This is a genomic window from Nocardia sputorum, assembly GCF_027924405.1.
Lineage (GTDB): Bacteria > Actinomycetota > Actinomycetes > Mycobacteriales > Mycobacteriaceae > Nocardia > Nocardia sputorum.
Map to the genome: position 1 here is coordinate 508,208 of NZ_AP026978.1, position 115,343 is coordinate 623,550.

Annotated in this window: 76 protein-coding genes (1 of these 76 cut by a window edge); 32 read left to right on the forward strand and 44 right to left on the reverse strand. The window is 69.8% G+C overall.

The annotated features are described in order from the left end of the window. Positions 1–40: 40 nt before the first annotated feature. Positions 41–1,369: a cytochrome P450 gene (locus QMG86_RS02280; protein ID WP_281877378.1), complete on the reverse strand. Its 1,329-nt coding sequence runs from the start codon at positions 1,367–1,369 to the stop codon at positions 41–43. A 583-nt stretch (positions 1,370–1,952) separates the two neighbouring features. On the opposite strand from QMG86_RS02280, the gene QMG86_RS02285 reads away from it, so the two are divergent. Together QMG86_RS02285 and QMG86_RS02290 are read left to right on the forward strand one after the other, a co-directional pair. Then, positions 1,953–2,498: a hypothetical protein gene (locus QMG86_RS02285; RefSeq protein WP_281877379.1), complete on the forward strand. Its 546-nt coding sequence runs from the start codon at positions 1,953–1,955 to the stop codon at positions 2,496–2,498. Positions 2,499–2,534: 36 nt separating this feature from the next. Beyond that, positions 2,535–3,341, forward strand: coding sequence for a hypothetical protein (locus QMG86_RS02290; RefSeq protein WP_281877380.1), 807 nt, complete (start codon positions 2,535–2,537; stop codon positions 3,339–3,341). Between the two features lie 119 nt (positions 3,342–3,460). Here QMG86_RS02290 and QMG86_RS02295 read toward each other — a convergent pair whose 3' ends face one another. The 4 genes from QMG86_RS02295 to QMG86_RS02310 form a co-directional block, all read right to left on the reverse strand. Then, positions 3,461–4,348 (reverse strand): aldo/keto reductase, encoded by an 888-nt coding sequence (locus tag QMG86_RS02295; protein ID WP_281877381.1) that lies wholly within the window; start codon positions 4,346–4,348, stop codon positions 3,461–3,463. A gap of 288 nt (positions 4,349–4,636) precedes the next feature. Further along, a complete protein-coding gene (locus QMG86_RS02300; protein WP_281877383.1) occupies positions 4,637–5,881 on the reverse strand; it encodes a TetR/AcrR family transcriptional regulator in 1,245 nt (414 codons plus the stop codon). Between the two features lie 149 nt (positions 5,882–6,030). Continuing rightward, on the reverse strand, positions 6,031–7,272 hold the full coding sequence (locus QMG86_RS02305) for a TetR/AcrR family transcriptional regulator (RefSeq protein ID WP_281877384.1): 1,242 nt from the start codon (positions 7,270–7,272) through the stop codon (positions 6,031–6,033). A gap of 277 nt (positions 7,273–7,549) precedes the next feature. Next, entirely contained in the window at positions 7,550–7,777 is a 228-nt protein-coding gene (locus QMG86_RS02310) for a cytochrome P450 (protein ID WP_281877385.1), read from the reverse strand. A gap of 337 nt (positions 7,778–8,114) precedes the next feature. Here QMG86_RS02310 and QMG86_RS02315 point away from each other — a divergent pair, with 337 nt between their 5' ends. Next, positions 8,115–8,297 (forward strand): hypothetical protein, encoded by a 183-nt coding sequence (locus QMG86_RS02315; RefSeq protein WP_281877386.1) that lies wholly within the window; start codon positions 8,115–8,117, stop codon positions 8,295–8,297. A 133-nt stretch (positions 8,298–8,430) separates the two neighbouring features. Here the strand turns inward: QMG86_RS02315 and QMG86_RS02320 are convergent, their stop codons facing one another. The 6 genes from QMG86_RS02320 to QMG86_RS02345 form a co-directional block, all read right to left on the reverse strand. Beyond that, positions 8,431–10,380, reverse strand: a complete 1,950-nt coding sequence (locus QMG86_RS02320; RefSeq protein WP_281877388.1) for an acetoacetate--CoA ligase — start codon at positions 10,378–10,380, stop codon at positions 8,431–8,433. 31 nt (positions 10,381–10,411) lie between these two features. Further along, positions 10,412–11,224, reverse strand: a complete 813-nt coding sequence (locus QMG86_RS02325; protein WP_281877389.1) for an HpcH/HpaI aldolase/citrate lyase family protein — start codon at positions 11,222–11,224, stop codon at positions 10,412–10,414. Positions 11,225–11,717: 493 nt separating this feature from the next. Further along, on the reverse strand, positions 11,718–12,203 hold the full coding sequence (locus QMG86_RS02330; RefSeq protein WP_281877390.1) for a MaoC family dehydratase: 486 nt from the start codon (positions 12,201–12,203) through the stop codon (positions 11,718–11,720). Further along, on the reverse strand, positions 12,200–13,360 hold the full coding sequence (locus QMG86_RS02335; protein ID WP_281877391.1) for an acyl-CoA dehydrogenase family protein: 1,161 nt from the start codon (positions 13,358–13,360) through the stop codon (positions 12,200–12,202). The genes QMG86_RS02330 and QMG86_RS02335 overlap by 4 nt, the downstream gene beginning before the upstream one ends. Continuing rightward, positions 13,357–15,402 carry an acetyl/propionyl/methylcrotonyl-CoA carboxylase subunit alpha gene (locus tag QMG86_RS02340; protein WP_281877392.1) on the reverse strand — a complete coding sequence of 682 codons (2,046 nt, stop codon included), beginning with the start codon at positions 15,400–15,402 and terminating at the stop codon, positions 13,357–13,359. Before QMG86_RS02340 ends, QMG86_RS02335 begins: the two co-directional genes overlap by 4 nt. A 5-nt stretch (positions 15,403–15,407) precedes the next feature. Further along, positions 15,408–17,006, reverse strand: coding sequence for a carboxyl transferase domain-containing protein (locus QMG86_RS02345; protein ID WP_281877393.1), 1,599 nt, complete (start codon positions 17,004–17,006; stop codon positions 15,408–15,410). Between the two features lie 93 nt (positions 17,007–17,099). Between QMG86_RS02345 and QMG86_RS02350 the strand changes: the two genes are divergently transcribed. Next, a complete protein-coding gene (locus QMG86_RS02350; RefSeq protein WP_159843465.1) occupies positions 17,100–17,693 on the forward strand; it encodes an SACE_7040 family transcriptional regulator in 594 nt (197 codons plus the stop codon). Between the two features lie 8 nt (positions 17,694–17,701). Here QMG86_RS02350 and QMG86_RS02355 read toward each other — a convergent pair whose 3' ends face one another. Together QMG86_RS02355 and QMG86_RS02360 are read right to left on the reverse strand one after the other, a co-directional pair. Next, complete coding sequence (locus QMG86_RS02355) at positions 17,702–18,448, reverse strand: 3-hydroxybutyrate dehydrogenase (RefSeq protein WP_281877395.1); 747 nt, start codon at positions 18,446–18,448, stop codon at positions 17,702–17,704. Next, positions 18,445–19,830, reverse strand: a complete 1,386-nt coding sequence (locus QMG86_RS02360) for an MFS transporter (RefSeq protein WP_281877397.1) — start codon at positions 19,828–19,830, stop codon at positions 18,445–18,447. The genes QMG86_RS02355 and QMG86_RS02360 overlap by 4 nt, the downstream gene beginning before the upstream one ends. A 101-nt stretch (positions 19,831–19,931) precedes the next feature. On the opposite strand from QMG86_RS02360, the gene QMG86_RS02365 reads away from it, so the two are divergent. The 5 genes from QMG86_RS02365 (at position 19,932) to QMG86_RS02385 (ending at position 23,064) form a co-directional block, all read left to right on the forward strand. Further along, positions 19,932–20,888, forward strand: a complete 957-nt coding sequence (locus QMG86_RS02365) for a LysR family transcriptional regulator (RefSeq protein ID WP_281880732.1) — start codon at positions 19,932–19,934, stop codon at positions 20,886–20,888. A 314-nt stretch (positions 20,889–21,202) separates the two neighbouring features. Then, positions 21,203–21,475 carry a hypothetical protein gene (locus tag QMG86_RS02370; protein WP_281877398.1) on the forward strand — a complete coding sequence of 91 codons (273 nt, stop codon included), beginning with the start codon at positions 21,203–21,205 and terminating at the stop codon, positions 21,473–21,475. 104 nt (positions 21,476–21,579) lie between these two features. Next, positions 21,580–21,870 carry a hypothetical protein gene (locus QMG86_RS02375; protein WP_281877399.1) on the forward strand — a complete coding sequence of 97 codons (291 nt, stop codon included), beginning with the start codon at positions 21,580–21,582 and terminating at the stop codon, positions 21,868–21,870. Between the two features lie 102 nt (positions 21,871–21,972). Continuing rightward, a complete protein-coding gene (locus QMG86_RS02380) occupies positions 21,973–22,119 on the forward strand; it encodes a hypothetical protein (RefSeq protein WP_281877400.1) in 147 nt (48 codons plus the stop codon). Positions 22,120–22,167: 48 nt separating this feature from the next. Then, complete coding sequence (locus tag QMG86_RS02385) at positions 22,168–23,064, forward strand: LysR family transcriptional regulator (RefSeq protein ID WP_281877401.1); 897 nt, start codon at positions 22,168–22,170, stop codon at positions 23,062–23,064. Between the two features lie 12 nt (positions 23,065–23,076). Here the strand turns inward: QMG86_RS02385 and QMG86_RS02390 are convergent, their stop codons facing one another. Continuing rightward, on the reverse strand, positions 23,077–23,601 hold the full coding sequence (locus QMG86_RS02390) for a GNAT family N-acetyltransferase (RefSeq protein ID WP_281877402.1): 525 nt from the start codon (positions 23,599–23,601) through the stop codon (positions 23,077–23,079). Between the two features lie 526 nt (positions 23,602–24,127). Beyond that, on the reverse strand, positions 24,128–25,345 hold the full coding sequence (locus QMG86_RS02395; protein WP_281877403.1) for a helix-turn-helix domain-containing protein: 1,218 nt from the start codon (positions 25,343–25,345) through the stop codon (positions 24,128–24,130). A gap of 227 nt (positions 25,346–25,572) precedes the next feature. Here QMG86_RS02395 and QMG86_RS02400 point away from each other — a divergent pair, with 227 nt between their 5' ends. The 4 genes from QMG86_RS02400 to QMG86_RS02415 all read left to right on the forward strand — a co-directional run bounded on the left by QMG86_RS02400 (position 25,573) and on the right by QMG86_RS02415 (position 28,904). Further along, positions 25,573–26,055, forward strand: coding sequence for a hypothetical protein (locus tag QMG86_RS02400; RefSeq protein ID WP_281877405.1), 483 nt, complete (start codon positions 25,573–25,575; stop codon positions 26,053–26,055). 200 nt (positions 26,056–26,255) lie between these two features. After that, complete coding sequence (locus QMG86_RS02405) at positions 26,256–27,362, forward strand: epoxyqueuosine reductase (protein WP_281877407.1); 1,107 nt, start codon at positions 26,256–26,258, stop codon at positions 27,360–27,362. 262 nt (positions 27,363–27,624) lie between these two features. Beyond that, entirely contained in the window at positions 27,625–27,924 is a 300-nt protein-coding gene (locus tag QMG86_RS02410; RefSeq protein WP_281877409.1) for a hypothetical protein, read from the forward strand. Continuing rightward, positions 27,921–28,904 (forward strand): protein kinase family protein, encoded by a 984-nt coding sequence (locus tag QMG86_RS02415; protein ID WP_281877410.1) that lies wholly within the window; start codon positions 27,921–27,923, stop codon positions 28,902–28,904. Before QMG86_RS02410 ends, QMG86_RS02415 begins: the two co-directional genes overlap by 4 nt. Before the next feature lie 8 nt (positions 28,905–28,912). On the opposite strand, the gene QMG86_RS02420 is transcribed toward QMG86_RS02415, so the two are convergent. Continuing rightward, positions 28,913–29,386: a hypothetical protein gene (locus tag QMG86_RS02420; RefSeq protein WP_281877412.1), complete on the reverse strand. Its 474-nt coding sequence runs from the start codon at positions 29,384–29,386 to the stop codon at positions 28,913–28,915. A 134-nt stretch (positions 29,387–29,520) separates the two neighbouring features. Here QMG86_RS02420 and QMG86_RS02425 point away from each other — a divergent pair, with 134 nt between their 5' ends. The 6 genes from QMG86_RS02425 to QMG86_RS02450 all read left to right on the forward strand — a co-directional run bounded on the left by QMG86_RS02425 (position 29,521) and on the right by QMG86_RS02450 (position 78,291). After that, the gene (locus QMG86_RS02425; RefSeq protein ID WP_281877413.1) at positions 29,521–29,946 is read left to right on the forward strand and encodes a PPOX class F420-dependent oxidoreductase; all 426 of its coding nucleotides are present in this window, start codon (positions 29,521–29,523) and stop codon (positions 29,944–29,946) included. A gap of 211 nt (positions 29,947–30,157) precedes the next feature. Beyond that, the gene (cobM, locus tag QMG86_RS02430; RefSeq protein WP_281877414.1) at positions 30,158–30,907 is read left to right on the forward strand and encodes a precorrin-4 C(11)-methyltransferase; all 750 of its coding nucleotides are present in this window, start codon (positions 30,158–30,160) and stop codon (positions 30,905–30,907) included. A 408-nt stretch (positions 30,908–31,315) separates the two neighbouring features. Beyond that, positions 31,316–74,983 carry a non-ribosomal peptide synthase/polyketide synthase gene (locus tag QMG86_RS02435; RefSeq protein ID WP_281877415.1) on the forward strand — a complete coding sequence of 14,556 codons (43,668 nt, stop codon included), beginning with the start codon at positions 31,316–31,318 and terminating at the stop codon, positions 74,981–74,983. 232 nt (positions 74,984–75,215) lie between these two features. Next, the gene (locus QMG86_RS02440) at positions 75,216–75,791 is read left to right on the forward strand and encodes a Uma2 family endonuclease (protein ID WP_281877416.1); all 576 of its coding nucleotides are present in this window, start codon (positions 75,216–75,218) and stop codon (positions 75,789–75,791) included. Between the two features lie 21 nt (positions 75,792–75,812). After that, positions 75,813–76,412 carry a Uma2 family endonuclease gene (locus QMG86_RS02445; RefSeq protein ID WP_281877418.1) on the forward strand — a complete coding sequence of 200 codons (600 nt, stop codon included), beginning with the start codon at positions 75,813–75,815 and terminating at the stop codon, positions 76,410–76,412. 262 nt (positions 76,413–76,674) lie between these two features. After that, entirely contained in the window at positions 76,675–78,291 is a 1,617-nt protein-coding gene (locus QMG86_RS02450) for an MFS transporter (protein WP_281877419.1), read from the forward strand. A 109-nt stretch (positions 78,292–78,400) separates the two neighbouring features. On the opposite strand, the gene QMG86_RS02455 is transcribed toward QMG86_RS02450, so the two are convergent. Genes QMG86_RS02455 through QMG86_RS02465 form a run of 3 tightly spaced genes read right to left on the reverse strand, consistent with a single transcriptional unit; the run spans position 78,401 to position 80,048 of the window. After that, positions 78,401–79,015 carry an ATPase gene (locus QMG86_RS02455; protein ID WP_281877420.1) on the reverse strand — a complete coding sequence of 205 codons (615 nt, stop codon included), beginning with the start codon at positions 79,013–79,015 and terminating at the stop codon, positions 78,401–78,403. Next, entirely contained in the window at positions 79,012–79,494 is a 483-nt protein-coding gene (locus tag QMG86_RS02460) for an anthrone oxygenase family protein (RefSeq protein WP_281877421.1), read from the reverse strand. The genes QMG86_RS02455 and QMG86_RS02460 overlap by 4 nt, the downstream gene beginning before the upstream one ends. Beyond that, a complete protein-coding gene (locus QMG86_RS02465; RefSeq protein ID WP_281877422.1) occupies positions 79,491–80,048 on the reverse strand; it encodes a peroxiredoxin-like family protein in 558 nt (185 codons plus the stop codon). The genes QMG86_RS02460 and QMG86_RS02465 overlap by 4 nt, the downstream gene beginning before the upstream one ends. A gap of 72 nt (positions 80,049–80,120) precedes the next feature. Between QMG86_RS02465 and QMG86_RS02470 the strand changes: the two genes are divergently transcribed. Beyond that, a complete protein-coding gene (locus QMG86_RS02470; RefSeq protein WP_281877423.1) occupies positions 80,121–80,732 on the forward strand; it encodes a TetR/AcrR family transcriptional regulator in 612 nt (203 codons plus the stop codon). On the opposite strand, the gene QMG86_RS02475 is transcribed toward QMG86_RS02470, so the two are convergent. Further along, positions 80,707–81,879: a GDSL-type esterase/lipase family protein gene (locus tag QMG86_RS02475; protein ID WP_281877424.1), complete on the reverse strand. Its 1,173-nt coding sequence runs from the start codon at positions 81,877–81,879 to the stop codon at positions 80,707–80,709. The genes QMG86_RS02470 and QMG86_RS02475 overlap by 26 nt on opposite strands. A 108-nt stretch (positions 81,880–81,987) precedes the next feature. On the opposite strand from QMG86_RS02475, the gene QMG86_RS02480 reads away from it, so the two are divergent. Continuing rightward, a complete protein-coding gene (locus tag QMG86_RS02480) occupies positions 81,988–82,461 on the forward strand; it encodes a MarR family winged helix-turn-helix transcriptional regulator (protein ID WP_281877425.1) in 474 nt (157 codons plus the stop codon). Positions 82,462–82,535: 74 nt separating this feature from the next. Here QMG86_RS02480 and QMG86_RS02485 read toward each other — a convergent pair whose 3' ends face one another. Both QMG86_RS02485 and QMG86_RS02490 read right to left on the reverse strand, forming a co-directional pair. Further along, complete coding sequence (locus QMG86_RS02485) at positions 82,536–83,279, reverse strand: SDR family oxidoreductase (protein WP_281877426.1); 744 nt, start codon at positions 83,277–83,279, stop codon at positions 82,536–82,538. A 95-nt stretch (positions 83,280–83,374) separates the two neighbouring features. Continuing rightward, positions 83,375–83,938, reverse strand: a complete 564-nt coding sequence (locus QMG86_RS02490) for a CGNR zinc finger domain-containing protein (protein ID WP_281877427.1) — start codon at positions 83,936–83,938, stop codon at positions 83,375–83,377. Between the two features lie 30 nt (positions 83,939–83,968). Here QMG86_RS02490 and QMG86_RS02495 point away from each other — a divergent pair, with 30 nt between their 5' ends. Continuing rightward, positions 83,969–84,367, forward strand: a complete 399-nt coding sequence (locus tag QMG86_RS02495; RefSeq protein ID WP_281877428.1) for a RidA family protein — start codon at positions 83,969–83,971, stop codon at positions 84,365–84,367. Positions 84,368–84,559: 192 nt separating this feature from the next. Here the strand turns inward: QMG86_RS02495 and QMG86_RS02500 are convergent, their stop codons facing one another. The 4 genes from QMG86_RS02500 to QMG86_RS02515 form a co-directional block, all read right to left on the reverse strand. After that, positions 84,560–86,617 (reverse strand): 5-oxoprolinase/urea amidolyase family protein, encoded by a 2,058-nt coding sequence (locus QMG86_RS02500; protein ID WP_434086148.1) that lies wholly within the window; start codon positions 86,615–86,617, stop codon positions 84,560–84,562. Beyond that, a complete protein-coding gene (locus tag QMG86_RS02505; RefSeq protein ID WP_281877429.1) occupies positions 86,614–87,228 on the reverse strand; it encodes an urea amidolyase associated protein UAAP2 in 615 nt (204 codons plus the stop codon). The genes QMG86_RS02500 and QMG86_RS02505 overlap by 4 nt, the downstream gene beginning before the upstream one ends. Next, complete coding sequence (locus QMG86_RS02510) at positions 87,225–87,977, reverse strand: DUF1989 domain-containing protein (protein WP_281877431.1); 753 nt, start codon at positions 87,975–87,977, stop codon at positions 87,225–87,227. The genes QMG86_RS02505 and QMG86_RS02510 overlap by 4 nt, the downstream gene beginning before the upstream one ends. A gap of 62 nt (positions 87,978–88,039) precedes the next feature. Next, the gene (locus QMG86_RS02515; RefSeq protein WP_281877432.1) at positions 88,040–89,575 is read right to left on the reverse strand and encodes an amino acid permease; all 1,536 of its coding nucleotides are present in this window, start codon (positions 89,573–89,575) and stop codon (positions 88,040–88,042) included. Between the two features lie 220 nt (positions 89,576–89,795). Here QMG86_RS02515 and QMG86_RS02520 point away from each other — a divergent pair, with 220 nt between their 5' ends. Next, a complete protein-coding gene (locus tag QMG86_RS02520) occupies positions 89,796–90,470 on the forward strand; it encodes a TetR/AcrR family transcriptional regulator (protein WP_281877433.1) in 675 nt (224 codons plus the stop codon). Positions 90,471–90,486: 16 nt separating this feature from the next. On the opposite strand, the gene QMG86_RS02525 is transcribed toward QMG86_RS02520, so the two are convergent. The 3 genes from QMG86_RS02525 to QMG86_RS02535 all read right to left on the reverse strand — a co-directional run bounded on the left by QMG86_RS02525 (position 90,487) and on the right by QMG86_RS02535 (position 92,430). Then, the gene (locus QMG86_RS02525; RefSeq protein WP_281877434.1) at positions 90,487–91,548 is read right to left on the reverse strand and encodes a hypothetical protein; all 1,062 of its coding nucleotides are present in this window, start codon (positions 91,546–91,548) and stop codon (positions 90,487–90,489) included. Between the two features lie 61 nt (positions 91,549–91,609). Beyond that, a complete protein-coding gene (locus QMG86_RS02530; protein WP_281877435.1) occupies positions 91,610–92,149 on the reverse strand; it encodes a hypothetical protein in 540 nt (179 codons plus the stop codon). A gap of 71 nt (positions 92,150–92,220) precedes the next feature. Further along, positions 92,221–92,430, reverse strand: coding sequence for a hypothetical protein (locus QMG86_RS02535; RefSeq protein ID WP_281877437.1), 210 nt, complete (start codon positions 92,428–92,430; stop codon positions 92,221–92,223). Positions 92,431–93,106: 676 nt separating this feature from the next. Here QMG86_RS02535 and QMG86_RS02540 point away from each other — a divergent pair. Both QMG86_RS02540 and QMG86_RS02545 read left to right on the forward strand, forming a co-directional pair. Next, on the forward strand, positions 93,107–94,462 hold the full coding sequence (locus tag QMG86_RS02540) for a helix-turn-helix domain-containing protein (protein ID WP_281877438.1): 1,356 nt from the start codon (positions 93,107–93,109) through the stop codon (positions 94,460–94,462). Continuing rightward, on the forward strand, positions 94,459–95,031 hold the full coding sequence (locus tag QMG86_RS02545; protein ID WP_281877439.1) for a GNAT family N-acetyltransferase: 573 nt from the start codon (positions 94,459–94,461) through the stop codon (positions 95,029–95,031). Before QMG86_RS02540 ends, QMG86_RS02545 begins: the two co-directional genes overlap by 4 nt. Before the next feature lie 22 nt (positions 95,032–95,053). On the opposite strand, the gene QMG86_RS02550 is transcribed toward QMG86_RS02545, so the two are convergent. From QMG86_RS02550 to QMG86_RS02575, 6 genes are all read right to left on the reverse strand, one after another. Continuing rightward, on the reverse strand, positions 95,054–95,584 hold the full coding sequence (locus QMG86_RS02550; protein WP_281877440.1) for a hypothetical protein: 531 nt from the start codon (positions 95,582–95,584) through the stop codon (positions 95,054–95,056). Between the two features lie 91 nt (positions 95,585–95,675). Next, positions 95,676–96,476, reverse strand: coding sequence for a family 1 encapsulin nanocompartment shell protein (locus tag QMG86_RS02555; RefSeq protein ID WP_281877441.1), 801 nt, complete (start codon positions 96,474–96,476; stop codon positions 95,676–95,678). Further along, on the reverse strand, positions 96,473–97,531 hold the full coding sequence (locus tag QMG86_RS02560) for a Dyp-type peroxidase (RefSeq protein WP_281877442.1): 1,059 nt from the start codon (positions 97,529–97,531) through the stop codon (positions 96,473–96,475). Before QMG86_RS02560 ends, QMG86_RS02555 begins: the two co-directional genes overlap by 4 nt. Positions 97,532–97,588: 57 nt before the next feature. Continuing rightward, entirely contained in the window at positions 97,589–97,915 is a 327-nt protein-coding gene (locus QMG86_RS02565) for a cupin domain-containing protein (RefSeq protein WP_281877443.1), read from the reverse strand. A gap of 186 nt (positions 97,916–98,101) precedes the next feature. Then, positions 98,102–98,608, reverse strand: coding sequence for a dihydrofolate reductase (locus tag QMG86_RS02570; RefSeq protein WP_281877444.1), 507 nt, complete (start codon positions 98,606–98,608; stop codon positions 98,102–98,104). Beyond that, positions 98,605–99,432: a thymidylate synthase gene (locus tag QMG86_RS02575; protein WP_281877445.1), complete on the reverse strand. Its 828-nt coding sequence runs from the start codon at positions 99,430–99,432 to the stop codon at positions 98,605–98,607. Before QMG86_RS02575 ends, QMG86_RS02570 begins: the two co-directional genes overlap by 4 nt. A 108-nt stretch (positions 99,433–99,540) precedes the next feature. Between QMG86_RS02575 and cobF the strand changes: the two genes are divergently transcribed. Beyond that, positions 99,541–100,284 carry a precorrin-6A synthase (deacetylating) gene (gene cobF, locus QMG86_RS02580; RefSeq protein WP_281877446.1) on the forward strand — a complete coding sequence of 248 codons (744 nt, stop codon included), beginning with the start codon at positions 99,541–99,543 and terminating at the stop codon, positions 100,282–100,284. A 57-nt stretch (positions 100,285–100,341) separates the two neighbouring features. Continuing rightward, positions 100,342–101,211: an Fpg/Nei family DNA glycosylase gene (locus QMG86_RS02585; protein ID WP_281877448.1), complete on the forward strand. Its 870-nt coding sequence runs from the start codon at positions 100,342–100,344 to the stop codon at positions 101,209–101,211. Between the two features lie 4 nt (positions 101,212–101,215). Here the strand turns inward: QMG86_RS02585 and QMG86_RS02590 are convergent, their stop codons facing one another. From QMG86_RS02590 to pdxR, 4 genes are all read right to left on the reverse strand, one after another. Next, positions 101,216–102,724: a carboxylesterase/lipase family protein gene (locus QMG86_RS02590; protein ID WP_281877449.1), complete on the reverse strand. Its 1,509-nt coding sequence runs from the start codon at positions 102,722–102,724 to the stop codon at positions 101,216–101,218. A gap of 13 nt (positions 102,725–102,737) precedes the next feature. Next, positions 102,738–104,174, reverse strand: a complete 1,437-nt coding sequence (locus QMG86_RS02595; protein WP_281877450.1) for a dihydrolipoyl dehydrogenase family protein — start codon at positions 104,172–104,174, stop codon at positions 102,738–102,740. 8 nt (positions 104,175–104,182) lie between these two features. Then, positions 104,183–104,428, reverse strand: coding sequence for a DUF2630 family protein (locus QMG86_RS02600; protein WP_281877452.1), 246 nt, complete (start codon positions 104,426–104,428; stop codon positions 104,183–104,185). Positions 104,429–104,511: 83 nt separating this feature from the next. Next, positions 104,512–105,882 (reverse strand): MocR-like pyridoxine biosynthesis transcription factor PdxR, encoded by a 1,371-nt coding sequence (pdxR, locus tag QMG86_RS02605; protein WP_281877453.1) that lies wholly within the window; start codon positions 105,880–105,882, stop codon positions 104,512–104,514. Between the two features lie 80 nt (positions 105,883–105,962). Between pdxR and QMG86_RS02610 the strand changes: the two genes are divergently transcribed. Then, a complete protein-coding gene (locus tag QMG86_RS02610) occupies positions 105,963–106,637 on the forward strand; it encodes a pyridoxamine 5'-phosphate oxidase family protein (RefSeq protein ID WP_281877455.1) in 675 nt (224 codons plus the stop codon). A gap of 231 nt (positions 106,638–106,868) precedes the next feature. Here the strand turns inward: QMG86_RS02610 and QMG86_RS02615 are convergent, their stop codons facing one another. The 3 genes from QMG86_RS02615 to QMG86_RS02625 form a co-directional block, all read right to left on the reverse strand. Next, entirely contained in the window at positions 106,869–107,588 is a 720-nt protein-coding gene (locus QMG86_RS02615) for an MspA family porin (protein ID WP_281877456.1), read from the reverse strand. 439 nt (positions 107,589–108,027) lie between these two features. Further along, positions 108,028–109,269, reverse strand: a complete 1,242-nt coding sequence (locus tag QMG86_RS02620) for a hypothetical protein (RefSeq protein ID WP_281877457.1) — start codon at positions 109,267–109,269, stop codon at positions 108,028–108,030. Positions 109,270–109,275: 6 nt separating this feature from the next. Next, the gene (locus QMG86_RS02625) at positions 109,276–110,049 is read right to left on the reverse strand and encodes a crotonase/enoyl-CoA hydratase family protein (RefSeq protein ID WP_281877458.1); all 774 of its coding nucleotides are present in this window, start codon (positions 110,047–110,049) and stop codon (positions 109,276–109,278) included. Positions 110,050–110,102: 53 nt separating this feature from the next. On the opposite strand from QMG86_RS02625, the gene QMG86_RS02630 reads away from it, so the two are divergent. Further along, the gene (locus QMG86_RS02630; protein ID WP_281877460.1) at positions 110,103–110,753 is read left to right on the forward strand and encodes a TetR/AcrR family transcriptional regulator; all 651 of its coding nucleotides are present in this window, start codon (positions 110,103–110,105) and stop codon (positions 110,751–110,753) included. Beyond that, complete coding sequence (locus QMG86_RS02635) at positions 110,740–112,359, forward strand: acyl-CoA dehydrogenase family protein (RefSeq protein ID WP_281877461.1); 1,620 nt, start codon at positions 110,740–110,742, stop codon at positions 112,357–112,359. Before QMG86_RS02630 ends, QMG86_RS02635 begins: the two co-directional genes overlap by 14 nt. Positions 112,360–112,454: 95 nt before the next feature. Here the strand turns inward: QMG86_RS02635 and QMG86_RS02640 are convergent, their stop codons facing one another. Beyond that, on the reverse strand, positions 112,455–112,856 hold the full coding sequence (locus QMG86_RS02640; RefSeq protein WP_281877463.1) for a nuclear transport factor 2 family protein: 402 nt from the start codon (positions 112,854–112,856) through the stop codon (positions 112,455–112,457). 71 nt (positions 112,857–112,927) lie between these two features. On the opposite strand from QMG86_RS02640, the gene QMG86_RS02645 reads away from it, so the two are divergent. Both QMG86_RS02645 and QMG86_RS02650 read left to right on the forward strand, forming a co-directional pair. After that, positions 112,928–113,854 carry a LysR family transcriptional regulator gene (locus tag QMG86_RS02645; RefSeq protein ID WP_281877465.1) on the forward strand — a complete coding sequence of 309 codons (927 nt, stop codon included), beginning with the start codon at positions 112,928–112,930 and terminating at the stop codon, positions 113,852–113,854. 92 nt (positions 113,855–113,946) lie between these two features. Further along, positions 113,947–114,648: a nucleoside/nucleotide kinase family protein gene (locus tag QMG86_RS02650; protein ID WP_281877466.1), complete on the forward strand. Its 702-nt coding sequence runs from the start codon at positions 113,947–113,949 to the stop codon at positions 114,646–114,648. Here the strand turns inward: QMG86_RS02650 and QMG86_RS02655 are convergent. Continuing rightward, positions 114,635–115,343, reverse strand: the 3' portion of a protein-coding gene (locus QMG86_RS02655; protein WP_281877467.1) for an RNA polymerase sigma-70 factor. It continues 188 nt past the right edge of the window; the window shows 709 of its 897 coding nt (coding positions 189–897); the start codon falls outside the window, past its right edge; it ends in the stop codon at positions 114,635–114,637. The genes QMG86_RS02650 and QMG86_RS02655 overlap by 14 nt on opposite strands.

A 115,343-nucleotide genomic window follows, 5' to 3' on the forward strand; every position in this document is an offset into this window, starting at 1 on the left:
GCGAATCGCGAGTAGACCTTTCGCTGGTGTGCCACTCGCGTCACCGTGGGCGCAGGGTGACCAGCGCGTTGTGGGCGGGGCTGATGCCGGGGTGGTAGCGGCGGGGCGGTTCGACGGGGCCGGGGCTGTGGTCGAAGCGGTAGTGGTGCAGGACTGTGCGGAAGAGGATGCGTGCTTCGAGGAGGGCGAAATGCGCTCCCAGGCAGCGGTGCCTGCCGCCGCCGAAGGTGAGCCAGGTGCGTCCGTCGACGCGTTCGCCGAGGAAGCGTTCGGGGCGGAATCGTTCCGGATCCGGATAGTGCTCGGGGGACTCGTGGATGAGCAGGATCGGGACCATCACCACGGCGCCTTTGGGGATGTGGACGCCGTTGAGCAGGGTGTCGCGCATCGCCCGCCGCCCGGTGAACGGGCTGACGGGCCGCATCCGCATCGTTTCGGCGACCACGGCGTCGAGGTAGGCGTCGAGCCGCGCGTCGTCGCCCGCGTCGACGGCGGCGTCCAGTTCCGCCATCGCCCGAGGATGGGTGGTCAGCATGGCGGCGATCCAGCCGAGGGTGATCGCGGTGGTCTCGTACCCGGCCAGCAGCATGCCGCGCATATTCCGGACGAGCGTGGCGTCGTCGTGCGGGTCCAGTTCGGTGCCGACGTACCGGGACAGGACGTCGCGCCGGTTGCCCGGCTCCGCCCGGCGTTCGGCGATCTCTTCGGCGATGATCGCGTCGACTTCGGCCTGTCCTCGCAGGAGCGGCCGATAGGGCGGCGTGTAGCCGCCCGCGAGCAGGGTGATCGCCGTGACGGCGAGGAATCCGGGACTCTCGATCGCCCCGAACCACCGGCCCAGCGCCTCCTTCAGCCGCGTCATCCGCTCCGGCGGCATGTCACCGAACACGACTCCCAGCAGCACACCCAGAGCGAGCCGGTATCCCACGTCCACGAAGGGAAACGGCTCGCCGACCGGCCAGGTCGGGATCTCCCGCCGGACCACGTCCGCCATGAGATCTTCGTATGTCTGCAAGGCCTTGCTCTGGAAGGGCGGGGCCAGCACCTTGCGTTCCCGGCGATGGTCCTCGCCGTCGAGGAAGATCAGCGTCTGCGTGCCGAACAGCGCGTCGTGCGTGGAGTACCGGCGCAGCAGCTGCCCCAGTGAAAAGTCGTCGTGCGAGAGCAGTTCTCGCACGTCGTCCATGTTGTGCGTGACCAGCATGGTCGGAAATCCGGGCGGCGACATGACGAACCGCTCGCCGAGCGACAGCAACGGCGAACGCTGCGTGCCCGGCCGCAGCAGACCCCCGATCCGCGCGATGTGCCGAGTGCGCAGCCGCGGCAGCTCACGCAGGGAAATCGGGGTGTTCACCGAACTCGACGCCATACTGCCGCTCCTGTGGATCTACCGGACTCGTCTCGGCCGCGCCGCCACGCCCGGCGGTCGAACCCGCCGCGCATGACCAACGAATGCCACTGGCCCTCAACAATCCTCGACAACCGTCATCCGCGCCATTGCCACCTATCACATTCGGCGGGAAGCGTGCTCGGTCCGTCTGCCTACCTCTGCCCCGCGGACACCTCGGCGGAGAAGGTCGAGACCAGTGCCTACGGCGTTCGCGGAGTCGCCCTCGGCCTGATCTTCGAATCAGGTGGAACCGATCTGGGTCGGCCGACGTCTGAATCCATGACGGGACAGAACTAAGCGCGCCGCTCGGCCCTGTCCCGGCAAGGCCATCGCTGGATAGGCACGTTCAGCGGCACGGAGCTGATGATCAGACGATCGGCAGCAAGTCACAACCCATGAGGGGGGAATGACGATGCACTGCATCGGTATGTCACTTACTACAAGAGTGATTCGTCGAGAATCAAAGCCGACCCCACTGCCGGTGCCTCCACAACGGTGGAGTAGTCGGTACGAGCACCTGACCTCGGCGACGCGCAATCTTTTGCGAAGTCTTTTCGTGATCATGGCTCTGACGGTTCCGATCTCGGCGGGTGTCGCCATCGCCGAGGTGCCCGGCATGGGCCTGGTTTTCCTGTCGCGAGCAGAGTATCTAACGAGGTGGGGCACACCTGCAGGGGTCGGCATCGCGCCGCGCTCCGCCGGAACGGTTGAGGTTGCATGGCCGGTGCGAGAGAAGCAGAGCGACTGGTCGGCGATTCTCTGGGATGAGAGTGATCTGCGCGGTGTGAGCACTCCGGTGCGCATCGGCAACGAGGCTGACCTCGGATGGGAGCACTACGCCGGCCGACACAACCTGACGTCTCGTACGCCGATCCATGCTGCATTTCAGACCCACAAGCCCGACAAAGACTTGGGTGCCCGCCAGGAGTACATCTCCTACGCGGTGGATCCGAAAGGGCGGATCCACATCACCATCCGCGTCATCGTGCAGGCCGCGACGCGCACCGACGACCGCCGGTACGCTACCAGCGACGGCAAGAACATCGGCGTCATCACCGCGTACTGCGAGGGTTACGATCGGTGTCCGGACTGGGTTAACAAGGCCTGACCCTGCGTATCGAGCCGAAGACATGGAAAGAAGCCGATGACGACCGGCACCGCCGACGCGACGTTCGATTTCCTGCTGTGCAGCACAGTTCCCTTGGTGCTCGCTCCGCTTGGCCCGTGGCCTCCTACTGGAGCGCGACTGCGTGGTGTCGTGCGCCCCGACAGCCCGCACGCTCGCATAGCGCTGTCGGTCGCCGAGGACATCTCCACCGCGGTCGCGTTGGATTTCGATCTCGTCGCTGAGGGAGGTGGCTTGGATGTCGGCGCAGCCGTGGATCACCTGCGTTTCACCGTCGCTCCGGCTGTTGCCGATCTCAGGCTCGTTCATGAACACTCTCCACGAGACAGCCACGGTAACGTCGTGGTCGCGGCATCCGAGACCGGTTTCGGCAGTTCAGCCGTCCCGATCAGTTCCGACCAGCGGCTGTTCAGTCTGTTCAGCCTGCTCGTCCACGGCGGCGGGATTCCGTGGTTCGAGGACCTGTACACCTTCGCCGGATTCATGTTCACCGACCCCCGGGTGTGCCGAATCTATCTACGGATGACCGCCACGGGCCTCACCTACGGTGTCGATCTGCCGCTAGTCGGCACCGATGGCCGCCCCATGCTGGGATTTTCCAACCTTCCGCAAGAACTCGCGCCGCTGGTGCGCAATGGTGACCTCGCCACACGGCGAGTTCTCGATGACACCGATGACTATTGCACCGCCGTGGTCGACTTGGGCACGTGGCTGGGCCCGGCAGGGACTGTCCCCCGGGACCCCGGAACAGCTGAGGAAGAATCCCCGGAACCATCCACCCCATGGGAATGGATGAGCAACGAAACGTTGCCTCCTCGCGACTAGACACGTGCCGTGAGTGGCGCATGGCTGCGACGAATGGCGAGTCGGCGAATGCCGGTGACTACCGACGTTCGCCATCTTCGCCACTACCCACGCAAATGATGTCCGACAGCCGGACCGGCTCAGTTCCCGGCAGACCCGGTAGCGGCCGACAGTGCCTCGAACTCGTTGTCGCTCAGCTCGATTCGCGCGGCGGCGATGTTCTCCTCGACGTGCGCGACGCTGGAGGTGCCAGGGATCGGCAGCAGCACGGGGGAGCGGCGCAGCAGCCAGGCCAAGGCGAGCTGGGCGGGGGTCGCGCCGTGTTCGGCGGAGATGGCCGCCAGGGGGCCACCGGGGGCGGCGAGTTCGCCCGTGGCGATCGGGAACCACGGGATGAAGCCGATGTTCTCCTGCTCGGCGTAGTTCAGCACGTCCTCGTCGGCACGGTTGGCCAAGTTGTACAGGTTCTGTACCGAGACGATGGTGGCGAGCTCGCGCGCCTCGCGCAGCTGCTCGACGGTCACCTGCGACACGCCGATGTGCCGGATCTTGCCTTCCTGCTGGAGCGCCACGAGTTCGCCGAGCTGGTCGGCCAGCGGCACCTGGGGGTCGATGCGGTGCAGCTGGTACAGGTCGATCCGGTCGACGCCGAGGTGGCGCAAGCTGAGTTCGGCTTGCTGGCGCAGGTATTCGGGCCGGGCGACCGGACGCCACTCGTTGGGGCCCTGCCGGGTCAGCCCGGCCTTCGTGGCGATCACCAAACCTTCGGGGTAGGGATGCAGGGCCTTGCGGATCAGCTGCTCGCTGACGAACGGACCGTAGGAGTCGGCGGTGTCGATGAAGTTCACGCCGAGTTCGACGGCGCGGCGCAGCACCCGCACCGCCTCATCCGGGTCCTTGGGGTCGCCCCACACGCCGGGGCCGGTCAGCTGCATCGCGCCGTACCCGAGCCGATGCACCGGAAGATCGCCGCCGAGGGCGAAGGTTCCGGACGCCGCCGCGGGCTGCGCGTCGAGATCTGTGCTCATGAGGATCGTCCTTCCGAAGCCGGAAACTGCGCGAATACTCCCTGAGGGCCGCACCCGTCCGGGCACGCGCTCTTCTCTGCCGCAACAGCGCTGTCGCGAGGTCGATTCCCGCCGCGGTGTTCGCCGATGGCGTAAACCCGCCCGCGAGATCTGGCGACCGAGCCGAGACCGCGCCTGACCTCCGGCGCATCGGTGCGCCTCGGCAGACGGCACGGACCCCACGGTACCCGGATCCGGACCTGTGCCATCGCGAGCGAACCGGCACTCGAATGCGACGACCTGTCGGCGCTACCCCGCAGGCCGGTCGAACAGGATTGTTTGCATCAGGCGGATCACGCGCCGGGGCGAGCACGCCGGGTCGGTGGAGCCGAAACGCTCGCCCAGGTCGACGACCAGCGCGAACGCGGCGTGCACGAGCAGGCGCGCCTCGGCGGCGGACAGCTCGGGTCGCACGCCGATCAGCAGTTTGGCCCATTCCTCGACGTTGAGGCGCTGGATGTTGCGCAGCACGGTGCGCTCCTCCGGCGGCACGTTGCTGATCTCGGCGTAGTAGACGAAGGTCAGCTCGCGCTCGGCGAACGAACCCGCCACGTACAGCTCGATCAGGGTGTCGAGAGCTTGTTCGGGCGTCTCGGCGGCGGTGACGGCGGGCCCGATGGCGGCCGACACCCGGTCTGCGGCCCGGCGGAACGCGGCCGTCAGGATGTCGCCCTTGCCGCGGTAGAACCGGTACACCGCCGAGGAGGCGGGCAGGCCGGCGGCGGTGGCGATGTCCTCCACGCTGACGTTCGGGTATCCGTGCTGGTGGAACAGCTCGACCGCGCGCATCAGCAGCAATTCGTGCTTGAAGGTCAGCGGGATCTCGGTCGCGGCGAAGCTCTCGGTCTCGGCGCTGCCCGGCGGTGGCAGCTCACACGCGGCGAGCGCGTGGCAGGCCGCGGTCAGCCGCGCGGTGAGCGCCCGCACCGGAATCGACACGTGGTGGTCGCCGATGCTGCTGAGCACGCTCAGCTCCGCCGCGGCGAGCACGGCGCGGTCGGCCTTGGACAGCGCGGGCCGGGTCGCGCCGAGCAGCGAGGTGAGCGTCGCGTTCACGCCCGCGAGCTGGTCGGCCAGGGCGGCCGCGTCCTCGTCCTCCAGGTAGCGCCGCTGCCAGCGCAGCAGCGCCGCGCTGCGCCGGTTGGCGATCGCGGCCTCGATCAGGGCGCCGAGCACGCGCGCGAGTCGTTGCTCGGCGGGCAGGCTGCCGGCATCGGGGAGCCGGGCCGCTTCCTGACTGACCGTGCCCAACCGCAGCACTTCTTCACGGAACAGCGCGTATTTGCTCGGGTAGTGGCGGTACAGCGCCGCGGAGCTGATGTCGAGCCGGGAGGCGATGTCGTCCATGCTGACGCCGTGGTAGCCCAGCGCGCCGAACGCCTCGGCCGACGCGGCGGCGATCTGGGCGCGCCGGTCGCGCGGTCGGCGCCGGATCACCCGTGCCGGTGTCCCGTCGGCCGCCTTCTCCGCAGCGTGGCGATCCTGGGCACCCATGCCGCGATGGTAGCCCAACCTAACGTTTGGTACACCCAGGCGGCCCTGTCTGGGGAATAACTGAATGCTAGATCACAAATAACTCGCGATCATGCTTCGATGTCGCATTATGAATCGGCCGGGTTGAGAATGTTCGATAACATATGCGGCTATCGCGCGGGCCGGTTGAAGAGCACCAGCTGCATCAGCAGGCGCACCCGGTCCTGGGCGGCCAGCGGCTCGTTGCCGAACGCGCGGCCCAGGTCGACGACCACCGCGAAGGCCGCGTGGACGAGCATGCGCGCCTCCGCCGGAGCCAGTTCCGGGCGCACCTCGCGCAGCAGCCGGGCCCACTCCTCGACACTGAGCCGCTGGATGTTGCGCAGCACCGTGCGCTCATCGGCGGGAACGTGCTGGAATTCCGTGTAATACACGAAGGTGAGGGCGCGTTCGGCGAACGATCCCGCCACGTACTGCGTGATCAACGCGGTGAGCGCGTCCTCGGAATCGGTGGCCGCCGCCACGGCCGGGCCGATCGCGCCGGAAACCCGTTCGGCGGCCCGGCGGAACGCGGCGGCCAGGATGTCGCTCTTGCCGCGGTAGAACCGGTACACCGCCGAGGCGGCCGAAAGCCCTGCGGCGGTGGCGATGTCCTCCACGCTGACGTTCGGATAGCCCCGCTCGTGGAACAGTTCGACCGCTTTGCGCAGCAGCAGTTCGTGTTTGAACGAGTCCGGGATCTCCACCACCGCGACCGGCTCGACCGCGCGGGTGGCGGGCAGTTTCGCGTAGGCGATCGCCCAGCAGGCCGAATGCAGCAGGAGGGCAAGGGGTTTGGCAGGCAGTGCGGCGTGATGGTCGGCGATGCTGGTGATCGTGCTGAGCAGGGCGGCGCGCAGGATGCGCACGTCGTCCTCGGCGAGTTCGGGGCGCAGTGCGGTCAGCTGGCCGCCCAGCGCGCCGAGCACTGTGGCCTGCTGCTCGTTGAGCGTGATCTGGTCGTCGGGCTCGAGGTACCTGACCTCCCAGCGCACGAGCGTGACGGTAGGGCGGTTGTCGATGGTGACCGCGATCAGCGCGTCGAGCACGTGCCGGAGTCGCTGCTCGGCGGACCAGTCGGCCGCTTCCTCGGGCAGCTCGACCGATTCGGTCATCGCCTGACCGACGCGCAGCAGTTCCTCCCGGAACAGCGCGTATTTGCTCGGATAGTGGCGGTACAGCGCCGCGGAGCTGATGCCGAGGCCCGAAGCGATGTCGTCCATGCTCACGCCGTGGTAGCCGAGCGCGCCGAACGCGGCCGCCGACGCCGCGGCGATCTGGGCACGGCGGTTCTTCGGCCTGCGCCGGATCTCGCGAGGTGCCGAGTCGCCGCTGCTCGCCTTCCGCGCCGTACGGCGATTGTCGACACTCATGACGAACATCGTAACGACCTGGCCGTATGGCCGGGCTCGCCGCGTCACGGGATACGGCTCCCGGGGATGAGCGGCCCCCGGGAGCTGTACCTGTTCTCCGGTGCGCGCCGGCAGGCCAGAAGGCGGTACGTGCGTGCCGCCGCGTCCGGAAGTCGACAACCGAACTCGGCCGAGCGGGGGGCACCAGGAACGCCAGGCCGAGAATGATTGTCGAACAGAGACAAACTTACACGAATGTATGTCCAGTACAACAGCAGACTGGAGAAAGAATCGTTGTTCACATACAAGCTCTGCCGCGCCGGGCGACCACCACCCGGGCCCGGCCGCGCGGCACCGTGGCGATGTTGCGGATCTTGCCGCGCTCGGGCTTGCCGCCGGCCGGGAGCGAAAGGGTGTGCCGGACGAGGATTCCCCGCAGCACGACGGCGCCCTCCAACAGCGAGAATCCCGCGCCGATGCACCGCCGCACGCCGCCGCCGAACGGCAGCCAGGTGTCCGGGGCCACCTCGCCGTCCAGAAAGCGGCGGGGCGGAACATGGCGACGTCGGGATAGGCATGTCGCCGCAACGCGAGGAGAAACGCTGGCACCGTTCCATGCCCGATGGCCGCAGGCAGGTGCGTGACCCGCAACGGAATCACCGCGCCCGGCATGCATCGGGTAGTGCGGGCGTTGGTGCAGCACTGCGCACTCGCCGCCGAATCCCGGACATGTCCGGGCGTCGATTGCGACTGACCTCGCTGCGCAACCGGCGGTCCGCGCGTTGGCCGGCATCGCCGACCTTCGTGGACCTTTGCGATCGAATCCGCCTGTACCAGTGCGTATTCCTGGTAAGGAGTTCGTCATGGCATTGGCTTTGCGGCCGGTAGACCCCATTCCGGTGCTGGGCGCCGTGATCGCCGCGATACGGCGGATCACGGCGCGCTATCGGCTCACCCCGCAGGAGAAGCGCAACTTGGACGCCGCCCGTGGCGCGCGGGCGGCGGTCTTCACCGCGTCCATCGGCGGACGCGCCTACCGGAGATGACCGACTGCGTGACAGTCGAACTGGTGACGGCCTAGGTCGGCCACGAGATCCCCTCGGCCTCGTGAGCGCGTCGACGCATGGTGGCGCGGGAAGGAGTGCGAACTCCCGCGTCCCGGCGCGCTCGGGAGCGTGCTCAGCCCTGCCCGCCGGGCCGGATCGTGCCGTACCAGTCGAGCAGGTCCGGGTTGTCGACCGCGCTGCGTTCGACGACGCGGCTCGGGTCTGCCCCTTGGAACAGCTTCTTGATCGGGACCTCGAGTTTCTTGCCGGTGCGGGTGTGGGGGATGCCGGGGGCGAGGATGATCTCGTCGGGGACGTGGCGGGGGGAGACCTCGGTGCGGATGGTGCTGTTGATGCGGGTCTTCAGCTCGTCGGTGAGTTCCGCGCCGGGGGCCAGCGTCACGAACAGCGGCATCCAGTAGCCGCCGTCGGGCTGTTCGGCGCCGATCACCAGCGCCTCGGCGATCTCCGGGAGTCGTTCGACGGACTGGTAGATGTCGGCGCTGCCCATCCGGATGCCGTGCCGGTTGAGCGTGGAGTCCGAGCGGCCGTGCACGATCACGCTGTGGTGATCGGTGATGGTGATCCAGTCGCCGTGCCGCCACACGCCGGGGTACACGTCGAAATAGGCGTCGTGATAACGCTTTCCGTCCTCGTCGCGCCAGAAGGCGACCGGCATGGACGGCATCGGCGCGGTGACGACGAGTTCGCCCACCTCACCGCGCACCGGCTGCCCCGCCGGGTCGTAGGCGTCCAGCGCGACCCCGAGGTAGGGCGCCGACAGCTCGCCCGGCCACACCGGCACGGTGCGCACGCCGCCGATGAACGCGGACACCACGTCGGTACCCCCGCTGATCGAGGACACCTGGACGTGCTCGCCGACGTTCTCGCCCAGCCACAGCGCCGAGGAGGTGGGCAGCGAGGAGCCGGTGATGCCGACGGTGCGCAGCGCCGACAGATCGTGATCGGTGCGCGGCACCGCGCCCGCTTTGCTGCACGCCAGCACGTAGCCGGGGCTGGCGCCCAGCACGGTGGCGCCCACGTCGGCGGCGATCCGCCACAGCGCGTCGGGAGCCGGCGCGGTCGGGCTGCCGTCGTAGGTGACGATGGTCGCTCCGGCCAGCAGGCCCGCGACCTGGAAATTCCACATCATCCAGCTCGGGCTGGTGTACCAGAAGAACGTATCCTCGGGACCGATATCAGATTGCAGGGCAACGGCTTTGAGGTGTTCGAGCAGCACGCCGCCGTGGCCGTGCACGATGCCCTTCGGTAGGCCGGTGGTGCCGGAGGAGAACACGATCCACAGCGGGTGGTCGAAACTCACCGATTCGGTGGTGATCACGGGCGGCAGCGACTCGGTGCTGGTCACCGCGTCCTCCCACGAGGTCGCGTCCGGCGTCTCCAGCCCGAGCCGGGAGACCACGACCGTGCCCTTCAGCGTGTCCAGACCAGCGCGCAGGGCGGCGATGTCGTCGCGCTTGTCGTGCGCCTTGCCACCGAAGCGGTAGCCGTCCGCGGTGACCAGCACGGTGGGTTCGAGCTGCCCGAGCCGGTCCAGCGCCGCCTTCGGCGAGTAGTCCTGCCCGCAGGCGCTCCAGACCGCGCCGATGCTCGCGGTGGCCAGGAACGCGACCACCGCCTCCGGGATGTTGGGCAGGTATCCGGCCACCCGGTCACCGGGCCGCACACCCAGCGAACGCAGCGTTTGCGCGAAAGCGGCGGTGTGGTCGATCAATTCGGCCCAGGAGACCTCGCGAACCGGCGCGTCCTCGCTGACCGCCTTGATCGCGGGCCGGTCCGTGCGCAGCTGCCGGATCACCTGGTCCACGTAGTTCAGCCGGGTACCGGGGAACCACTGCGCCCCCGGCATCTCGGCGTTCGCCAGCACCTCGCCCGCGATCTCGCCGAGCTGGAAGTAGTCCCACAGCGCGTGCCAGAACCCGGCGAGATCCCGCACCGACCACTGCCACAGCTCGTGATAGTCGGCCGCGCGCACGCCGGTGCGGTCGGCGACGAAACGTGCGAAGTCGGTGATCCTCGCCTCGGCGACGTCTTGTTCGGTCGGCACCCATTGCGGTTGCATCGCGGTCCTCCTGACTGTGGAAACTCGGTGCTCAGGCGCGGTCGGCGCGCCGCACGATCTGCTCGGCGTGCCGGAACACGGGGCCATCGACCATCCTGCCCTCGAAGGCGAAGACCCCGCGGTGCTTCGGCGCTTCTTCCAGCACCCGCCTGGCCCAGGTGAGCTCTTCCGCGGAGGGCGCGTAGGCGGCTCGCAGCACCGCCACCTGGCTGGGGTGGATCGCGACCTTGGCGTCGAAGCCGATCGCGACCGCGTCCTCGGCCTCCGCGCGCAATCCGTCCAGATCGCGAATGTTCAGATACACCGAATCCAGCGCGAACTTGCCGTATGCCTTGGCGGCGAGCAGCGTGGTGGAGCGCATGTGCCGGGCCACGTCACGGTAGCTGCCGTCGGCGCGCCTGCTCGCGGTGCCGCCGAGCCCGGCGATCAGATCCTCCGCGCCCCACATGACGCCGATCGCGTTATTCGCCGTCATCGCCTCACCGACCCTGAGCGCGCCGAGCGGCGACTCGATCAGCGCGATCACCTCGTACTCGGCCAGCGCCGTCACCTGTTCGGCGGACTCGCATTTCGGCAGCATGAGCCGCCGGTAGGTGGTGTCGGCGAGCGCCGTCAGATCGAGCGCGTGATCCTGCGTGCCCGCCGCGTTGACCCGCACCACCGTGGTCTCGGGGTCCAGCGGGGTAGCGAGCAGCGCCTCGCGCGCCGCCGCCTTGTCGGGCGCGGCGACGCCGTCCTCGAGGTCGAGGATCACCACATCGGCCGCGGCCGCCGCTTTAGCGAAACGTTCCGGGCGATCGGCCGGGCAGAACAACCAGGCCGGGCCCGCCATCTGCCAGCTCACGCGGCAGCACCTCCGGCATGAGCGCGGACCCGCCATCTCCAGACCTGACCGCGCATGTTGTGGACATGTGCGGCGTCCCGCGTGGTGCCGCTGCGCTGCCGACTTCGGGCCGGGCCGCTGGTGGTGTGTCGGTTGCCGGTACGCGCGGGCGTGCGCGTGGTGCCGCTGCGCTGCCGACTTCGGGCCGGGCCGCTGGTGGTGTGTCGGTTGCCGGTACGCGCGGGCGTGCGCGTGGTGCCGCTGCGCTGCCGACTTCGGGCCGGGCCGCTGGTGGTGTGTCGGTTGCCGGTACGCGCGGGCGTGCGCGTGGTGCCGCTGCGCTGCCGACTTCGGGCCGGGCCGATCATGCTGTGTCGGATGCCGGTATTCGCGGGCGTGTGTGTGGTGGTGCTGCGCTGCCGACTCCGCGCGGCGCTGCTCGTGGTGTGTCGGTTGTGGACATCCGCGGCGCTATTCGTGTCGGCGCTGCGCTGTCCGCTCCGGAACGGACGGTTCATGCCGCGTCCTCCGGAGCTTTGCGCACCAGCGTCTTGCGCACAGCGGTCGCGATGACGTCGCCGTGCTGGTTGCGCCCGGTGTGCGCGAAGGTGACGATGCCCTCGCCCGGACGGCTCTTCGACTCCCGCTTGTCGGTGACCACGGTCTCGGCGTACAAGGTGTCGCCGTGGAACACCGGCTTGGGGAACGCGACCTCCGAGAAGCCGAGGTTCGCCACGATGGTGCCCTGGGTCAGCTGCGCCACCGACAGCCCGATCAAGGTGGACAGGGTGAACATCGAGTTCACCAGCCGCTGGTTGAACGGCGGCAGCTGCTCGCTGAACGCCGCGTCCAGGTGCAGCGCCTGCGTGTTCATGGTCAGCGTGGTGAACAGGACGTTGTCCGCCTCGGTGATGGTGCGCCCGGGCCGGTGCTCGTAGACCACCTCGGTGTCGAACTCCTCGAACCACAGGCCGCGCTGCACGACCGTTCGACGGGTCACAGGCCCAGCTCCCGTCCGATCAGCATCAGCTGCACCTCCGTCGTCCCTTCGCCTATCTCCAGGATCTTGCTGTCGCGATAGTGCCGCGCGACGGCGTATTCGTTCATGAACCCGTAGCCGCCGAAGATCTGTGTCGCGTCGCGGGCGTTGTCCATGGCGGCCTCGCTGGCCACCAGCTTCGCGATGGACGCCTGCTTCTTGAACGGCTTGCCCGCCAGCATCAGCGCCGCCGCGTCGTAGTAGGCGGTGCGCGCGGCGTGCGCCCGCGCCTCCATCCGGGCGATCTTGAAGGCGATGGCTTGATTGCGGCCGATGACCTGGCCGAACGCTTCACGCTCCGTCGCGTAGCGCACGCTCTCCTCCACACAGCCCTGCGCGGCCCCGACCGCGAGCGCGGCGATGGCGATGCGCCCCTCGTCGAGGATGCGCAGGAAGTTCGCGTAGCCGCGCCCGCGCTCGCCGAGCAGGTTCTCCTCGGGCACCCGCACGTCGGTGAAGCTGAGCGGATGGGTGTCGGAGGCGTTCCAGCCGACCTTGTTGTACGCGGGCTCGGCGACGAAACCGGGTGTGTCGGTCGGCACCAGGATGGTGGAGATCTCCTTCTTGCCGCCGGTGGTCCCGGTCACCGCGGTCACCGTGACGAGCTTGGTGATGTCGGTGCCGGAGTTGGTGATGAACTGCTTGCTGCCGTTGATGATCCATTCGCCGCCGTCGGCGACCGCGGTGGTCCTGGTGCCGCCCGCGTCGCTGCCCGCGCCCGGCTCGGTGAGCCCGAACGCGGCGAGGTTGCGGCCGCTGGTCAGCTGCGGCAGCCATTCCTGCTTCTGCTTGTCGTTGCCGAAGCGGTAGATCGGCATCGCGCCCAGCGACACCCCGGCCTCCAGCGTGATCGCCACGCTCTGGTCGACCTTGCCCAGTTCCTCGAGCGCCAGGCAGAGCGCGAAATAGTCGCCGCCCATGCCGCCGTACTCCTCGGGGAACGGCAGACCGAACAGGCCCATCTCGGCCATCCCCGCCACCACCTCGTAGGGGAAGGTGTGGTTCGCGTCGTGCTCGGCCGCCACCGGAGCGACCACCGACCGCGCGAAGTCGCGCACGGTCAGCGCGAGGTCGCGGTACTCCTCCGGCAGCGTGCCGGTGGACAGGAAGTCGGTCATGCGGGGATTCCTTCTCGTTCGGCGTGATTCGTTTCGGCGTGCGCGACGACGCGCGCCAGCACCTGGTCCAGGCGCACCTGGGCGCCCGGCTCGACCAGTAGTTCGACGGTTCCGGCGACCGGCGCGGTGAGCGCGTGCTCCATCTTCATCGCCTCCACGACAACCACCGGATCTCCGGCGGCGACGAGGGCGCCGGAAGCGACCGGCGCCGCGATCACCGAACCCGGCATGGGGGAGCGGATCTCGGCGTCGCCCACGTGCTCGTCGCCGCCGCGCACGTTGGCCTCGGCCACTTCGCGCAGCGCCGCGATGCCGGAGGGTCCCGCCACCCACAGCAGGCCGTCCTGTTCGGCGACCCGGTAGGGGCGGCGCAAGCCGTCCAGGGTGAGCGTGAGCACGCCCGCGGATGGCGTGGACGCGGTGAAAGACGCCCTCAGTGAACGGCTTTCGCCCTCGTCGACCCATACGGTCCCGTTGGCGGGCGTGCCGGAGAGATAGACGTGTTCGACGCGCTCGCCGCCCGCGAGCCGGATGGGAGTGGGCGCGTCGGTCCCGATCCGCCAGCCGGACGGCACCTCCCAGGGATCACGCGGCGCGGCGGGCCAGCGGCGCAACCAGTGCCAGGCCGCCGCCGCGACGAACTCGTCGTCGCCGACGGAAGCGGGCCGGAAATCGGCGACTCGCCGGTCCAGCAGGTCCGTGTCCAGCCGCCCTTCGGCCACGTCCGGGTCGTCGAGCAGGAAACGCAGGAATTCGATATTGCTGGTGACGCCGAGCAGGACGGTGTCGGCCAGCGCGCGATCCAGTTTCGCCAGCGCGGCCGTGCGGTCGGCGGCATGGGCGATGACCTTCGACAGCATCGGGTCGTAGTCGCTGCCGACGCGCGTGCCGATCCGCAGGCCCGAATCGACCCGCACGCCGGGACCCTCCGGCTCGTCGAGGTCGAGCACGGTGCCGCCGGTGGGCAGGAACCCGCGCCCGGGATCCTCCGCGTACACCCTGGCCTCGATCGCGTGCCCGACCATGCGGATGTCGTCCTGCGCCACCGCCAGCTTCTGCCCGGCCGCCACCCGGACCTGGCATTCCACCAGGTCGACGCCGGTGACCAGCTCGGTGACCGGATGCTCCACCTGCAGCCGGGTGTTCATCTCCATGAAGAAGAACTCGTCGGGACGGTCGGCGGAGACGATGAACTCCACGGTCCCCGCGCCCACGTAGTCCACGCTGCGCGCGGTGTTGCAGGCGGCGGCGCCGATCCTGGCCCTGGTGGCCGCGTCCAGCAGCGGCGAGGGCGCCTCCTCGATCACCTTCTGATGGCGGCGCTGCAAGCTGCATTCGCGTTCGCCCAGGTGCAGCACGTTGCCGAACTGGTCGGCCAGCACCTGCACCTCGATGTGCCGCGGCCGGGTGACGAAGCGTTCCAGGAACAGCGTGTCGTCACCGAACGCGGCGGCGGCCTCGCGCCGGGCGCTGCGCAGCGCCTCCGGCAGCCGGGCCGGATCGTCCACCCGGCGCATGCCCTTGCCTCCGCCGCCCGCGGACGGCTTGACCAGCACCGGATAGCCGACTTCCGCCGCCGCGGCGATCAGATCGTCATCGGTCAGGCCGGGCGTGGCGATGCCGGGCACCACCGGGACGCCGAACGCGGCCACGGTGTTCTTCGCGGTGATCTTGTCGCCCATCACCTCGATGGCGCGGGCCGGCGGGCCCAGGAAGACGATGCCCGCCTCGGCCAGCGCGGCGGCGAACGCGGCGTTCTCCGAAAGGAACCCGTAGCCGGGGTGCACCGCTTGCGCGCCTGCGCGCACGGCGGCGGCCACCACCCGGTCGATGGCGAGATAGCTCTCCCGGGCCGGAGCCGGGCCGAGGCGCACCGCCGTGTCGGCTTCGTGGACGTGGCGGGCGTCCGCGTCGGCGTCGCTGTAGACGGCCACCGAGCGAATTCCCAAGGCGCGCAGCGTACGGATCACCCGCACCGCGATCTCGCCGCGGTTGGCGACGAGCACGGTGTCGAATCCGACGGGAACGGATCTGTTCAGCATCGTCATCACATCCGGAATACGCCGTAGGAAACGGGTTCGAGCGGGGCTTGCGCGCACACCGAGAGAGCCAGCCCGAGCACGGTTCTGGTGTCGGCGGGATCGATCACGCCGTCGTCCCACAACCTGGCCGTCGAGTAGTAGGGGTTGCCCTGGCTCTCGTACTGTTCCCGGATCGGGGCCTTGAACGCCTCTTCGTCCTCGGCCGACCAGGGCTGCCCGTTGCTGTCGAGCTGGTCGCCGCGCACCGTCGCCAGCACCGACGCCGCCTGCTCGCCGCCCATCACCGAGATGCGTGCGTTCGGCCACATCCACAGGAAACGCGGCGAATACGCGCGCCCGCACATCGAGTAGTTGCCCGCGCCGTAGGAGCCGCCGATGACGACGGTGAGCTTCGGCACGCGCGCGCAGGCCACCGCGGTCACCATCTTCGCGCCGTGCTTGGCGATGCCGCCCGCCTCGTAATCGCGGCCGACCATGAAGCCGGTGATGTTCTGCAGGAACAACAACGGGATGCTGCGCTTGTCGCACAGCTCGATGAAATGCGCGCCTTTCATGGCGGATTCGCTGAACAGCACGCCGTTGTTGGCGACGATGCCCACCGGATGTCCATGGATGTGCGCGAATCCGGTGACCAAGGTCTTGCCGTATTCGGCCTTGAACTCGTGGAAGCCGCTCTCGCCCTCGGGTGTGCCGTCGACCAGCCGGTGAATCACTTCGCGCACGTCGTAGGGGGTGCGCAGATCCACCGGCACCACGTCGTAGAGCTCGGATTCCGGCGCGGCGGGCGCGATGACCGGACGGACGTCCCACGGGACCGGCGTGCGCGGTCCGAGGGTGGCCACGATGCGGCGCACGATGCGCAGCGCGTCCTGGTCGTCCTCGGCCAAGTGGTCGGTGACACCGGAGGTGCGCGAATGCAACTCGCCGCCGCCGAGTTCCTCGGCCGTGACCACCTCACCGGTCGCGGCCTTCACCAGCGGCGGGCCGCCGAGGAAGATGGTGCCCTGGTTGCGCACGATCACTGCCTCGTCGCTCATCGCGGGCACGTAGGCGCCACCGGCGGTGCACGAGCCGAGCACCGCGGCGATCTGCGGGATCCCCTTGGCGCTCATGGTGGCCTGGTTGTAGAAGATGCGCCCGAAGTGCTCCCGGTCGGGGAACACCTCGTCCTGGCGCGGCAGGTACGCGCCGCCCGAGTCGACCAGGTACACGCACGGCAGCTGGTTCTGCAACGCGATCTCCTGCGCGCGCAGATGCTTCTTCACCGTCATGGGGTAGTAGGTGCCGCCCTTGACCGTCGCGTCGTTGGCCACGATCACGCACTCCCGGCCGGACACCCGGCCGATCCCGGTGATGATCCCGGCGCCGGGAGACTCGTCGCCGTACATCCCGGTCGCGGCCAGCGGGGAGAGCTCGAGGAACGGGCTTCCCGGGTCCAGCAGTTGGTCCACGCGCTGCCGGGGGAGCAGCTTGCCGCGCGCGACGTGGCGGTCGCGCGCCTTCGCCGGGCCGCCCAGCGCCGCGGCAGCCAGCCGGGCGCGCAGGTCGTCGACCAGCGCCGCGTGCGCGGCGCGGTTTCCGACGGCCTCTTCGGTAACGGTCATCACGCCATCCTGTCGTCCAGTTAGTCGACGATAACTGGAATTCAGGTTAGTCTTGATTAACCGAACTGTCCAGGTCGGCGGAAAGGAACGCGTGTGACCAGTGCCGAATCCGTCGCGCCCACTCGTCGTGAGCAACTGAAGGCGCAGCGCAGGACACAACTGCTGGAGGCCGGAGCGCGGTTGATCGCCGACCGCGGCTTCCTCGGCATGCGCCTGGACGACCTGGGCGCCGCCGTCGGGATCAGCGGCCCCGCGGTCTACCGGCACTTCCCGAACAAAGAGGCGTTGCTGGTCGAGCTGCTGGTCGGCGTGAGCCAGCGCCTGCTCGACGGCGGCAAGGCGGTGGTCGCGGGCGCGAACTCCGCCGAACAGGCGCTCGCCGGGCTGGTCGATCACCACTTGGACTTCGCGCTGGGCGAACCGGAGCTGATCCGCATCCAGGACCGCGACCTGGACAACGTGCCCGCCGCCGCCCGCCGGGAGATCCGCCGCACCCAGCGCCGGTACGTGGAGATCTGGGTGGGCGTGCTGCGCGAGTTGCATCCGGAGCTACCCGAGGAGACGGCGCGGGTGCAGGCCCACGCCGTCTTCGGGCTGATCAACTCCACCCCGCACAGCGCGAGCGAGGCGACCGCCGCACGGGCCCGGCCGGTGCTGCGCGGGATGGCGCTGACCGCGCTGGGTTGAGCGCCCCCTCATCGAGCGCTCCACCCGCCGTCCATCGTGTAGGCCGCGCCGGTGACCATGCCCGCCTCCGGCGACACGAGCCAGCTCACCAGCGACGCGACCTCCTCCGGCTCCACGAGGCGCTTGATCGCGCTCTCGGTGAGCAGGATCTTCTCCACCACTTCCTGTTCGGGCACGCCGTGCGCCTTGGCCTGGTCGGCGATCTGCTTGTCCACCAGCGCTGTCCGCACATAGCCCGGGTTGACGCAATTGCTCGTCACCCCGTGCGGGCCGCCCTCCAAGGCGGTGACCTTCGACAGCCCTTCCAACCCGTGTTTGGCCGTCACGTAGGCGACCTTGTATTCGGAGGCGCGCAGGCCGTGCACCGACGAGATGTTGACGATCCGTCCCCAGCCCTGCCGGTACATGTGCGGCAGCGCCGCGCGCACCAGCAGGAACGGCGCCTCGACCATCAGCGTGAGCAGGTCGCGGAAGCGCTGCGGCGCGAACTCCTGGATCGGGCTGACGTGTTGCACCCCGGCGTTGTTCACCAGGATGTCGACGTCGAGCGCCAGGTCCTCCAGCGCCGCGACGTCGAGCAGGTCCACCGCCCACGCCTTGCCGCCCAGTTCCCCGGCCACGGTCTTCGCGCCGGCCTCGTCGACGTCCGCGACCGTGACCGTGGCGCCGCGCGCCGCGAGGGCACGGGCGCACGCCGCGCCGATGCCGCTCGCGCCGCCGGTGACCAGGGCGCTGCGCCCCGCCAGAGCACTCATCGCACGGTCACTTCGGCCCGCGCGCCGAGCGTCGCGGCGTCGGCGTGATCGATGCTTTCCAAGGTCAGCCCCTTCGTCTCTCGTGCGACGAGCACGGCGATCGCGCTCACCGCCGCGGCGCCCGCCAGGTACCAGGCGATCGGCACCGCGGAGTGGTAGGTGTTCAGCAGCCGGACGGCGATGATCGGCGCGAGCGAACCGGCCACGATCGAGGTCACCTGATAGCCCAGCGACACACCGGAGTAGCGCATCCGGGTGGGGAACATCTCGGCCATGATCGCGGGCTGTCCGGCGTACATGAAGGCGTGGAAGATCAAGCCGATGACGATGGCGGACATGATGACCACGTTGTGCCCGCTGTCCATCATCGGGAAGGCGAAGAAGCCCCAGGTGCCCGCGGTGAGCGCGCCGACCAGGTAGACCGGCCGCCTGCCGAAGCGGTCGGACAGGCTGCCCACCAGCGGGATGGTCACGAAGTGCACCGCGTGCGCGGCGAGCAGCCACCACAGGATCACCGCGGTGTCGGCGTGCACCTGCGTCTTCAGGTAGGTGATGGTGAACGTGACCACCAGGTAGTACATGACGTTCTCGCCGAAACGCAGCCCCATCGCGGTCAGCACCCCGCGGGGGTAGCGGCGCAGCACCTCGACCACGCTCAGCGAGGTCGCCTTGATCTGCTCGGCTTCCCGCTGCGCCGCGACGAAGATGGGCGCGTCGGTGATCTTGGTGCGGATGTAGTAGCCGATCAGCACCACGACCGCCGACAGCCAGAACGCGACCCGCCAGCCCCAGCCGAGGAACGCCTCGTCCGACAGCGTGGAGGTGAGCACCAGCAGCACTACCGTCGCCAGCAGGTTGCCCGCGGGCACGCCCGCCTGCGGCCAGCTCGCCCAGAAGCCGCGGCTGCGGCTCGGGCTGTGCTCGGCGACCAGCAGCACCGCGCCGCCCCACTCCCCGCCGACCGCGAAACCCTGGATGAAGCGCAGCGCCACCAGCAGTGCGGGCGCCCAGTAGCCGATCTGTCCGAAGGTGGGCAGGCAGCCCATCAGGAAGGTCGCGCTACCCACCAGCACCAGGCTGAACTGCAGCAGTTTCTTGCGGCCGTACTTGTCACCGAAGTGCCCGAAGACCACGCCGCCGAGCGGGCGCGCCGCGAACCCGACCGCGTAGGTGATGAACGCGGCGAGGATGGCGTCCAGGTCACTGGTGCCCTTGGCGAAGAACACCTTGCTGAACACCAGCGTGGCTGCGGTGCCGTAGAGGAAGAACTCGTACCACTCCACGACGGTGCCCGCCATCGACGCGGCCACCACGCGGCGCAGGCCGCTGGTCGTTCCGCCGGAATCCGCCGCCGCTGTCGTCGCGGCGCTGTGCTCCCTCATCGCACTTCTCCTTCGTGCCGGGGGCCACACTTCGATCCCGATGTGACCGCCCCCACATTGCTCGGCTGCACCGAGTATTGGTGCAGACGATTTGCGCCGCAATGACCATTAATGCAGTTCTTCTCTGCAAAGATGCAGATATGCGCCCGGCCTCTGCTGGTCGTCCCAGCGCGGACGACCTTCTCGTCCTCCTGGCCGTCGGGCGCTCCGGCCGATTCGTCACCGCGGCCGAGGAACTCGGCATCAACCACACCACCATCTCCCGGCGTATCGCCGCGCTGGAGCAGACCCTCGGCGGCCGGGTGCTCACCCGGGTGGCCGGTGGGTGGGAACTGACCGATCTCGGCCGGGAGGCGCTGGCCGCCGCGGAGGCGGTGGAGTCGGCGGTGAAATCACTGGCCGCGGACGAAAGCGGGAACCGGGTGCTGGAGGGCGTGGTCCGAATCTCGGCGACCGACGGTTTCAGCGCCTACATCGCCGCGCCCGCCGCCGCCGAGGTGCAGCGGCGGCATCCGAAGATCTCGGTCGAGATCGTGGCGACCACACGCCGCGCTTCGCAACAGCGGTCCGGCCTGGACCTCGAGATAGTCGTGGGGGAGCCGCAGGTGCACCGCGCCACCGCCACGCACCTGGCCGACTACTGCCTCGGCCTCTACGGCTCCCGCGAGTACCTGCGCGAACACGGCGCGCCCGCGACGATCGATGACCTGGCCCGATATCCGCTCGTCTACTTCATCGATTCCATGCTGCAAGTCGATGATCTCGACCTGGCTTCCAGCTTCGTACCCACGATGCGCGAATCTGTCACTTCGACCAATGTTTTCGTGCACGTGGAAGCCACGCGTGCCTCGGCCGGTCTGGGCCTGCTGCCCTGCTTCATGGCCGACCGCCACACAGATCTCGTTCGTATCCTGGCCGATTCGGTGACGGTAACCCTCGGCTACTGGCTCGTCGCCCGCACCGAAACCCTCCGCCGCCCGGAAGTGGCCGCCGTCGTCACCGCGATCCGCGCCATGGTCGCCGATCAGCGTGACACCCTCCTGGGCCGCCGTCGCTGAGACCGCAAGCGCATCGGTCGCCCTCTGCGAATTCGCAATCCGGCCATCCAGGACGCTGTCTCAACCGCGAACATCCTCGGCCGGAAACTGCTCGCGCACAACCCCGCCGCCCCAGACGAGCCCGGGGCGAGATCGACCGCCATAAACGGTGTGTGACCCGTCACCGGCTCCGGGCAGAAATGGGGTTTCCCGCGCTCTCGATCGGTCAACAAACCATGCGGCGGACCGCCGGTCGGGGGCGCGGACGCCGATGACGATCGAATCCATTGCCCGGCACGAGGATCGCGCCCGGCCAGGGCGCAGAAGGAGGACAAGTGCGATCCATCCGAGCCGGTCTCATCGCCGTGACGCTCGTTGCCGCCACCGTGGCGGGGCCGAGTTCGGCGCATGCCGATGAGACCCTGCCCGGCGCGCCGAAGGACGAGATCATCACGGTGGACGTCGATCTGCTGGGCTGCTCCCTCGGCGCCGGACTCGGTCTCGACCTCCTGCTGGCGCTCACCGCGGGCAACGGTTCCAGCACCACCATCGGTTCCGGGCTGGCCACCCGCCTGCGCGCCGCGGGCTGCCTGCCCTGGCAGCGCTGATCCATAGCGGAGTTCGACGGCATGCACCCTGATCCGCACACCAGCGGTGGGGGCATGGCTTTCGTTGTTTCGCCGGTGGGTCGAGAGTGCAGGACTATGGGGACGTGAGTACTCCTGCACCCGGACCTGTCTTCGACGTGATCGCCGTGCTGAACGGCGTGGTGGACCTGCACTCCTATCCGCGCCGGAACCTGGTCCTGAGCTCGCCGCCGCGGATAGAGTTCCGCGCCCTGGGGGACAACAGAACAACGATCTTCGAGCCGGTTGTCCACCTGCTCAATGGCATCGAACTGCTCGAATCCCAGGGTTGGGAGCTGGTCAGCGTGATCGAACGGAGCGTCGACAGCTCGGACCGCAGGGAGTGCTGCGTGATGGCGTTCATGCGCCGCCCCTGATGAATCGGCCGGCCGTCTCCGGGCCGCCGATCGCCCACTTCGACGCCACCGCTCGAGCGGAGGCCCGGGGAGCGGCGTCCGGCGGTCAATACACTCGCGCGCATGACCGTGCACTTCATCGGGGCCGGGCGGGTGGGTCGCGCGCTCACGCCCGCGGTGTCGTGCGCGCAATCCCACCTCTACGACCCGGCGCGGGTCCGCGGGTGCCGAGCGCTGAAGGCGACGGCCCTGCGTTTGGGGCGGACCTGAGCGATCCGAAAGCGGCGAAGGAAACGAATTCGACCAGGAGGGCCCCCGGTGGAGCTCAGGGACATCGAGATCTTCTTGACATTGGCCGAGGAACTGCACTTCGGTCGCACCGCAATGCGGCTGCACTTGTCCCAGGCGCGGATCAGCCAGTCCATCAAGAATCAGGAACGCCGCATCGGCGCCCGTCTCGTCGATCGCTCCAATCCACGCGATATTCAGCTGACTCCGATCGGGAACCGCCTGTTCGCCGAACTGCTGCCGAACTATCGTGGCGTGGTCCGAGCCATCGAACACGCCCGCCAGAGCGCGCGTGGGATCTCCGATGTGTTGCGGGTCGCCATGATCGGCTACAACCCGTACGACTATCAGCCGTTCTGGGATGCGTTTCGTCGTAACCATCCCACGTGGGAACTGCGTATCCGCAGTAGCGAATTCGGCGACCAGTTCGGCCCGCTGCGCCGCGACGAAGCCGACATCGTCATCGCCTGGCTCCCCGTCGAAGAACCGGGCCTGACCGTAGGGCCAACCATCTTCACCGAGCATATGGTGGCGTTGATGCCGGACAATCATGAACTGGCAGGCGAAAAATGGATTTCACTGGAAACATTCGGCGATCGCGGCGTACTCGCGCCGGCCAACCCCATGCCCGAGTACTGGGAGGATGCGGTCAGTCCTTTCCACACTCCTTCCGGACGTCCGATCCACCGCGTCGCGCCCATCTCGACGTTGGAAGACATCCTGGTCAGCGCCAGCACAAGCGAAGTCTTCACCAGCTGCATGAGTCATATCGCTCGGTACTATCCGCGCCCGGGCATCACCTATACGCCGATCAGCGATTCCCGGCTGGTTCGCTGGGCGTTGGTCTGGCGCACGGAGTCGGAGACCCAGCAGATCCGCGCTCTCGCGCGAGTAGTCCGCGACCTGGGTGCACTCGAACGAGGGTGACGAAGCTGCCTGTCACGCTCGATCCCAGCGCTTCAGCAGTTCTGCGCGAGCGCTGCGAGGCAGCACCAGTTGCTGTTGTTCCGCCACGAGTCCAGCCGCTTGCATCGGAGGTGGCGTCGCGGTCGGGGGACCGACGGGCGAGAACCCCAGCTTCAGATGCGCGGCATAGGCTTCGGTGCGGATCGTCGTGTTGCAGTGGACATCGACATCACCGAAGAATTGCAGCGCTTCGCGCATCAAGGCGCGCCCTATGCCCATGGCGTGATACTCCGGCAGAATGTGCCACGCGTAGAGCTGCCCATCGCCGTTCGGGCGCCGTGCGGCCTCGACGAACCCGGTGATCTGCCCGTCGGGGGCGCGATGCACGAAGAAGGTTCGTCCGTACTCGGTAAGCGATGTCGTGAGTTCTCGATGTTTTCGCGATGCCATGTCGGCGATGAGCCGCTGTACTCCGCCGGTTTCGGCGCCGGGCAGATTCTCATAGGCCTTCTCGCATCCGCGCAGTAGTGCCTTGACGAGACCCGGCACATCCGCCACAGTCGCGTGTTGGATGGCCGATCGCGGGATCTCGCGTCGCCTCCCATCTGCATGACTTGATTTGTGCGATGACGACAGGACCTGTCGCGTTGCCGAGGCATCGGTCGCCCCCGGCACTTCACTGTGTTTCCGAAGTCCGTGAGCGATCGTGCGGTATCCGGTCCCCGCTCCGGCACCGGCTGCCTTCGTTGTCTTCGTCAAACGGGCTGCGATCCGGGCCAACAAGGAAGGTAAGTCTTTCAGCGCAACCACCACAGATCGTCCGAAAGTTCTCCCCCCACGACTCGGAAGGGTCGGCGAATCTGCCGCATGGGCCGGATCTCGGACAACAACGCTCCAGGAGACAAGATCGGATGTGTATCCCAAGCGTGCGATGACCACCAGCGCGGAACAACGCCGAATCCGGGCGTAGACGATCACTCATACTTATCGGTCGCGACGCACCCGCCCACAATCACAGGCCGACCGCGCCGTGCAGCACCGGCCCAGCCGCTGCGAAGTCACAGGTCTGGCCGAGACCCTTTTGTCATGCCGTGCGGGCGGTGCGGGTGTCGAAGCGGTGGCGGAAGTGTTCGGCGTCGTCGCCTCGTGTGCGGGTGGCGGCGACGCGGACCGGGCGTAGTTCGGCGAGGAGGCGCGGGGAGTTCACCTGGGTTTCCAGCAGGTTCAGGGTGGCGTGGGCTTCGGTGATGGCCGAGGTGGTATCGCCGAGGCCCGCGAGGGCGGCGGAGTAGTAGGCGCGGTAGGAGGCTTCGTCGCGGGGGAAGAAGTCGGCGTGAGCGATGCTCTCGCGCCACAGATCCACCGCACGGCTGTGGTGGCCGAGCATTCGGAGTCCTCGTGCCTCATGGGCGCGCAACTCGGCCTCGGTGACGTGATCCAACCAGGCCGGATCGTCCGGGCTGTCGAGACCGCGATCGGCTTCGCGCCAGACTCGCGTCATCGCGCGATCGAATTCCCGCTCGTCGCCGACGGCCGCATACGCCGTCGCCTCTTCGGCGGCCTTCAATGCGTTCATGCGGGCCGAAGGAATGCCCCTGACCAGTTCGGTCGACCGCCGAGCCAAGCGCACGGGCTCGGCGAACGAGGCCGGTGACGACGCGGCGAGGTTCGCGAGGTCTCCGAGGGCGGCGGCCAATAAAGTATTGTCGCCGCACTGTTCGGCGAGCAGAACCGATTCCGTCAGTCGGCGTCGAGCCGTGCCAGGGTGATTATTGTCGCGGGCCAGCCACGCGACGGTATTCGACAACCATCCCGTGGCGCTGACCAACTCGTCGCCTATGCGCCGGCCGTACGACCTCGAGTCCAGTAGCCGTCGCACGGAGGCGTATTGCCGTGCCGCGTAGTGGAATACTCCGCCGCCTCCGTGATGGTTGTCGTGCTCCCAAAGCCGTTGTGAGAGCGCACGGATGTACGTGACATGACCGGTGCCGACTCGTATCGGTTCCGCCGCCCTGCTCGGCGGTATGGCGACACCCGCCACTGCCGTCATCGTCGCTGCCAGGCCGAACTGTCTGCGGTCCACGTCATCGACTCCTTCGCCAGCCCCGTTGTCGATGGTCCCCGTCTCAGGTGTCGCGAGCAAGAGAGGGAGCAGCGCGGAGCGGGGGATGCCGAGGGCATCGGCGGCGCGGACCAGTTCCCGCACATCGAATATGGTCCCCACTTCCCCACGTTCGACGCGTCCCGCGTGGGTGCGGTCCCAGTGCAGGAGTGCGCCGAAATCCGCTTGAGAGAGTCCCATTTCTCTACGGACGAGGGCGAGGGCTCGACCGGGCTGTCCCTCGGCGAGCAATGTGCGGAATTGTGGCGACTTCCACGCGCCGTCGATCCCCTGGTCCATGATTCATCGCCCCCTGCCCCGAATTCCACTGTGTCGAGCGAACCTTAAGCAAGGTCGCCCGGGTTGTGGCGCGCAACCGCAGATATCGCACACCTGCTCTCGTGCGCTTGACAGCGTGGAGATACGGCTTGCGTTCCTCGAGGCTCGAAGTGCGCGCCGCCGGGGTGATGCCGTGCCCGCACGGCACTCCGGACGCGGTGAGCCGCGAAAGGTGGCGAAAGCCCCCGGCGGCGGGCGCTCCCATCGAACGAGAGGTGATCATGAAGCCGAAAGTGGTCGGATATCTGCGCCGGGACATCTCCGGACGCCGCGCCCGCAGGCACGAAATGGAAATCCGCGCGCTGGCGAAGGCGTCGGGCTTCGATCTGGCGCGCACTCTGGTCGCCGGGCCGACCGCGCCCGCGTCGCTCACGGCGCTGCTCACCGTGGTGGTTCGCGTCGGCGCGGTCGCGGTGCTGACTCCCACGCTGGAACACGTGGAATTCCGAGCGGACGAGATCATGGCGGTGTGCGCGCTGATCACGCTGGAATCTCGCCACTTCCCGCCGCAGGGGAGGGCATCCACTCCGCCGCGTCATGGCCCCTCGGGCCCCGCATCGGCAATCGGATAAGCCTCGGTCGCCGCATGGTCGCCGAGCTTCTCGGCCGCCCCCACCGACATCGTCACGGCTGTGACTACCGCAGGCCTCCGACAGCGCCCGGAGGACCGGAGCCGACGGAGAATCCTGCGGTGGTCCCGCGATGAGTTTCGGTGTCCCGGCACGTCTAACTCTTTGAGGCCGTGTCGGTCTCGCAGGGATAGGAGGGCTCGATGTCGGAAACGAACCAGGAATCATTCGGGCCGCGACGGCTGGCGCAGCATCCGACCGTCCAGCGGATGGCGCAGCGGCCGCGGACCACGCCTGACCCGGTGCTGTCCACCGCTCAACTGCGCGAGATCTGTCTTGCCGCAGGCGCGGACGACGTGGGCTTCGTTCCGGTCGACGACCCGCGCGTGGCCGAAGAACTCGAGCACGCCCGCGGAATATTGCCCAGCGCACGAACATTCATCGCCTTCTGTGTGCGGATGAATCGCGATAATCTCCGCAGCCCCCAGCGCAGCCTGGCCAACACCGAGTTCAACCACGCCGACGACGAAACGAATGAGGTCTCCCGCCGGATCACGCGGGCGCTCCAGGACGCCGGCTATCGCGCCGTGTATCCGGCGCCGGGATATCCGATGGAGGTCGATCAGTTTCCCGGGCGCGTCTGGGTGATCGCGCACAAGGTGGTGGCGCAGGCGGCGGGCTTGGGCGTGATGGGCATCCACCGCAACGTCATTCATCCGAAGTTCGGCAACTTCATCCTGCTCGGCACCGTGGTGACCGATGCCGTGGTCGACGAGCCGAGTGCCGCGCTGGATTTCAACCCGTGTCTCGAGTGCAAGTTGTGCGTGTCCGCCTGCCCGGTCGGCGCGATCACCGACGACGGCGGGTTCGATTTCCAGGCGTGCTACACGCACAACTACCGGGAGTTCATGGGCGGCTTCACCGATTGGGCCGAAACCATCGCAGACAGCGCCGACCGTGCCGAGTATCGCGAACGGGTGACCACGGGTGAGTCGTTCTCGATGTGGCAGAGCCTGTCGTTCAAGCCGAACTACAAGGCCGGCTACTGCATGGCCGTGTGCCCGGCCGGTGAGGATGTGATCGGAGCTTTCCTCGACGACCGGAAGGGGCACTTGGCGGAGGTGGTGCGGCCGTTGCAGAACAAGCCGGAACCTGTCTACGTGCTGCCGGGCTCCGCCGCGGAGGAGCACGTCACACGCCGTTTTCCAGCCAAGACCCCGAAGCCGGTCACCAACGGCTTCCCGGACGAGGTGAACACGCTGCTCGATCAGATCGGCCCCCGGCCCCGCCCGCGCGGCGCCTCGGACTGATCGGGGAGCGAATTCTCCGCAGCTGAAGGGGCCCGGGCAGGAGCGCGGTGCGGTTGTCCGGAGCCTGCCCTCGTCCAGAGAAACCGACCGATCGGTAGTAAATTCCCTCCATGAGACGTCGACAGTCCATCCGGGACCTCCGCCCCGGCCGGACATCGAACCGCTGCCGGGCGGTTGTCGCAGGTGAAGGTGAGGGATCATGGCCGAGTACGCGCCGACTCTGGTCGCAATCTACGACGTCGGTCACGCGCAACCGCGCCGAGTGGCCGAATTCGGGTCGAATCCGGACGGTGGCGTGACGCTCACGGTGATCGATCCCGACGGATGCCTCGTCGCCGAACGGTTGTACGAGCGCGGTATCAAAGTTTTCGATCCGCCCAGGCGGATATTGCCGGACGAGGGCCCGCCTTTCCTGCGTGCGTTGCTCGATTCGCAAGCGATGAGCTACTACCGCGTTGTCGATGAAAGCCCGGATGAGCGGCAACGGCCGAGCGGTCGCACGCCTTGGTCCGCGAATCCGGCATCGGGTTCGAATGGCGCGTCGACGCCGCCCGCTCGGTGAGGGACGCTGTCACCCCGCTACTTCGCAACATCACCCGGCGCCTGACCAGAACCCTCGATCTGGGGACTCGGACCGCCGCGGGCACTTATCGGCGCACCAGCGGCACGCTGGACCTCGGTGCTCGCACGTTCCGGGACGCGGACGAGCGGTCCTCGCATTTGTTGGAAGAAGCGCGCACCCGAGTGCAGCCGCATCCGGAGCAGGCGGCTCGGCAGCGAGTGTGGGATTACCAGCCCAGTGCGGCCGAATCCGCCATGAGTGCGCGCAGGCTGACCACCGATGTCGAGTTCGAAGGCGACATGCGAATAGCGGTGGCGAAAAGTTCCACCACAGTACGGAAGATGCGTTCCGACGATGGGGAATTGAATATCTATAAACCTATCCACGGTGAGCAATACGACGCGGGGCTGCCATTCGTGCACGCTCCCGGCGCGCTGACGAGCCGGGAGATCGCGGCCTATCGGGTCGATGAACTACTCGGTTTCGGCAGGGTGCCGCCGACGGCCAGGACGGACGGCGTCATCGGGCCGGATGGCAGAGCGTCCGGGCCCGGCATGATCCAGCAGTTCGTCGAGTCCAAGCCGTCGAGGCCGGTGGAGGAGTATCCGAGAATCCAGCAGCAACAAGTCGCGGTACTCGATTACATCATCGGCTCCATGGATCGCCATCCCCGCAACTATCGCACCGTGGAACGGGACGGACAGCTCGAAGTCGTCGCCATCGATCACGGCCGATCATTCCCGCTGTCGACTCGGCCGCTCGAGATCGATATCGATTCCGATTTCGCAATGGCGCAGAAGGGCGAGCGCCTCGAAGCGGAGGTCTTCCGCGCGGTCGAAGGCGTCGACATCGGCCGCTTTCGCGCGGCGCTCGGCGACGCCGGTCTGCACGACAACGCGATCGACGGCGCGGTGGCGCGGCTGGAGAAGATCCGGGAACTCGGCATGATCCCGGCCGACGCCAGGGTTCTGCCACCCTGATCCGCTGGTCACCCGGCCTGGGGATGCGGGCGCCGTTCGATGGTGTTCCGCGCCCGTGTCAACACATCCTGGACTTCGAACCCGGCGGCCTGCCACGAGTCGGTGGCGAGACCGACTCTGCCGCGCCACTTCCGCATGATGTCGGCGTGCACCGGCCAGCGCACGAACCGCCGCATGTCCTGCTCGGTCTCCCACACCGAGATCGAACCGCCGCGCGCCTCCGACGGCCGCGCCCACAACCACAGGCCGACCGCGCCGTGCATCACCGGCCAATTCCGGCCCAGTCGCATTCCCGTCTTGTAGATCGCCTGAACGTCCTCGTCGGAGGCGGCCAGGAAGTCGGTCACGCTGACAAACACCGGCCCGCGGGTGTCGTGTCGCGGTCCGGCTTGCCAGGGCAGGAGCATGGTGCCTTCGGAAAACGGCTGTTCGCCCGCGGTATCGGGCCGGTCGGAACTCTGCTCCGAGGAATTGATAAGCATACGCAGATGATATGCATATGTTTACCGTTTTGCCAAGGTTCGCGGGAGCGCACCGGCGCGCCGCCGTGTGCCGCGGCTTCGCTCCCGGCGATTCGTCGCGCGCTCCGGAGCGGGCCGCGACCTAGGGTGGTCGGATGGCCTCTCTCTCCGATCCAGAAGTGCGCGAGTTCCTCTCCCACGGCACCCGTACCGGCAAGGTGGCGTTCGTGGCCGCCGACGGCAGTCCGATGGTGACGCCGGTTTGGTTCGTCCTCGAGGGGGACGCACTGGTCTTCAACACCGGCAAGTCCAGCGCGAAGGGTAAGGCGTTCGCCAGGGACGGGCGCGTCTCGGTGTGCGTCGACCTGGAGGAGCCGCCTTACGCGTCGGTGCAGTTGCGGGGCACGGTCACGCTCTCGGAAGACCCCGATGAATTGTTGCGCACCGCCACCGAGATCGGCGGCCGTTATATGGGCGCGGACCGCGCCGAAGAGTTCGGCAAGCGCAATGGCGTCCCCGGCGAACTCGTCGTCCGCCTCCGGCCCGACAAGGTGATCGCCCACTTCGACGCCACCGCCTGAGCCGGCGCGCCTCGCGCGTGCCCGGTGGCGTCGCCACCCGGACCGCCGGGCACAACTGCCGGCGGGGCGAGGCCGCGAAAGCCGGTGTTCGGTTGCGAAGCGACCCGATCGGGGAGCGGCGCGAGTTCGACACCAGCGAGCCGAGGAACCGGTCGGCTCCGGCGCTCGGTCGCCGCGAGCGTGGTGACCGGCGGTCAATACACTCGCGCGCATGACCGTGCATTTCATCGGGGCCGGGCCGGGGGCGGCCGATCTGCTGACGGTGCGCGCGGTCGAGCTGCTGCGCGCGTCGCCGGTGTGCCTGTACGCGGGGACCTATCTGGACCCGGGGGTGCTGGCGTACTGCGCACCGGACGCCGAGCTGGTCGATACCCAGCATCTGGACCTCGACCAGATCACCGAGCGTCTGGTGCGCGCGGATCGGGCGGGCCGGGACGTGGCTCGCCTGTGCTCGGGCGACCCGTCGCTGTATTCGGCGTTGACCGAGCAGACCCGCAGGCTCGACGCGCAGGGCGTGGCGTGGGATGTCACGCCGGGCGTGCCCGCCTATGCCGCCGCTGCCGCGGTGCTCGGTGCGGAGCTCACGGTGCCCGAACTGGTGCAATCGGTCGTGCTGACGCGCACGCAGGCCCGCTCCACCGCGATGCCCGAGTCCGAAGCGCTGGCGAACTTCGCCGCCACCGGCGCCACCCTCGCGCTGCACCTGGCCATCACCCGCGTCCGCGCGTTGGCCGCCGAACTGTCCGCCGACTACGGCCCGGACTGCCCGGTCGCCGTCGTCTACCGCGCCAGCCAGCCGGAGCAACTCGTCCTGCGCGGCACGCTGGCCGACATCGCCGACCAAGTGGAGGCCGCCGGACTGCGGCAGGCCGCGGTGATCCTGGTTGGCCGTGCGCTCACGCCTGCGGTGTCGTGCGCGGAATCGCACCTCTACGACCCGGCGCGCGTGCGCGGGTCCTGACGGCGGGTGCCTGAGGCGCCCGCCGGCTCGGCGCGAAAGTGCCCGGATTGGTGCGCCGGTGACTCATGTGAGAACCGCAACATCCGGCTGGCAAACATTTGCAAAGCCGCTGCCAGGGGTGATGTTCTCTCGCTATGACCGATGGTTGGTTGCCCGCCGGGGGCGACGGTAGATTGATCCGGTGATTCGCAAAGAAGGTCCCGGCGGAGCCGGTCGGTGGGTTCTGGGCACGGTCGAGCTCATGTAACAAGCCCGGCACGTTGGACAGATAGTTCAATTGAACATTTTTTGCCTGATTTGATGTGAGAACTCAACCCGGAGACGCAGGCGCCACGCTCGGACAGGTGTGCGCCCCCTCCGGGTGTGGTCGGGGAGCGCTTGCGTGGTGTTCCGGAAGCGAGGTTACGGTTGGACCGGCTGGATTTCGGCGGAAACGGCGAAACTGGTGGCGAACGGGCACACGCTGGTGCTGGGGCAGAACCCGGGCTGTCCGGCGCGTTCCCGCTGTCTCCCGCTCAGCTGGGCATCTGGTACGCGCAGCACGTCGACCCGCAGGTGCCGGTCACCATCGCGCAATACGTCGACCTGCACGGTGAGCTGGATGTCGATGTGCTCGAGCGCGCCAGCATCGACGCCTCGCACGAACTCGGTTCCGGTTTCCTCCGGATCATCGAACGCGACGGCGAGCCGTTGCAGTACGTCGACCACTCCATCGCCGATTACGACAAGGTCGTCTACGTCGATCTGCGCGGCGAGGCCGATCCGGCCGCCGCTGCGATGGCGTGGATGCGCGCCGAGTACAGCCGCCCGTTCGACCTGCTGAACGACCGGTTGATCCTGGTCGCGGCGCTGCAACTGGCCGACGATCACTGGTACTGGTACTCCCGCGCCCACCACATCGCGCTCGACGGCTTCGGCGCGATGACCAACCTCAACCGCATCGCCGAGCTCTACACCGCCTACGTCACCGGCACCGAACCCGCCGCGTCCAAGGCCACCGATCTGCACACGCTGTACGAGCAGGAGATCGCCTATCGGGAGAGCTCCCGCTTCGTCTCCGACAAGGAGTACTGGGCGCAGCGGGTGGACGGGCTGGAAGAGGGCACCAGCCTGACCGGCCGTTCCGCGCCGCCCGCCGCGATCAACGGCATCGTGAGCGCGGCGCTGTCGGACGAGCAGAACAGCCTGCTGGAGGCCGCGGTCGCGCGGCACGATTCCTCGCCCGCCGGGCTGCTGCTGGCCGGTTTCGCCGCGTATCTGGCGCAGTGGAACGGCGTCGAGGACGTCATCCTCAGCCTGCCGGTGACCGCGCGCACCACCGCCGCGATGCGCCGCTCGGGCGGTGTGTCGTCGAACATCGTGCCGCTGCGGCTGCACGTCGGCCACGACACGACGGTGTCGGAGCTGCTCAAGCAGGTGCAGGTCGAGGTCTCCGGCGCGCTGCGTCACCAGCGCTACCGGCACGAGGACATCCGCCGCGACGCGGCCGGTGACGGCGTGGTGACCACGGAGTTCTTCGGGCCGTGGGTCAACATCATGCTGTTCCACGACGAACTGGTGATGGGCCCGATGGTCGGCCAGCTCAGCGTGCTGTCCACCGGCAGCATCGAGGATTTGGGCGTCAACTTCTACCAGTCGGTCGCGGGCACCCGCTCGCACATCGACTTCGAGACCAACCCGAACCTCTACACCGAGGACGAGGCGCGCCGCCACCACGGCCGCTTCCTGGAGTTCTTCGATCGTTTCCTCGCCGCCGAGGTGGACGCCACGGTGTGGGGACTTCCGGTCACCACCGACGACGAGCGCGAGCGGACGCTGCTGGAGTGGAACGACTCCGAGCAGGAGGTTCCCGAGACCACACTCGCCGCGCTGCTGGACGCGCAGATGTCGTCGACCCCGGACAACATCGCGCTCGACTTCGAGGGCGCGACGCTGACCTACGCGGAGTTCGACGCGCGGGTCAACCGGCTGGCCCGTTTCCTGATCGCCGACGGCGTGGGCCCGGAATCGCTGGTCGCGCTGGGCATGCGCCGCTCGCTGGAACTGGTGATCGGCATGCACGCCGTGCTGAAGGCCGGTGGCGCGTACGTGCCGATCGATCCGGATCATCCGGCCGAGCGCACCGCCTACATCCTCGACAGCGCCGCGCCGGTGTGCGTGCTGACGCTGTCGGCCGACGAGCTGGAGCTGCCGGAATCGGTGCGCCGGGTGGAGATCGACACCCTGGACACCTCGGCATACTCGGCCGATCCGGTCACCGACGCCGACCGCCTCGCGCCGCTGCGGCCGGACAACACCGCCTACGTCATCTACACCTCGGGTTCGACCGGCCGCCCCAAGGGCGTGGCGGTCACCCACCACGCGATCGTCAACCAGCAGCTGTGGATGCTCGACGAGTACCGGCTGACCGCGGCGGACGTGTATCTGCAGAAGACCGCGACCACGTTCGACGTGTCGCTGTGGGGTTACTTCCTGCCGCTGCTCGTGGGCGCGAAGTTGGTCATCGCGTCGCCGGACGGGCACCGCGACCCGCTGTACGTGGCGGAGATGATCGAGCGGCACGGCGTCACCGTGACCGACTTCGTCCCGTCCATGCTCACGGTGTTCGTCGCGCACGCCACGCGAGCCCAATGCGCCACGCTGCGCGCGGTTTTCGTGATCGGCGAGGCGTTGCCGCCGGAGACCGCCGCCGGCTTCCGCGCGATCACCGACGCGGGGCTGCACAACCTGTACGGCCCGACCGAGGCCGCGGTGTCGGTGACCTATTGGGAAGCGACCGCCGCCGACACGGTGACCGTGCCGATCGGCATCCCGGAGTGGAACGTCCAGGTCTACGTGCTGGATTCGCGGCTGCGTCCGGCCGCGATCGGCGCGCCGGGCGAGCTGTATCTCGGCGGGCGTCAGCTCGCGCGCGGCTACCGTGGTCGTCCCGACCTCACCTCCGATCGCTTCGTCGCGAACCCGCTGTCGAGCACGGGCGAGCGGATGTACCGCACCGGCGACCTGGTGCGCTGGAACGAAGCGGGCACGCTGGAATACATCGGCCGCACCGACTTCCAGGTGAAGTTCCGCGGTCAGCGCATCGAGCTGGGGGAGATCGAGACCGATCTGCTCGCGCATCCCGCGGTCAGCCAGGCCGTGGTGCTGGTGGTGGACACCGCGACCGGCCAGCAGCTGGTGGCCTACGTCGTCCCGGCTCCCGGTCACACCGTTGAGCCGGTGGAGCTGACCAGGTTCGCCGCCGAGCAGCTGCCCAGCTACATGGTCCCCGCGTCGATCATGGTGCTGGACGCCTTCCCGCTGAACACCAGCGGCAAGCTGGACCGCAAGGCGCTGCCGGAGCCGGTGTTCAGCGCCGACGCCGGTGATTTCCGCGCGCCGCGCACCCAGGCCGAGCAGATCGTGGCGGGCATCTTCGCCGACGTGCTCAGCCAGGAGCGCATCGGCATCGACGACAACTTCTTCGACCTGGGCGGCAATTCGCTGGTCGCCACCCAGGTGGTGGCGCGCATCGGCGCCGCGTTCGGCACCCAGATCGGGGTGCGCGCGCTGTTCGAGACCCCGACCGTCGCCGGTATCGCGGCGCGCGCGGAGAACGCCGCGCCGGTGGGCGAATCGCGTCCGCCGCTGGTGGCCCAGCAGCTGCCGGAGCGGGTGCCGCTGTCGCTGGCGCAGCAGCGCATGTGGTTCATCAACCAGTTCGACCCCACTGTGCCGACCTACAACCTGCCGTTCGTGGTGCGGTTGCGCGGCCAGGTGGACCTGGACGCGTTGCAGTCGGCGCTGCTGGACGTGGTCGAGCGGCAGCAGTCGCTGCGCACGATCTTCCCCGAGTCCGGCGACGGCGGATACCAGCAGGTGCTCCCGGTCGACCAGGTCGAACTCGGCATCGAGGTGCAGCCGATCGACGAGGCCGAATTGCACGGCGCGCTGGCCGAATTCGCCGCGCGCGGCTTCGACGTCTCGCGTGAACTGCCGATCCGGGTGCGGGTCTTCGCGGTCACCGGCGGCCGCGGCAACGGCGTCGCCGACTACGCGGTGGCGTTCGTCGTGCACCACATCGCGGCCGACGGCTTCTCCTTCGGCCCGTTGGCGCGCGACGTGGCCGCCGCCTACCTGTCCCGCACCGCGGGCGAGGCGCCGAGCTGGGCGCCGCTGCCAGTGCAGTACCAGGACTTCAGCGTCTGGCAGCGCGAGCTGCTGGGCGCGGAATCCGATCCCGCCTCGATGGCGGCGCGCGAGATCGCCTACTGGCGTAGGGCGCTGGCGGGCCTGCCCGACCAGCTGGACCTGCCCGCGGACCGTCCGCGTCCGCCGGTGCAGAGCTTCCACGGCAGCCGGGTGAGCTTCGACATCGACGCCGAGCTGCACCGCGGGCTCGTCGCGCTGGCCCGCGCGCAGGGCGTGAGCCTGTTCATGGTCATGCACGCCTCACTGGCCGTGCTGCTGGCCCGGTTGTCCGGCACCAGCGACATCGCGATCGGCACCCCGGTCGCCGGGCGCGGTGAGCAGGCGCTCGACGACCTGATCGGCATGTTCGTCAACACGCTCGTGCTGCGGTCGGAGGTGGACGGCAGCGAGCCGTTCGCCGAATTCCTCGGCCGCACCAGGGAAACCGACCTCGCGGCGTTCGCGTTCGCCGACGTGCCGTTCGAGCGGCTGGTCGAGGTGCTCAACCCGACCCGCTCGCAGGCGCGGCACCCGCTGTTCCAGGTGATGCTGTCGTTCCAGGAGATGTCGCACGCGACCCTGGAACTGCCCGGGCTCTCGGTCACCGCCGACGAGCTCGAGGTCGACATCGCCAAGTTCGACCTGCAGTGGACGGTCACCGAGGAGCGCGGCGCGAACGGCGAGCCCGCGGGCATGGGCGCGGTCGTCTCCTTCGCAACGGACCTGTTCGACGCGCCGACCGTCGCCGAGTTCGGCCGCCGCTACCTGCGCGTGCTGGAAGCCGCCGTCGCCGCGCCGCACGCGGCCGTGCGCGATATCGAGATCCTCGACGAGGCCGAGCGCGACCGGGTGCTCACCGAGTGGAACCACACCGGTCACGACGTGCCCGCCGCCACCGTGCTGGAGCTGTTCGAGGAACAGGTGCGGGGCAGGCCGGACGACCCCGCGGTCGTGTTCGACGGCGGCTCGCGCGGCGCGCAGGAGTTCGGCGCGCCGGTCGAGCTGACCTACGCCGAGTTCGGCGCGCGGGTGAACCGCTTGGCGCGCAAGCTGATCGAGACGGGCGTCGGCCCGGAGACGCTGGTCGCGGTCGGCATCCGCCGGTCGGTGGACATGCTGGTGGCGATCTACGCCACGCTCACCGCGGGCGGCGGCTACGTGCCGATCGACCCCGACCATCCCGCCGAGCGCACCGAGTACGTGCTCGACAGCTCCGCGCCGGTGTGCCTGCTCACCACCACGGCCGACAACGTCGCCGCCGCGGACATCCCGGTGCTGACGCTGGACACCCTCGACCTGAGCGAATTCGGTGACGAGCCGGTCACCGACGCCGAGCGTCGCGCTCCGCTGCGCGCCGCCAACACCGCCTACGTGCTCTACACCTCCGGCTCGACCGGCCGCCCCAAGGGCGTCGCGGTCAGCCACGCGTCGGTGGTCAACCAGATCGCCTGGATCACCGCCGAATACCGGATCGGCCCGGCCGATGTGATCCTGCAGAAGACGCCGGTCACCTTCGACGTGTCGGTGTGGGAGCTGTTCGGCACGCTGGCCGTCGGCGCCCGCATGCTGATCGCCGCGCCCGACGGCCACCGCGATCCGATCTACCTGTCGGAGATCATCGGGCGGCACCGGGTCACCATGACCTCGTTCGTGCCGTCCATGCTGTCGGTGTTCGCCGGGTCCGCGGACACCGCCGAATGCGCCTCGCTGCGTGTGGTTCTCGTCGCCGGTGAGGCGCTGCCGCCCGCGACCGTCACCGCGTTCCGGCAGTTCTCCACGGCCGCGGTGCACAACCTGTACGGCCCGACCGAGTTCACCGTGCACGCCACGGCCTGGCACGTCAACGGGGTCGCCCCCACGTCGGTCCCGATCGGCCGCCCGGTGTGGAACGCGCAGACCTACGTGCTGGACGAGGGCCTCGCGCCCGTTCCGGTCGGCGTCCCCGGCGAGCTGTACCTCGGCGGCGTGCAGACCGCCCGCGGCTACCACGGCCGCCCCGACCTGTCCGCCGAGCGCTTCGTCGCCGACCCGTTCGGCCCGCCCGGCTCCCGCCTGTACCGCACCGGCGACCTGGTGCGCTGGCTACAGCCGCGCGATCCCGAAGTGGGCAGCGCGGGCGTGCTGGAGTACATCGGCCGCACCGACTTCCAGGTGAAGTTCCGCGGTCAGCGCATCGAGCTCGGCGAGATCGAGACCGCCCTGCTCGACCACCCGGCCGTCAGCCAGGCCGTCGTGCTGGTGATGGACACCGTCGCCGGCGATCAGCTGGTCGCCTACGTGGTCAGCACCGGTGGCCCGGTCGACATCGACAACATCAAGAACGCGCTGCACCGCACGCTGCCCGCGTACATGGTGCCCTCGGCGATCGTGGTGCTGGAAGCGTTCCCGCTGAACGCCTCCGGCAAGCTGGACCGCAAGGCGCTGCCCGCGCCGGTGTTCGAGGTGCGCGAATTCCGCGCCCCGACCACACCGATCGAGGAGATCGTCGCGCAGATCTTCGGCGAGGTGCTGGGCATCTCCCGCGTCGGCGTGGACGACGACTTCTTCGAGCTGGGCGGCAACTCGCTGATCGCCACCCAGGTGGCCTCCCGCCTCGGCATCGCGCTGGACACCAGGGTGCCGGTGCGCATGCTGTTCGAGGCGTCCACGGTGGCGGCGCTGGCCGCGCGGGTGGAGTCGCACGCCGGTGACGGCGCGCGCAAGGCGCTGGTCGCCCGCCATCGTCCGGAGCAGGTGCCGCTGTCGCTGGCACAGCAGCGCATGTGGTTCCTCAACCGGTTCGACACCTCCTCGGCGGTGAACAACATCCCGGTCGCGATCCGGCTGTCCGGCGACCTGGACATCGCCGCGTTGCAGGTCGCGGTCATCGACGTGATCGACCGGCACGAGTCGCTGCGCACGGTGTTCCCGGAGACCAAGACCGGACCGGTGCAGGTGGTGCTGGACGCCGCGCAGATCGTGCCGGACCTGACCCCGGTGCCGGTGACCGAGCACAACCTCATCGATCACCTGGTCGAGCTGGCCTCGATGGCGTTCGACGTGACCAGCGAAGTGCCGCTGCACGCGCGGCTGTTCGAGATCAGCGAGACCGAGTACGTGCTGGGCATGGTGGTGCACCACATCTCCGCCGACGGCTGGTCGATGGGACCGCTGGCCCGCGACGTCATGGTGGCCTACGCCGCGCGCACGTCGTGGGAAGCGCCCGCGTGGTCCGCGCTGCCGGTGCAGTACGCCGACTACGCGCTGTGGCAGCGCGAGGTGCTCGGTTCCGAGGACGACCCGAGTTCGCTGATCTCCAACCAGATCCGGTACTGGACGCGCGAACTGGCCGATCTGCCCGACGAATTGACGCTGCCGTCGGATCGGCCGCGCCCCGCCGTGGCGTCCTACCGCGGCGGCACCTATCCGTTCGTGATCTCCGGCGAGACCCAGCGCGCCCTGATCGAGCTGGGCCGCAGGCACAACGCCTCGCTGTTCATGGTGCTGCACAGCGCGCTGGCCGTGCTGCTGGCCCGCGCCAGCGGCACCAGCGACATCGCCATCGGCACCCCGGTCGCAGGCCGCGGTGAGGCCGCGCTGGACGACCTGATCGGCATGTTCGTCAACACCCTGGTGCTGCGCACCGAGGTGGACGGCGCGATGACCTTCGCCGACCTGCTCGCCCGCGCCCGCGAGACCGACCTGCACGCGTTCGCGCACGCCGACGTGCCGTTCGAGCGGCTGGTCGAGGTGCTGAACCCGGCGCGTTCGCAGGCGCGCCATCCGCTGTTCCAGGTGATGCTGACCTTCCAGAACACCCGGCAGGCGAGCCTGGAGCTGCCCGGTCTGTCGGTCAACGGCATCGACTACGACGCGCGGCTGGCCAAGTTCGACCTCCAGCTGACCCTGTCGGAGACCCAGGACGAGCAGGGCGACTCGGCGGGCATGTCGGCCGAGTTCTCCTACGCGCTGGATCTTTTCGACGAGCCGACCGTCGCGGCGTTCGCCCGCCGCCTCGACCGCATCCTCGCGGCCGTGACCGCCGACCCGGACGTCCCGATCGGCGACATCGAGTTGCTCGCGTCCGAGGAACGCGCGCGGGTGCTGATCGACTGGAACGACACCACGCACCCGGTGGACCAGGTCGCGACGCTGGTGTCGCTGTTCGACGCGCAGGCGGCGGCCACGCCCGACGCGATCGCGCTCGACTTCGACGACGAGCGGCTGACCTACCGCCAGTTGCAGGAGCGGGCCAACCGCATCGCCCGCCAGCTCATCGGCGCGGGCGTCGGCCCGGAATCGCTGGTGGCACTGGCGCTGCGGCGTTCCACCGAATTGGTCGTCGCGATGTACGCGGTGGTGCAGACCGGCGCGGCCTACGTGCCGCTGGACCCGGACCAGCCCGCCGAGCGGATCAACTACATCATCGAGACCGCGCGGCCGCGGATGATCCTGTACCGGTCGGCCGACGGCTTCGGCCTCGACCCGCAGCCGGAAGTGACCGCGCTGTCGGTGGAGGGCATCGAGGGCGTGCCCGGTTTCGCCGCGACCAGCGGCGCGCCGATCACCGACGCCGAGCGCACGCGCCCGCTGCGGCCGGAGAACACCGCCTACGTGATCTTCACCTCCGGTTCCACCGGTCGCCCGAAGGGCGTGGCGGTCAGCCATGCCGCGATCGTCAACCGGCTGCTGTGGATGCAGCACGCGTACCCGATCGGCGCGCAGGACGCGGTGCTGCAGAAGACGCCCGCCACGTTCGACGTGTCGGTGTGGGAGTTCTTCTGGCCGTTGCAGACCGGCGCCAGGCTGGTCGTCGCGAAGCCGGACGGGCACCGCGACCCGGTGTATCTGTCACGGATCATCGCCGAGAAGGAAATCACCACGGCGCACTTCGTGCCGTCCATGCTCTCGGTGTTCGTCTCCACGCTGGGCAACGAGAACGGCGACGGCCTGCCCGCGCCGCGGCTGCGGCAGGTCTTCGCCTCCGGTGAGGCGCTGCCCGCGCAGACCGCGCAGCGTTTGCGCGAGCTGACCGGCGCGCGCCTGCACAACCTGTACGGCCCGACGGAGGCCGCCGTCGACGTGACGTATCACGAGGCGACCGACGCCGACACGGTGTCGGTGCCGATCGGACGTCCGGTGTGGAACACCCGCGTCTTCGTGCTCGACAGCCGCCTGCACCCGGTCGCGCCTGGTGTCGCGGGTGAGCTGTATCTCGCGGGCGAGCAGCTGGCGCTCGGTTACCTGGGCCGTTCGGATCTGACCGCCGACCGGTTCGTGGCCAACCCCTACGGCGCGCCGGGTGACCGGATGTACCGCACCGGTGACTTGGTGGCCTGGACCCCCGCTGGCGAACTGGAGTACCTGGGCCGCACCGACTTCCAGGTGAAGTTGCGCGGTCTGCGCATCGAGCTGGGCGAGATCGAGTCGGCGCTGCTGGCGCAGCCCGGGATCGCGCAGGCGGTGGTCGTGCTGCGCGCCGACGCGCACGCCGGCGATCAGCTGGTGGGCTACCTGGTCTGCGAACCGTATGTGGCCGTCGACATCGACGAGGTGAAGACCGCGCTTTCGGCGGCGCTGCCGGGCTACATGGTCCCGGCCGCGCTGGTCGTGCTGGACGCGTTCCCGGTGAACGCCTCCGGCAAGCTGGATCGTAAAGCCCTGCCCGCCCCGGTGTTCGAGGCCAGGGTCTTCCGCGCTCCCTCGACGCCGATCGAGGAAATCGTCGCGGAGATCTTCGCCGACCTGCTCGGCGTGCCGCGCGTCGGCGTGGACGACGACTTCTTCGAGCTCGGCGGCAACTCGCTGGTGGCCACCCAGGTGGTCGCCCGTCTCAGCGCGGCGCTGAACACCGAGGTCGGCGTGCGCGTGCTGTTCGAGGCTCCGACCGTGGCCGCGCTGGCCGCGCGGGTCGAGTCGCACGCGGGCAGCGGTGCGCGCCAGGCGCTCACGGCACAGGTGCGTCCCGAGCATCCGCCCCTGTCGCTGGCACAGCAGCGCATGTGGTTCCTCAACCGTTTCGACGCCGATTCCGCCGCGAACAACATCCCGGCCGCGGTGCGGCTGGAGGGCGCGCTGGATCTGGACGCGCTGCGCGGCGCGATCGCCGACGTGGTCGCGCGGCACGAATCGCTGCGCACCATCTACCCGTCCCGCGACGGGGTCGCCTACCAGCGGGTGCTGAACGCGACCAGGGCTATTCCGGATCTGGACGTGGTCGAGGTGGCCGAGGGGCAACTGCTCGGCGTCCTCTACGAGTTCGTCGAGCGCGGCTTCGACGTGACCACCCGGCCGCCGGTGCGCCTGCGCGCCTACCGGCTCGGCCACGACGACTACGTGCTGGTCGTCGTGGTGCACCACATCGCCGCCGACGGCTTCTCCATGCGGCCGCTGGTGCGCGACCTGATGACCGCCTACGTGGCGCGGACCTCCGCGGCCCAGCCGGGCTGGCCGCCGCTGGCCGTGCAGTACGTGGACTTCGCGCTGTGGCAGCGCGACACGCTCGGCTCCGAGGACGACCCGACCTCGCTGATCTCCGAGCAGCTGGACTACTGGCGCGAGACGCTGGCCGGGCTGCCCGACGAGCTTCGCCTGCCCGGTCGCCCGCGGCCCGCCGTCGCCTCCTACGGCGCGGGCACCTACCGGTTCCGCGTGCCGGGCGAACTGATCGAGGACCTGAACCGGGTCGCGCAGACGCACGGCAGCACGCTGTTCATGGTGGTGCACAGCGCGTTCGCCGCCCTGCTGGCGCGGTTGAGCGGCTCCGACGACATCGCCATCGGCATCCCGGTGGCCGGACGCGGCGAGCAGGCGCTCGACGACCTGGTCGGCATGTTCGTCAACACCCTGGTGCTGCGCGCCGAAGTGGACCCCGGTGACTCGTTCGCCGATCTGCTCGCCCGGGTCCGCGAGCGCGACCTGCAGGCGTTCGCGCACGCCGACGTGCCGTTCGAGCGGCTGGTCGAGGTGCTCAACCCGGCCCGCTCGCAGGCGCGCCACCCGCTGTTCCAGGTGATGCTGTCGTTCCAGAACCTCGGCCGCACCGCGCTGGAGCTGCCCGGCCTCACCGTCTCCGAGCTGGGCATCGACCAGCCGACGGCGAAGTTCGACCTGCAGCTCACGCTCAGCGAGGTCCCCGGCGGCGAGGCGGCGATGGACGCCGAGCTCGTCTACGCCACCGATCTGTTCGACGGCGTGTTCGCCGGGACGTTCGCCGAGCGCTTCGTGCGCGTGCTGCGCGGTGTCGCCGCTGAGCCGTCGGTCACCGTCGGTGACATCGAGCTGCTGGACGACGCCGAGCGGTCCTTGGTGATCGAACGGTGGAACGCCACCGAGTTCGCGGTCGACGCCGCGCTCACCTCGCCGGTCGGCGACGCCGCGGCGACGCTGGTCTCGCTGTTCGAAGCGCAGGTCGCGCGCACCCCGGACAGTCCGGCAGTGACGTTCGAGGGGACAAGTCTGTCCTACGCCGAGTTCGCTCACCGGGTGCACCGGTTGGCGCGCTGGCTGAAGGTCAACGGCGTCGGGCCGGAATCCTATGTGGCCCTCGGCATGCGCCGCTCCATCGACTTGGTGGTCGGCATGTACGCGGTGAACGCCGCGGGCGGTGCGTACGTGCCGCTGGATCCGGACCACCCGGCCGAGCGCATCGACTACATCCTGGAGACCGCGCGCCCGGTGTGCGTGCTGACCTCCGGCTCCGACCTGGAGACCACGGTCTCTCGGCAGGTGCGCATCGATCAGCTCGACCTGTCGGAGTTCTCCGGCGAGCCGCTGACCGACGCCGACCGGCACAAGCCGCTGCGTCCGGCCAACACCGCGTACGTGATCTTCACGTCCGGTTCGACCGGCCGCCCGAAGGGTGTGGCGGTCTCGCACGCCGCGATCGTCAACCGCCTGGTGTGGATGCACGCCGAGTACGGTCTGGCCGCTTACGACGTGGTGCTCCAGAAGACGCCCGCGACGTTCGACGTGTCGGTGTGGGAGTTCTTCTGGCCGTTGCAGGTCGGCGCGCGCCTGGTGGTCGCGAAGCCGGACGGTCATCGCGATCCCGCGTACCTGGCGCGCCTGATCGTCGACGAGCAGGTCACCACGGTGCACTTCGTGCCGTCGATGCTGTCGGTGTTCGTCGCCGAGGAGCGTGCGGCCGAATGCACCAGCCTGCGTAACGTTTTCGCGTCCGGTGAGGCGCTGCCCGCGGTGACCGCGCAGAAGCTGCGCGAGCTGACCGGCGCGCGGTTGCACAACCTGTACGGTCCGACCGAGGCCGCGGTCGACGTCACCTTCCACGAGGTGACCGAGGCCGACGCGGTGTCGGTGCCGATCGGCGCTCCGGTGTTCAACACGCAGGTGTACGTGCTGGACTCGCGGCTGCGTCCGGTTCCGGTCGGCGTGCCGGGCGAGTTGTACCTCGCGGGCGCGCAGCTGGCGCACGGTTACGTGGGCCGCCCTGACCTGACCACCGAGCGCTTCGTGGCCAACCCGTTCGGCGACGCCGAGCGCATGTACCGCACCGGCGACCTGGTGGCCTGGACCGACAAGGGCGAGCTGGAGTACCTGGGCCGCACCGACTTCCAGGTGAAGGTGCGTGGTCTGCGCATCGAGCTGGGCGAGATCGAGTCGGCGCTCACGGCGCTGGACTCGGTGGCGCAGGCGGTGGTCGTGGTGCGCACCGATGAGCGCACCGGTGACCAGCTGGTCGCGTACCTGGTGACGGACCCGGACCGGGTGGTGGACGTCGACTCGGTCAAGGCCGAACTCGGGGCGCGACTGCCGGGGTACATGGTGCCCACGGCCTATGTGGTGCTCGACGAGTTCCCGCTGAACGCTTCCGGCAAGCTGGATCGCAAGGCGTTGCCGGAACCGGTGTTCGAGGCCAAGGTGTTCCGCGCGCCCGCCACGCCGGTGCAGGAGATCGTGGCCGAGACCTTCGCCGAGGTGCTCGGCGTGGATCGGGTCGGTCTGGACGACGACTTCTTCGAGCTGGGCGGCAACTCGCTGGTCGCCACCCAGGTGGCGGCGCGGCTGGGCGAGGCGCTGAACACCCAGGTCCCGGTGCGGGTGCTGTTCGAGGCGTCCACCGTCGTTGCGCTGGCGGCGAAGGTGGAATCGGCCGCCGGGCAAGGCGGCCGGACACCGCTGGTCGCGCAGGAGCGCCCAGAGCTGGTGCCGCTGTCGCTCGCCCAGCAGCGGATGTGGTTCCTCAACCGGTTCGACAACCGCACCGCGGTGAACAACATCCCGGTGGCGCTGCGGCTGACCGGTGCGCTCGACGTCGCCGCGCTGGGTGCGGCCGTCAACGACGTGCTCGCCCGGCACGAGGCGCTGCGCACGGTCTACCCGGAGGTGGAGGGCACCGGCTACCAGCGAGTCCTTCCGGTGGGCGAGGTCGCCTTCGACCTGGTCGCCGAACCCGTGGCGGCGGAGGAGCTGCCCGCGCGGATCGTGGAGCTGGCGAGCGCCGGTTTCGACGTGACCGCCGAGATCGGGTTCCGCGCGAGCCTGCTGGCGCTGTCGGCGACCGACCACGTCGCGGTGCTGGTCATGCACCACATCAGCGCGGACGGTTTCTCGCTGCGGCCGCTGCTGCGCGACGTCGTGCTCGCCTACACCGAGCGCGCCCGCGGCGAGGCGCCGTCCTGGGCCCCGCTCGAGGTGCAGTACGCCGACTACGCGCTGTGGCAGCGCGCGGTGCTCGGCAGTGAAACCGATCCGGACTCCGTGGCGGCCCGGCAGATCGCCTACTGGACCGAGCAACTGCGTGATCTGCCCGATCAGATCGAGCTGCCGGCCGACCGGCCCCGGCCGGAGATCGCCTCCAACGCCGGTGGCACGCACGACTTCTCGGTCGACGCGCAGGTACACGAGGCGCTCGCCGAGCTGGCGCGCGCCCGCGGCGTGACGCTGTTCATGGTCGTGCACGCCGCGCTGGCGGTGTGGGCGGGCCGGTTGTCCGGCAGCACCGACGTCGCGATCGGCACGCCGATCGCGGGCCGCGGTGAACGCGCGCTCGATGACGTCGTCGGCATGTTCGTCAACACGCTGGTGCTGCGCAGCGAGGTCGATCCGGGCGCCGGGTTCGCCGAGCTGCTCGAGCAGGTGCGCCGCACCGATCTGGCCGCGTTCGCCAACGCCGACGTGCCGTTCGAGCGTCTGGTGGACGTGCTCAGCCCGGTGCGCTCGCAGGCGCACCACCCGCTGTTCCAGGTCGCGCTGACCTTCGAGGCCGCCTCGGCGGCCGCGCTCGGCGCCGTCGCGCTGCCCGGCGGCCTCGAGGTCGCCGCCGTCGACTTCGACCCTGGCACCGCGAAATTCGACGTGCAGCTGACCGTGGGCGAGGCCGCCGACGGCGGGCTGACGCTGTCGTGGAACTACGCCACCGAACTGTTCGACCCGGAGACGGTGGCCGCGTTCGCCGATCGGTTCGTGCGCATCCTGCGCGGTGTCGCCGAGGATCCGCGGGTCGCCATCGGCGACATCGATCTGCTCGGCGAGGGCGAGCGCCTGGACGTCTCGCAGCGCTGGGTGTCCTCCGGCGCCGAGAGCGTCGCGGGCCTGTTCGCCGATCCGGACATCACCCTGGTCGGACTGTTCGACGCGGCCGTGGCCGCGCACCCGAACCGCGTCGCGGCCCGCTTCGGCGTGGAGACGCTGACCTACGCCGAACTCGACCGGCGCGCGAACGTGCTGGCGCGCAGGCTGATCAGCGACGGCGCGGGACCGGAGACGCTGGTCGCGGTGATCCTGCCGCGGTCGCTGGACCTCGTGGTCGCGCTGCTGGCCGTGGTGAAGACCGGCGCGGGATACGTGCCGGTCGACCCGACCTACCCGGCCGAGCGCATCGCCTACGTGCTCGCCGACTCTCGCCCGACCAGCGTGGTGCTCGACTCCACGGTGCAGGTCGAGGTGCCCGCCGGGCTGCCGTCGGTCGTGCTCGACGGGTTCGCGGTGGAGACCGGCAACGTGGAGGACGCCGACGACGCGCCGATCACCGACGCCGACCGCAACGCCGCGCTCACCCCGGACAACGTCGCGTACGTGATCTACACCTCCGGCTCGACCGGACGCCCGAAGGGTGTCGCGGTCGCGCACCGGAACGTGGTGCGGCTGTTCGCGAACACCGACCGCGACTTCGGTTTCGGGCCCGAGGACGTGTGGACCTTGTTCCACAGCTACGCCTTCGACTTCTCGGTGTGGGAGCTGTGGGGTCCGCTGCTGTTCGGCGGCACCCTCGTGGTGGTCGACTACTACACCTCGCGCTCGCCCGAGCAGTTCCTGGAACTGCTGCGCGCCGAACGCGTCACGGTGCTCAACCAGACGCCGTCGGCGTTCTACCAGCTGGCCGAGGCCGACCGGAACGCCGCGCCCGACGCCGCGCCGCTGGCGCTGCGCTACGTGGTGTTCGGCGGCGAGGCGCTGGAACTGCGCAGGCTCTCGGAGTGGGTGGCGCGCCACGGCGACGGCACCGGCGCGTCCGCCGGGCCGCTGCTGGTCAACATGTACGGCATCACCGAGACCACGGTGCACGTGTCCTACCGCGCGCTGGACGCCGCGACCATCGCCGCCGCCTCCGGCAGCGTGGTCGGCCGCGCCATCGCCGGGCTGCGGGTGTACGTGCTCGACAGCAGGCTGCGGCCGGTGCCGGTCGGCGTCGCGGGCGAGATGTACGTGGCCGGACCGCAATTGGCGCGCGGCTACCTCGGCCGCCCCGACCTGTCCGCGACCCGCTTCGTCGCCGACCCGCTGGGCGACGCGCCGGGCGGGCGGCTGTACCGCTCCGGCGACCTGGCGCGCTGGAACCGGTTCGGCGAGCTGGAATACCTGGGCCGCGCCGACGATCAGGTGAAGGTGCGCGGCTTCCGCATCGAGCTCGGCGAGATCGAATCCGCGATCCTGGCCCAGCCCGGCATCGCGCAGGCCGCGGTCATCGTGCGCGAGGACCAGCCCGGCGATCAGCGGATCGTCGCGTACGTCGTGTCCGAGCCGGGCGCGGAGCCGGTGCTCGACGCGGTGCGCGACGGCGCGGCCGCGCAGCTGCCCGCCTACATGGTGCCCTCGGCCGTGGTGCGGCTGGAGTGGATCCCGCTGACCGTCAACGGGAAGCTGGACCGCCGCGCGCTGCCCGCGCCGACGGCGACCTCGCGCGCGTTCCGCGCGCCGGTCACCCCGGTGCAGGAGACCGTCGCGGCGGTGTTCGCCGACGTGCTGGGCCTGGAACGGGTCGGCGTGGACGACGACTTCTTCGACCTCGGCGGCAACTCGCTGATCGCGACCAGGGTGGTCGCCCGCATCGGCGCCGCGCTGGGCACGACCGTCGCGGTGCGCACCCTGTTCGAGGCGTCCACGGTGGAAGCGCTCGCCGCGCGCGTGGAATCGCACGCCGACGGCGCGGCCCGCGCCCGGCTGGTCGCGCGCGAGCGCGCGGCAGGCGAACTGGTGCCGCTGTCGTTCGCGCAGCAGCGCATGTGGTTCCTGAACAAGTACGACACCGCCTCGGCGGCCTACAACCTGCCGATCGCCATCAGGCTCACCGGCGCGCTGGACGTCGAGGCGCTCCGCTTGGCGGTGGCCGACGTGGTGCGCAGGCACGAATCGCTGCGCACCCGCTACCCCGAGCACGGCGGCACCCCGGTGCAGGTGATCGTGCCCGCCGAGGACATCGCCCTGGACCTGCACCCCGTTGCGGTCGCCCCGGCGCGGCTGGTCGAGACGGTGACCGAGTTCGTCACCACCGGATTCGATGTGGCCGAACAGGTTCCGCTGCGCACCCGGCTGTACACGGCCGGGCCGGACGAGCACGTGCTCGTCGTGGTGGTGCACCACATCGCGGCCGACGGCTTCTCGATGGGCCCGTTGACCCGCGACGTGATGGCCGCCTACACCGCGCGCAGCACCGGCAGCGCTCCCGGCTGGGCCCCGCTGGCGGTGCAGTACGCCGACTTCGCGGTCTGGCAGCGGGAGATCCTCGGCTCCGAGGACGATCCCGACTCGCTGCTGGCGAAGCAGGTCGCCTACTGGCGGCGCGCGCTCGACGACATCCCCGACGAACTCGCTCTGCCCACCGACCGCCCGCGTCCGGCCGTCGCCTCGCATCGCGGCGCGACGCTGCACCGCGAACTGTCCGGTGACCTGGTCGCCGCGCTGGAGGAAGTCGCGCGGCAGCGCGGCGCGTCGCTGTTCATGGTCATGCACGGCGCGCTGGCGGTGCTGCTGGCGCGGCTGTCCGGTAGCGACGACGTCGCGGTCGGCACCCCGGTCGCGGGCCGCGGCGAGGCCGCGCTCGACGACCTGGTCGGCATGTTCGTCAACACGCTGGTGCTGCGAACCGGAATCGAGCCGGGCGAGTCGTTCGCCGGCCTGCTCGACCGGGTGCGCCGCACCGACCTGGACGCCTACGGCAACGCCGACGTGCCGTTCGAGCGGCTGGTGGAACTGCTCGCGCCGGAGCGCTCGCAGGCTCGCAACCCGCTGTTCCAGGTGATGCTGGCGTTCCAGAACCTGGAGCGCACCACCCTGGAACTGCCGGGCCTTTCGGTGTCCGCGCTGGACCTGGAAGAGAACGTCGCGCGCTTCGACCTGCAGTTCACCCTCGCCGAGCGCGGTGAAACCGGTTCCGGGGCCATGGCTTTGGCGCTGACCTACGCCACCGAGCTGTTCGACGAGGCGACCGCGGCGGCCATCGTGGACCGCTGGGAACGCGTGCTCGCGGCCGTGGCGGCCGACGCGTCGGTCACCGTCGGCGCGATCGACGTGCTCGACCCCGCGGAGCGGGCCGACCTGATCGCGCGCACCGGCGCGCCCGCCACACCCGCGCGGACGCTGCCGGACCTGATCGCCGAGGCCGCCGCCATCGACCCCGAGGCGCCCGCCGTGGTGTTCCAGGGCAGAAGCGTGTCCTACGGCGAGCTGGACTCGCGGTCGAACCGCCTGGCCCGCCTGCTGATCCAGCGCGGCATCGGCGCCGAGGACCTGGTGGCGGTCGCCGTGCCGCGGTCGGACGAGTCGTACTTCGCCGAGTGGGCGGTGTCCAAGTCCGGCGGCGCGTTCGTGCCGATCGACCCGACCTACCCCGCCGACCGCATCGCGCACATGGTCACCGACTCGGGCTCCCCGATCGGTCTGACCGTGGCGTCGGTGCGCGCCGAGCTGCCCGAGTCGGTCGAGTGGCTGGTGCTCGACGAGCTGGATCTCGACGGGTTCGATGACGCCGCGGTCACCGACGCCGACCGGGTGCGCCCGGTGCGGCCGGAGCACCCCGCGTACGTCATCTACACCTCCGGTTCCACCGGTGTGCCCAAGGGCGTCGTGGTCACCCACGCCGGTCTGGCCAACTTCCGGGACGAGCAGAACGCCCGCTACGACGTCGACTCCGACACGCGCGCACTGCATTTCGCGTCGCCCAGCTTCGACGCCTCGATTTTGGAATTCCTGCTGGCGATCGGCCGCGGCGGCGCCCTGGTGGTCTGCCCGCCCGGCGTGTACGGCGGCGAGGAACTGTCCGAGCTGATCCGCGCCGAGCGGGTCACGCACGCGTTCATCACCCCGTCGGTGCTCGCCTCGCTGGATTCGTCCGCGCTGGCGGGCATGCGGGTGATCGTGGCCGGCGGTGAAGCCGTGTCCGCCGATCTGGTCACCAAGTGGGGTGGCGCGCCGGACGGTTCCGGCCGCCGCTTCCACAACGGTTACGGCCCGACCGAGACCACGATCATGACCAACATCAGCGACGCGCTCGCGCCCGGCGACCGGGTCACCATCGGTGGCCCGACCCGCGGCATGCAGTCGCTGATCCTGGATGCCCAGCTCAGGCCCGTTCCGGTGGGTGTCGCAGGTGAGCTGTATCTGTCGGGCGTCCAGCTGGCGCGCGGTTATCACGCGCGCCCGGGGCTGTCGGCGGAGCGTTTCGTCGCCAACCCGTATGTGCCGGGTGCGCGGATGTACCGCACCGGTGACGTGGTCCGCTGGACCCGCACCGGCGAGGTCGAGTATGTCGGCCGCTCCGACTTCCAGGTGAAGGTCCGCGGCTTCCGCATCGAGCTCGGCGAGATCGACGCCGCGCTAGCCTCGCACGAGACCGTCGACTTCGCCGTCACCGTCGGGCACAAGAGCGCCGCCGGCGCGGTGTCGCTGGTGTCGTATGTCGTTGCCGCCCAGGGTCATTCGATCGACGTGGCGACGCTGACCGCGCACGTCGAGGACCGCCTGCCCGCCTACATGGTGCCCTCGTCGATCATGGTGATCGACCACGTGCCGCTCACCCCGGTGGGCAAGCTGGACCGCAAGGCGCTGCCGGAGCCGGTGTTCGCGACCGAGGTCGTGTTCCGCGCGGCGCGCACCCCGGTCGAGCAGACCATCGCCGAGGTGTTCGCCGAGGTGCTGGGCGTGGAGCGGGTCGGCGTGGACGACTCCTTCTTCGCGCTCGGCGGCGACAGCATCGTCTCCATCCAGCTGGTGTCGCGGGCCAAGGCGCGCGGCGTGGTGTTCACCCCGAGGCACGTCTTCGAGCAGCGCACGGTGGCCGGTCTGGCGTCGGTCGCCGAGACCACCGAAGCCGCCGAGGCGTCGGCCACGACGCTGGCCGAGCCGCCGGGCGGCGGCGTCGGCGTGATGCCGCTGACGCCGGTGGTGCGGTTCATGGCCGAGCGGCGCGGTTCGTTCGGCCGGTTCAACCAGACGCTGGCGCTGGAACTGCCGGTCGGCATCGACCGATCAGGAATCGTGGCGACGGTGAGCGCTGTCATCGATCGCCACGACATGCTGCGCGCGAGCCTGCGCCGCGACGGCGACGACTGGGTCGTCGAGACCGCCGCGCCGGGCACGGTCGAGGTGGACGCGCTGATCGACCGCACCGGATTCGACGCGGACGCCACCGACGCGGAGTTGGTCGAGATCGCCTCGGCCGCACTGGACGAGTCGCTGGACCGGCTCGATCCGGCCGCGGGCGTGGTCATCCGGTTCGTCTGGCTCGAGCCCGATTCCGCCGAGCGCGCCGGACGCCTGATCGTCGTCGCCCACCACCTGGTGGTGGACGGCGTCTCGTGGCGCATCCTGGTGCCGGACTTCGTGACGGCGTGGGGGCAGCGCACCGCCGGGCAGACGCCCGAGCTGGTCGCCCCGGCCACGTCCATGCGGGCCTGGGCGCACGCGCTGGAGCGCGAGGCGGCGAGCCCCGAGCGGGTGGCCGAACTGGACTACTGGCGTTCGGTGGTCGGCGCGGCCGATCCGCTGCTGACCGAGCGTCCGATGGATCCCGAGGTCGACACCTCGGGCGTCATCGAGAAGCATCAGGTCGAGGTGTCCGCCGAGGTCACCAAGGCCCTGCTCACCACGGTTCCGGCGCTGTTCCACGGCGGTGTGAACGACGGCCTGCTCACCGCGCTGGCGCTGGCCACCGCGAAGTGGCGGGCGCGGCGGGTGGCCGCCCGCGGCGACGATTCGCTGCTGATCCGCCTGGAGGGTCACGGCCGCGAGGAAGACGTGGTGCCGGGTGCGGATCTGTCGCGCACCGTCGGCTGGTTCACCGCGATCTACCCGGTCCGCTTCGATCTGTCCGGCGTCGACGTCGACGCCGCGTTCACCGGCGGGCCCGCGCTCGGCGCGGCCGTCAAGGCGGTCAAGGAGCAGTTGCTCTCGGTGCCGGACAAGGGCATCGGCTACGGCCTGCTGCGCTACCTGAACACCGAGACCGCCGCCGAGCTGCCGCGCGAACTGCCCGGCCAGGTGAGCTTCAACTACCTCGGGCGCGTCTCCGAGGGCGACGTGCCGGAATCGCTGCGCGGCTTCGGCTGGATCCCCGCGCCGGAACTCGGCGCGCTGGGCGGCGCCTACGACGCGGACATGCCCGCGATGGCCCCGCTGGACGTGAACGCGATCGTGGTCGGCGACAAGCTGACCGCGAACATCGGCTACCCATCGACCCTGCTGTCGGCCGCCGACGTGCGCGAGTTCGGCGAGCTGTGGACCGCCGCGCTGGAAGCGGTGGCGCGCCATGCCAATTCGGCCGGCGCGGGCGGGCACACCCCGTCGGACTTCGCGCTGGTGCGCAGCACGCAACGCGACATCGACGCCTGGGAGCGCCGCTACCCGGCGCTGGCCGACGTCTGGCCGCTGTCGGCGCTGCAGGCCGGTCTGCTGTTCCACGCCCGCCTCGCGGCGACCTCGGTGGACGTGTACACCGCGCAGGCGGTGCTCACGCTCACCGGCCGGGTGGACGCCGCCCGGTTGCGCGCGGCGGCACAGGCTCTGGTGGACCGCTACGAGAACCTGCGCACCGCGTTCGTCAGCGACCACGACGGCAACCCGGTGCAGATCGTGCTGGACAGCGTCCGGGTGGCGTGGGCCGAGCACGACCGGATCGAATCCGGTTCGGCCGAGGACCTGATCGAGGCCGACCGCATGCGCCGGTTCGACCTGGCCGCGCCGCCGCTGATCCGCTTCACGCTGATCCAGGTCGCGCCCGACCGCTGGCAGTTCGTGGTGGCCAACCACCACATCCTGCTCGACGGCTGGTCCATGCCGCTGCTCATGCGGGATCTGCTGGTGCTCTACGCCGCCCACGCGGATGCGTCCGCGCTGCCCGCGGTGCGCTCCTACCGGCACTTCCTGGACTGGACCCGGCAGCAGGACCACGCGGCGTCGCTGGCGGCGTGGGCGCACGCGCTGCGCGGCGTCGGCGAGCCGACCCTGCTGGCGCGACCGGACGCCGGTCGCGAGATCACTTCGCTGTCCGGCGAGTACTTCTTCGATCTGGACGAGGCGACCACCGCGCGGTTGACCGCGCTGGCCGGCTCGCTCGGCGTCACCCCGAACACCGTGTTGCAGACGGCCTGGGGCATCCTCGTCGGGCGGATGACCAGCCGCGACGACGTGCTGTTCGGCACCACCGTCTCCGGGCGTCCCGCGCAGTTGTCCGGCGTGGAGGCGATGGTCGGCCTGTTCATCAACACCGTGCCGGTGCGGGTGCGTTTCGATCCGTCCGAGCCGGTGCGCGATCTGCTGGTCCGCACCCAGGGCGAGCAGGCCGATCTGCTCGACCACCACTACGTGGGCCTGGCCGACATCCAGTCGGTCGCGGGCATCGGCGGTCTGTTCGACACCCTGGTGGTGTTCGAGTCCTACCCGGTCGACGCCGCGGGCTTGCAGGCGCAGGCCGCGGACATCGACGGCATGGCGGTGGTCGGCCTGGACGCGGCCGACGCCACGCACTACCCGCTGACCCTGATCGCGCAGCTGGATTCGCGGCTGCGGGTGCGCGCGGGCTACCTGCGCGACCTGTTCGACGAGCAGACGGTGCGCCGCATCGCCGACCGCTTGGTCCGGGTGCTCACCGCGATCACCGCGGAGCCCGACGCGGTGGTCGGTGACATCGCGCTGCTGGATGCCGCCGAGCGCGAGCTCGTGGTGTCCCGCTGGAACGACACCGCGCATCCGGTGGACACCGGTGCGACTTTGGTGTCGATGTTCTACGACCAGGTCGAACGCACTCCGGACGCGACCGCGATCACGTTCGAGGGGACAAGTCTGTCCTACGCCGAGTTCTCCTGGCGGGTGAACCAGCTGGCGCGCTGGCTGATCGCGCGCGGCGTGGGCGCGGAATCGTATGTGGCGCTGGGCATGCGGCGCTCGATCGATCTGGTGGTCGGCATGTACGCCGTCGCCGTGGCCGGTGGCTCGTACGTGCCGCTGGATCCGGATCACCCGGCCGAGCGCACCGAATACATCCTCGGCACCGCCGATCCGGTGTGCGTGCTGACCTCCGGCAGTGATCTGGACATCGACACCGCGCAGGTGCGCATCGACTTGCTCGACCTGAAGGGCCTGTCGGAGGCGCCGGTTACCGACGCGGATCGTCGTGCGCCGCTGCGTCCGTCGAACACGGCCTATGTGATCTTCACGTCGGGTTCGACGGGTCGTCCGAAGGGTGTTGCGGTCTCGCACGCCGCGATCGTCAACAGGCTCGTCTGGATGCAGACTGCCTACCAGCTGACCGGCGCCGATGTGGTGTTGCAGAAGACCCCGGCCACCTTCGATGTGTCGGTGTGGGAGTTCTTCTGGCCGTTGCAGATCGGCGCGCGCCTCGTGGTCGCCAAGCCGGACGGGCATCGCGACCCCGCCTACCTGGCCGAGATCATCAGCACCGAAAAGGTGACCGTCACCCACTTCGTGCCGTCGATGTTGGCGGTGTTCGTGGCGGATACGGCAGCGGCGCAGTGTGATTCGCTGCGATTGGTGTTCGCCTCGGGTGAGGCGTTGCCGCCCAAGCCCGCGCATCGCCTGCGCGAGCTGACCGGTGCCGCGTTGCACAACCTCTACGGTCCGACCGAAGCCGCGGTCGACGTCACGTTCCACGAGGTCGTCGACGCCGACACCGAGTCGGTGCCGATCGGTGCGCCGGTGTTCAACACGCAGGTGTTCGTGCTGGATGCGCGCCTGCGCCCGGTTCCGGTGGGTGTCGCGGGTGAGCTGTACCTGGCGGGCGTCCAGCTCGCGCGGGGCTACGTCGCGCGCCCGGATCTGACGAGTGACCGTTTCGTCGCCAACCCGTACGGCGAGCCAGGTTCGCGGATGTACCGCACGGGTGACCTGGTGGCGTGGACCGAGCACGGTGAGCTGGAGTACTTGGGCCGCACCGACTTCCAGGTGAAGCTGCGTGGTCTGCGGATCGAACTCGGTGAGATCGAGCAGGCGCTGACCGGGCTGGACGAAGTCGCGCAGGCGGTCGTGGTGGTGCGCTCCGATGCGCACTCCGGCGACCAGCTCGTCGCGTACGTCATCCCCGCGCCGGACGCCGCGCTGGACACCGACCTGGTCCGCGAGGACCTGGGACGGCAGCTGCCCGCGTACATGGTGCCGTCGATCGTGATGGTGCTGACCGAGTTCCCGCTCAACGCCTCCGGCAAGCTGGACCGCAAGGCGCTGCCCGCGCCGGTGTTCGAGGCCGCGGTGTTCCGCGCCCCGACCACGCCGGTCGAGGAGATCGTCGCCGCCACCTTCGCCGACGTGCTCGGCCTCGAGCGGGTGGGCCTGGACGACGACTTCTTCGCTCTCGGCGGCAACTCGCTGTCGGCCACCCAGGTGGCGGCCCGGTTGTCGGCCGCGCTGGACACCGACCTCGGCGTGCGCGAGCTGTTCGAGGCGTCCACCGTGGTCGCGCTGGCCGCGCGCGCGGAGACCAAGGCGGGCGCGGGCGGTCGCGCCCCGCTGGCGCCGCAACAGCGCCCGGAACTGGTGCCGCTCTCGCTGGCTCAGCAGCGCATGTGGTTCCTCAACCGCTTCGACCCCGACTCGGCGGTGGACAACATCCCGGCCGCGGTGCGGCTGTCCGGCCTGCTGGACCGGCAGGCGCTGCAGATCGCCGTCGCCGACGTGCTGGCCCGCCACGAGTCGCTGCGCACCTACTACCCCGAGGTGGACGGCGCCGCGCACCAGCGGATCGTGGCCACGGCCAAGGTCATCCCCGACCTCACGCCGATCGACGTCACCGAAGCCGAACTGCCCGGACAGCTCGCGCGGCTGATCGGCACCGCCTTCGACGTCACCGCCGAGGTGCCCTTCCGCGCCCGGCTGTTCGAGATCAGCCCCACCGAGCACGTGCTCGCGCTGGTGGTGCACCACATCTCGGCCGACGGCTTCTCCATGGGCCCGCTGACCCGCGACGTGATGACCGCCTACGGCGCCCGCGTCGACGGCGGCGAACCCGCCTGGCGTCCGCTGGAGGTGCAGTACGCCGACTTCGCGCTGTGGCAGCGCCAGGTGCTCGGCGCCGAGGACGACCCGGCCTCGGTGATCTCCGAGCAGATCTCGTTCTGGTCGGACACGCTGCGCGGACTGCCCGAGCAGCTGGACCTGCCCTCGGATCGGCCGCGGCCCGCGGTCGCCTCCGGTCGCGGCGCCACGCACGTCTTCGAGATCGACGCGGAGACCCATGCCCAGCTCACCGAACTGGCCCGCACGCGGGGCGCGACGCTGTTCATGGTCGCGCACACCGCGCTGGCCGTGCTGCTGGCGCGGCTGTCCGGCGAGGACGACATCGCGATCGGCACGCCGGTCGCCGGCCGTGGCGAGCGCGCGCTCGACGACCTGATCGGCATGTTCGTCAACACCCTGGTGCTGCGGACCCCGATCGAGAGCGGCGCGACGTTCACCGAGCTGCTGCGCGCGGTGCGCGCCACCGACATCGCCGCGTTCGGGCACGCCGACCTGCCGTTCGAGCGGTTGGTGGAGATCCTGAACCCGGCGCGTTCGCAGGCGCGGCACCCGCTGTTCCAGGTGATGCTGTCGTTCCAGAACACCGGCCAGAACAGCCTGGAGCTGCCCGGCCTGACGGTGAGCGGCGTCGAGCTGCCCATCGACGTCGCCAAGTTCGACCTGCAATTGGTGCTGTCCGAACGCGACGCCGAGACCGGCGCGGGCATCGCCGCCGAGCTGATCTACGCCACCGACCTGTTCGACCCGGCCACCATGGCCGAGTTCGGGCGGCGCTTCGGCCGGTTGCTGCGGGCCGTCGCCGCCGAGCCGGACCGGCCGATCGGCGACCTAGCGCTGCTGGACGAGCAGGAGACCGCGCGGGCGCTGCGTGGCTGGAACGACACCGCCCGCGATCTCGGCCCGGCGACCACGCTGGTCGAGGAGTTCGCCGCGCAGGCCGCGGCCACCCCGGACGCGGTCGCCGTGGTCGACCCGGCCACCGGGACGTCCCTCACCTACGCCGAGTTCGCCGCCCGCGTGCGGCGGCTGGCGCGCCGCCTCGTCGAGGCGGGCGTCGGTCCGGAGACGCTGGTCGCCCTGGGCCTGCGCCGGTCGGTGGACCTGGTCGTGGCCGCCTACGCGGTGCAGGCGGCGGGCGGCGGTTATGTGCCGCTGGATCTGGACCAGCCCGCCGAACGCGTGCACTACGTGCTCGACTCGGCCGATCCGGTCTGCGTGCTGACCACCGCGCGCGACGCGTTCGACGGCGCGGGCCGCGCGACGTTGCGCATCGACGAGCTGGACCTGTCCGGCTACTCGGACGCTCCCGTCACCGACGCCGAACGCATCGCGCCGCTGCGCCCGCAGCACCCGGCGTACGTGATCTTCACCTCGGGTTCGACCGGACGCCCCAAGGGCGTCGCCGTGCCGCACTCGGCGGTGGTGAACCAGATCCGCTGGATCACGGTCGAATACGGCATCGGCGCGGACGACGTGGTGCTGTTCAAGACCCCCGCCACGTTCGACGTGTCGGTGTGGGAGCTGTTCGGCCCGCTGAGCACCGGCGGCCGGATCGTGGTGGCGAGCCCGGACGGGCACCGCGACCCGCAGTACCTGGCCGAGGTGATCGCGGCCGAGCGGGTCACCATGACCTCGTTCGTGCCGTCCATGCTGACCGTCTTCGCCGGCGCCATCGACCCGGCCGGCGCGGACGCGCTCGCCTCGCTGCGCACGCTGTTCGTCGCCGGTGAGGCGTTCACCGCCGACGCGGTCGTGGCCATCCGCCGGGTGAGCGACGCCGCGCTGTACAACCTGTACGGCCCCACCGAGTTCACCGTGCACGCCACGCACGGCCCGGTCGCCGACCAGGTGGACGGGGCGGTGCCGATCGGTCTGCCGGTGTGGAACGCGCAGGCGTACGTCCTGGATTCGCGCCTGCACCCGGTGCCGGCGAACGTCGCGGGTGAGCTGTACCTCGCGGGCGATCAACTGGCGCGCGGCTACTTCGGCCGTGCGGACCTGACCGCCGACCGGTTCGTGGCCAACCCGTACGGGGAGCCCGGCGCGCGGATGTACCGCACCGGTGACTTGGTGCGCCGGGACGCCACCGGCGCGATCGAGTACCTGGGCCGCACCGACTTCCAGGTGAAGCTGCGCGGTCTGCGCATCGAACTCGGCGAGATCGAGACCGCGCTGACCGCGCACGAATCGGTCGCGCAGTCGGTCGCGCTGGTGCGTTCCGACGCGCACACCGGCGACCAGCTGGTGGGTTACGTCGTGCCAGCGGGCGGCGCGACGGTGGACGTCGAGGCGTTGCGCGCGCACCTGGCCGCGCAGCTGCCGTCGTACATGGTGCCCGCCGCGATCGTGATGCTCGACGCTATGCCGCTGAACCCGAACGGCAAGCTGGATCGGCGCGCGCTGCCCGAACCCGTCTTCGAGGCGCGGGAATTCCGCGCGCCCTCGACGCCGGTGGAGGAGATCGTCGCCGACGTCTTCGCCGAGGTGCTCGGCCTGGCGCAGGCCGAACGCGCGGTCGGCCTGGACGACGACTTCTTCGAGCTGGGCGGCAACTCACTGATCGCCACCCAGGTGGTGGCGCGTCTCGGCGCCGCGCTGGACACCCGGATCCCGGTCCGCACGCTGTTCGAGGCGCCGACCGTGGCCGCGCTCGCCGCGCGAGTCGAGTCGCACCAGGGCACCGGACGCCGCCGCGAGCTGGTGGCGGGCCCGCGTCCGCCGAAGATCCCGCTGTCGCTGGCGCAGCAGCGGATGTGGTTCCTGAACCGGTTCGACAACCAGACCGCGGTGAACAACATCCCGCTCGCGGTCCGGCTCACCGGCACCCTCGACACCGAGGCGCTGCGGCAGGCCGTCGCCGACGTGGTCGACCGGCACGAGGTGCTGCGCACCGTCTACCCGGAGACCGCCGACGGCCAGGGCGTGCAGGTCGTGCTGCCCGCCGGGCACAGCGCCGTCGATCTCACCCCGATCGAGGTGTCCGAGGCCGAGATCTCCGAGCGGATCAGCGAACTGGTGCTGACCGGTTTCGACGTCACCGCCGAGGTCCCGGTGCGCGCGCAGCTGTTCCGCATCGCGGGCTCGATGGACGGCTCGCAGCCCGACACCCACGTGCTGGTGTTCGTGGTGCACCACATCTCCGGCGACGGCTGGTCGGTGCGCCCGCTGGCGCGCGACGTGATGGTGGCCTACTCGGCGCGTTCGCGCGGCGAGGCGCCCGCCTGGGCTCCGCTGCCGGTGCAGTACGCCGACTACGCGCTGTGGCAGCGCGAGACGCTGGGCTCCGAGGCCGATCCCGCCTCGCTGATCGCCCAGCAGGTCGCGTTCTGGTCCGACACCTTGGCCGGGCTGCCGGATCAGCTGGATCTGCCCTCGGACCGCTCGCGTCCGGCAGTGGCGTCCAACCGCGGTGGGGTGTACGAGTTCTCGCTCGACGCGCGGTTGCTGCGCGAGCTGAACGCGCTGGCCCGCGCGAACGGCGCCAGCTTGTTCATGGTGGTGCACGCGGCGTTCGCCGCGCTGCTGGCGCGGTTGTCCGGCAGCGACGACATCGCCGTCGGCACCGCGGTCGCGGGCCGCGGCGAGGCGGTGCTCGACGACGCCATCGGCATGTTCGTCAACACGCTGGTGCTGCGCAGCGCGGTCGATCCCGCGATGCCGTTCACCGAACTGCTCGCCCGCACCAAGGACACCGATCTCGCGGCGTTCGCGCACGCGGACCTGCCGTTCGAGCGGTTGGTGGAAATCCTGAACCCGGCGCGTTCGCAGGCGCGGCACCCGCTGTTCCAGGTGATGCTGTCGTTCCAGAACACCGGTGAGGCCACCTTCGAGCTGCCCGGCCTGGAAGTGGCCGGGGTGCCGCTGGACGTGGTGACCGCCAAGTTCGACCTGCATCTCAACCTCGCCGACCGGTTCGACGCCTCGGGCGCGGCCGACGGCATGACCGCCGAATTCGCCTACGCCACCGACATGTTCGACCCCGACACCATCGCGGGCGTCGCGTCGCGGCTGGTGCGGATGCTGAGCGCGATCGCCGCGGACGCGTCCGTGGCGATCGGCGATGTGGAACTGCTCGACAGCGTCGAGCGCACCGAGGTGCTCGAACGGTGGAACGACACCGCGCACCCGGTGGACCCGGCCGCCACCCTGGTGTCGATGTTCGCCGCCCAGCTGGCGCGGACCCCGGACGCGCCCGCGGTGACGTTCGAGGGGACGAGTCTGTCCTACGCCGAGTTCGCTTCCAGGGTGAACCGCCTTGCCCGGCATCTGATCTCGCTGGGCGTCGGCCCCGATTCGATGGTCGCGCTGGGTATGCGCCGCTCGATCGACCTGGTGGTCGGCATGTACGCGGTGAGCGTCGCCGGTGGCGCGTACGTGCCGCTGGACCCGGATCACCCGGCCGACCGCACTCGGTATGTGCTCGACACCGCGCAGCCGGTGTGCGTGCTCACCACCTCCCGCGACGGGTTCGACGCGGGGGCGACCCGGGCGATCGAGATCGACGTGGTGTCCCTGGCCGGTTACTCCGACGAGCCGGTCACCGACGCCGATCGCCGTGCGCCGCTGCGTGCGTCGAACACCGCGTACGTGATCTTCACGTCCGGTTCGACCGGCCGCCCGAAGGGTGTGGCGGTCTCGCACGCCGCGATCGTCAACCGCCTGGTGTGGATGCAGGACGAGTACGGCTTGGACCACACCGACGTGGTGTTGCAGAAGACCCCGGCCACGTTCGACGTGTCGGTGTGGGAGTTCTTCTGGCCGTTGCAGGTCGGCGCGCGCCTGGTGGTGGCGAAGCCGGACGGTCATCGCGATCCGGCCTACCTCGTGCAGGTCATCACCGGCGAGCGGGTCACCACGGCGCACTTCGTGCCGTCGATGCTGTCGGTGTTCGTCGCCGAGGAACGCGCCGACGAGTGCACCAGCCTGCGCAACGTCTTCGCCTCGGGTGAGGCGCTGCCCGCGCAGACGGCGCAGAAGCTCGTCGAGCTGACCGGCGCTCGCTTGCACAACCTGTACGGCCCGACCGAGGCCGCGGTCGACGTCACCTTCCACGAGGTGACCGAGGCCGACGCGGTGTCGGTGCCGATCGGCGCCCCGGTGTTCAACACCCAGGTGTACGTGCTGGATTCGCGGCTGCACCCGGTGCCGGTGGGTGTCGCGGGTGAGCTGTATCTCGCGGGCGTGCAACTGGCCCGCGGCTACGTCGCGCGTCCGGATCTGACCTCCGACCGGTTCGTGGCCAACCCCTACGGCGCCCCGGGCGAGCGGATGTACCGCACCGGCGACCTGGTCACCTGGACCGACAAGGGCGAGCTGGAGTACCTGGGCCGCACCGACTTCCAGGTGAAGCTGCGCGGTCTGCGCATCGAGCTGGGCGAGATCGAGTCGGCGCTCACGGCGCTGGACTCGATCGCCCAGGCGGTGGTCGTGGTGCGCTCGGACGATCGATTGGGCGACCAGCTGGTCGCGTACGTCATCGCGACCGCCGGACGTGCGGTGGACATCGAGGGCGTACGCGCCGAACTCGGCGGCGAGCTGCCCGCGTACATGGTGCCGTCGGCGTTCGTCGTGCTGGAGGCGTTCCCGCTGAACGCGTCCGGCAAGCTGGATCGCAAGGCGCTGCCCGCGCCGGTGTTCGAGGCCAAGGTGTTCCGCGCCCCGTCCACCCCGATCGAGGAGATCGTGGCGGGCACCTTCGCCGACGTGCTCGGCGTCGCCCGCGTGGGCCTGGACGACGACTTCTTCGAACTCGGCGGCAACTCGCTGCTGGCCACCCAGGTGACCGCGCGGCTGGGCGCCGCCCTGGACACCCGGCTCGCGGTGCGCGACCTGTTCGAGGCGTCCACCGTGGTGGCGCTGGCCGCCCGGGTGGAGCACAACGCCGGCTCCGGCCGGGACCGGCCGCGCCTGGAGGCGGGGGAGCGCCCGGCGCGCATCCCGCTCTCGCCCGCGCAGCAGCGGTACTGGTTCCTCAACCAGTTCGACACGGCCACTTCGGCGGTGGACAACATCCCGCTGGCCGTCCGGCTGTCCGGCACGCTCGACGTGGCCGCGCTGGAACAGGCCATCGGCGACGTGTTCGCCCGCCACGAGGTGCTGCGCACCACCTACCCGCGTTCGGCGGAGGGCCCGCATCAGGTGATCCGTCCGGCGGACCGGTCGGCGGCGGCGCTCAGCCCGATCGACGTCACCGAGGAGGATCTGCTCGGCGCCGTCATCGGTTTCGCGTTGACCACCTTCGACGTCACCGTCGAGGTGCCGTTGGCCGTGGCGCTGTTCCGGATCGCCGACAACGACCACGTGCTCGCGTTCACCGTGCACCATGTGGCCGCCGACGGCTCGTCGATGGGCCCGCTGGCTCGCGACGTGATGGCCGCCTACGTGGCGCGCGTGCAGGGCGAGGCGCCGCAGTGGCAGCCGCTGCCGGTGCAGTACGCCGACTACGCGCTGTGGCAGCGCGCGGTGCTCGGTTCGGAGGACGATCCGGAATCGCTGGCCGCGCAGCAGGTGGCGTACTGGACGGCCACGCTGGCCGGCCTGCCCGATCAGCTGGAACTGCCCGCCGACCGGCCGCGCCCGCCCGCGCAGTCGTTCCAGGGCAAGGCGATCCGCTTCGAGATCGACCCGCAGCGGCACGCCCGCCTGCACGAATTGGCGCGCGCGCACAACGCGTCGCTGTTCATGGTGGTGCACGCGGCGCTGGCGGTGTTGCTGTCGCGGCTGTCCGGCACCGACGACATCGCGGTCGGCACGCCGATCGCCGGTCGTGGTGAACGCGAACTCGACGACCTGATCGGCATGTTCGTCAACACCCTGGTGTTCCGAACCGCGGTGAACGCCGGTGCCTCGTTCGCCGACCTGCTCGGCGACGTGAAGGAACGCGACCTGGAGGCGTTCGCCAACGCCGACGTGCCGTTCGAGCGCCTGGTCGAGGTGCTCAACCCGGTGCGCTCGACCGCGCGCAACCCGCTGTTCCAGGTGGGCCTGTCGTTCCAGAACCTGGCCGAGACCACCTTCGAGCTGCCCGGCCTGACGGTGAGCGCGGTCAACTTCGATTCGCAGCTGGCCAAGACCGACCTGCACGTCACGCTGTACGACCGGTACGCCGAGGACGGCACGCCCGCCGAGATCATCACCGAATTCGGTTACGCCACCGATCTGTTCGACGAGAGCACGGTGCAGGGCTTCGCCGACCGGTTCCTGCGGGTGCTCGACGCCGTGCTGGCCGACGCCACGGTGCGGGTGGGTGAGATCGATCTGCTCGCGCCCGAGGAGAGCGAGCGCATCCTCACCGCGTGGAACGACACCGCATACGATCTCGATGCTCTGCTCGCGGCGCGTTCCGCGGGCTCCACGCGCACCGCGACGCTGGTGTCGCTGCTGGATGCCACGGTGGCCGCCACCCCGGACGCGGTGGCGCTGGTCGCCGACGAGCCGACCGGCCGCCGGGAGCTGACCTACGCCGCGCTGGACGCGCGGGTCAACCGCCTGGCCCGGTACCTGATCGGCCGCGGCGTCGGACCGGAGGACCGGGTCGCGCTGGCGATTCGCCGCTCCACCGATCTCGTGGTCGCGATGTACGCGGTCGCCAAGGCCGGTGCGGCCTACGTGCCGATCGATCCCGATCAGCCCGCCGAGCGGACCGATTACATCCTCGGCACCGCCGCTCCGGTGTGCGTGCTGACCACCGGCCGGGACGGTTTCCACACCGCGGCGGCCGACGTGGTGCAGATCGACGCGCTCGACCTCGCCGAGTACGCGGCCGCTCCGGTGACCGCGGGCGAGCGCACCGGTGCGCTGACCCCGGCGAACACCGCCTACGTGATCTTCACCTCCGGTTCGACGGGTCAGCCCAAGGGCGTCGCCGTCCCGCACGGCGCGATCGTCAACCAGTTGCAGTGGGAGACGACCGTCTTCGAGCTGGGCGCGGACGACGCGGTGCTGCTGAAGACGGCGGCGACGTTCGACCTCTCGGTCTGGGAGTTCTGGTCGGCCGCGGTGTCCGGTGGCCGCCTGGTGATCTCGTCCGCCGACGGGCACCGCGACCCGGCGTACCTGAACGAGCTGATGCGCGCCACCGGCGTCACCACGCTGCACGTGGTGCCGTCCATGCTGGACGCGCTGCTCACCGAATCCGGTGGCCGCCTGTCGGACTCGCTGCGCCGGGTGCTGGCCATCGGTGAGGCGCTGCCCGCGGCGACCGCCCAGCGGTTGCGCCGCCACAACGCCGCCGAACTGCACAACCTGTACGGTCCGACCGAGGCGGCGGTGTCGATCACCAGCCACCTGGTCACCGATGCCGACGAGGTGTCGGTGTCGATCGGCGCGCCGGAGTGGAACAGCCGGGTGTACGTGCTCGACTCCCGCCTGCGGCCCGTGCCGGTCGGCGTCTCGGGCGAGCTGTACCTCGCCGGTGCGCAGCTGGCGCGCGGTTACTTCGGGCGTTCCGATCTGACGGCCGACCGGTTCGTCGCCGATCCGTTCGGTGCGCCGGGCGACCGGATGTACCGCACCGGCGACCTGGTGGCCTGGAGCGCCACCGGCGAGCTGGACTACCGCGGCCGCACCGACTTCCAGGTGAAGATCCGCGGCTTCCGCATCGAACTCGGCGAGATCGAGGCGGCGCTGTTGCGGCAGGACATGGTGAGCGCGGCGGCCGTCGTCGCGCACACCGATCCCAGCATCGGCGACCGGCTGGTCGCCTACGTGGTGACCCGCACGGGCACGCTGGACAAGCGCGCGCTGCAGTCCGCGCTGTCGGCCGAGCTGCCGTCGTACATGGTGCCGTCGATGCTGATCCAGCTGGAGTCGTTGCCGCTCAACGCCAACGGCAAACTGGACCGCAAGGCGCTGCCGGAGCCCACCTTCGAGAAGGCGGTCTTCCGCGCGCCGGTGACGCCGATCGAGCAGATCGTGGCGAACACGTTCGCGGAGGTGCTGCGGCTCTCCGATCGCGAAGGGGGCGAGGCCAAGCGACTCGGCCTGGACGACGACTTCTTCGCGTGGGGCGGCAACTCGCTGCTGGCGACGCAGGTCGCCGCCCGCCTGGGCGAGGCGCTCAACACCCGGGTGCCGGTGCGCCTGCTGTTCGAGGCGTCCACCGTGGCCGCGCTGGCGGTGCGCGTGGAGCAGCACGCCGACATGGGCGGCCGCCGCGCGCTGACGGCGGGTCCGCGGCCGGAGCACATTCCGCTGTCGCTGGCGCAGCAGCGCATGTGGTTCCTCAACCGGTTCGACACCCAGTCGGCGGCCTACAACGTGCCGATCGCGGTGCGGCTGTCGGGCGCGCTGGACGTGGCCGCGCTGCGCGCCGCCATCGCGGACCTGGTGAGCAGGCACGAGATCCTGCGCACGGTCTACCCGCAGACCGAGGCGGGCCCGGTGCAGGTCATCCTGCCGCCCGCCCAGGCCGTGCCGCGCCTGGAGGTGCGGGTGGTCGCGCCGTCGCAGATCGAGTCCGCCGTGGTGGCGCTGACCTCGACGATCTTCGACGTCACCACCGAGGTGCCGGTGAAGGTCGCGCTGTTCCAGCTCGCCGGAGAGGGCGCGCAGACCGGAGCCGACGGGCCGGTGGACTACGTGCTGGCCATGGTCGTGCACCACATCTCCGGTGACGGCTCCTCGGTCGGCCCGCTGACCAGGGACCTGATGATCGCCTACGCCGCGCGGTCGGCGGGCGAGGCGCCGAACTGGGCGCCGCTGCAGGTCCAGTACGCGGACTACAGCATCTGGCAGCGGGAACTGCTCGGCGACGAGAACGATCCGGAATCGCTGGCCGCCAAGCAGGTCGCCTACTGGAAGCAGGCACTGGCAGAACTGCCCGACCAGCTGGACCTGCCCTCGGACCGGCCGCGCCCGGCGGTGCAGTCGTTCGCGGGCGGCAAGGTCGAGCTGCGGGTGGACGCGCAGACCCATCAGGCGCTGATCGAACTGGCGCGCGCGGAGGGCGCGACGCTGTTCATGGTCGTGCACACCGCGCTCGCCGTCCTGTTGTCCAGATTGTCCGGCACCGACGACATCGCGATCGGCACGCCGATGGCGGGCCGTGGCGAGGCCGCGCTCGACGACCTGATCGGCATGTTCGTCAACACCCTGGTGTTCCGCACCCGGGTGGAGGCGGGCGAGGCGTTCACCGATCTGCTCGCCCGCCAGCGCGAGACCGACATCCAGGCGTTCGCCAACGCCGACGTGCCGTTCGAGCGCCTGGTGGAGGTGCTCAACCCGGTGCGTTCGACCGCGCGGCACCCGCTGTTCCAGGTGGGTCTGTCGTTCCAGAATCTGGCGCAGTCCGCGCTGGAGCTGCCCGGCCTGAGCGTGTCCGGCCTGGACATCGACACCGAGCTGTCCCAGTTCGACCTGCACCTGATCGCGACCGACCGCTACGACGACGCCGGCGTGCCCGAGGGCATCACCGGATTCTTCACCTACGCGACCGACATGTTCGATCGCGCCACGGTGCAGGGCTTCGTGGACCGGTTCGCGCGCCTGCTCGGCGAGATCGTCGCCGCGCCGCGTACCCCGGTCGGCGACCTCGAACTGCTCGAGGCCGCCGAGCGGACCCAGCTGCTCACCGCGCGCAACGCGACCGCGCAGCCGGTGGACACCTCCGCCACGCTGGTGTCGCTGCTGGACGCCACGGTCGCGGCCGGGCCGAAGGAAGTCGCGCTCGTCACCGAGGACGGCGAGTCGATCACCTATGGTGCGCTCGACGCGCGGGTGAATCGTCTTGCCCGGCATTTGATTTCGTTGGGTGTGGGGCCGGAGTCGCGGGTGGCGCTGGCGTTGCGCCGGTCGGTGGATCTGATCGTGGCGATGTATGCGGTGGCGAAGTCCGGTGGTGCGTATGTGCCGGTGGATCCGGATCAGGCTGCCGAGCGGACGAGCTACATTCTCGAGACGGCGGCACCGGTGTGTGTGCTGACCAACGCCGATGCCGAGTTCGAGACCGATGTCGCCGATGTTGTGCGTATTGATGAGCTGGATTTGTCGGGTGTGGACGGCAAGCCGGTTACTGATGCCGATCGGGTCGCACCCCTGCGTCCGGAGAACACGGCGTATGTGATCTTCACGTCTGGTTCGACGGGTCGCCCGAAGGGTGTGGCGGTTCCGCATGGCGCTATCGCCAACCAGTTGCAGTGGAAGAACGTCGAATTCGGCTTGGATGCGGCGGATGCGATCCTGTTGAAGACGGCGGCGACGTTCGACTTGTCGGTGTGGGAGTTCTGGTCGGCCGCTGTCTGCGGCGGTCGCCTGGTCATCGCTTCGCCGGACGGTCACCGCGACCCGGCGTACCTCAACGAGTTGATGGCTCGCGAGTGGGTCACCACGCTGCATGTGGTGCCGTCGATGCTGGACGCGTTGCTGACGGCTGGTATGCCGAACTCGCTGTGGCGGGTGTTGGCGATTGGTGAGGCTCTGCCGGGTTCGGTCGCCCAGCGGTTCCTGCGGGAACACCCGCGCACGGAACTGTTCAACCTCTACGGTCCGACCGAGGCGGCGGTGTCGATCACCAGCCACCGGGTCACTCTCGCCGACGAGACCTCCGTGTCGATCGGCGCGCCGGAATGGAACAGCCAGGTCTACGTCCTCGACTCCCGGCTGCGGCCGGTGCCGGACGGCGTCTCCGGCGAGTTGTACCTCGCCGGCGCGCAATTGGCGCGTGGTTACTTCGGTCGTGCGGATCTGACCGCGGATCGGTTCGTGGCCAACCCGTTCCAGCCCGGCGAGCGGATGTATCGCACGGGTGACTTGGTCGCGTGGAACAGCGCCGGTGAACTCGAATACCGGGGTCGTACGGACTTCCAGGTGAAGATCCGTGGTTTCCGCATCGAGTTGGGTGAGATCGAGGCCGCGCTGCTGGCGCTGCCCGAGATCGCGCAGACTGCGGTGATCGCGAAGTCCGACCCGAAGACCGGTGACCGGTTGGTGGCCTACTTGGTCCCGAGCGATGCCGATGCCGGTGTCGATGTGGCGCAGGTGAAGTCGGAACTCACCGCTGGGTTGCCGTCGTACATGGTGCCCGCGGCGTTCGTGGTGCTGGATGCGTTGCCGTTGAACGTCAACGGCAAGCTCGACCGCAAGGCGTTGCCCGAGCCGGAGTTCGAGGTTCAAGCGTTCCGCGCTCCCTCGACTCCGATCGAGGAGATCGTGGCGAACGTGTTCGCCGAGGTGCTCGGTGTCGAACGCGTCGGCGCGGACGACGACTTCTTCGCGCTGGGCGGTAACTCGTTGCTGGCGACGCAGGTCGCCGCGCGTATCGGCGCGGCGCTGGATGCCCGTGTGCCGGTGCGTGTGCTGTTCGAGGCCTCCACCGTGGCCGGATTGGCCGCGAAGGTCGAGCAGCACGCGGGCGCCGGTGGCCGTCGCGAGCTGGTCGCCGGACCGCGTCCGGACCACATTCCGCTGTCGCTGGCGCAGCAGCGCATGTGGTTCCTCAACCAGTTCGACACCGCCTCGGCCGTGAACAACATCCCGGTGGCCGTGCGGCTCACCGGCGAACTGGATGTCGAAGCGCTGCAAGCGGCGGTCGGCGACGTCATCGCCAGGCACGAGACCCTGCGCACCGTCTACCCCGAGCAGGGTGGCGCGGCGCACCAGGTCATCGTGCCCGTCGAGCGGGCACTGCCGGACTTGCGGCCGGAAGCGGTCGCGCCCGAGGACATCCGCCACCGGATCATCGAGGTGATCTCGGCCGGATTCGACGTGACCACCGAGGTTCCGTTGCGGGCGAAGCTGTTCCGGGTGACGGACGGGGCAGCCGACACGTCGTACGTGCTCGTGTTCGTCGCGCACCACATCAGCGCGGACGGCTGGTCGATGGGCCCGCTGACGCGTGACGTGATGCTCGCCTACGCGGCCCGTTCGGCCGGGGTGGAACCGGGCTGGGCGCCGCTGCCGGTGCAGTACGCCGACTTCAGCCTGTGGCAGCGCGACGTGCTCGGCTCCGAGGACGACCCGGAGAGCCTGATCTCGCAGCAGGCCCAGTACTGGCGCACCGCGCTGGCCGGGCTGCCGGACGAACTCAACCTGCCCGCCGACCGGCCGCGTCCGACGACGCAGTCGTTCGCCGGTGGACGCGTGGTGTTCCCGATCTCCGGCGAGCTGCACGGCAGGCTCACCGAGATCGCCAGGGAGCAGAACGCGACGCTGTTCATGGTCGTGCACGCCGCGCTCGCGCTGTTCCTGGCGCGCATGTCCGGCACCGACGACATCGCCGTCGGCACGCCCATCGCGGGCCGCGGCGAAGCGGAACTCGACGACGTGATCGGCATGTTCGTCAACACCCTGGTGCTGCGCTCGCACGTGGACGGCGACTTGACCTTCGGCCAGTTCCTGGCCCGCACCAAGGACGCCGACCTGCAGGCGTTCGCACACGCGGACCTGCCGTTCGAGCGGCTGGTGGAACTGCTCAATCCGGAGCGCTCCACCGCGCGGCACCCGCTGTTCCAGGTGGCGCTGTCGTTCGAGAACCTGCCCGAGAGCAGCTTCGAACTGCCCGGCTTGCACGTGGGCGCGGTCGATTTCGACGTCGACACCGCCAAGTTCGACCTGTCGCTGACCATCCGCGAGGCCGGGGAGAACCCCGACGACGCGGGCATGTACGCGGAGTTCTCCTTCGCGCGCGACCTGTTCGACGACGAGACGGTGCGGGTGTTCGCCGAGCGCTTCACCAGGCTGCTCACCGCGATCGCCACCGACCGGGAAACCCCGATCGGCGACCTGCCGCTGCTGGACGCGGCCGAGTACCACCTGCTCACGCACGTGGCGGGCGAGGACGTCATGGCCACCGGCCTGCTGCCGGACCTGCTGCAGCACGGCGCGCGGCTGGACCCCGAGCAGATCGCGGTGCGCTACCAGGGCCGCTCGATCACCTACCGCGAACTGGACGAGTACTCCTCGCGCCTGGCGCGGGTGCTCATCTCGCGCGGCGTGGGCCCGGAGCGCATCGTGGCGCTGTCGTTCCCGCGGTCCTACGAGATGGTCGCCGCGTTCTGGGCGGTGGCCAAGGCCGGCGGCGCGCACGTGCCGGTCGACCCGACCTACCCCGAAGACCGCATGCGGCACATGGTCAACGACTCCGGCGCGGTCATCGGCATCACCGCGAGCGAGTACGTCGACCGGCTGCCGCGCGACGTGGAGTGGCTGCGGATCGATGATCCGGAGTTGGGTGAACTGGTCGAGAGCCAGTCCGCCGAGCAGGTCACCGACGCCGACCGGATCTCCACGCTGGCGATGCGCCACCCGGCGTACGTCATCTACACCTCCGGCTCGACCGGTATGCCCAAGGGCGTCACCGTGACCCACGCGGGCATGGGCGGCCTGGTCGGCGTCGCGGCGGATCTGTACCAGCTGGAATCGCACCATCGGTTCCTGCACATCTGCTCGCCCAGCTTCGACCCGTCGGTGCTGGAGTGGCTGTGCGCCGCCTACACCGGCGCGACGCTGGTGGTCGTGCCGTCGACCATCATCGGCGGACCGGACCTCGCGGAGCTGCTGCGCACCGAGCGGGTCAGCCACACGATCATCACCCCCGCGGTGCTGGGCACGGTCGATCCGGAAGGCATGGAGGCGCTCGAGGTGGCCTCCGTCGGTGGTGACGTCACCACGCCGGAGCTGCTGGCCAAGTGGTGGCCGGGCCGGAAGTACTTCAACGCCTACGGCCCGACCGAGACGACGATCATCTCCTCCTACGCCCAGCTCACCCCGGGCAGGCACATCACCATCGGCCGTCCGGTGCGCGGCATGTCCGCGCTGGTGCTGGACAACCGGCTCAACCCGGTGCCGCCGGGCGTCGCGGGCGAGCTGTACCTGGCCGGTGGCGCGCTGGCGCGCGGCTACCACAACCGCCCCGACCTCACCGCGGAACGGTTCATCGCCAACCCGTGGAGCGACGAGGGCGCGCGGATGTACCGCACCGGCGACGTGGTGCGCTGGTTCGCCGAACCCGGCGAGCGCGCGGGCAACGCCGCGTTGCCGTCGGTGCCCTGGCAACTGGACTACGTGGGCCGCTCGGACTTCCAGGTGAAGATCCGCGGCTTCCGCATCGAGCTGGGCGAGATCGACACCGTGCTGGCGAGCCACGAGGACGTCGAGTACGCGATCACGATCGGCCGCAAGACCGAGGCGGGCGCGACGATCCTGGTGTCCTACGTGCTGGCCGCGCCGGGCCGGGAGATCGATACCGCGCGGCTGACCGAGTACGCCTCGCGCAGCCTGCCGCCGCACATGGTGCCGACGGCGATCGTGGTGATCGACGAGATCCCGCTGACCCCGGTCGGCAAGCTGGACCGCAAGGCGCTGCCCGAGCCCGAGCTGGCCCCGCGCGAGTTCCGCGCGCCGGCCAGCGAGGTCGAGGCCGTCATCGCCGAGGTGTTCGCCGAGGTGCTCGGCGTCGAGCAGATCGGTTTGGACGACTCGTTCTTCGCGCTCGGCGGCGACAGCATCCTGTCCATCCAGCTGGTCTCGCGGGCCAAGGCGCGCGGCGTGCTGTTCACTCCGCGTGACGTGTTCGAGCGGCGCAGCGTGGCCTCGCTGGCCGAGATCGCCGCGCTCGGCACCGGCGCCGAGCAGGCGCGGTTGGAGGAACTGCCGGGCGGCGGTGTCGGCGAGATCCCGCTGACCCCGATCATGCGGCAGATCCTCGGGAGCGGCTCGTCCTATCAGCGGTTCTCGCAGACCATGGCGCTGCGGCTGCCCGACGGCATCGACCGGGAGACCCTGGTCGCCACCATCGCGGCGGTGTTCGACCACCACGACGTGCTGCGGTCGCGGTTGCGCCGCACCGGCACGGACTGGACCTTCGAGGCGCTGCCGCACGGCGCGGTGGACGTCGACGCCCTGGTGCGGCGGGTGGACCTGGCCGCCGACACCGACGAGGCGGAGCTGGCCCGGGTCGCCACCGAAGCGCTCGACGGGGCGATGGGCGGGCTCGATCCGGCGAATGCCGCGATGGCGCAGTTCGTCTGGTTCGCGTTCGAAGGCGAGCGGCGGGACGTGCTTTTGATCGTCGCGCACCACTTCGTGGTCGACGGCGTGTCCTGGCGCATCCTGATCCCGGATCTGGCGGTCGCCTGGTCGCAGCTGGTCGCCGGTCAGCCGGTGGCGCTGCCCGCCAACGGCACCTCCATGCGGCGCTGGGCGCACAGCCTGGTCGAGGCGGCGAGCTCGCCGGACCGCGTCGCGGAACTGCCGTTCTGGCAGCAGGTTTCGGCCACGCCGGACCCGCTGCTCGGCGAGCGCGCGTTCGATCCTTCGGTGGACACGTTCGCCACCGTCGAGCGGGTGGAGGTCACCGTGCCCGCCGAGGTCACCGACGCGGTGCTCACCGCGATTCCGGGCCTGTACCGGGGCGGTGTGAACGACGGCCTGCTCTCGGCGCTGGCCATGGCGGTCGCCCGCTGGCGCGGCGACGGCTCGGACGCCGCACTGATCAAGCTGGAAGGCCACGGTCGTGAAGAGGACGTCGTGCCGGGCGCGGACCTCTCGCGCACGGTCGGCTGGTTCACCGCGGCCTACCCGGTCCGGCTGGACCTGGCAGGCGCCGACCTCACCGACGCGTTCGCCGGTGGCGCCGCGCTGGGCGAGATCGTGAAGTCGATCAAGGAGCAGTTGCTCGCGGTGCCCGACAAGGGTCTCGGCTACGGCCTGCTACGGCAGCTGAATCCGGAGACCGCGCCGACCCTCGGCGGCGCGGGTGGGAGCAGGGCGGGATCTGACGCAGCGCAGATCAGCTTCAACTACCTGGGCCGGATGTCGGCCGGGGAGATCCCCGAGCAGCTCGCCGAGATCGGCTGGGTGCCGGTGGCCGACCTCGGTCAGCTGGATGTCGACATGGACCTCGACATGCCCGCGAACGCGACGATCGACATCAACGCGATCGTCACCGACTCCGACGAGGGTCCGCGCCTCGGCGCGTCCTTCGCCTTCCCGACCGGCCTGCTGACCCGGGAACGGGTGCAGGAGTTCGCCGAGCTGTGGGTCGAGGCGCTCACCGCGCTGGCCACGCACGCGCGGCGGCCGGACGCGGGCGGTTTCACGCCGTCGGACATGCCGCTGGTGCGGGTGGGGCAGCAGGACATCGAGCAGTGGGAACGGGCCTACCCGGCGCTGTCGGAGGTGTGGCCGCTGTCGCCGCTGCAGTCGGGTCTGCTGTTCCACGCGATGATGACCCAGTCCACCGTGGACGTGTACACCATGCAGGCCGTGGTGGACCTGGGCGGCACGCTGGACGTGGCGCGGCTGCGGGCGGCGGCCCAGGGCATCGTCGACCGGTACCCGAACCTGCGCACCGCGTTCGTCACCGACGCCGACGGGCAGGCGGTGCAGGTGGTGCTGGATCGGGTCGAGGCGCCGTGGCGTGAGGTGGATCTCACCGAGCTGCCCGCCGACCAGCGGACCGCGGAACTGCGCAGGCAGGTCGCGGCCGATCAGGCGACGCACTTCGACATGGCCACCCCGCCGCTGATCCGGTTCACGCTGTTCCGCAGTGACGAGGCGCAATGGCACCTGGCCATCACCACCCACCACATCCTGCTGGACGGCTGGTCGATGCCGCTGCTCATGCGGGACCTGCTGGTGCTGTACGCGGTGCGCGGCGATCAGGCCGCGCTGCCGCGGGTGGCCTCCTACCGCAACTTCCTCGGCTGGCTGGCCGGGCGCGACCGGGACGCCTCGCTGCGCGCCTGGGCGGCGGCGCTGGAGGGCGTCAACGAACCCACCCAGCTCGCAGGCCAGCCGCGCGCCGCGGAGAACTACGAGATCGGCAAGGTGGTCACCGAACTCGACGCCGACCGCACCCGCCGGATCAGCAAGCACGCCGCCGAACTCGGCGTCACGGTGAACACGCTGGTGCAGGCGGCGTGGGGCATCCTGCTCGGGCGTCTGACCGGGCGCGGCGACGTGGTGTTCGGCGCGACGGTGTCCGGCCGCCCGGCCGAGCTGCCCGGCGTCGAGTCGATGGTGGGTCTGTTCATCAACACGCTGCCGGTGCGGCTGCGCATCGACGACCGCCAGACCATCGGCGAGCTGCTGGGCAGGTTGCAGGGCGATCAGGCCGGCTTGCTCGAGCACCACTACGTGGGGCTCACCGACATCCAGCGGGTGGCGGGCACCGGCTCGCTGTTCGACACGCTGCTGGTGTTCGAGTCCTATCCGATGGACAAGGAGGCGATCTCGGCCGCCAGCTCGATCGACGGCATGTCGGTGACCGGCGTCGGCGTCAACGACGCCACGCACTACCCGATGACGCTGCTGGTCATGTCGGAGGCCACCATCGAGCTGACCCTGAAGTACCTGGGCAGCCGGTTCACCGCCGAAGAGGTCGAGACCCTCGCCGAGCGGCTGGTGCGGGTGCTCGAGGCGCTGCTCGGCGATCCGGACGGCCTGGTCGGCGACATCGACATCCTCGATGAAGGCGAACGGGCCCGGCTGCTGGCCGAATCCGGTATCACCGCAACCGCTTCCGCGCCGGAGCCGGTCGGCCGGGTCGGGGCGCGCACGGTGGCCAAGGTGCTCGCCGAGGTCGTCGAAGAGGACCCGGAAGCGTCCGCGCTGCTGGCCGGCGCGGACGAGGTCGCCTTCCACCTGCTGGATCGGCGTTCCTCGCAGCTGGCCCGCGTGCTCATCGACCGCGGCGCCGGACCGGGCGACGTGGTCGCGGTGACGCTGCCGCGTTCGGTGGACGCGGTGGTCGCCGCCTGGGCGGTGCAGAAGGCCGGTGCGGCATGCCTGTTCGCGGGCGACCTCACCGCCGAGGAGCTGTCCGCGGCGGGCGCCGGATACGGCATCAGCCGGCAACCGGTGGCCGACAGCGACCTGCGCTGGGTGGCGCTCGACGACGTCCAGGTGCAGCAGGACATCGCCGCGGCCGCCGCGCATCCGGTCTCCTACGCCGACCGGGTCCGCCCGCTCGGCGAGGAACATCCGGCGTTCGTCGTCGTCACGGCGGACGGGGTCGTCTCGATGACCCAGTCCGAGGCGCTCGACGAGGCCGAACGGGTGCGCGAGGAATACGAGATCGACTACGAGTCGGCCACGTACGCCACCGCGGCCTCGGGCCGCCCCGCCGTCCTGGAGTTCCTGGTCTCCGCCACCGCCGGAGCCCTGTCCGTCCTCCCGACCGGCGACCTCGAGACCGACCTCACCGAGGGCGAGGTCACCCACTGGTTCGCGGCGCCGGGCGAAGCGACCGACGCGGCGGGCGAGGACATCACGATCGTCAGCTGATCGCACCGGACGAGCCCCCTCCCGACATGGGAGGGGGCTCTCCTGGGTGATGGCACCCCGGTCCGGACGCTGCCACGGGTGATCCTCAGCTGGGTCCGTGGTCCACTGAAGCCCGAGGGTATTCGAAGTCGGTTGCCGGACGAGTAGCGGTCCGGATTCGGTTCGTTTGACTACACTCGAGGTCGATCGGCGGCGACCATCGCCACTGTCATACGAGGCCGGAGGTGGTTTCATGGCGATGCCAGTTCCGCATGGCGACGGCTGGACGGCTGCCGACCTCGACCACATGCCCGAAGACGGATTGCGTTACGAGGTGTTGAATGGTCAGCTCGTCGTGAATGCCGCGCCCAAGCCTCGCCACCAGTTGTTGATCAGGTGGCTGGGGCGGGCCCTCGACGCGGTGTTGCCTCCTGGCCGTTTGGTGCTGGAAGGCGTCGGCGTACTGATAGGCGATGACGAGCCGATCCCGGACCTCGTCGTGGTGACCGACTCGATCGACGTAGACGCGAGAGGTGTTCCTGCGCACCAGGTAGAACTGGTTGTAGAAGTCGTGTCGAAATCCACGACGCTGCAAGACCGCATGGTCAAACCGGTGGTCTATGCGGAAGCCGGCATAGCGAACTACTGGCGTTTCGAGCCCAACGCTTTCAAGGGGCAGTTGCCGGGGGAGTCTCTCCCCGTCCTGTTCGCCCACGAACTCGGTGCCGACCACACCTACGAACTGACGCACCGGGTGTCCGCTGGCAACACGGTCACCCTGCGCAGTCCCTTCGAATTCACGATCGACCCGGCAACTCTCCTCCCCTGACCTCGCGCGAGGATGTCCGATATGAGCGCTCCCGAAAAGCAACAGGTGCTGCGTGTGACCGCCGAGCAGTTCGCCGATGGGGCGACTGCCGGACTCGGTGACATCGAGATCGTCGACGGGCGCGTGGTGCGACTGCTGGCCCAGAGCCCCGTGCACAGCCGGGTGGTCCGGCGGCTGGCCGGGATGCTGGAGTCGGCTCGGCGCGATGGAGGGCCGTGTATGGTCGTGGACTCCGATGTCGCCGCGCGATTCGCCGATACGGAATCCACAGCGGCGGATCGACGGTTGAACATCCGTTACCCCGATATCTGGATCCGGGACTGCGAACCCTACGACGTCAACACTGTGCGCGAGCACATCCTGCTGGTGGTGGAGGTCACTTCCGAATCGACCATCGATGCCGACATCACCGACAAGCGAATCCAGTACGCGGCCGCGGGCATTCCTCGATACCTGATCGTCCGGCTGGACCAGAAGGAAGAGCGCATCGAAGAGATCGAGGAGTACCGTCTCGACTGGTCCGGTCGACGCTACCGCGCCCATACGGTTCATCGACGTGTCTTGCTGCTCGACGACCCGGTCGAGGCGACCATCCCATTCGATGTACTGGAACAGCCCTGACGATTGCCACTCGCGGAATGGTCGGCGTAGCACGCCTCACCCGGTGAACCGGGAAGCAACCTCCGTCCGGTGGGCGCTACCACGGTAGCGAGCGCGCTCGAGTTGTCCGCTGCGCGCGATTGTCTGGCTTGATATGTCATTTACGCCGGTCGTGGGCATCGATAGGGTCAGGGACGCGGCTTCGGTCGCGGTTTCTCTCCGCCCGCAATGGACTCGCTCGCAGGGCATCTCGCGGGCGGTGCGCGAACTTCACAAGGAAGACATGTCCACGATCGCAACCTCGTCCGGCGGCAAGCCGGACGGCTCTTCCGCACGTCCGCTGCGCGCGCGGCTGGTGTTGTTCCTGGTCAGCGGGGCCATCTTCATGATGATGCTCGACCTGACCGTGGTGTCCGCCGCGCTGGCCGATATCCGCACCGACCTGGACACGTCCATCGACGGACTGCAATGGGTCATCGACGCCTATGCCATTCCGATGGCGGGACTGCTGCTGACCTTCGCCACGCTCGGCGACCGGTTCGGCCGGAAGCGGCTTTTCCTCGCCGGCATGACGGTTTTCACGGCATCGTCGCTGGCATTGGCGCTGGCGGGCACCATACTTCAGTTGAACATCCTGCGCGCGGTGCAGAGCGTCGGCGCGGCGATGATCTTCGCGACGGCGTTGCCGCTGCTGGCGGTGGCCTACCCCGGGGCGGGCAAGCGCGCGAAGGCGATCGGCGTCTACGGCGCAGTGATGGCGAGCGCGACCGTCGCGGGGCCGGTGCTCGGCGGCGCGCTGGTCACCCAGTTCGGGTGGCGCTCGATCTTCATCATCAACGTCCCGATCGGCATCTTCATCGGCGTGCTCGCCGTGCTGCGGATGCCGGAGTCGGCGCGGATGCAAGGGCGCAAAGCCGACTGGCCGGGGTCGCTGCTGCTCACCGCCGGCCTGGTGACGGGCGTATTCGCGCTGACCCGTGGCAACTCGCTGGGCTGGACCTCGGCCACGGTGCTCGGGCTCGGCGCCGCCGCGGCGGTGCTGCTGGCCGGGTTCGTGGCCTGGCAGTTCAAGGCTGAGCATCCGCTGCTCGACGTGGCCATGGTGCGCAAGCGCGGTTTCACCGGCACGGCCATCGTCTCGATCGGCCACATGGCGACGCTGATGGCCGCGAGCAACTACCTGGCGGTGTTCCTGATCAACACGCTCGGGTACACGCCGTTGCAGATGGGCCTGCGGTTGCTGCCGGTGACCGGTGCCGCGCTGATCAGCGCGCCGCTGGCGATGGTATTCGCGAAGCGGGTTCCGTTCGCGGTTTCGCTGCCGGTCACGATGGCCTTCGTGGCGCTGGGCACATGGCTGATCGGCGATTTCGATTCCGGCGATTCCTGGACGCATTTCCTGCCGGGACTGGTGATCGGCGGTCTGGGCCTCGGCGCGATCACGGCCGTCAACCAGGCGGCCTCGCTCACCTTCGCCTCCGACGAGAACGCGGGCATGGCCAGCGCGACCTTCGGCACCCTCCGGCAGGTCGGTCTCGCGGTCGGGGTGGCCGGCCTGGGCGCGATGTTCAACCACGCCGCCCGCGGTTCGGCGGCCGACGGGCTCGATGCCCTGCCCGGCGCCGTCCCGCCGGGACCGCGTGAGCAGTTCCTGGAGGCGGCGGGCTCCGGCGCCGGTCGCTCGGTGGCCGACGGGCTGCCCGCGCAGTTCCAGCCGATCGCGCCGGACCTGTCGCACATCGCGGTCTCCGCGTCGATCGACGGGCTCAACTCGATGATCGGCCTGGCAGCCGCGATCGGCGGCGTCGCGGTCCTCGCTTCCGCGCTCGCCTTCACCGTGGACCACCTGCGCGGCAGGAGAACTCCGGCCGAGCCCGCGCGGCGCACGGAAGGGGCCTGACCTGTCAGCCTCACACCGCTTCGCCGACGTAACGGGACACGCGAATGGCACATGGTCGAGGCAGAGTGCGAGAGAACTCTCCACCATGTGCCACTCGCGGTTGTCCTGCTCAGCGCGGGATGGCGTGCTCTTCGGCGAAGACTTTGCGGCAGGCCGGGGCACAGAAGGCGTAGTCGGTGCCGTCGTGGGTGAGAGTGAAGCGGGCGGTGGCGAGGTCGACGGTCATGCCGCAGACCGGGTCGATGGCATAACCTTCCGGGGCTTCGGGCCGGTCGCCGGAGGCGCGGAAGTCCTCCGTCATCAGTTTGGTGATCTCGGTCGTGGTGAGCGGGCGGCCGAGAGCACCGAGGTTGTTCTCGCGCAGGCCGATGATCTGGACCACACAGTGCGGCGCGCGGGTCAAGCGGCCGGGGTCCGCCTCGCATTCGGCGATGGCGTGGGTCACGAGCGGGATGACGTGGCCGCCGAACTCGCTGTTGTTGGCCCAGGATCCGGGAACCGTGATGCGCACCAGGTAGCGTGGCGCGTCGTCAAGGGCGGGGCCGCCGGTCGCCCACACCTCGGCGTCGCGCACCAGCACATGGGTCAGTTCGCGGGCTTTGGACAGCACCGAGTCCGGTGCGGCCGGTTCGGTGGTCAAGTCGCGCAGGACGCGTGCGGCGAGGGCGCGTTTGCGGTCGGCGGTCGAAGTGTCGTCGGAGACGAACAGTTCCACGGTCATCATGGGCGGGCTTCTTTCCCGGGGAGCAGCGTCGTCGCCACGACGAGGAGGAAGGCGACCAGCGCGCACGCGGTGCGCGCGAAGTGGAATGCCTCCCAGCGGCCGAGGATTTCGGCGTAGTCGGCCGGGGGGCCGCTGATCGCCCATACCTTGATCTTCTGGTTGATCGGGACATTGCCGAGGCGGGTGATGAGGAAGGCCGCTACGGCGAGCACGCTCGCTGTGGCGGCGAGCATGCGCGATCGTCCGGTGGAGCGGATGGCGAGCACCAGCGTGCTGAGAATGGTCAGGCCCATCAGGGATTGCATGACCACACCGTTCACGCTCATCAGCGCGGTGTGGAAGGTGAAGCGCACGTCCAGTGGGACTCTGCGGAACGCGTAGAGCACGTTGACTGCCCCATAGCCGAACGCTCCGGCGAGCAATCCAGCGGGAAGCAGCGCGAATGCCCGTGCGAGAAGCGTTCTTTCGGCAATCCTCATGCGTGACGCTCCGCCGGAACGAGCGCGAGGAGTTCGTCGACCGACCACTGGTCGTACACATGCGTGCCGTACTTCGCGGCGAGCACGCGTCCGTCGGGGGAGATCAGGAAATCGGCGGGCAATCCGAGACTGCCGCCCTCGGGTGCGGTGGGCGGGGCGGTCTGCCTGCGGCGCAGCGTCGCGTAGGCATCGTGGGTCACGCCGCGCAGGATGGCGGGCCAGCCGCGCGGGTCGAGCAACGCGCGGGGCGAGGTCTCGACGCCGAATTCGCGGTAGAGCTTCCGCTCCGGATCGGCGATCACGTCCAGCGGCAGTTCTGCGGTGTACTTGCGCAATTCCGCCGCGCTGGAGTGGAACACGACGACTTCGCGGACGCCCGCGGCGGTGATCTCCGCGTGACGCGTGACGATCGAGCGTAGGTGCAGGTTGCACACCGGGCATCCGGCGAACCGCCGGAATTGCAGGTGGATCAGGCGATCCGGGTCCGGCACCGGGATCCGCGCACCGGAGACGGTGGCCAGCGTCCGGTCCGGGACAGCGGTCGGCAGCGACATCAGGGGTTCCTTTCGTAGGTGTACCTTGTACGCCTACGACCAGTATGCGCGTAACGCGTACGCTGTCAATCCGTGCCTCGCCCCCGTTCGCTGACCACCGCCGATCTCGCCACGGCGGCCCTCGCGGTGCTCGATCGCGAAGGGTTGCCCGCGCTGACCATGCGCGCGGTGGCCAAGGAACTGGGCATGGCCACCATGGCCCTGTACCGCTACGTCCGCGACCGCGACGAACTGGAGGTGCTGGTGGCGGACCAGGTGTTCGCCGCGATCGACACGGCGCTGCCGGAGGGAAGCGACTGGCGTGAGCGCGCGACGGCACTGATGACGAACATCCGGGACGGGTTCTCGGCCCACCCGGCCGCCGTGCCGATCGTGCTGCGGCGCCGGCAGTCGTCGGTCGAATCGCTGCGCGTGATGGAAGCGATGCTCGCGGTGCTCACCGAGGGGGGTTTCACCGGTCGCGCCCGCGTCATCGCCCAGCGCACGCTGGTCGCCTTCCTGATCGGCTACCTCCAGAACAAGCACTACGCGCCGCTGCGTGGACAGGGGACGATCGTGCTGGCCGACTTGCCCCCGGAGCGGTACCCGCATCTGACGCAGACCGCGGGTCAGGCCAAGAACATGTCGGCCGACGACGAATTCCGCGGTGGCGTCGAGATCATGCTGCGCGGGCTCCAGCCCTAGCGGCGCGGTCGTCCACCGAAAGCGCTGTCACGTCGATGGTTTCGGCCATCGCCCGAGCCCCGGCGTCGTTGAGGTGCATGCCGTCGCCGCTGTCGAACTCGGGACGGATGAAGCCGGGACGCTGCGGGTCCTCCACCGCCCGCGCCACGTCGAACACCGAGTCGAAGACATCGGTGCCGCGCAGCCACTCGTTCACCCGCAGACGGGCGGGCTGCGCGGCGTCGACGTGCAGGCCGTCGTAGATGACGCCGGCGTAGGGGCCGATCGTCGCTGCGTGGACGGTGAGCCCTGCCGCGTGGGCCCGCCGCGCGAGGGCCGTGAAGCCCGCGATCAGTTCCTCTGCGGTCGCCGGTGGCTGCCCGAGCATGCCGCCCAGGCTCAGATCGTTGATGCCGAAGTTGATCAGCACGCTGGTCACGCCGGGAACGTCCAGCACATCGCGGTCGAAGCGCGCCAGGCCGGACTCGCCCACCTGGTCGGTCAGCAGCCGGTTGCCCGCGATGCCCTGGTTGACCACCCAGCCGCGGTCCAGCCGCGCGTTGAGGACGTCCACCGACCGCCGGTTGGCGCCGAGTGTGGTGCCGACGCCTTCGAACCAGGAGTCACCGAACGCCACGGCCACCGGGGTTCCCGCGGGCGCGAGCACGTCGACGCCGGCCACGTAGAACCGCACGGGGACCTCCTCGACCGTGACGAGCGCGGCCTCGGAGGTGACGTCGCCGTCCGCTATGTACGCGGTTTCGGCGGGCTGGTGCGAGAAGGTCGCCACCTCGGTGGGCCCGGGCAGGTACAGGCTCAACGCCAGATCCGTTCCGGCGGAGACGGCCAGCTGCACCGGGTCGCTGAACACTTCACCGCCTGCCGGGACGACGACCTGCTCGGCGCCGCCGAACCGGAGCGCGGTGTCGGTCTCGGCGACGATCTCACTGCCCGTTTTGCGCAAGGCGACTCGTGCCGCGCCGACCGTCAACGGCGCCGTGCCATAGCGGTTGGTCAGCCCGATTCGCACGTGCGAACCGCCGCCCGCCAGGTGCAGGACCTGGCGCACTGTCTGATCGCGGAAGGCGCGCGACTCGGCGAACTTGATCTGCTCGTCCGGGCGGATCACGGCGGTGCGGAATCCGGCGATCCAGGCGGTCGACGACATGGGAGCCTCCATTAGTTGCTGCGAGGAATAATGCGTATGCATATTGCTACGCCAACATCTTCCTCGTGTCAACTATCCGCACGGCAACAATCCCGGTAGGTTTGCCTCATGGACGACAACGAGCTGTTCGACGATCCGCGCCTGACGACGATGGGCCTGTTCTTCGAGGCGTACGCCGGCGTGGTCGCCAAGCTGGAGCCGGTGTGGAAGGCGCACGGTCTGTCCGGACTGGATGTGAATGCCCTGCTGCGGCTGAGCCGTTCGCCGGGGCGGCGGCTGCGCATGTCGGAGCTGGCGGTGCAGACCGCGCTGTCCACCAGCGGCGTCACCCGGCTGGTCGATCGCCTGGCGCGCGGCGAGCTGGTGGTGCGCGAGCTGGATCCGGGGGATCGGCGGGGTGCCTACGCGGTGCTCACCGAGGCAGGTGGGGTGCGGCTCGCGCAGGTGCTGCCGGACTATCTCGCCGCCGTCGACCGCTGGTTCGTCCGGTTGCTCACGCCCGAGCAGCTCGCGGCGTTGTCCGAAGCGCTGCGCATCATCCGGGACACGTCCAACCCGGAGGCCACCTTCCGCATGGACTGAGCCGCCTCGGCCGCCATGTGACCGGGGGGCATGCCAGCCCGGTCATCCGGCCAGGACCGCTCCGCGGTGTTCGGTCAAGTAGTGGGCCAGGTCAGCTTGCCGATGTCGGCTCCGTCGGTGATCAGGTTCTCGCCCGCGCGGTATACCCGGCCCGCCTTGCCCGGCAGCGGCATGGTCAGCAGCGCGCGCTTCTTGCCCAGCGTCGCCAGGTAGTCCCGGACCAGCTCGCGCATGCCGAGGATCTCGGGTCCGACCAGATCCGGCACCCGTCCGGCGGGCGCGCCCACGGTCAGCTCCGCCAGTCGCGCGGCTACCTCGCGCACGTGCACCGGCTGTAGGCGCACCCCGCCCAGAATCGGCAGCACCGGCGATTTCAGCATCGTGTCCACCAGCTTCGGCACGAAGTCGTGGAACTGCGCCGCGCGCAGCGTGGTGTAGGGAATGCCCGACGCGGCCACGGCCTGCTCGGCGGCGAACTTCGCGCGGAAGTAGGTCAGCGGAAGCAGCTCGGCGGCGGTCACCGAGATGTAGACGATGTGCCCGACGCCGGCGGCCGATGCCGCCCGCAGCAGATTCGCGGTGGCCACGTCGTCGCCCTTCGCGTCGCCCGCCAGGTGCACGATGGTGCCGACACCCGCCACCGCCGCATCGATGCCCCTGTCGCGCAGTAGGTCTCCCGCGACGAACTCGACGCCGTCGTGCGCGGGGCGTTCGGCGCGGCTCAGCACGCGCACGTCGGCGCCCGCTTCGCGCAGCAGGGGCAGCACCTCGCGGCCCAGGGTGCCGGTGCCGCCGGTGACCAGAACCTTCGCGGTCATGACTGTCTCCGATCTCGTCGGTGCCGATGGGGCGTTCCCATCGCTGCACAGAGACGACGACGTGCGGGCACGGACTGTGACACCCGTGCCGCGGGTCACTCCTGTCCGCGGTAGCGGCGGACCTTGCTGAGGTTGCCGCAGCGGTCCATCGAGCACCAGCGGCGGCGGCCGGGACGCGACGCGTCGACGAACAGCAGGCCGCAATCGTCGGCGGCGCAGACGCGGATGCGGCCGGACAGCGGGCCGGTGAACAGGTCGACGGCATCCCGGGCGAGCGTGGACAAGGCCGCGGCCGCCGTCGGTCGGGCATACCCCACGCTGCCGTCGAGCCGCAGTTCCGGGATCAGCGGGGGCTGTGCGGCGACGGCGTTGATCGCCGCGACGTCCGCCGGGCGCAACGCTGTTCCGGCTGCGAGGCCGTATGCCGCGCCGGTGATCGCGGCCCGCAGGGTCCGCATCGTCGGCAGATCCGATTCGGCGGCGTCCAGCTCGTCCAGTTCGAGGATCACCGCCAGGAAGCGGCGCAGGTCCGCGACGGTGTGCACGATCTCCCACGCCGCGAACTCGCCCTCACCACCGGTGTGCACGAGGTCGAGGGCGGCGCGTCCGGTGCGGAAGCGGCGGCGCAGATCGGGTGGCAGGCTGGCGCGGGATTGCATGACACCAGTTTAACTGGTTACAGTGCTCGCATGACGATCACGCACATCAATCCCGAAACCCTGCACAGCAGCCCGGCTTTCACCCAGGTCGTCCGGGTGTCGGCCGCGGCGGACACCATCTATGTGGGCGGACAGAACGGCGTCGACGCCACCGGTCGCGTGGTCGGTCCCGGCGTGGCCGAACAGACCCGCCAAGCCCTGGCCAATCTGCAGACCTGCCTGGCCGCCGCGGGCGCGTCGATCGAGCACGTGGTGAAGTGGACCATTCTGGTCCGCGAAGGCGAATCGATGCAGGAGGGATTCGCCGCGTTCAGCGAGGTGTGGGGCGGCCGCCCGAACCCGCCGGCGATCACCGTCGTGCAGGTGGCGGGGTTCGCGGTGCCGGGCGCGGTGTGCGAGATCGAAGCCGTCGCCGCCGTTCCGGCCTGAACCAGGTGAACGACCGCCGGGGCGCGTGCCGAGTGCACGGATGTGGGTGAGAACTCCAACCGGGCCGCGCCTGGTGCTCGGCGGCGCACCTCCGAAACCTGTGCCGAGCGATCACCGCGATGGAACCACGCCCGTCATGACCCAGCGGTCGGCTGAGGGAGCCTGCGCCCGGGTCCGGACGGGGCTGGGAGATCATCCCGACAACTCGCCCGCCGAGCGCCAGGAATTGCGTTCGGCGGTGAAGGCTTCGGCCTGCTTCGCGCGGAATGCCTCGATGGACGCGGCGTTCTCGGCCAGAAAGGCCCGGTAGTCCGCCAGGCGGAATTCGCCGTCCTCGGCCCGCACCCGTACGTCGCCCGCCGCGAAATCGGCGCGCAGGTCGAGGAGTTCCTCCGCCTCGACGGGATACCAGCGAATACGGTCGAAATAACGCAACAGCCACGGCGTTTCGGCTCCTGACGCGGTGCGGTCGGCCCCAGGGGAGACCCCCGGCGCCGCGCCGGCCCGGTGATTCCACACCTGGGTGGTGCGCCCGACGAATTGATAACCGCCCGGCCCCTCCATCCCGTAGATACACAGGTACGCGCCGCCGATGCCGACCGCGTTCTCCGGCGTCCAGGTGCGGGCGGGGTTGTACTTCGTGGTCACCAGCCGGTGCCGCGGATCGGTGGGGGTGGCGACCGGCGCGCCGAGGTAGACGTCGCCGAGGCCGAGAACCAGGTACTCGGCCCCGAACACGGTGTCGTAGACGTCGGAGACCGAAGCCAAGCCGTTCATGCGGCGGATGAACTCGATGTTCCATGGGCACCAGGGCGCGTCGGCGCGCACGCCGTGCATGTAGCGGGTGATCGCCTCGCGGGTGGAGGGGTCGTCCCAGGACAGCGGCAGATGGACCACCCGGCTGGGCACCACGAGCCGGTCGGAGGCGGGCAGCTGCGCCTCCGACTCGGCGAGCAGGTCGAGCAGTACGGGCACGGACAGCACGTGCGGGTCGACCCGGATCTGCAACGAGCGGATGCCGGGGGTCAGCTCGGTCACGCCGCGCACCCCCGCGGCGAGCAGGTGCTGGTGCAGGGCGTGCACGCGGGCGCGCAGGCCGAGATCCAGAGTCATGGCGCCGTACTCGACGAGCACGCCGTCGTCACCCGCGCGCCGGTAGGTCACCGCGGTCTCGTCGTCGACCTCCGCGCGGCGCAGCACCCCGTCGTCGCCGTCGCCGCCCGTGGAAAGCACCGTCGGCCACGCGGCGCGGCGCGCGGGGCCGAGCTCCCGGATCGAGGCGGCGCGGTCACCGCGCACCGGCACGAACCGCACGCGATCACCGGGGGACAGCTGACCGAGCTTCCAGCGGTCGGCCGCCACGACGGTGACCGGGCAGACGAAGCCGCCGAGACTCGGCCCGTCCGGACCCAGCAGGATGGGCGTGTCGCCGGTGAAGTCCAGCGCGCCGACCGAATACGGGGTGTCGTGGATATTGGACGGGTGCAGTCCCGCCTCGCCGCCGTCGGTGCGGGCCCATTCCGGCTTCGGCCCGATCAGCCGGACGCCGGTGCGGTCGGAGTTGAAGTGCACCTCGTAATCGGTGCCGACGACGGTCTCGAAGTCGGCGCGGGTGAAGAACTCCGGCGCGCCGTGCGGGCCCTCGGTGACCGCGAGTTCCCAGCGGCGGGTGAGCACGGGCTGTTCGTCCATCGGCACGGCGGTGGCGACCCGGCCGTGGTGCGCGCCCAGCGCCAGCGACGCACCGGTGCGCAGCGCGCCGCCGGTGCCGCCGCCGAAACGGCCGAGCGTGAAGGCGGCGGCGCTGCCGAGGTATTCGGGCACGTCGATGCCGCCCGCGATCAGCACGTAGCAACGCATGCCAGGCCCGCGCACCGCGCCGACGTCCAGCACCCCACCCGCGGGCACGCGCACCGTCCGCCACTGCGCCACCGCGACACCGTCCACGGTCACCTCCGCCGGTGCGCCGGTGACGCAGACCCAGGCGGGCGCGGTGAACCGCAGCGCGGGGCCGCCGAGGGTGCATTCCAGTCCGGCCGCGCCCTCCTCGTTGCCGAGCGCGCGGTTGCCCAGACGGAAGGACAGATCGTCCATTGGTCCCGACGGCGGCACACCGACGTGCCAGTACCCGACCCGGCCCGGCCAGTCCTGCACGGTGGTGAGCATGCCGGGGCGAACCACCTCGACTCTGCCCGGTCGCAACGGTTCGGCCTGCGCCGTCCCGGCGACCGGTAGCGCGGCGACGGTCATCGCGACACCACCATGCGCACCGGCGTCGGATCGAAGCCGTTGCACGGGTTGTTGATCTGCGGGCAGTTCGAGACCAGCACCAGCGTGTCGATCTCGGCCCGCAGCGTGACCCGCTTGCCCGGCGCGGACAATCCGTCCACGATGCCGAGCGTGCCGTCGGCCTCGACCGGAACGTTCATGAACCAGTTGATGTTCGATACCAGGTCGCGTTTGCCCAGCCCCCACCGCAGGGCTTCGGTGAGGAAGTTCTCCACGCAGGCGTGCTGGTGGCGGGTGTGGTGGCCGTAGCGCAGCGTGTTGGACTCCTGCGAGCAGGCGCCCGCGATGGTGTCGTGGTTGCCTACCTCGTCGGCCACCACGGTCATCAGCGCCGTCCCCGCGTCGGTCCGCAGCACGCTGCCGGTGGTGAGGAAGATGTTGCGCTGCGCGGCGATCGTGGCCTGCGCGCTGTAGCGGTCGGAGTGGTCGGCCGCCGAGTACAGCAGGCAGTCGACCGCCTGGTTGCCGTGCAGATCGATGATCTCCAGGTACTCGCCCGCCCGGACCACCGCCGACCACGGCGAGCGGGCGGGGACGGTCTCGTCGAGCACGATGGCGCGGGCCGTGGTCATGAGATTGCCTCCAGGGTCAGGGCGGCCGCCCAGGCTTGTTCGGTGTTCTGCACGGCCCGCTGGTATTCCGGGTCGTCGTTGCCGGGTGCGGCGAGGTCTTCCGGCGCGGACCATGCGACGAAGTCGAGGTCCGTCGCGGGCCGGTCGTCGAGCGGGTGCGCGGAGTTGGCGACCAGCACGGTGACCGGCAGGTGCACGAGCAGATCGACGGAGGAGCCCGCGGCGGCGCTGCCGGTCGAGACGAGAGCGCCGTCCCGCTCCACGCGCACACCGCGGAAGAACGAGACCGTCGGCCCGATGTCCCGGGGTTCCAGGCCGTGCTTGGCGCCCGCGAGGCGCAGCGAGTGACGGGCCTGGTCGGTCGGCCCGCAGAGCGCGTCGTGGTGGCCGGAGGTGTCGGCGAGCACGGTGGCCAGCACACGGCCCTGGTCCGACAGCAACGGGTGACCGCCGCTCAGGTACGCCTGCCACGGCACCTTGACCGTATCGGCGACGTTCAGGCGCTCCCAGGGCGCGTCGGTGCGCACCAGCAGCAGGTGCGCGCAGGCCGCGCCGTCGGGATCGGACAGTCGGACGCGGGTGCCGCGCCCGAGCGCGATGTTCGCGTATCCGCCCGCTGGGATCCGCTGCGCGAAGGTGATTCGCCCGGCGTCCATCTCGACGGGCAGCGCGGGCGTCGCGATCGCCGCCGCCGCGGCCTGCGCCCGTGCGTGCGCTCGCGCGCCGGAGGTATCCGCAGTGCTTGTCACGGTGTTTCCTTTCGGATGCTGGTTCGTCGGCGTCTGCGGCGGCGCACCGCCGCATCGGGTGTTCAGGCCGGTTGCGGCGCGGGCTCGGCGCTCGCGACGGTGCGCGACCAGCCGACCACGAAGCGGTGTACGAGGACGCCGATGGCGAGCACCAGCAACACGAAAAGCGGTGCGGCCCAGAGCATCCACCAGCCGCCGCCGTCCGGGGCGTAGACCTCGGCCCGTGGCCAGGCCAGGTTCACCACCATCGCGACGCCCCAGACCACGGCGAGCGCGTTGACCGGAATGCCGAACCGCCCCAGGCCGAACAGCCGCGCGTCGGTGCCCGGGTCGGGCAGACCGGTGATCCGGCGGACCAGCAGCGGCACCGTCACCAGCAGGTAGGCCAGATACAGCGTCACGATGCAGACGCTCGCGAGCGTCGCGAAGATCGCGGCGTTGCCGACATTGAGCACCAGCAGGCCGATGCCGAGCGCGCCGATCACGACGGCGGGCAGCACCGGCGTGCCGTAACGCGGGTGCACCGCGGCGAGCCGGGCCGCGAACGGCAGCTTCCCGTCGCGCGCCATGGAGAACATCAGCCGCGAGCCCGCGGTCTGGATCGCCAGGGTGCACACGGTGATCGCGACCGCCACGCAGCCGAGCAGCACCTTGCCCGCCGGGCTGTCCAGCTTCGCGGTGAGCACGTAGGCCAGGCCGTCGGAGGCCAGCGCGCCGTCGGACAGGCTCGGCGCGGCCATCAGCGCGCCCAGCAGCATCAGCCCGCCGCCCAGCGCCGAGACCGACAGCGCGGTGAGAATGGTGCGCGGGGCGACCCGGCGCGGGTTCTTGGTCTCCTCGGAAAGCTCGCCCGCGGAATCGAATCCGACCATGACGTAAGCCGCCATGAGCCCGGACACCAGGAACGCGGCCCAGTAGGGACCCGGCGCGGCCTGGTCGGTCCGCAGCACCACGCCGGGCCCGCGCTCGGCGGTGGTGAAGAACAGCGCGATGATGGCGAGCACGCCGACGATCTCGACGGTGACGCCGATCGAATTGATCCGCGCCATCAGGTCGATGCCGAGGACGTTGATCAGCGTGGTGATCACGAGCAGGATGCTGCCCAGCAGCACGGCGTTGGTCGCGCCGGACGGCGAGGTGAGCGCGGTGTCCGTGCCGACGAGCTGGAATCCGCTCCAGATCGAGGGCAGCACCACCTGGAGCGCGATCGCCGCCGCGGCGGCCGTCACGATCTGCGCGATGATCATCATCCAGCCCGCGAACCAGCCGACGAGTTCACCGCCCAGCCGTCGCGACCACTGGTAGATGCACCCCGAGATCGGGTAGCGCGCGGCCAGTTCGGCGAAGTTGAGCGCGACGAGGAACTGTCCGGCGAACACGATCGGCCAGGTCCAGAAGAAGGCGGCTCCGCCGAACGAATAGCCGAAGCCGAAGAACTGGAAGATCGTGGTCAGGATGGAGACGAAGGAGAAGCCGGCCGCGAAGGAGGCGTAGCGGCCGAGTTTGCGGTGCAGAACGGGCTGGTAGCCGAACCGGGCGAGGTCGGCGCCGTCGCCGGTGAGATCGGGCGGCGGTGTCGGGGCGAGCGTGGTGGCCATGGGCGGTCCTTCGGCGTACGACCAATAACTATCAGACGACAGTTTTGCGGTCGCGATCGCGCTTTCGGTGACCTGCGTGTATCGCTTTCGAGACCTTCGGTAACTTCTGTGTTGCGGCGATTTCTATCAAGTGACAGAAAACGCACCGCTGGTCGCCGCCGCACTGTGGGCACGGCCACCGCGCCGGAGCGTGCCCGTGCCGACCTGCCAGAATGTACGCGTGGCGAACCTCGGGCCAGGACGGCCGCGCGTGGAACAACGACGCAGGCGCGGATCGACGCCGCGCGCGGAGATCCTCGACGCCGCAGGCGAACTGTTCACCACCAACGGTTACGCCAACACCTCCACCCGTGCGATCGCCGACGCGGTCGGCATCCGCCAGGCCTCGCTGTATCACCACTTCGCGGCCAAGGACGACATCCTCGACGCGCTGCTCGCCGAAACCGTCGCCGCCCCGATCGAATTGGCGCAGCGGCTGCGTGCGGCGTCCGAACCGCCGACGGTCCGGCTGTACGCGCTGGCGCTGTTCGACGTGCGGCAGTTGTGCGCGTCGCGCTGGAATCTGGGTGCGCTGTACCTGCTTCCGGAACTGCGCACCGAGCGCTTCGCCGCGTTCCGCCTGCGCCGCGACGAATTGCGCGGCCACTACGAGACTTTGGCCGCTCAGGTGCTGGCCGAGGGCAGCGCGGCGAGCGTGCCCGGCACCGAGTTACTGCCGTTCCGGTTGGTGGAGACGGTGATCAGCATCCGCTCCGACGAGGGGACCGCGCCCAAGTACGCGGAGCGCACGATCCCAGGGGCGGTGCTGCGCGCGCTCGGCTGGTCCGGAGATCTCGACCCGATCCGGGCCGAAGCGGTCGTGCTGCTCGACCGCCTGGCATTGCCCACCCCATGACCAGGAGCATGTGCGACTACCGGTTGCGCTCGGTCCCCCGGCTCCGATCCTGGCTGTGCGAATAGCCCCGCACGACCGGCGGAGCATGACCGGGCGGCTCCCGCACCGCCGCCGACGGTGGTTGCGCCTGCCCGACCTCGAGAAGCTTCGCCACCTCCAGCGGCATTCCCCGCGCTTGCAGCCGCGCGAGATGTTCGGCGCGCTCTAGTTCCGCTGCCTCGCGTTGCTTCTCCGCTGCGTCGCGTTCTACCGCACGTGCCTCGGCCGCCTCTCGGGCCGCCCGTTCCGCAGTGTCGGCGGCTGCTCGTTCCTGGTGCTGGTCGGGCGCCGGGAATTCCCGCGCGACCTGTTCGGCGGCCTCACGCTCAACCCGTGCGTGCTCGGTTTCCGGCGTTTGGGGTGCTTGTTTGGCTCGTTCGGCTTGCTCGTGGCCTTGTCTGGCGTGTTCGGCTCGCTGCGGGGCTTCCGCCCGCCCACGAGCGGCGCCTTCCCGGAACCGGAGCATATTCCGTAACTTTTCGGCTCGCTCGCGCGCCTTGCTCGCCAGCTCAGCCAATTTCGACCTTTGCTCGCGCTGTTGCGCCTTCTGCTGCCGTGCCTTCTCGCCGACACCGGGCAATTCCAGCTGCTGGCCTCGCTCCAATGCCAGCCCTCGTGCCCAGATCTCGCGTGCATCGGCTCGCGAGATGATCTGATGCGTGAACCGATCCCCGAAATCCCGGATCAATCCTCTGATCAGTTCTTGGGCCTTACTCGAGATGAACTCGCCCTCGACGGACCGCAATATATGTTGATGCACCTCGCGGTTGTCGAGCAGCGCGCGTATGACCTTGAGCTGCGTTTCGTCTTTATCTCCCTCGATTCTGCCGGACTTCTCTTCAATGGAACTGATTTTTCCCCGATCATCCTTGATTTTGTCGAATCGGGTTTTACCCACGCCTTCGACGCGGTATAAACGCGACTGCTGAACGTATCCGTTCTCGTGGTCGCGAAAGAACCGATCGGTGCCGTTTTCGAATATTCTGCCGCGCTCATGATTCCTGACTTTGTCGCGGTCTCGATCGTATCCATCCGACATAGCTGGACACACCCCCCGGTGCGCGTAATGTCCTGGTGAGAAGGGTTAGAGAAGTGGGCCCTCACGTGCGGTTCGCGGACTCCTCTTGGCGTTTCTCTTCGTGGTAAGACGCGTATTCGCGTACCGCTGCAGCAATGTAGGAGAACATGCCGTCATGATCTTCAGGGTCGTAGCCGATCATGCTGTCCATCAGTCGCCACATCACGATTTCGTCTTCGTCGTAGGTGTCGCATTCCACTGCGGGATTCACGCCCGGGTAAAAGGAATGCTCTCGCCCGAACCATTCACAATCGAACCATCGCGCGCCCGCGAATCTGATGAAGCACTCGCCGATAAAGCAGATGAAAGCGTCGGCCATGTCGGCATTCTCCGGAGCCATCGCGGTAGCCATGTCCGGGAACAACTCCGCGACGATAGGGTCCAGCCGCTTCACCTCCGCCGATCCTTCCGGCCACGGCTTCGAAGGGATGCGGCTTATACCGGCATGGTCCATGAACTTCTGCGCCTGCGCCTTACGGCGGGCAGGGTCGACCCACTTACCCCATTCGGTCTGCTCGACGGGTATGCCGAGATCCATGGCCAACTGCTCGTCATTCCCCACGCTCAGCTCCTTCTCGTCATGGTCCGAACAGGTCAGTGTCGCGCGTGCACCGGTCACCGGGCAAGGAACCATCATCGTTCCAAGTACAACCTCTCGTTCGGCAACCTGGGCCAGCCCTCGGCATTGTCGGGAAGTATGTGCACCGCATCGACGTAGTGGCGTTTCCGGTGTTCTTCGATGAACGTCAACGCGGCAGTGAGGCAGGCCGTGCAGTCGAGCCGGATGCCGTGCAGGAACACCGACAGATGCACATCCGGATCGTTCGGCAGCGGAGAAGTCATCGCGTCTCGCCCCCGGTCATCGACTACATGGCCCGGCACACGCCCGAATGGCCTCGACCACAACCATTCCGGACGGGCGGTACCTATCCCGAGGTGTCTCTATCCAATGCCTGACAGCGCCGGACTCAGCTGTGGGCGATGGCAGTGCCACCGTGCCGCCCTCCCGGACAATCGACACGTCGAGCCGGAACATCTCCGCGAAAAGCTTTTTGTCGTCCGGAAGATCGGGCCGCACAATATAGGTCCACCTGTTCGAGCGAGGATGCGCCACAATCGGCCCTACCGCATCCCTGCGGCGCTGCATGACTTGCCTGACGGCCCGCCCTAACGGAGCGGGCATGGTCAACGCTCCAACGTACGACGCGCGCATGATGATGCGCCCCAGCTCTGGCGGGTCGATTACAGCGGGCAGATCACACACGCGCCGGTAGAAGTGGCAGCGAGACCGGGGCGTGTCCCCGAAAGATATGTGTCCCATCGGTGTCAGACCTCTTGGTCAGGTTGCTCGGCCTTGGTGTGCGCCCGCCGCCGGGGAGCCGATCAAGGCATCGCATCAACCCGGCGGCGGGGCTCTTCCAGCTTGTCCGCGCTGAGCATGTGACCCCAGGCACACAACTCGCCTCGACGTCGTACGCTTCTCGTACGGACCGTTGGAGGCACGGGCGAGGGGTGGGTATTGATCGTCAGCACATGGACACGAAAAGAAGTCCGAGCGCTACGCGAAGTTGCTTTGCGCATGACACAAGAGGAGTTCGCCGAGAAGGTCGGATTTCAGACTGCGACTGTGCAGAAGTGGGAACAGAGGACCACAGCCGAGCGTCCGGTCAGAGGGCGGTCGGCCGAAGCGCTCGACACGATCTACAACGGCCTCGAACCGGCGCACCGGGAGCGGTTCTGGCATCAGTTGGCAGGTGCATCACCGCAAGCCGGAGGGCATCCTGTTCTTGGCGGGGCAGAAACCATCCAGCCCGAACCGGCCAATGCTGGTGACGGTGCGGTCGGTATGCACGTGCGGGAAGTCGAGGACGATGTGAAGCGGCGTGAGTTCAACAAGCTAGCCGCGGTAGGCGCTGTCGCGGTGCTTATCCCGGACAGCGCGGGCCGAATCGGCATGAGTGATGCCGAACGGCTGTTGGCCGATGTCGATGCGCTCGGTCAGGAGGACCAGCGCACAGGCGGTGCGCAACTGGTCGGTTTCGCTGTTGACAAGCTGGCGCACGCCCTGGACCGGCTTCAAACCGGTGTATTCGATTCCGCTACTGGCAGCGCCTTCACCAAGGCGACCGGAGAACTCGCCGTACTCGCCGGGTGGTTGGCCTATGACGCGGACCGGCACCCGCTTGCGCGCCGGTGCTTTGCTGATGCCATGGCTCTCGGCACCGAGGCGAACGACGATAACCTCATCGCACACACTTGCCTGATTGCGGCGAATCAATCCAGCTCCCTTGCTCGCGCCAATCGAGGAGGAAGCCCCCACAAGGCACTGCAACTCGCTGATCGTGCCCGCACCTTGATGCGCGGTCGGCCACCAGGCCGGATACATGCTCTGATAGCTGTTCGTGAGGCGCAGGCGTGCGGAATACTCGGTGACAGAATTGCTTTCGGGCGTGCTATCGCGACCGCATGGCGAGAGTTGGATCAGGCCATGCAGTCCGAGCCGCTGGAAGAAGTTCCGCAATGGCTGCGATTCGTGACCTACTCGGAGGTCGCCGACCACGAGGCTCGCGGCTATGCGGACATCGGCGACCTGCGCCGATCTGTCGAACTGTACTCGGCTGCGGTCGATCACCCCGCGGCAATGCGTAACGCCACAATCGTCCGCGCATGGTCGGCCGCGACCAGGGCTCGTCTCGGCGATATCACCGGTGCGCTCGAGCACGGGTTCCCGGCGTTGTCAGAGCTGTCTGCCATTGCATCGACACGCACATTGCGTCGCCTCGAGCCGGTTCGAACAGCAGTCGATCGAGTGCCCGCCGGGGCGGAGTTCCGCGACCTGTACGACTCCCTGGCACAGAAGGCGGTGACCGCATGACCGGCTTGCCGGATGGCCTGAAATTCGAGCACTACACCGCTGACGAAGCACGTGCGCGAAGAGAGATTGTCGAGAATGTCTACCGGCGTTCATACGTCGATGCCATCGCCTCGGGAGACCCGTTCGACTCGCCTTCGGAATTCATGCGCCGGTTCGATTCCTACACCGGTCCTCCTGGCAGCGGATTCGCGTACGTGCTTGCCCGAGCCGACGGTGAACCGGCGGGGCAGATCTGGGGATGGCCGTTACCGCCGAACGCGCGATGGTGGACGGGATTGCATCTCGACAGTGGTGACGTCGAAGAGTTCACTGCCGAAGACGGTAGGCGCACGTTCGGTCTCAGCGAGATCATGGTGTGCACGGAATATGCCGGGCACGGTATAGCCCGTGCAATGCATGACGAACTGCTCGGTACCAGAGCCGAACAGCGCGCGACGCTCCTCGTCGAAGCGGATAACGAGCGCGCCTACCAGCGTTACCGGCGTTGGGGCTGGGAAAGGGTCGGATGGCTGCGCCCGTCCTGGCCTGACGCCCCGCGTTTTGATGTGCTGATCCGCGAGTTGCGCTGAGCACAACGACGAAAGATCCGGCTCAGTGCGTCGGCGGCGCGATCTGCCAGTGCTCCTGCAACGCCCCCGCGATCTGCGGCAGCACGGTCACGGGAATCCGCTTGCGCCGCAAGATCGCCCGGATCTCCGTCACCTGATCGCGTTTACGCAGGTCGTAAGCGCCCGCGACCGGACGGACCACCGGCGGGATGGACAACAGGACCAGCTCGCCGTGCGGTTCGTCGCCGCCGGACAGGTCCAGCGCCAGCGACCAGCGGGCGCGCTCGTCGAGGGTGAACCGCCCGGCCACCACCCGGTCCCACGGAATGCTGGACACCGTCCACGGCTTGCGCCGGTAGATGGCGTGATCGGTGAGTACGACGGCGTCCCTGGTGAACAGCGCGGCCAGCACCGCGATGCCGACGACGGCGCCGGCCAGCAGGCCGGTGACCACCCGATTCACGCCGAACGCGGCGACGAACGAGCCGCAGATGGCGACGGTCGCCACGATGCCGAGCACGCTGTAGAGGGCTGCGCGCTGCGTCGGGACGACACCTGCCCGCACCGTTGTCATCTCACCTGCCTGTCCGTGCCGCATTTCCGGCTCACGCTACCGCCTCCACGCACCACCGCGCACCTGGCCGTTTCCCAGATGTGATCGGCGATCACAGGGTGAGCGGGACCGCCGCCTCGGCGGTGTACACCAGGAATGTCAGACTCTGCTGGAAGTACAGCTGCACCGACGTGCTGTCGTGCGACAGGTAGCCGATGGACAGGTCCTGGCCGATGCGCAGATCGAAATCCCCGCCGCGGGTGGTGAGCACGATCGCGCCGTCGATGGCGGGCGCCCAGATGATCTCCCCTTCCGGGATCAGGCGCTCGATGTGCGTGCGGATCATGTGCCCGTGGTCGGAGGTCTCGCTGACCGCCGTGTACAGGTCGGCGCTGAGCAGCACCGAGTACGGTCCGTCGACGCCGGCCAGCCGCAGGGCGCTCAACGCCTGCGCGATCGCCTCGGGCACCAGCCGGGTGTCGCTGGGCAGCGTGATCGGCTCGTTGGACGAGGCGGCCCGGATGCCGGTGATGTGCGCGGCCGGGTACCCCTCGAAGATCGCCCGGTCCTCGGCGAACGCGATCTTCTTCGCGGCGTCCTTCACCGGGTCCAGGTCGGTGTCCTGCGCGCCGCGCTCCACGTTGTCGAGTTCCTCGCGGGAGAGCGTGAACGGCACACGCAGTTCGACCAGCGGCGCGACCACCCGCTGACGAGCGAACACTCCGGCGTCGGGCGAGTCGATCGGTGTGGTGCGCCCCGTGCCCACGGCGGAGTAGTCGATGCCGTGCGGCCCGGACAGGTCGACGACGCGACGGCCCGCGATGTGCCGCTTGAACGTGCGCGTCGCCTCCTCCTCGATGGCCGCCCACGCCTCGGCGGTGATCGGCGCGAGTTCGCGATGGAGGTTGTTCATGACCGGATGCTCCTTTTCAACGAGCCGATACCGAGGGCGCCGTCGCCGGAGGGCGCGGCGGTGCCGGGCGGACTTGCGGGACCGGCGCCGTCGGTGTCCACGGACACCGCGACGTCCGCCGTCTCCCACGGTGCGGGCGGCAGGTCATCGAGGAAATCGACGGTGGGTGCGAAGAACGACGTGCCGGTGTGTGCGACGGAGAAGTCCAGAATGCGGTCGTAGGCGGCCTCTCCGGTGCCGAGGAACATGCGGGTGAGCATGCGTTCGGTGACGGTCGGCGTGGCCGCGTAGGCGATGTAGTAGGTGCCGAACACGCCGTCGCGCACGCTGCCGAAGGGCATGTTGCCGCGCAGGATCTGGCGTTCGGTGCCGTCCGGATCGATCAGCGTGTTCACCTCGACGTGCGAGTCGGCGGGCTTGACCTCGTCGGGGAGCTCGAAGTCGTCCAGTTTGGTGCGGCCGATCACGCGCTCCTGCTCCTCGACCGACAGCGCCCGCCAGTCCGCCAGCGGATGGGTGTACTTCTGCACGATCACGTAGCTGCCGCCGGTGAACTCCGGATCCTCGTCGCCCACCAGCGCGGCCGCCGCGGCCGCGCGGCCCTCCGGGTTCTCGGTGCCGTCCACGAAACCGAGCAGGTCGCGCTGCTCGAAATAGCGGAAGCCGACGGTCTCGTCCACGATCGTCCCCGCGCCCGCCAGCCGGTCGGCGATGGCCATGGCCAGTTCGAAGCAGGCGTCCTGGACTTCGGACTTGATGTGGAACAGCAGGTCGCCCGGTGTCGCGGGCGCGGTGTGGCGGGCGCCGACGTACCCGGGGAACGGATGCAGCTCAGCGGGTTTCGGCCCCGCGAAGAGACGGTCCCAGGCGTCGGAGCCGATCGAGGCGACGCAGGTCAGGTTCGCGCCGGGCAGCCGGAAGCCCACCGATCGGCGCAAGCCGGTGATGTCGGCGAGCAGGTCGCGGACCGTCGCTTCGCCGCCCTCGTCGATCGTGGCGACCAAGAAGATCGCCGACGGCGTGAGCGGTTCGAGGATCGGCTGCGGCTCACCCATGATCGACACCCTAATGCCCGGCCGCTCCGGCCGCGGCGCGGACCCGCACGGCGGCGGCTACATCGCCACGGTCAGCAGGAACGCGACGTCGTCGATGGCCTTGACGCTGTGGCGCGCCTTGGGTACCACGATCAGGTCGCCTTCCGAGCCTTTCCATTCGTTGGCGCCGCTGAGCAGGACCAGTGTGCCGCTGAGCACCTGCAAGGTGGCCTCACCGGTGTTGTCGTGCTCGGCGAGGCTGTGCCCGGCCCGCAGGCCGACCACCGTCTGCCGCAGCGTATGCGTGTGGCCGCCATAGATTGTCTGGGAACTGCGTCCGCTCGTGGCGAGGGTCGCCAGCTTCAGTTGCTGGCGCGCTACCGCAGTCAGCGATTTCTTTTCCATGGACCGCCTTTCGCAGATCACCACAGCCGATGCCGGGCTGGTAGCAACGGCTCGAGGCGTTCGGCCGGACGCGGGCCCGACCGCCGCATATCGAGGAGTATGCCCGAGTCGGCTGCGGTCCGGGCGGGGTTTCACCGGCCCGCGCGTCGGGGCGGCGTTCCGCCGTCTGCGCGGCGTGGCGTTCCGCTAGGCAGTCGGCTGCCGGGTGTAGTGCCGGACGCGGAAGCGCAGACCGGTGGCCGAGGTGCGCCAGGGCTCCGGGTCGTCGGGCCGCCACTCCGGTCCGATCGACGGCGCGAAGGCGTCGCCCTCGACCGTGGTATCGATCTCGGTGACGCGCAGGTCGGTCGCGAACTCCAGCGCGGCGCGATAGATCTCGCCGCCCCCGGCGACCCAGACCGCGTCCGGAGCGCAACGGGCCAGCGCCTCCGGCACCGAGGACGCGCGCTCGGCGCCATCGGCCGACCAGTCGGGCTGCCTGGTCACCACGATGTTGCGCCGCCCGGCCAGCGGCCGGAACCGCGGCGGCAGCGAATCCCAGGTCCGTCGTCCCATGATCACGGGATGTCCCCAGGTGACATCCTTGAACTGCGCCATGTCCTCGGGCAGCCGCCAGGGGATGGTGTTGCGGTACCCGATCACCCCGTCGAGGGTCTGCGCCCAGATCAGCCCGATCGTGCGGCCTTCGTTCACACCGCCACCGGGGCCTTGATGGCCGGATGGTGCCGGTAGCCGACTATTTCCACGTCCTCGTAGCGGTAGTCGAACAGCGTCGGTGCGGGATGCAGCCGCAGCGTGGGGAACGGGTAGGGATCGCGCCGGAGTTGCTCGGTGACCTGATCGAGATGGTTGTCGTAGATGTGGCAGTCGCCGCCGGTCCAGATGAAGTCACCCGGCAGCAGCTCGGTCTGCTGGGCGACCAGGTGCGTCAGCAGGGCGTAGCTGGCGATGTTGAACGGCACGCCCAGGAACAGGTCCGCGCTGCGCTGGTAGAGCTGGCAGGACAGTTTGCCGTCGGCCACGTAGAACTGGAAGAACGCGTGGCAGGGCGCCAGCGCCATCTTGTCCAGCTCGGCGACGTTCCACGCGGAGACGATGATGCGCCGGGAATCCGGGTCGGTGCGCAGGGTTTGCAGCACCTGGGAGATCTGATCGATGTGGGTGCCGTCCGGCGTGGGCCACGACCGCCACTGCACGCCGTAGACCGGGCCGAGCTCGCCGTCGGCGTCGGCCCACTCGTCCCAGATGGAGACGCCGTGCTCGCGCAGCCAGCCGATGTTGGAGTCGCCGCGCAGGAACCACAGCAGCTCGTAGACGATCGACTTCAGATGCACTTTCTTCGTGGTGATCAGCGGAAACCCGGCCGACAGGTCGTAGCGCAACTGGTGGCCGAAGATGCTGCGCGTCCCGGTGCCGGTGCGATCGGCTTTCTTCGTGCCGGATGCCAGCACCAGCCGGAGCAAGTCCTCGTACTGCGTATCGGGAGCCGATGCCGGATCGAGCGCGTCATGAGCCACGTCTGGCAACTCTAGTCGTCGTTCACCCGCGCTCGGTGAGCCGATCGGGCGCGTCCCGGTCGCCGCCTGGCCGCTGTGGTCGTGCGCGGGCCTGGCAAGCTCGAGCCCATGCGCAAGCTCTATGTGATCGGCATCGGCGCCGGTGATCCCGACCAGGTCACCGTGCAGGCGGTGAAGGCCATGCGTCAGGTCGAGACGTTCTTCGTCATCGGCAAGGGCGAGGCGAAACGGGAGCTGGTGGACGTGCGCACGGCGATCCTGGAGGCGCATCTGGACCGGCCGTACCGGATCGTCCCGATCGTCGATCCGCCCCGGGACCGGACGCCCGCCGACTACCTGGACGTGGTCGACGACTGGCACGATCGCCGCTCGGCGCTGCTGGAATCGGCGTTCGCCGCGGCCGACGGCGTCGGCGGCATCCTGGTCTGGGGTGATCCCGCGCTGTACGACAGCACGCTGCGGATGATCGAGCGGGTGCTCGGGCGCGGCGTGGTGAGTTTCGAGTACGAGGTCGTCCCCGGTATCACCAGCGCGCAGGCCCTGGCCGCGCGGCATCGCGTGGTATTGCACGGCATCGGCGAGCCGGTGCGCATCACCACCGGCCGCCGCCTGCGCGAGGAGGGCCTCGGCGCGGAGAGCACGCTGGTGATGCTGGACGGCGACTGCTCGTTCACCGCGATCCCGGAGGAGGACGTGCACATCTGGTGGGGCGCCTACCTCGGCATGCCGGACGAGACGCTGATCGAGGGACCGCTGCCCGCGGTGCGGGAGGAGATCGTGCGCCGCCGCGCCGAGCTGCGCGACCGCAAGGGCTGGATCATGGACATCTACCTGCTGCGCCGCGGCGCGTGAGCCGTTCGCCGCGCGCGAACCGGCCGGTTGTCGGGGGCGCTGGGTAGTCTGGACCGCGTGCCAGAGCTACCGGAAGTGGAGGCGTTGGCTCAGTTCCTCCGGGAGCATGCGGTCGGCGCCGTGGTCGGTCGTGTCGACGTGGCCGCGCTGAGCGCCGTCAAGACGTTCGAACCGCCGGTCACCGCGCTGTCCGGTCGAGACGTCACCGGCGCGGGGCGCTGGGGCAAATTCCTCGGTATGGAATGTGACGGCTTGTGGCTGGTCACGCATCTGTCCCGCGGCGGATGGCTGCGCTGGATCGACGAGCCGAGCCCGACGCCGCCCAAACCGGGCGGCAAGAGCCCGCTCGCGCTGCGCGTGCATTTCTTCACCCCCGAGGGGGCGACGCCCGCGTTCGACCTGACCGAGGCCGGCACGAAGAAACGGCTCGCGGTGTACGTCGTGGCCGACCCCAAGGTGGTGCCCGGCATCGCCCGGCTCGGCCCCGACGCGCTGGAGCTGACCGAGTCGCAGTTCGCCGACATCTTGCGGGGGACCTCGCAGCGGATCAAGACCGCGCTCGTGGACCAGGCGCTGCTGGCGGGCGTCGGCAACGCCTACTCCGACGAGATCCTGCACACCGCGCGGATCTCGCCGTTCGCGAACACGAAGACCCTTCCGGCCGACAAGGTGGCCGAGCTGTACACCGCCCTGCGCACGGTGCTCACCGACGCGGTACGCCGCTCGGTCGGCCAGGACGCCGCCCGCCTCAAAGGCGAGAAGCGCTCCGGGATGCGGGTGCACGCCCGGACCGGGCAACCGTGCCCGGTCTGCGGCGACACGGTCCGCGAGGTGGCCTACGCCGAGCGGTCCTTCCAGTACTGCCCCACCTGTCAGACCGGCGGTAAGGTCCTCGCGGACCGGCGGATGTCGCGTTTGCTGAAATAGCGGCTCAGGTCAGCGTGGGCACCCGCACGCCCTGCCACGCGAGTCGTTTCGCCCGGTCCGGGTCGTGTTCCACGCGCGTGGGGTAGTCGATGATCAGCGTGGATCTGCGGGCCTCGGTATAGGCGGGCCAGGACGGCAGCGGAGCTCCGGTGCGGGCGAAGGCCAGCCAGTTGTCCTGGAACTGATCGGTCACCGCCCGCAGTCCGCGCCTGCCGCCCGCCGCGGTGAAGGCCCGCCCGACCGGAGAGTCGCCGATGCCGAAGACCGGGATGAGATCGGTCGCGTGGGTGGCGCCGAGCCCGGCCAGCTGCAGGGCGCGCGGGGCGAAGTCGTAGCGGTAGGCGTAGGTCGGCGCGTGCCTGCTGTGCCCTTCCATGACGGCGACCGAAGGACGCCAGAACGTGTAGTCGCCGCCCGCCCGCACCGCCGCCTTCGGCTGGGGATAACCGGGATAGGCCGCGGCGATCCGGGACTCGGCCTCGGTGGAGTTCCCGAGTGCCGAGCGCAGCCGGTCGGCGGTGGTGGGCAGTTCGTCGGCGAACCTGGCGAACAGCGTGCCCTCGTCCCGGTTCGTGCCGATGATCAGCGGCACCCGGTGCGCGGAGCCCTCGGCGATCGCGTCGACCGGGGAGAGCGGCAGGAAATCGCCGTCCACGACCGGACAGACCGGGAAGGCGCCCGGCTGTTCGCGCACCACCTGCCCGATGGTGCGATCGACGGCGCGGCGGATGTCGTTGGCGCCCGCGGTGCGCAGCGCGTCGTGCGCGGTGTCCGGTGTGGCGCCCAGCGCGGCGACACAGCGGCGCGCGAAGCCGCGGGCCTCCTCGGCGCTGATCGCCCAGTCGGCCGGCGGGCTCTGTGAAATGGCCCGGTGGAACAGTCCTTTGGCCGCCGGGGTGGCCAGCAGGCCGAGCACCGCGTGCGCGCCTGCCGACTCGCCGAAGATCGTCACGTTGTCCGGGTCGCCGCCGAAGGCCGCGATATTGGTGCGCACCCATTCCAGCGCGGCGAGCTGATCCCGCAATCCGAGGTTCGAGTCGAAGGGGTGCTCGGCGGTGCCGAATTCGCTGAAGTCGACGTAGCCGAACGCGCCCAGCCGGTAGTTCAGCGAAACCACCACCACGTCGCCGCGCACCGCCAGCCGCGCGCCGGAATACAACCCGAGTGCGGAGGTGCCGATGAGGTAGCCGCCGCCGTGGATGAAGACCAGCACGGGACGAGGGTTCGCCGCCGCCGTCGCGGGCGCGGTGACATTCAGTGTCAGCGCGTCCTCGCTGGTCGGCTGATAGGCGCGCGGTCCGATCCGCGCTCCGGAGCGGTGCTGCATCGCCGCGGAGGTGAATTCCGTCGCGGTCCGCACGCCCGACCACGGCCGGACCGGCTGTGGAGCGCGAAATCGCAGGTCCCCGATCGGAGGAGCCGCGTAGGGAATGGACCGCCAGCGCAGGACGCGGCGGCCCCGGCGACCGCGGACGACTCCGTCTGCGGTCGCGATATCCGTTGTTGCCACCATTTTCAAATGGTAGCTATGGGCGCCGCGCCTCCAACAGGCGCAGCCAGAACTCGCTGACCGCCGGGAAGGCTGGCACGGCGTGCCAGAGGGTGGACAGCGGCACCCGGCCGACCACCGCGATGGTCGCCGCGTGCAGTTGCTCGCCCACCTCGGGGCCGACGAACGTGGCCCCGAGCAGCGTGTCGGTGACGCTGTCGACGACCAATTTCGCGTGACCCGCGTAGTCGTCGCGTGACAGCGCCGATCCGGCCACCGCGATGTCCAGTTCGACGGTCTCCACCGTGTGGCCCGCGTCCCTGGCCGCGGCTTCGGTCAGACCCACGGAGGCGACCTCGGGCGCGGTGAACACCACCTGCGGCACCCTGCCGTGATCGGAGCTCGCGACGAAACGCGGGTCGTCCAGCGACCTGCCCTCGGCCCGCGCGGCGATCACGTCGCCGCACACCCGGCCCTGGTACTTGCCCATGTGCGTGAGCGCGGCGCGCCGGTTGAGGTCGCCGACCACGTACAGCCACTCGCCGTCGACATCGCGCGCGGCGAGGTGGTCGTCCACCGCGACGTATCCGCCGGGCAACCCGACGGCGTCGAGGCCGAGCCCGTCGGTGGTGGGTGCGCGTCCGGCCGCCACCACGATCTCGTCCACCTCGAGCGCCGATTCGCCTTCGGGACCGCGCAACCGGACCGTCACCGGACCGCCGTGGATCCAGCCTTCCCCGGTGTCCTTCGCGGCCGGACGATCGACGGCGGTTGGCTCGGTACGGCAGCGCACCCGCACCCCCGCCTCGGTCAAGGCCGCCGCCACCCGCTCGCCCGCGAACGGCTCGGCCGCGGCCAGCAGCGCCGAGCCGCGCACCAGCAGGGTGACCTCGGCCCCGAGCGCGGCCAGCCAGGTCGCGGCCTCGCTCGCCACCACGCCGCCGCCGACGACGGCGACCCGGCGCGGCACCTCGTGCAGATTGGTGGCGTCGCGCGAGGTCCACGGCAGCGCGGCGCGCAGGCCGGGCACGTCCGGGACGTTCGCGGTGGTGCCGGTGGCCAGCACCACGGCATGCCGGGCGCGCAACTGCCGCCCGCCGACCTCGACCGAGCGCACACCGGTCAGGCGGCCGCTGCCGCGCACCACGTCGATGCGGTTGCTCCGCGCCCAGTCGGCTTGCGACGAATCGTCGTGGTCGTGCACGAAGGCGTCGCGCCGCCGCAGCACCGCCTCGACATCGAGACCGGTGGCCGCGATACCCGGCATCGCCCGCGCGGCCGCCAGGACGTGGCCCGGCCGCAACAGCGCTTTGCTCGGAATGCACGCCCAATAGGAGCATTCGCCGCCGACGAGTTCACGCTCGACGATGGCGGCCGTGCGGTCGCTGCCCGCGACGGCGTAGGCGGCGGCGTTCTCGCCCGCAGGGCCGCCACCGATCACGATGACGTCGTAGTCGGCTGCTGTGCTCGACATCGCCGCGCCTACTGCAGGTATCCCTCGACCTGCGAAACCGTATTCGCCCGGACGTTGTCCGGCGACTCACCCTGGTCGATCCGCGCCCGCCGATGGCGGAGCAGGTCCCAGGCCTGGTCCAACATGACTTCGAGTTCGGCGAGGCGCTGGCGCTCGGTCTTCGGGTCCAACTCGCCGTGGGTGGCTTGCGAGCGCAGCTGGTGCTCCTGGTCGACCAGTTCCTTGATGCGCGCCAAGATGTCCTGTTCGCTCATGCTCCATCCTTTCCGGCGTGAGCGGACCTTGCATGGTCACGCTGCGCTGCCGTTTCCCGGCCTGGCCTCTGACATCGACCATGCTACGGCCGAGCGAGGCACTCGGCGGCTCTCGGTACGGCCACGGCGAGCTCCGGCCAGGGCAGTGCCGTGTAGCCGAGCGCGACGCCGAAGTGCTCCCGGCGCGCTCCGAGGTAGTACCTGGCCAGCCCGTCGAGCGCCACGCCCCGCACGGTTCCCGCCGCCACCACGCGCCGCTCGGCCTCGGCCGATGCCACCGGCACGACGACGTGCGAACCCGCGTCGTCGCCGAGCACCCCGAGTCCGCGGCGGCGCAATTCGGTCACCACCAGCGCCCGGCGCGGCGGCAGCGCGCGGCGCAGCCTGCGCAGGTGCCTGGCCAGATCACCGTGCGCGGCGAAGGCGACCAGCACGCGCTGACCCGCCGGGCTCGGGCCGGTGCCGGTGCGTTCCCGGTGGGCGAGCACCGCGGCGGCGATCTCCGGCGCGGCGAGCAGCCAGCCGACGCCGAGGCTGGGGGACAGGATCTTGCTCGTCGTGCCCAAGTGGACGACCACGTCGGGAGCCATGGTGGCCAGCAGCGGCAGCGGCGCGGTGTCGTAGCGCAATTCACCGTCGTAGTCGTCTTCGATGACGAAGATCCCGGACCGGCGCGCATGCTCGACGAGTTCGACCCGTCGCGCCGCGGGCATCCGCGCACCGAGCGGGAACTGGTGTGCCGGAGTGCAATACACCGCTTTGATCCGGGACGGCAGCAGATCGACGCGTAAGCCGTGCGCGTCCACGGGCACCGGAACGACCTCGAGGCCGGCCGCCGCGAAGGCGCCCGCGGCGCGCTGATAGCCCGGGTCCTCCATAGCGACGGCGTCGCCCGGCCGCAGCAGCGCCGCGGCCAGCTCGCTCACGGCGGAACTGGTTCCGGCGGTGGCGAGCAGCACGGTGTCGCTACCCGCGCCGATCCCGCGGTGGCGCAGCAGGTGTTCGGTGACCGCCGCGCGGAACTCCGGTTCGCCCGCGCGGTCCTTGCGCACGAGCGGGGAGTGATCCGCCGCGGCGCGCCAGGCGCGGCGCCACGCGGCCGGGTCGATGGCGTCGGTGCACGGCGCCCCCGGGGCCAGGTCGAACAGCCGCGGTGTGGCGTCCGTATCGGGCACGGAGTCGGTGCGCTCGGGCGTGGCGGCCGGTGCGGTCGTCAAGTAGGTACCGGACCCGCGTCTGCCGCTGATCCAGCCTTCCGCGTGCAGCTGGTCGTAGGCGGCCGCGACCACGGTGCGGCTCACGCCGAGCCGCCCGGCCAGCGCGCGAGTGGACGGCAGCCGATCGCCGCCGCGCAGCGGCCCGCCGGTCGCGGCGCGGCGCAGCTGGTCGGCGATCTGTACCGACAACGGTTGCGCCAGCTCGCGATCGAGGTCGAGGGGAAGGTCCTCGAGCATGGGTTCCTCGCAAAGTGGACTGCTGGAAATAGTCTGAATTGGCGCTTTGATAATGCCACTCCCGGCCGGATGCTGGGTGCATGACCGAAACCGCGCGCCCACGCACTCCGCTCTCGCCCACGCCGCGCAGCACGCCGACCCGGCTGACCGACCGCGCCCGGACCGACCGCGCCGACTTGGACGCGGTGCTCGACGCCGGGCTGATCTGCCACCTCGGGGTGCTGCTCGGCGGTACGCCGGTCGTGCTGCCCACCGCCTACGGCCGCGACGGCGACACGCTCTACCTGCACGGCTCCACCGGCGCGGGGAACATGCGCGCGGCCGTCGCCGCCGACATCTCCGTGGCGGTGACCATGGTCGACGGCGTGGTCTACGCGCGTTCGGCCATGCATTTCTCGATGAACTACCGCTCCGCGGTCGTGCTCGGACGGGCTCGCGAGGTGACCGATCACGACGAGCGTCTGCACGGGCTGCGCGTGATCGTCGAACACGCGGCGCCCGGCGCGTGGTCTCGCGTGCGGCCCCCGACCAAGAAGGAACTCGCCGCCACGAAAGTGCTCGCCCTCGACCTCACCGAGGCCTCGGTGAAGGTCCGCACCGGCGGCCCGAAGGACGACCCGTCGGACATCGACAACGGGGGCGTGTGGGCGGGTGTCCTCCCGCTGCGCCAGACCTGGGACGCCCCGATCGATTCCGCGGACCTGGACCCCGGCGTTCGGGTTCCCTCGGATGTCCTGGAGCGCGCGGCCGGGTGATCCGGCGCGCGTAGCTCGCACGGCCATCGGCCTTTTCGCATAAGCGGATGCGGGAAACCCTCGCCGGCACCGGGACCCCAGCGGATCGCCGGGCGCGCGGGCGCGTTCGACACCGTCGACGGTGACTGTCGGCCGCGCCCGGGCGAGTGCCGCCGTGCCGGCGCGGTGGATCTCGGACGCACAGTTCGATCGGCGTCTGTGCGCGCTGCTGGATTGGTGCGGTGCGGTGGCTCAGAACCAGAACGCTGTGCCGTAACCCGTCGTTTGCGCTGTGGCCCTTCTGGAATCGGCCCGTACGGTGACAAACGGCATGGCGGAGGCCGGTGAAAGGCAGCCGCTGATATTCAACGGGGTATTGGAGTGCGCGAAGGTGTAAGGGAATTCGGAATCCCCGTCGATTTCCGCCGCGCCGATCACCGCCGCCGTGACCGAACCGGGCGCCAGATTCACCGCGAGTTCGGCGGCGAGGCCCGCCTCGACCTCGAAGCTGGGCTGGATGGCGACGGCGGCGCCGACGCTGACGCTCGGCGGCGCCATCAGTTGCAGAGAGGGCATCATCGTGTGCTGATCGGGCATGTTCATCTCCACGGAGGGCGCATCGAAGGTGAGGGAGCCCTCCAGGCCGAAGGAGGGCGCGATCCCGACGCCGGCACCGACACTCGGTGAGATACCGATCGAGATGCCGTTGGCGATGTCGACCGCGCAGCCGATCAGATATCCGACGGCGATTTCTCCGCCGCGCAGCGCCGTGGGGCCGTCGAGACTCACCGAGAAGTCGCCGGACATCTTCACCGCGTGCACGAATGGAACTCCCGGTGCGATGTCACCGCCGGCGGGCACGACATTGTTGGCGTTCACCGAAGCGATCAGATGAAGTCCGCCGGCGTCGATCTCTCCTGGCGCGGCGCCCGCCACGGAATCAGAAACAGCGAAAGCGCCGGTGGCGGCCACAACCACCGCTACGATCGCGGCGAGAGTACGCGAATGCTTTCGGTTCATCATGCTCCAGTCGAGTATCGATGGAATCGGAACTTCATGCGCGAAAGGGCGGCACGGCAAATGGGTCGTCGCGGCCCCCACTCGGCCTACGCCGCAGACTTTATCGGGCGGTGCGGCCGACGGCGGTGATCACGCCGACACGGCGAGTCGGCCGACCCGACCGATCGCGGTCGTCGTCGGCATTCGCGCGAACGCCGGTGTCCGGCGAGCGAAACCATCCGATTTCATACCAGGTCGCCGAAACTCCCCGGGGTTCGCCGAAATATTGCGCGTGTCGTCGAATTCGCCGCGCGGAGACCCGTGAGCCAGGGTGCGCGCCCGTGGATATGCCCGCGGCTCGTTGGGCGCGCCCGTGCCGACGACCGCGGCTCCGCGCGTCAGCCCGCGGGAATCACCACGCGTCGGCGTGCAAGCCCGCGCAGTGCGCCGCGCGCAGCGCGAGTTCGCGCAACGCACCGGCCGACGCGATCCGCGCCGGGTCCAGGCCGACCAGGCTCAGCACATAGTCGTCGCCGATGCGGCAGAGGTAGCCCGAGAGACGGGTGCGGGGCAGTCGCGCGGTGGCCAGGCCGGGATGGATGGCGCGGGCCGCGACGCCGGTGCAGCGGTGCGGGCCGAGCCGGAGCAGCGAGGCGGGGAGCGTTCCGATGTTGGAGCACAGGATGTCCCGTTCGCCCGCGCCCTCGGACAGCGCGTAGGCCCAGCGGTCCGGAATCACTTGGAGGAGTTCTTCGGGCATGCCGCTCGGTGCGGACATGCGGTGCTCGTAGGCGGAACGGGCCAGTGCGCGGATCGTCGCCGGGGTGTCGGCGCGGGTGATCGCGATGCGCGTCATGGCGAGGTCGTTGTCGACCCGGGGTTCGTCGCGGGTGTCGACGGGCAGGCTGGCTTCGATCGTGTCGCCGGGAAATCCGCTGTCCCAGAGCATGGTCGCGACGAGGTGGATGAACAGGCTGTTCGCCGTGCCGCCGTCACGCGCCGCCACGCGGTCCCACTCGGCGGCCGAGCACTGCAGGATCGCGCTGTGCGTCGCGTTGCCCGCCCCGCGCGGCTGCTCGTCGCGGCGCGGCGCGGCGGGTTGCCGCGGTATCCCGTGCCGTAGCGCAGCCGCGGTGCCGCGCAGGACGATCGACCACTGGCGCCGGGCGTCGGCCCAATCCGAGTCGCGCGCCGTCGTATCCGGCGGGCACACCCGAGCGCCGCCCAGCGCGTCGTTCACCGCGAGCACGAGGGCCCGCCCGTCGGCCAGCACATGCGAGCAGGTGAGCGAGACGACCGAACCGCCGTCGTTCAGGGTCGCGGTCGACAGCCGCCACCCGGGGCCGTATTCCGGATCGAGCCCGGCGCCTTGCGCGTCGGCCCAGTCGAGCAGCTCCGCGACCGGAAGAACGTCCTCGGTGCGCTCGATCGGATACGCGCGGACATTCGGCCGCCAGGCCCGGCGAGCCCCCGGCACTCGCGCGCGAACGACCCTGCGTCCCAATGGTCCAGCGCGTAAGGCGGCGTGCACCCGTTCCAGTAGTGCGTGGTCCACCTGACCGGCCGTGCGCCACAGCCCTTGCAGCGCGATCGGTGTGCCGAGCCCGCGGTGGCTGCGCAGAAAGATCTCGTCGACGACGCTCAGGCGGCCCATCGGGGCTCAGGAGTTCGCGCCGTGCCGGCCCGCGCCCGCCGCGAAACGCTGCGCGCCGTCCAGCGCGCCGTCGGCCAGCGCGGTCAGCCCGTGGCGGAACTCGTTGCGCAGCGCGGACTCCTCGGTCATCCCCTCCTGCTCCAGCAGCGACATCCGGTCCGAGCGCAGGCAGGTCTGCGGCAGCGCGGCCAGTTCCGCGGCCAGCGCCTCGGCGGCCCGGCGAGCTTCGCCGGTGGGCACCACGCGATTGACCAAACCCATCTGCAACGCCTCATCGGCGCCGACCGCACGTCCGGTGAGCACCAGATCCATGGCGCGGCCGGTGCCGACGATCCGCGGCAGCCGGATGGTGCCGCCGTCGATCAGCGGCACGCCCCAGCGGCGGCAGAAGACGCCGAAGGTGCTGTCCTGCTCGGCGACCCGCAGATCGCACCACAGCGCGAGCTCGAGCCCGCCCGCCACCGCGAAGCCGGAGACCGCCGCGATCACCGGCTTGGACAGCCGCATCCGGGTCGGTCCCATCGGGCCGTCGCCGTCCTCGGCGGCTCGGTTGGAGCGCTCGGTGCCGAGCGCCTTGAGGTCGGCGCCCGCGCAGAACGTGCCGCCGTCGCCCCACAGCACCGCGACCGCGGCCTCGGGGTCGGCGTCGAACTCACGGAAGGCGTCGGCGAGCGCGGCGGCGGTCGGTCCGTCCACCGCGTTGCGCGCTTCGGGCCGGTGCAGGATCACGGTGGTCACGGGGCCGCTGCGTTCGATCAGTACGGTCACGCGCTTGACCATACGCCGTAAAAGCACCCTTGTGTGAAGAAATGAATTCGTGCTTCACTTCTTGGGTGGCCTACCGCAGAACCCCCGCCGTGCAGGCCCGCCTGGACGCCCAGGCGGGGCTGATCGTGCAGGCCGCCACCAAGGTGCTGTCCCGTGGCGGGTACGCGGCGCTGTCCATGGCGGCGGTCGCGACCGAGGCGGGCGTGGCCACCGGCACCGTCTACAAGAGCTTCGACGGCAAGTCCGCTCTGGTCCGCGCGGTGTTCCGGAAAGTGGTCGCCCGCGAGGTCGCGGCCGTGGCGGCGGCGGGCGCGCGCGGCACGGCCGTCGAACGGGTCACCGCGGCGGTGGAGACCTTCGCGGGCCGTGCGCTGAAGAACCCGAACCTGGCCTACGTGCTGCTCGCCGAACCGGTCGACGCGGCCGTGGACAACGAACGCCTGCGTTTCCGGCGGGCGTTCGCCGAAACCTTCGAATCGGCGGTGGCCGAAGGCATCGCGCGGGGGGAACTCCCGCCGCAGGACCCGAGGATCAGCGCCGCCGCGCTGGTCGGCGCGATCGGCGAGGTGCTGGTCGGCCCGCTCGCGGACGCGCCACACGGCGAATCCGTCGTCCCCGAGATCACCGCTTTCGCGATCCGCGCGCTGGGCGTGCGCGGCGACCCGGGCGCGGGTGGCGCCCGGCTGGAACCAGGAGTGTCAGATGCAGACGCATGAAGTCTTCAACCAGGTGCCCGATATCGTGCCCTTCGACGTCTCGCGCAATCCGGCGCTGCTCGACGGCCTGCATCGCGAGGGCGCGGGCTGGGCCGAAGCCGAGGTGCGGGAGCTGGGCGCGCTCGCGGGCGGCGCGCAGGCGCAGGAGTGGGGGCGGCTGGCCAACGACTACCCGCCGGTGCTGCGCACGCACGACCGCTACGGCCACCGCATCGATGAGGTCGAGTTCCACCCGCACTGGCACGATCTGATGCGCGTCGCCGTCGAGCACGGCTTGCACGGCGCGCCGTGGCTGGACGACCGCCCCGGCGCGCACGTGGCGCGGGCGGCGAAGTTCTACACCTGGGGCGTCGCCGACGCGGGCCACATGTGCCCCATCTCGATGACCTACGCGGTGGTCCCCGCGCTACGGCACAACAAGGAACTCGCGGCGAGATACGAACCGCTGCTCGGCTCCCGCGTCTACGACTACGGGTTGCGGGAGCCGTCCACGAAGGCCGGGCTCATCGCGGGCATGTCGATGACCGAGAAGCAGGGCGGCTCGGACGTGCGCGCCAACACCACCACCGCTACGCCGCAGCCGGACGGGTCGTACCGGATCGTCGGGCACAAGTGGTTCACCTCCGCGCCGATGTCGGACATGTTCCTCACCCTGGCGCAGGCGCCCGGCGGCCTGTCCTGCTTCCTGCTGCCCCGGGTGCTGCCCGACGGCGCCCGCAACCCGATCCGCATCCAGCGGCTCAAGGACAAGCTGGGCAACAAGTCCAACGCCTCGTCGGAGATCGAGTACGAGAACGCGACGGGCTGGCTGGTCGGCGCGGAGGGCGCGGGCGTCAAGACCATCATCGAGATGGTGAACATGACCAGGTTGGACTGCGTGATCGGCTCCGCCACCGGCATCCGAGCGGGTGCGGTCTACGCGGTGCACCACGCGCGGCACCGGAAGGCGTTCGGCGCCACGCTCGTCGACCAGCCCGCCATGCGCAACGTGCTCGCCGATCTGGTGATCGAGTCCGACGCCGCGACCACCGTGATGATGCGGCTGGCCGGGGCCACCGACCGGGCCGGTCGGGATCCGGCCGAGGCCGCGCTGCGGCGTATCGCCCTGGCGGTCACCAAGTACTGGGTGTGCAAGCGGGCGCCCGCGCACGCGGCCGAGGCGCTGGAGTGCCTGGGCGGCAACGGATACGCGGAGGAATCCGGGATGCCACGGCTGTACCGGGAGGCGCCGCTGATGTCGATCTGGGAGGGATCGGGCAACGTCGCCGCGCTGGACGCGTTGCGGGCCATGGGTCGTCAGCCGGAGACGGTCGAGGCGTACTTCAACGAGGTGTCGCTCGCGAAGGGCGAGAACCCGCGGCTGGACGACGCCATCGCACGGGTCGGCAAGGAATTGTCCGATCTGAACGACATCGAATACCGCGCACGGCGGGTCGTCGAGCTGATGGCGCTCGTGCTGCAAGGCGCGCAGCTGGTTCGCCACGGCCATCCCGCCGTCGCCGACGCCTTCTGCGCCACACGGCTCGGCGACGACTGGGGCATCGCGTTCGGCACGCTGCCCACCGGTGTCGACACGGGAGCGATCATCGAGCGCGCGTTCGTCTGAGTGCGTTGCGCCCCTGTGGACCCGTTCGGGTGCACAGGGGCCGAGACTCCCGGCGTTCCTGTCCAGGGGGCTGACGCCCACTCGCGTATTCGGTGTCAGGCGGGCGGGGTGAGTACGCGTTCGACCAACGCCGTATCGCAGTACTCGACCACTTCGCGCAACTTCCCGTCGGCGACGCGGAAGACGAAGCAGTAGGTCTGGTCGTAGGTCTCCCCGCGTGTGGTCACGGCCTCCGCGCGGGCCTGCACGATCACGCGGTCGTCCGCGGCGACGATCGTCTCCGCGGCGCTGCGGTATTCGGTGAACTGCTGCATCAACGGTCGCAAGAGTTGTTCCAGCACAACATCTTTCGGCTCCCAGGTGCCGCTCCAGGACCAGTCGCCGGGGAAGACCCAGCGGAAATCGTCGGCCATGGCGTCGCTCAGCGCGCGGGTGTTGCCGAGCGACATCTGCTCGAAGACGTCGGTGAGCAGCTTCTTGTTCTCCATCGCGGTCATGACGACGACGCTAGGGTCACCGAATGCATGCGACAAGCGACTATCTCGCATATCTGGTATGAGCAATACGCATGGAAGAATTCACCGTGGCCGGTCTCCGCGTGGTACGGGAGGCCGCCGCCTGCGGCTCGTTCTCCACCGCGGCGGAGCGCCTCGGCTACACCCAGTCCGCGGTGTCCAGACAGATCGCGCTCATGGAACGGGCTGCGGGTCGCGCTCTGTTCGAGCGGCACGCCCGCGGCGTGCGGCCCACCGAGGCGGGACGCGTCGTGCTGCGCCATGCGGAGGTGATCCTCGGCGAACTGGACCAGGCCCGGCAGGACATCCATCAGCTCGCGGCGCGCCCGCCGGGCCGCTTGTGCGTCGGCGCGTTCTCCACCGCCATGGCCGCCTTGGTGCCCCGGGCCATCGCCGCGACGGCCGCCCGCGACCGGCAGGTGCGCGTCTCGCTGCGGGAGGGACTCAGCCCCAGGCTGCTCACTGCCGTCGCACGGGGACGCCTCGACCTCGCCGTAGTGACCGCCCCGGACACCCCGCCCGCCGGAGTCGAACTCGAGCCACTGGTCGACGACCCGTTGCTCGTCGCGGTCGCCGCCACACACCCGCTCGCGGGCGCGGTCAGCGCGACGCCCGGACAACTGCGCGACGAACGATGGATCGCGGGCAGCCAGGACGCGTCCGCGACCCTGCTCGGCGCATGGCGTGACCCCGGCTGGGAGCCGGACATCGCGTTCGTCGCACGCGACTGGTTCGCCAAACTCGGCCTGGTCGCGGCCGGACAGGGGAGCACGGTGGTGCCCGGCATCGCCGTCCCCGTCCTGCCGCCCACTATCGCACTGCTACGGATCGATCACCCGTCCGCGGTCCGGCGAACAGTCATCGCCCATCGCGGCGACCGCGGCACCGCCGAAGCGCGTGCCGAGTTCGCCGAAGCACTGCGCGACCAGGCGGCAGAATTGTCCGCCCACGTGCGCCAACGCCTTCGGGCCGGTGCGTGACAGCCCGCGCGCCGACCGGTCACCCTGTGGACGAGTGTGGATATCTTCGCGGGGTCGGTGCCCGACGGGAAGGCGCAGGTAGTGTGGCGGCGGTGGCAGGGGAGTTCGTCGAGAGACCATTGAGCCGGCTGGTCCGGCGGCTGCGGGACGGGGCCGCGCGGGGACGGTTCCTGCTCGGCATCGCGGGGCCGCCGGGCGCGGGCAAGTCGACATTGTCGGTGGCGTTGCGCGACGCGATCAACGCCGCGGCGGGCGACGTGATCGCCGAGATCGCTCCCATGGACGGATTTCACCTGAGCAACGAGGTCTTGCGGGCCACCGAAAGCCTTGCGCGCAAGGGCGAGCCGGACACGTTCGACGTCGACGGTTACATCGCGGCGCTGCGCCGCCTGCGCACCACACCGGTGGGCGAGCCGGTGCCGTGGCCCACGTTCGACCGGTCCGTCGATGCCCCGGTGCCGGGCGGGGTGGTCTTCGACCGGCATTCCATCGTCCTCACCGAGGGAAACTACCTGCTGCTCGACGACTTCGGAACGCGGCGGTGGTCGGTGGTCCGCACCCTCCTGGACGAATGCTGGTACCTGGACGCCGCGCGGGAGACGATCGAGGATCGCCTGCTGGACAGGCATCTTCGCGGTGGGCGTACGCCCGCGGCGGCGCGCGACAAGGTGCACCGCAGTGACTTGCCGAACGCTGATCTCGTCGCCACCACCAAGGAGCGCGCCGACCTCGTGCTGCGCGAGCATGCGGGCAGCTACACGGTGGTTGCCCCGCCGCCGCTCAGCGCCGGGTGAGAACGGTCTCGGATCCGACGCGAGTCAGCTTCTCCGGATTGCGGACGTAGTAGAGACCGGCGATGCGGCCGTTCTCGACACGGGCCGCCATCACGCCGTCGAGTTCACCGTCCAGGCTGAACAGGAGCGCGGGATTGCCGTTGACCACGCTGGGACCGATGGTGAGCGTGGCCGCGGTCCTGCCCAGACCGCCCGTGACGAAGCGAACCACCCGGTTCGCGCCGACGATCGGCCGCAGCGCCGCCTGCTTGACTCCGCCGCCGTCGCTGACGACGACCACATCGGGAGCGAGCACGTCCAGCAGGCCCTGCAGGTCCCTGGTCTCCAGCGCCCGCTGGAACGACTCCAGGACCGCCCGGGTCTCCTGCACGGAGACCACCGACCGCGGACGACGGGCGTCCACGTGTTTGCGGGCGCGGTGGGCGATCTGGCGCACGGCCGCCGGGGTCTTGTCCACGGCGGCCGCGATCTCCTCGTAGCCGATGCCGAACGCCTCGCGCAGCACGAAGACGGCGCGCTCGGTCGGCGACAGCGTCTCGAGCACGAGCATCAGCGCCATCGACATGCTCTCGGCCAGTTCCACATCCTCGGCCACGTCCGGCGTGGTGAGCAGCGGCTCGGGCAGCCAGGGGCCGACGTACGCCTCCTTGCGCCGCCGCATCGTGCGCAGCCGGTTGAGCGACTGCCTGGTCGTG

Bases quoted from the DNA above. Each gene is read 5' to 3' on its own strand.
- QMG86_RS02525 (WP_281877434.1), bottom strand. From the start codon at position 91,548: ATGTCGGATGGATACGATCGAGACCGCGACAAAGTCAGGAATCATGAG.
- cobF (WP_281877446.1), top strand. From the start codon at position 99,541: ATGCGCAAGCTCTATGTGATCGGCATCGGCGCCGGTGATCCCGACCAG.
- QMG86_RS02320 (WP_281877388.1), bottom strand. From the start codon at position 10,380: ATGCAACCGCAATGGGTGCCGACCGAACAAGACGTCGCCGAGGCGAGG.
- QMG86_RS02645 (WP_281877465.1), top strand. From the start codon at position 112,928: ATGGAAGAATTCACCGTGGCCGGTCTCCGCGTGGTACGGGAGGCCGCC.
- QMG86_RS02550 (WP_281877440.1), bottom strand. From the start codon at position 95,584: ATGACAACGGTGCGGGCAGGTGTCGTCCCGACGCAGCGCGCAGCCCTC.
- QMG86_RS02380 (WP_281877400.1), top strand. From the start codon at position 21,973: ATGACCGTGCACTTCATCGGGGCCGGGCGGGTGGGTCGCGCGCTCACG.
- QMG86_RS02490 (WP_281877427.1), bottom strand. From the start codon at position 83,938: ATGCAATCCCGCGCCAGCCTGCCACCCGATCTGCGCCGCCGCTTCCGC.
- QMG86_RS02505 (WP_281877429.1), bottom strand. From the start codon at position 87,228: ATGACCACGGCCCGCGCCATCGTGCTCGACGAGACCGTCCCCGCCCGC.
- QMG86_RS02640 (WP_281877463.1), bottom strand. From the start codon at position 112,856: ATGACCGCGATGGAGAACAAGAAGCTGCTCACCGACGTCTTCGAGCAG.
- QMG86_RS02425 (WP_281877413.1), top strand. From the start codon at position 29,521: ATGGCCTCTCTCTCCGATCCAGAAGTGCGCGAGTTCCTCTCCCACGGC.
- QMG86_RS02565 (WP_281877443.1), bottom strand. From the start codon at position 97,915: ATGGAAAAGAAATCGCTGACTGCGGTAGCGCGCCAGCAACTGAAGCTG.
- QMG86_RS02300 (WP_281877383.1), bottom strand. From the start codon at position 5,881: ATGGGTGCCCAGGATCGCCACGCTGCGGAGAAGGCGGCCGACGGGACA.
- cobM (WP_281877414.1), top strand. From the start codon at position 30,158: ATGACCGTGCATTTCATCGGGGCCGGGCCGGGGGCGGCCGATCTGCTG.
- QMG86_RS02455 (WP_281877420.1), bottom strand. From the start codon at position 79,015: ATGATGACCGTGGAACTGTTCGTCTCCGACGACACTTCGACCGCCGAC.
- QMG86_RS02560 (WP_281877442.1), bottom strand. From the start codon at position 97,531: ATGGGTGAGCCGCAGCCGATCCTCGAACCGCTCACGCCGTCGGCGATC.
- QMG86_RS02445 (WP_281877418.1), top strand. From the start codon at position 75,813: ATGAGCGCTCCCGAAAAGCAACAGGTGCTGCGTGTGACCGCCGAGCAG.
- QMG86_RS02595 (WP_281877450.1), bottom strand. From the start codon at position 104,174: ATGTCGAGCACAGCAGCCGACTACGACGTCATCGTGATCGGTGGCGGC.
- QMG86_RS02360 (WP_281877397.1), bottom strand. From the start codon at position 19,830: ATGAGGGAGCACAGCGCCGCGACGACAGCGGCGGCGGATTCCGGCGGA.
- QMG86_RS02450 (WP_281877419.1), top strand. From the start codon at position 76,675: ATGTCCACGATCGCAACCTCGTCCGGCGGCAAGCCGGACGGCTCTTCC.
- QMG86_RS02460 (WP_281877421.1), bottom strand. From the start codon at position 79,494: ATGAGGATTGCCGAAAGAACGCTTCTCGCACGGGCATTCGCGCTGCTT.
- QMG86_RS02305 (WP_281877384.1), bottom strand. From the start codon at position 7,272: ATGAGTGTCGACAATCGCCGTACGGCGCGGAAGGCGAGCAGCGGCGAC.
- QMG86_RS02515 (WP_281877432.1), bottom strand. From the start codon at position 89,575: ATGGCCACCACGCTCGCCCCGACACCGCCGCCCGATCTCACCGGCGAC.
- QMG86_RS02365 (WP_281880732.1), top strand. From the start codon at position 19,932: ATGACCATTAATGCAGTTCTTCTCTGCAAAGATGCAGATATGCGCCCG.
- QMG86_RS02545 (WP_281877439.1), top strand. From the start codon at position 94,459: ATGACCGGCTTGCCGGATGGCCTGAAATTCGAGCACTACACCGCTGAC.
- QMG86_RS02475 (WP_281877424.1), bottom strand. From the start codon at position 81,879: ATGTCGTCGACCGCCTGGATCGCCGGATTCCGCACCGCCGTGATCCGC.
- QMG86_RS02290 (WP_281877380.1), top strand. From the start codon at position 2,535: ATGACGACCGGCACCGCCGACGCGACGTTCGATTTCCTGCTGTGCAGC.
- QMG86_RS02285 (WP_281877379.1), top strand. From the start codon at position 1,953: ATGGCTCTGACGGTTCCGATCTCGGCGGGTGTCGCCATCGCCGAGGTG.
- QMG86_RS02535 (WP_281877437.1), bottom strand. From the start codon at position 92,430: ATGACTTCTCCGCTGCCGAACGATCCGGATGTGCATCTGTCGGTGTTC.
- QMG86_RS02480 (WP_281877425.1), top strand. From the start codon at position 81,988: ATGGACGACAACGAGCTGTTCGACGATCCGCGCCTGACGACGATGGGC.
- QMG86_RS02635 (WP_281877461.1), top strand. From the start codon at position 110,740: ATGCAGACGCATGAAGTCTTCAACCAGGTGCCCGATATCGTGCCCTTC.
- QMG86_RS02500 (WP_434086148.1), bottom strand. From the start codon at position 86,617: ATGACCGTCGCCGCGCTACCGGTCGCCGGGACGGCGCAGGCCGAACCG.
- QMG86_RS02600 (WP_281877452.1), bottom strand. From the start codon at position 104,428: ATGAGCGAACAGGACATCTTGGCGCGCATCAAGGAACTGGTCGACCAG.
- QMG86_RS02625 (WP_281877458.1), bottom strand. From the start codon at position 110,049: ATGGTCAAGCGCGTGACCGTACTGATCGAACGCAGCGGCCCCGTGACC.
- QMG86_RS02280 (WP_281877378.1), bottom strand. From the start codon at position 1,369: ATGGCGTCGAGTTCGGTGAACACCCCGATTTCCCTGCGTGAGCTGCCG.
- QMG86_RS02405 (WP_281877407.1), top strand. From the start codon at position 26,256: ATGTCGGAAACGAACCAGGAATCATTCGGGCCGCGACGGCTGGCGCAG.
- QMG86_RS02340 (WP_281877392.1), bottom strand. From the start codon at position 15,402: ATGCTGAACAGATCCGTTCCCGTCGGATTCGACACCGTGCTCGTCGCC.
- QMG86_RS02345 (WP_281877393.1), bottom strand. From the start codon at position 17,006: ATGACCGTTACCGAAGAGGCCGTCGGAAACCGCGCCGCGCACGCGGCG.
- QMG86_RS02395 (WP_281877403.1), bottom strand. From the start codon at position 25,345: ATGGGACTCTCTCAAGCGGATTTCGGCGCACTCCTGCACTGGGACCGC.
- QMG86_RS02420 (WP_281877412.1), bottom strand. From the start codon at position 29,386: ATGCTTATCAATTCCTCGGAGCAGAGTTCCGACCGGCCCGATACCGCG.
- QMG86_RS02335 (WP_281877391.1), bottom strand. From the start codon at position 13,360: ATGACCGACTTCCTGTCCACCGGCACGCTGCCGGAGGAGTACCGCGAC.
- pdxR (WP_281877453.1), bottom strand. From the start codon at position 105,882: ATGCTCGAGGACCTTCCCCTCGACCTCGATCGCGAGCTGGCGCAACCG.
- QMG86_RS02485 (WP_281877426.1), bottom strand. From the start codon at position 83,279: ATGACCGCGAAGGTTCTGGTCACCGGCGGCACCGGCACCCTGGGCCGC.
- QMG86_RS02465 (WP_281877422.1), bottom strand. From the start codon at position 80,048: ATGTCGCTGCCGACCGCTGTCCCGGACCGGACGCTGGCCACCGTCTCC.
- QMG86_RS02355 (WP_281877395.1), bottom strand. From the start codon at position 18,448: ATGAGTGCTCTGGCGGGGCGCAGCGCCCTGGTCACCGGCGGCGCGAGC.
- QMG86_RS02295 (WP_281877381.1), bottom strand. From the start codon at position 4,348: ATGAGCACAGATCTCGACGCGCAGCCCGCGGCGGCGTCCGGAACCTTC.
- QMG86_RS02495 (WP_281877428.1), top strand. From the start codon at position 83,969: ATGACGATCACGCACATCAATCCCGAAACCCTGCACAGCAGCCCGGCT.
- QMG86_RS02620 (WP_281877457.1), bottom strand. From the start codon at position 109,269: ATGGGCCGCCTGAGCGTCGTCGACGAGATCTTTCTGCGCAGCCACCGC.
- QMG86_RS02610 (WP_281877455.1), top strand. From the start codon at position 105,963: ATGACCGAAACCGCGCGCCCACGCACTCCGCTCTCGCCCACGCCGCGC.
- QMG86_RS02315 (WP_281877386.1), top strand. From the start codon at position 8,115: ATGGCATTGGCTTTGCGGCCGGTAGACCCCATTCCGGTGCTGGGCGCC.
- QMG86_RS02590 (WP_281877449.1), bottom strand. From the start codon at position 102,724: ATGGTGGCAACAACGGATATCGCGACCGCAGACGGAGTCGTCCGCGGT.
- QMG86_RS02555 (WP_281877441.1), bottom strand. From the start codon at position 96,476: ATGAACAACCTCCATCGCGAACTCGCGCCGATCACCGCCGAGGCGTGG.
- QMG86_RS02440 (WP_281877416.1), top strand. From the start codon at position 75,216: ATGGCGATGCCAGTTCCGCATGGCGACGGCTGGACGGCTGCCGACCTC.